Raw genomic sequence first — 115343 nt, 5'->3', positions numbered from 1 at the left:
TCGGCGGTTCGCTCCTCGTTGAGCACCGTCAGGATGAAGATCACGACGAAGATGAACGGGATCGAGTACATGACGTCGACCAGCCGCATCATGACGTTGTCGAGTCGCCCGCCGAAGTACCCGCTCACGGCGCCGTAGGTGACCCCGATCGCCAGCGAGACGATCGTCGCCACGAGTCCGACCATCAGCGAGATCCGCGAGCCCCAGCAGGTGCGGCTCAAGAGGTCGCGTCCCAACAGGTCGCGTCCGCAGAGCGAGTTGAGTTGCCGATCGCCGAACAGGGCGTAGCGGGCGCGAACCATCCAGCGGCTGAGTCCCCCCAGCGGGGCGAATCCCGCTTTGCGGTAGGGGCCTTGGATCGTGTCCTCGATCTCGGCCGAGCGGCGATAGATCGCCCGCCGCGCGGCGAGTTCCGCCGCCTTGAACGGCTTGAGCCGGGCGGCCCGGTCCTCGGCCGACAGGGGGGCGCCGTTCGCGCCCTGCTCGTCGAGCCGTTGCTCCTGGGCGGCGACTTCGACCGCGGCGGCGATCACCCGGGCGTTGAGTTCCGGCAGGTCGCGTTTGAGCGCGGTCCGCAGGTCGGCGACCGCGGCCGGGGTCGCGGCGATCGCCTCGACGTCGAGCGCGAAGTCGTGCAGCCACAAGGGGGACGCGGTCGGAGCGGCGTACTGGTAGGCGACGTCGGTGTTGCCCGCATCGGGGGGCTGCAGCGGCAACAGCGGCGTGACGGTCGCCAACAGGACGACCCCGACGAGCGTCGCGAGCGAGGCCATCGCGACCCGATCGCGCCGCAACCGGCGCCACGCCTCCGCCCCCAGCGAGGCGCTGCGCGGCCGCTGTGCGGCGGCAGTCACGATTGTCGCGGAGGCAGACGGCACGGGAATTCACCAAAGCAGGCAAGCGGCGGACGAACAATTCGGGGGGTCGCGGGTCACTCGAGCTTCACCCGCGGGTCGAGCACTGCGTACGACAGATCGACCAGGAAGTTCATTGCATACAGCAGCATCGTGTAGAGCATGACCACGCCCATGGCGAGGGTGTAGTCCTTGTCGTACGCCGCGTTGACGAAGTAGCTGCCGATCCCCGGGATCGCGAAGATGCTTTCGACGACCAACGACCCGGTGAGGATCCCCGCCACGGCCGGGCCGAGAAACGACACGACCGGCAGCAAGGCGCCGCGGAGGGCGTGCACGAGGGCGACGCGCAACGGGCCGACCCCCTTGGCTCGGGCGGTGCGAATGTGGTCCTGCGAGAGGACGTCGAGCATGCTGGTGCGCGAGATGCGAGCCACGTACGCGGCGTAGGGGGCCCCCAGACAGAACGCGGGGAGGACCATCTGCCGGGGGCTTCCCCACCCGGCCGCCGGCAAGAGGGGCCACTCGAACACGAACAGGATGATGCACACCCCCGCGATCACGAAGTTGGGCAGCGCGATCCCCGCCGTAGCCGCCAGTCGCAGCGTGACGTCGGCCGCGGAACCCCGCCACAGGGCCGAGACCACCCCCGTCGCCAACCCCAACGTCACGGCGAGCGCGAGCGCCAACAGCCCCAGCGACGCCGAGATCGGCAACCCGCTGCCGATGATCTTGCCGACGGCGTAGTCCTTCTTCATCGAGTATCCGAAGTCGAGCGTCGCGACTCCCCGCAGCCCCGCGGCGTACTGTTTCCACAGGGGTTGATCGAGTCCGTATTTTTTCTCGAAGTTGCGCTTCACCTCGGGGGGGAGTTGCCGCTCGCCGTCGAAGGGTCCTCCGGGGACCGAGTGCATCAGCACGAACGATACCGTGAACACGGCCCACAGCGTCAGCACGAACCACCAGAGCCGGCGCACGCAAAAAGCGATCATCGGCGGCTCTCCAGGAAGTCATGGGGCGTCTCGCCGGAGCGATCAAGCCGCAGCGGCCACAACGGGTGGTAGTCCTGGATATTGTTGTGAAACCCGCGGACGTGCGGCTTCACGAGATTCTTCGACACGTAAAAAAACACGGGGATGATCGGCAGCTCGTCCATGAGCAACTCCTCCGCCTCGCGGAGGGCGGCAAGCCGCTTGGTCGGGTCGGGCTCGACTTTTGCGAGGTCGATCAAAGCGTCGTACTCGGGCCGGCCCCAGTTCGTGTTGTTCTGCTCGCCGCCGGCGACGAACAGGTCGAGAAACGTGTTGGGGTCGGCGTAATCGCCGATCCAGCCTTTGCGGCTGACGTCGAATCGCGATTGCCGCTGGCTTGCGAGGAACGAGCCCCACTCCTCGTTGCGACCTTTGACGACGATCCCCAGGTTGCGTTCCCACTGTTTGCGGACGACTTCGGCGATCAATTGGTGGGTCTCGTGCGTGTTGTAGGAGACCTCGAGTCGGGGAAAGCCGCGGCCCCCCGGGTAACCCGCCTCGGCGAGCAGTTGGCGGGCCGCCGCGGGGTCGTACCCCGGCGTTTCCGGCGGGTCGTACCCCGGCAAGCCCGGCGGGACGAGGCTGAGGGCCGGCTGTTCGCCGACCGCGAGAATCTTCGTGCAGATCTCCTCGCGATCAATCGCCATCGACAAGGCCCGACGGACCCGCACGTCGTCGAGCGGTTCGCGCCGGACGTTGAGCAAGTAGTAGTACGTGTTGAGCATCGGCGCCGGGTTGAGATCGTCCCGCGGCGGGTTCTCTTCCAGCATCACCCGCAAGGCGTTGGGGGGCGCTTCGTGGATCCAATCCGCCTCGCCGGTGAGATACAAATTCAGCGCCGTGTAGATCGAGTCGACTGCGAGCACGTCGACCGTTTCGAGCGCCACGTTGTCGCGATCCCAATACGTCTCGCTGCGAATCAGCCGGGTGCGATCTCGGTAGCGTCGAAACAACTGCCGATAAGGCCCGTTGGCGACCATGTTCTCGGCGTACGTCCACTGCGGCGAGCCGTGCCGTTCGACGCACGCCTGGTTCACGGGGAACAGCGGGTAGAAGCCCAACAAGGAGAGGAAGTACGACGTGGGGTTCTCCAGAGTCAGCCGCAGGGTCAGGTCGTCGAGGACCTCGACCCCGACATCGCGAAAGTCGATCAGAATCTGTCGACACCATCGCGCGCCCCTCGACGGGGGCTTCGCCGCTGCGGTCGAGTCGTCGGCGTAGCGAAACCGCTCCGTACGGCCGTCGATCTCGACCGCGTAGGTCCACCGCTGCCGATCGACATTCTCTCGCTCGGCAAGCTCGGCGAGTCGCTCGGCGTCGAGAATCTCGCCGCGACCGTCCTCGATCTGCACGAGCTTGCCCCGGAGCACTTCGCCCCGGACGGCGTTGCTGGCGTCCGTCGTCAGGTTCAATTCGACCTCGACCTGATCGCCAGGTCGCAACGCCGCGGCCGCTTCGCTGTAGCGTTTGCCGTTCTTGAGATACCAAGCCTGAAATGCATACTCGGCCGCGGTGCGCGGGTCGAGGAACCGCCGCAGGCTGTAAGCGTAGTCGCCGGCCGTGACGGGCGAGCCGTCCGACCACTTGGCGTCGGGCTGCAGGAAAAAGGTGTACTGCAGGCGGTCGTCGGAGATCTCCCACCGCCGGGCGCCGGAGGGGAGCGGCTCGAGCGTCCGGGGATGCCACCGGACGAGCCCTTCGAACAGGGCGTAGGCGAGTCTGCCTTCGGGCTGCCCCGTCACCAAAGCCGGGTCGAGGCTCTTGACCTCGGTCCCGTTGCAGAACGTAAAATCGGCCCGCGGCAGCGCGGTTCGCGTGAGCGACCACCCCAGCGCCGCCGCAAGCCCCGCGACGGCGGCAACGAGCAAGGCGATGTCGCGACGGCTGAACATGACGATTTGACGCGGCAGGACCCTGGCGAGCGGGTCGTGATACCATTTGCGGCCTTGGAAGGGCGATTGGGGTCGCAAGCGCAGCGGAGCCCCCAGGGGATCCGCTGGGGGCTCACTGCGTTCGACCCCAGCCACCCATCAATTTGGCAAATGGCATCACGACCTGGCGAGCGAAGCCCTAGCTTACCGCGACGGCCCTCCCCGACAAAAGGGCAGGCGACCGTTCGCCGGGAAAAACGCGCCTCCCCGAGCGGCGCCGGTCAGACCATGTTGATCGCTCGTGCAATCATGCTGCCGAGATCGTTCGCGCCGCGGCGCGAGTTCCGCTTCTTGGCCGTACGACGACAGAACGGGAACGATGATGGACTTTGAACACCAGCGCCACAAGCCCCCGCGGGCGTTGGCCCGACCGCGCGAGCTGTTGGTCGTGTGCGCCCCCTTGCGGAGCAACGTCAACTTGTCCCGGATCGTGCGCGCGGCCAGTTGTTGCGGCGTCGAACGGCTGATCTGCACGGGACCGGCGAAGCTCGACCGCAAGATCGCCCGCGACGGCGCCGACGCGATCACGATCGAATCGCATCGCACGCTCCCCCCGGTGCTGGTCGAGCTCAAACGGGCCGGCTATCGACTCGTCGGGCTCGAGCAGACCACTGGCAGCCAGGACCTCCACCACTACCGCTTCCAGCCGCGCACGGCGCTGGTGATCGGCAACGAACGGACCGGCCTCACGCCGGACCTGCTCGCCCCGTTGGACGACGTCGTCGAGATCCCGGTATGGGGCCTGCCGTACAGCTACAACGTCGCCACGGCCGCCACGATGGCGCTCTACGAATACTGCCGGCAGTTTCCCGACGGCTGACGACTCGCAGGTGACGGGAGTCGGCAGGATTCGGCGCGTTGCGACAGGTCGTGGCCCGCGCGCAGCGAAACGTCGGCCGTTCCTTGTGATTCAGCAGGTCACGCGCGCAACGCCCGCACCACGAGCGTCAGAATCGGCGCCGCGGCGGCACAGGCCGCGAACACGGTGAATCCCAGAGGCGGCTTCACGCGACGCAACCGGTAGACGACCGGCAGCAGGGCGAGCGACAACGCCCCGACGGCTGCGGCCGCAATCAGCAACAGATCGCGAAGCACCGGCAGCATCTTCGTCCCCGGGTTGGCGAGCCCCAGAAAGTGGGCCCCCGCGGCGCCCAACTCCGACAAGACCACGGTCGAGACGGTGACGGTCCAGGCGACGGTCGTCGCGTCGACCAACCGCGGCTCGGGGGGGAGCGCTGCCTGCCGCTTCGTGTCAGCCGTGCGGGCCTTGCGGTTGCGGGACCGGTCCTTGGATTTCGACATGGCGCGAGCGCGGGGCGCGAGGGGACGAACTGCAACGCCGACCGAAAGGGTCCGGTCGCGGCGCTTGTGCAGAATACGCCGGCGATCGTGCCGGCGGAAGACGGGACGCCGACGCGTGCGAGCCGGCAAACGGCAAGAGGGCGACGTATCTTTCAGATGGCCCCCGCGATTGTTCGCTGCGGGCTCGACGCTCGTCCCCCCTTCTCTTCGTCCGTACGGGTCGCCGGGAGACCTGTCGGTCGGCGCCCTGCAGATCCGCATGACGCATTCGAGTCGCCTCGTCCCCAGTGACGGCTCCGCCGGATGCGTCCCCCCGCCGTTGTGGGGGGACGTGCCGGAGGAGGTGCGTCTTCAGTTGGAACTGCTCGACGACGCCGTGTTCGCAGCGATCGACGGGTGCGCCGAATCGCTCCGACGAGCCGCGACGCTTTGGAAGCAGTCGGCCGCGACGCTCGATTGGCGACTCGTCGAGGAATCGCGTGAGCAGTATCTGCGGTACGCGGTCGACGTCACCCGCCAGTTCGAGTTCGCCCCCGAAGCCAGCCTGGACCGGATGCTCCACGCGATCGAGGTGATCGCCTTTCTGACCAAGGCCTGACCGGCGCGACGGCCTAGTGCTTTGTCACAGGCTAATTTTTGGGTTGGGGACGGCGCAACATCTCTCTCTGTCAACAGGTTGCGTCGTCCCCAACCCAAAAGACTCGAGTTGTCAAAGCACTAGTCCCGAAAGCCCGGGGACGGACTCGTTCCGGGGGGCGGATTTGCGGGGACTTGCGAAATCAGGTTGACTTCACGCCATCGCGGGAGCCAAACTACAGTGTCGGCGGACGCGTGCCGCACAGCGCGCCGTCGCCGGCCTTCGGTCAGGGGGGACCGAGTCCTTTTCTGCACTCAGCGCACGGTTTCGAGCGGTCGCGCGAACCAAACGAGCCAGGAGTCCGTCGCATGGGCATCCCGGTCAAGTGTCCCAACGGGCACGAGTTCAACGTCAAAGAGAAGTACGCCGGCAAGAAGGGGATCTGTCCCTTCTGCAAAGGCAAGAACGTCATTGTGCGCGTTCCCGACTCGCTCTCTTCGAAAGAAATCACCAAGGCCTTCGCCGAGGCGATCGCCGAGGAGACGCTCCGCGGCGTCAAACCGTCGAATTCCGATTCCTCGATCTTCGATGACGCGGCCGATCAGGCCGACAGCGCGAGCAACAGCCACCTGAGTTCATCGGTCGTGCGGCACAACATCCGCTGTCGCTGCGGCGAAAGCGTGCCGATGTGGTTCGCCAAGTGCCCGAAATGCGGCACGTTCATGGACCATCGCTGAGCGCCGCCGCTCAGGCCCCGACCGACAGATCCGCTCCCAGGGGAGGGAGCGCCTCTTCAAGCACGCCGCGGGCTCGGGGCCACGCGGCGACGGCCTCGAACGCCATCCAGCCTTGCAGCACGAGCACCCCCGTGCCGATCGAGGCGAGCAGGTACGACCCGTGCCGCCACCAGCCGGTGTCGGCGTTGAACAACTGCCAGCAGAGCGCCCAAGCGGGCATGATCACCATGACGATCATGGGGAGCACCGCAAACCAAATCGGTTTCCGCCGCCGCCACAGGTAGAACACGGTGACCATGAAGGCCATGCCGGCCAACAGTTGGTTCATGGCTCCGAACAACGGCCACAGGAACTGCCCCCCCGTGCCGTGGGGCGCCAGCTTGTCGCCGCTGCCGGGGCCGCGCATCATGGCCAGCCCCATCGCCAAGCTGACCACGACGGCCGTGGCGACGTACTTGTTGGCGAGCGTCTTGAGGCCGACGCTTGCGGCCAGTTCCTGAACGACGTAGCGTTCCAACCGGGTCGCCGTGTCGAGCGTCGTCGCCGCGAAGCAGGCGACCATCACCGCGATGACCGCGATGGCGTACCGCGGGGCGATCCCCAGGGCGCCCAGGAAGTTGGCCCCCCCGTCGACGAACGCTCCCACCATGTTGCCAAGCCGAAAGTCGGCCCAGTTGCCGTGGGGGTTGTAGCGGGCTTCCCAGGCCGCCTTGCCGAGGATCGGCTCCCCCGCGGCGTCGGCGGCCAAGGCGTACGAGCCGTCGGTTTGCCGCTCGAGATTCCCCATTCCCACCCCCGCGCAACAAGCCAGGATCACCACCACCGCCAGCGCTCCCTCGAGCAGCATGGATCCGTAGGCGACAAACTGGGCGTCGGTCTCGACGGCGATCTGCTTGCTGGTCGTGCCGCTGGAGACGAGGCAGTGAAACCCGCTGACCGCCCCGCAGGCGATCGTGATGAACAAAAACGGCCAGATGGGGGGCGCCCCGGCCGGCGCCGTCCGCGCAATCGCCGGCGCCGCCTCCGCCAAATCGGCGTTCCCTCCGAAGCTCGCCACGGCCAACCCGAGCACCAGCAGCACCAGCGCCACCACCAATTGATGACTGTTCACATAGTCGCGCGGCTGGAGCAACAGCCACACGGGAATCACCGACGCCACGAAGCAATAGGCGAACAGCAAACTCGTCCACACGACGACGGGATTGCCCAACAGCGGTCGCTCCGCTTCGTCCGGAAGCCAGTCGCGCAGGTTGATCGGCAGGTAATCGCATCCCACGATCACCGCAGCGTAAACGATGGCGAGCGCCCCGAGCGACGGCCACAGCAGATGCCCGCCCCGGCGATAGGTCCACCAGCCGATCCCCATCGCCAAGGGGAGCGAGATCCAGGCGCTCAGCACCGACTGCGGGTACATCGCAAAGATCGAGGCGATCACCTGCCCGAACACCGCCAGCACGACCGTCAGTGCGAAGAACAAGATGAGCAGGAACAGAAACTTCGTTCGCGGCGAGATCATCCGTCCCGCGATGTCGCCGACGGTTTGCCCCCGGTTGCGCAGGCTCACGACCAGGGCGCCGAAGTCGTGCACGGCGCCGATGAAAATCGACCCCAGCACCACCCACAACAAGGCGGGCAACCAACCCCAAAACACGGCGATCGCCGGCCCGACGATCGGCCCCGTGCCGGCGATGCTGGTGAAGTGGTGGCCGAAGATGACCTGCCGGTGGGTCGGCACGTAGTCGACGTCGTCGCGCAACTCGTGACTGGGAACGAGGGCCGCGGGGTCAAGCCCGAACACCCGGCGCGCCAACCACCGGCCGTACGTGTGGTACGCCACGAGGAACCCGACGAACGACCCGACCGCGACAAGAAGCGTCACCATGACGGCAGAAACTCGCTAGAACCGATATTCGACCGGCGCATCGAACAACTCCCATGCGCCTCCCTAAGATGTACCACAGGGGAGGCAGAGGTCGCAGAGGAGATGGTCGGAAAACTTTGAGGAACCGCCCCAATCAGACGCCGTGAACCGACCCCTGCGTTAAGGGAAGAAGGGGCTCGGGGAAGGAGAGCGGGCCTGCTCCGTCCCGGTCGTGCTCGCGGCGCCTCGGCGGCAAGTTCCAGGGCCTCGATCCGCATTCTCCAGCAGCTCTTGGACAGGGCCGCTGCGGGCATTCTCGCCAGCCCATCGGTCGCCCGCACGTCGAACCACCGAGTTTACGCCCTCCGGGGCCCCCCCTATAATTCCCGCTTTGCAGTTTTCGAGACTGGCCTGCATCAGGTGCAGGTCCGCCGTCGACCATCATCAGGAAGCAGAACAATCGTGGCAGAACACGTCGTGATCATAGGCAGCGGCCCCGCCGGGTGGACCGCCGCCATCTACGCCGCTCGGGCGAGCCTTAAGCCGCTCGTGTTCGAGGGCGCCGTCACTGAGGAAAACCGCCAGGACGGCACGCTCCCGCTGGGCCAGCTCGCCCTGACGACCGAAGTCGAGAATTTCCCCGGCTTCCCGGCCGGCGACCTGAGCGGGTTTCTCGCCACGTCGCTCGACGAGGAGCATCACTACCTCGCCGACATGCACCACAAGCAAGGGGTCTCGGGTCCTGAGCTGATGCACCTGATGCGCAAGCAGGCGACCAACTTCGGCGCCCGGGTGATCACCGACGACATTGTCGATCTCGACGTCGGCAGGAGGCCGTTCAAGATTCGCTCCGCCGGCGGCGAGGAGGTCGAGGCCCATGCCGTGATCATCGCCACCGGCGCCCGGGCGAACTACCTCGGGCTCGCGTCGGAGGACAAGTACAAGAACCGCGGCGTCAGCGCGTGCGCCGTGTGCGACGGCGCCCTCCCCCGCTTCCGCAACAAGCCGCTGGTGGTCGTCGGCGGCGGAGACAGCGCCTGTGAAGAGGCCGACTACCTGTCCAAATTCGCCAGCATGGTCCACATGATCCACCGCCGCGACGAGCTGCGGGCCTCGAAGGTCATGGCCGACCGCGTCCTCAAGAACCCCAAGATCACCGTCGAGTGGAACAGCGTCGTCGACGAAGTGCTCGGCAACGACAAGGACGGCGTCACCGGCGTGCGGCTCAAGAGCACGGCCGACGACTCGACCCGCGAGCTCGACGCCTGCGGCATGTTCGTGGCGATCGGCCACACGCCCAACACGCGGTTTCTGGAAGGCAAGATCGAGCTGACCGACAAGAAGTACGCCGTCTGGAAGGTCCCCTTCCGCACCCACACGAGCGTCGAAGGGGTGTTCGCCGCGGGGGACGTGGCGGACGACTACTTTCGCCAAGCGGTCACCGCCGCGGGCACAGGCTGCATGGCGGCGCTCGACGCCGAACGATGGCTGGCGGCGCAGGGGCTGTAGGAAGAAGCCCGGCGGACCACAACGCGCGACCTGCCCGCCCCGAGCCGGGAAGCGTAAGCTCCCGGAGCTTCCGCCGCGTCACTCAGGCAACGGCTTGTCCTTCGTCTCCGGCGCGAACGGCAGCACCGCCAGTCCCGCCAGAAAGATCACGCACATTGTGATCGCCGAGTAGCGTTCCATACCCGGCGAACCGTGGCTGCCGTACAATCCCGTGGCAAGCTGAGCGGAGAACAAGCTCCCCCCCGCCGCGGCGAAGCGCCCCAAGTTGTAGCAGAACGAAGTCCCCGTGCTCCTCAGCCGGCTGGGGAACAACTCGGGCAGGTAGATCGCAAAGCCCGCAAACAGCCCCAATTGGGCCGCGTACATCAAGGGCATCAGCACGTAGGCCTGCGCAGGGGTCGTCATCGTCCAGTACGCATAGACCGTGATCACCAGCGCCGCGGCAAATCCGACGGCGAACGCCATCCGGCGGCCGGTCGCCATGGCGAACTTGGTGAACAGCCACATCCCCGCCGCGGCGCCGAGCATCTGCACGATGTAGACGCCGCTCTTGGTCTTTTTCGAACGCGCGGCAACTTGGCCGTCGATTTCCTTCAGCACCGAACGAACCTCGTCGGCGTCGGCTCGAGCGGCCAATTGTTCGTTGCGGTCGGCTTCCTTCGCCCGGACGAGCTGCGCAAACCATTGGTCGTCCTCCGCGGCAATCGCTTCAATCTTCTCCTGCATTGCGGGTTCAGCGAGAATCTCAGTCTGGTAATGCTCGTTGTAGATGATCGACTGCAGGTCGATGGCGTACTCGCCGATCGCCCACAATCCGACCACGCCCGCCGAGGCGATGATCGTGCCGACCAGCAGATTCTTGCGCCACTTCGCCTCTTTGAGCAAATTGGCGTACGGCGCGATGATGGCGCCCTTGGGCAGCGTTCCCGCCTCCTTGGCGCGGAGCCACGGCTCGGGCTCCTTGAGCTTGCCGTAGATAAAAATGACCAACAGCGCCGGCAAGGCGCCGATGACGAACAGCCACCGCCACCCTTGCCCGGCTTCGATCGCACCTGCCGCTTCGAGCTTGGCGACCTGTTCGTAGCACAGCCCGGCGGTCACGTTCCCCACGGTCGACAGGATCTGCAGCAACCCCAGCGCCGGGACCCGTGCGGCGTCAGGAACCGTTTCGGCGATCAGGGCCACGGCCAACCCGAACACCCCGCCGATCCCGACTCCGGTCAGCAACCGAAACAGCGTGTAGTGAAACGTCGATTCGCTGAAATAATTCATCCCGGTGCAAATCGAGTAGATGAGCACCGTGATCGACAACATTCGCGCCCGGCCGTAACGGTCGCCCAAGGCCCCGAACACGACCCCGCCGATCCCCCACCCGACGAGAAACCAAGCGGTGACGTGCTTGCCCATCGCCTGGACCTCGCCGATCGGCGTCCCTTCGGGGGCCAGCGTCTTGAGCGCATCGATCCGCGACATCGAAAAGAGTCGCTGATCGAGACAATCGAAAAACCACGCCGCCGAGGCGATCGTGAACACGAACCAGTGATACCCGGTGAGCTGACGGTACCAGGGGAGCGACGCGGTCTCGGACATGGCCCGGAGGTCCTCTCGGATCAGAAAAGCGAGAACAGGCAAGCGGCGTGCAGGGGGATTCGGCCTGCAGCCCTCCAAAGGTAACGCAACGCCGCGGTCGTCGCGACCCGATTCTTTTCGCCCGGGCGCGAATTCGCGCTCGCCGCCGGTGCGGGTATCATGAGGGTCCAAGGCTGCCCGATCCTCGTGGCGGATTCGGCGACCCTCCCTTCCGAGGTTCAAGGATGATCATTCTTTCCGTGAAACAGGCGCGCCTTGCCGAGGCGATCGGCGCCCAGGCGACGGTTCGCGGCTGGGTCCGCACCCGTCGCGACTCCAAGGGGGGCTTCAGCTTCCTGGAACTGAACGACGGCAGCTGTCTTGCCAATCTGCAAGTGATCGCCGACGGCGGCCTCGCCAATTACGAATCGGAGGTGAAGCATCTCACCGCCGGCTGCAGCGTCTCAGTCCGCGGCGAGGTGAAACCCTCCGGCGGCCAGGGGCAAGCCACGGAGCTCCATGCCGCCGAGGTGGTCGTCCACGGCTGGGCCGATCCCGACGAGTACCCGCTCCAGAAAAAACGCCACTCGCTGGAGAAGCTCCGTGAGTGGGCCCACCTGCGTCCCCGCACCAACACGATCGGAGCCGTGATGCGGGTGCGCAATCAGGTCTGCCGGTCGATCCACGACTTCTTTCAGGAGGAAGGATTCCTGTACGTTCACACGCCGATCATCACCGCCAGCGACTGCGAAGGCGCGGGAGCGATGTTCCGCGTCAGCACGATCGACCCCGCCAATCCCCCGCGCAACGCCGCGGGGCAAGTCGATTACGCTCAGGACTTCTTCGAGCGCCCGAGCTACCTCACCGTGTCGGGGCAGCTCGAGGGAGAGATTTACGCGACCGCACTGGGCAAGATCTACACGTTCGGCCCGACGTTTCGCGCCGAGAACTCGAACACCTCGCGACACTTGGCCGAGTTCTGGATGGTCGAGCCCGAGGCGGCGTTTTTCGAGTTGACCGACAACATGGACCTTGCCGAACGGTTCCTCAAGCGGATCGTCGGCGACGTGCTGATCGAATGCGACGAGGACTTGCAGTTCTTCCACGAGCGGATCGACGACACGGTTCTCCCCGCGCTCGCCGCGGTCGCCGAGCGCCCCTTCGAGCGGCTCTCGTACTCCGACGCGATCGAACTGTTGGAGAAATCGGGCGAGAAGTTCGAGTTCCCCGTCGCCTGGGGAGCCGATCTGCAAGCCGAGCACGAACGTTATCTGACCGAAAAGAAGATTCAGGCGCCGGTGATCCTGCACGACTACCCGCGCACGATTAAGCCGTTCTATATGCGCGTGAACGACGACGACAAGACGGTGCGGGCGATGGACGTGCTCGTGCCGCGGGTCGGCGAGATCATCGGCGGAAGCCAACGCGAGGAGCGGCTGGACGTGCTGCAGGCGCGCATGGCCGAGCAGGGGCTCAACGAGACCGACTATTGGTGGTACCTCGACTTGCGGCGGTTCGGCACGGTCCCCCACTCCGGGTTCGGGCTGGGACTGGAACGAATGGTCCAGTTCGTCACTGGCATGGCCAACATCCGCGACGTGATCCCCTTCCCGCGCACCCCGGGAAACGCCGATTTTTAGAGTTGGCTGGATTCAGCGCGGGGAGCGCCAAAAACGCCAGGAGAGACACGAGCCGCGGGAAGCGCCACGGACCAAGCGCCAATGACGACGAGTCGCAGGACTCCCATTACGGCCCGACAGTCAACCTTCCCTGCTTCCGCGTCCTGCACGCTCACGGGGCAACGCCCCCAACCGTCCGCAACCTCAGAAGTCGTCGACGATGGCAAAGAAGAAGCCCGCAGCTCGCAAGCCCCCCGCTTCTCACGCGAAGCGCTACGCGCTGCACGTCATCACCGCCGCTACAGGGGACTTGCTCCAGCGGTTCGCCGCGGTCGCGGCGACGCAGTTTTCGGGGATCGAGTTCGAGGTCGTCGCCCACCGGCTCAAGAAGACCTTGGAAGAAGTCGCCGAGGCCTTGGCCGAGATTGATCCCAACCACGCGATCGTCATCCACGGCCTGGCCGACCCGAACGCCAAGCGGCTGGTCCGCAACACCTGCATCGTGCAGCGAATTCCCCATTTCGATGCGACGGGGCCGCTGATGAACTTCATCGCCGATTGCGTCGGTGCGCTCCCCGACAACGACGTCGGTCGGCTTCACCAAGTCGACGCGGCCTACCAAAAGCGGATCGCCGCGATGGAGTTCACCATCCAACACGACGACGGCCTGGGGCTCGACTCGCTGGCCGACGCCGAGATCGTGATCGTCGGGGTGAGCCGCGTCAGCAAAAGCCCTACGTCCCTCTACCTAGGCGCCCGCGGGTTCTGCACGGCGAACGTGTCGATCGCCCCCGAGGTGGGCTTCCCCAAGCAACTCGCCCGGGCCCGCAAGGGGCGCGTCGCGGCGCTGACGATGCAGCCCAAACGACTTCAGGAAATCCGCGCCCAGCGGGCCGAAGCCTTCGGCGTTCCAGGCGCCGCGTACGATCGGCTTGACGCGGTCATCCGCGAGGTCGCCGAGGCCGAGGCCGAGTATCGTCGCCGCAAGTACCCGATCATCGACGTCACATCCCTGACGATCGAACAAACGGCCGCCCGCATCCTCAATGAACTGGGCGTCGACGGCTGACCCCTCCCGGGCCGCGTTCTTTTCCGTCGACGAGATTCGACGACGCTCGCTGAACGAGACTCCCTCGCCGCGGCCTCAAGAAGCCTTCAGCGGCGCCGCCAGGGGAGAGGTGGGAATGTGGCGTTCCTCGACGTTGGCGACCACCTGGATCGCTTTGCGGCCCTTGAACTGGCCCGGAACGGCATGGAACTTCGGCTTTCCCTGAACGTACACCAGCATCGGTTCACGGACGTCCTTCTCGCTGGCGATGATGTCGCCGATCCGCAGTTCCAGCATGTCGCCCGTGGCGATGTGCGTCGCGGCCAGTTCCACGACCACCTCGACCGGCGCCTTGGCCAACGAGTCGCCGACCAACTGAATCGACTCGGCCGTCGGCGGGCGTTTGCTGTAACTCACCCAACTGTTGCTCGTGAGCTTGCTGCTGATCCGTTCGATCGAGTTGAACGGAATGCACAGATTGACCATCCCCCGGGTCTCGCCGATCGTCAGCTCGAAGCTGATCAGCACGACGACCTCGTTGGCGGGGATGATCTGCACGAGTTGGGGGTTGCTCTCCACGCGCTCGACGGTCAGATCGAGTTCAAGCACGTTCTCCCAGGCGACTTTCATTTCCTTGAGGAACAGCCCGGTCACGCGCCCGGCCAGCCGCAATTCGATTTCGGTCAGCGGCCGGCGAGCCGGGGGAGCGGAATGGGCCGACCCGCCCAACATCCGATCGATGATCGGAAACAACAGCGACGGGTTGATGTCGAGAATGAGCTGCCCCTCGAGGGGCGCTGCGTTGACTAGGTTGAAGCACGTCGGGTTCTCGAGACTGAACACGAACTCGCTGTACGTCAGTTGGTCGACGCTGGTGAGCTTCACCTCGACCATCGTTCGCAGCAATGCCGACAATGCGGCCCCGAAATTGCGGCCGAATCCCTCGTGCATCGTCTGCAAGGCGCGCATCTGCTCCTTGCCGACGCGTTCGGGACGCTTGAAGTCGTAGACGGTCACCTTCTCGCGCGTTCGCAGCGCCCCGGCCTGCGGCGCAGCCGGCGCATGCCCGGCGTCCGGCCCTTCCATCGCGCTGAGCAGACTTTCCACTTCAGCCTGACTTAGCAAGTCGCCTGCCATGACGCCTCCTGCGTGGGGGAGAGGCGAGCGAAGTGCGGGCGAAGTTCCGGGAAGAGCCGACGCTTGGTCCTCCCAGATCTCCGACCACTTGCCTCTCGCCCCTATCCTCTGACTTGTCCGTTTCCGTGGACGACGTACTTGTAACTGGTCAGTTCCTCGATGCCGCATGGGCCGCGAGCGTGGAACTTGTCGGTGCTGATGCCGATCTCGGCGCCCAGCCCGAACTCTCCGCCGTCGTTGAATCGCGTGCTGGCGTTGATCATGACCGCTGCGCTGTCGACCGCCGCGGCGAACCGCTCAGCCGCCGCCAGATCGTTGGTCACGATCGCCTCGGTGTGATGCGAACTGTAGCGATTCACGTGCGCGATCGCCGCCTCGACCGACGGAACGACGCATGCCGAGATGATCGGCCCCAGGAACTCGGCCCGGTAGTCGGCCTCGGTCGCGGGGGCGGCCCCCTCGACGAGTTCGCACACTCGGGCGTCGCCACGGATTTCCACGTCGTGGGCAGCGAGCGCTTGGGCCGCCAGCGGCAGAAACTCCGCCGCGACGTCGGCGTGCACAAGCAGCGACTCGGCCGCGTTGCAGACGCCCATCCGCTGGCACTTCGAGTTCACCAAAATGTCGCGAGCCATCGGCAAATCAGCCGCGGCGTCGACGTACACATGGCAGTTGCCGTCAAAGTGCTTGATGACCGGCATCTGCGCCTCGGCGACGACTCGGCGAATGAGCCCCTCGCCGCCGCGGGGGATCGCCACGTCGATCAACTCGGCCAATCCGAGGAAGTGCCCCACGGCCGCGCGATCGGTCGTCGCCACCAGTTGCACCGCGTCCGCGGGAAGACCCGTCTCGTCGGCAGCCTCGTGCAACAGCTCGATGATCGCCGTGCTCGAGCGGATCGCTTCCTTCCCCCCGCGCAAGATGACCGCGTTTCCGCCTTTGACGCAAATCGCCGCGGCGTCGGCCGTCACGTTGGGGCGCGACTCGTAGACAAAAAACACGACCCCCAGCGGAACGCGCACCTTGTTGATCACCAGCCCGTTGGGCCGCACGGTCGAGTCGATCACGCGACCCACAGGATCGGGCAGCAGCGCGACCGCCTCCAAGCCCGCCGCAATGTCCTCGATCCGGGCGGGAGTAAGCCGCAAGCGGTCGATTTGCGCGGCGGACAGACCGTACCCGGGCGCCGCTGCGAGGTCTTGTTCGTTCGCGGCGATAATCCGCTCGACCTGCTCGCGCACCAGCGCCGCCGAGCGCTGAAGCCAGGCGATCTTCGTCGCCCCGCCGATCGTCGTCAGCGCGGCACTGGCCTGTTTGGCGCGCTGGGCCGTCTCGCGGCAATACGCGGCGAGATCGGCGATCGGCTTCGGCGTGGCGGCGACAGGCATGACGGGCAAATTTCGGGGAGCGACGGACGGCGCGCGAGCGGAGTTTTCAACCCTGTAAGTATCGACGCCAAGCGAAGTTGGGTCAACGGCGGTTGTCGCCCAGCCCTCCCCCGCATGCGACGTATGCCAGCAGCGCCTCGCGGATCGGCCGCACGTCGTGAACCCGAATCACCTGCACTCCCTGGCCAGCGAGCGCCAGGGCCCCGCCGACGGTCGCCGCGGTGCGGTCCGCCTCCTTGTCGCCGATCAGCTTGCCCAGGAACCCTTTTCGCGAGTGCCCGACCAACAGCGGGCAGCCGAGTTCGTGGAATTGCCAGCACGCCGCCATCAGGGCGATGTTGTGCTCGTGGGTCTTGCCGAACCCGATCCCCGGATCGAGGCAGATCCGCTCCGGCACGATCCCCGCGGCCAACAGAGCGTCGCGTCGCTGCCGGAGATACGCGCGGATCTCTGCGATCACGTCCTCGTACTGCGGGTCGTCCTGCATCGTTTGCGGAGTTCCCCGCATGTGCATCGCACATACGCCGGCCCCGCTGTCGACGGCCAGCGGCAGCATCGCCGGATCGCCCGCGAGCCCCGTCACGTCGTTGACCGCCTCGGCGCCCGCGTCGAGAGCCGCCGCCGCGACGATCGCCTTGCTGGTGTCGATCGACACGGGAACGCCCGATTCGCGGACCAGCCGCTCGACGACCGGCGTCGTGCGGCGCAGCTCCTCGGCGGCGTCGACCGGGTCGGCGTACGGTCGCGTGCTTTCGCCCCCCACGTCGAGGAGATCGGCCCCGTCGGCCGCCAATTGCAACCCGCGGGCGACTGCCGCCTCGGGGTCGAAGAATTTCCCGCCGTCCGAAAAGCTGTCGGGGGTCGCGTTGACGATTCCCATCAACAGCGGCCGCGCGCCCCATTGCAACGTACGGGTGCGAAGCCGCCACAGGGTTGCGCGGCGAGCGAGGGCGGCGGTCCGGCTCAAGTCGTCCATGCCGCCAGCGTACCCTGCCGCGCGGCGGACGACCACGGCGTCACCACGGCTCTTCCATGGTCGCGACGATCTGCTCGGCCAGTCGCTGGATGGCCAATTGCTGTTGCGTGGCAATCGATTGCCCCGCCTCGGTGATCAGCGCCCCGGTCTGATTCATAGGGAGCAACCCCGGCGGAACCGCGATCGACGCCGGCGCCCCCAGCGGCGCCCGGCGGCGGTTGTACCACGTGACGTCCGCCCGGACGCTGAGTTCGATCGCGCGCGGATCGTCGTTCTGGTTTTCGACGATCACCTTTTTCACGTCCGAGACGATCCGCGCCGCCAGCACGCTGTCGGCGTCGGGCGTACCGACGACTTTGTAAGGGGTCTTCAACTCGATCTCTTTGATCACCGCCTCGGTCAACCGCTCGCCGAGATCGGGGCGAAAACTGTCCGATTCGATCATCGGCACATACACGGTCGACACGTCGGGGGCGTACAACGTTTCGTTTCCGACGCGATAAGTCGCACACCCGCCTCCCGTCGCCAGCACACAGGTCGCTGCGACGACTCCCGCACCGGCCCAACGCTTGCAGATTCGTGCTGCGCCGCGGCTGAACTCACCGCCGAATCGTCCCATTGCTCCCCTCCTGCGGCGGCGAGGCGATCTGCTGGACCCCTTCGTCGATCATCGGGATGTTGTTCAGCTTCCGCATCTCGTCGTTCTCGGGGAACAGGTTCACGATCGCCTCGAGCGGAGGCGTCGGCTTGTCGGGCTGTTCGCCCAGGGCCAGCAAACGATCCTTCGCCTTGCCGGCCAATTCCGACTCGGGGTACTTGTTCAGCACGTCCAGGTAGTACCGCTTCGCCGGGCCGTAGTGTTTGATGTTGTCGTAGTATTCGGCCATTCCGTATTCGCGCAAGGCGAGTTGCTTGGTGAGCTGCGATTGCACCTCGGCCAGCCGGGTGCGCTGGTCGTCGTTCAGTTTGTTGTTGAACTGCGACCGCAACTGTGCGACCAGCGTCTTCGCCTCGTCCAGCGGCGCCGAGTCGTAGTCAGGCCCCTGGTAGCGACGCAATTTGCACTGCAGTCCCAGCAGATGAGCCTCGAACTGGTGGGTGCTCCGCGGATACTCTTTCCGCAGCAGGTCGTAGTGGTAGTCGGCGTCGTTGTACCGGCCGCGCAAGAAATAGTTGTTCGCCATGGCCATCACCGCGTCGTCGGCCAACGGCCCCGTCGGATCGTTCAGGCGTATGTTCTCGTACGTCTTCACCGCCCGGCCGACGGTGTCGAACAACGGCCGCTTGTTGTCGATCATGTTCGGCGTCAGCGGCCAATCGTGATCGAACTTGTCGTATTCGTCCCAGTACCGAGCGATCGAGAACTGCCGCGTGATCGTTTTGTCGAGATGCGGCGAATTGGGGTACTTCTTGATCAGTTCTTCGTAGGCGTTGACCGCCTTGGGATACTTCGTCGCGAAGAAGTAGCACTCCGCCCGCTGGAACATCGCGTCCTGCTCCAGCGCCGTGTCCGGCGCTCGGGAGATCGCTTCGTTGAACTCCTTCGCCGCGTCGTTGTATTTCTTCTCGCGGAACAGCGCCTCGCCCCGGGCGTATGCCGCTTGGGCGAGTTGCTCGTTCGGCCCCAAGCCGATCTTCTCCTTCACCCCGGCGACCGTTTCCTGGAATTTGACGTCCCCGAGCAGGCTCGTGTTCTCCTTCTCCTGGTCGATTCGACGCGCGACGCGCGAGTTGATCGGGCGGCCGTCGCCGTCGAAGTACCCGTCCGTCCCGGCCACTTGATAGCCAGATCCGGGGACGAAGGTCGCCTTCTTCTTGTGCTTCTTCCACCACGCCTTCGTGCCGACCTGATTGGCGTCGGCCGAGAACGAGGGCATCGACGGACTCGGCAACCCCATGCTCGCGCAGCCCGCGGCCGCGGTTCCGGCCAAGGCGCACAGGACGAGGATCAGGCGAGTGTTTGGCATGAGGAGAATCTTGAGTCTGAAGTCGTGAGCCGGCAGCGGCGAACCTCACGGACGATGCCTTTTGAGCCGCGACCCCGCGAACGTCAATTCCGCGCGATCCGGGCGCTGACGCTGTCGTGCGGCACCTCGATCGCCTGGGGGATGATGTCGAACGGAATGTCGCCGAACGACTTGGGGTTGAACCCGTCGGCCGGTTTGCCGTGGCTGGTGAACCTCGAACTGAACTGCTGCTTGCTCAACTGCGTCAGCCGCATGACCTTGATCGCTTCCTGCTCGTTCTTCGGCTTCACCGGCTCGACCGACGCGAGGTTCGGCGTCGTCGCGCTGAAGGTCGCCATGATTCGCTGGGCCGTCTGGTCGTTGAGCACAATCTGCCCCGTTTCCGTACGTTGACCGTCGTTGAACGATCCGATCGTCACGTAGCTCTCGTGGCGGTCGTGCATGACGTACGCCTCCCAGCCCTTCTCCCGCAGCGCGAGCACGAGCCTGTTCGCCCGGGAGGCGGCCTGCACGAGCGGGTCCTTGTCGGTCGCCTGCCGCGTGCCGGCGGTCAGTTGCGGGGCGCCCTTGGCCCCGTCGAGCGCCGTCCGTCCGCGGAACGTCGCCACGCGGATCGAGTACTTGCCGGGGCACTCCATGAGCGAGTGCTTGACCTCGCGGTTCCACTTGGCGACTTCGGGGTCGATGGAACTCGGGACAAAGTACTCCCGCGGCAGCAGCGGGTTGCGAGTCATGAACGCATGGGACATCGGCCCCGCAGGAGCATGCTTGCCCAGTTGCCGCTTGGCCCGGGTGTAGAAGTCGCGGACCCCTGCCAGGGTCTGCGCCGTCTCCGTCGCGTCGACCGCCAGGGTCTTCGGCTGCATCGTCTTGACCTGATCGAGCAATTCCTGGGCGTCGGCGTCGTCGATCGCCGGGAATTCGCCCACGAGCACCGCGTGTTGCACCACTTCCTCGCCGCGCTGCAGTCGACGTTTCACCCGGCCGCCGTATTGGTTGATCCCGCGCCCGGCGTCCTCGCCGTCGAGGTCGAACGTCATGCCGTAGTAGTACGCCGGCAGGTTGTATCGCCCGCGCAGTTCCAGAACCAAATCGCGGGCCTGCTGTTCGCCGGTGTCGCCGGTGAACGCCGCGGCGAGAACCAGCCACGGGCCGTCGGTCTCCTTGAGCGCGTAATCCGCTTGGGGGTCGGCCTCGACCCGTTTGCGCGGCATGAGCTGCTTCCACAACGGCGGACCGGCCTGGGCCTCGGCCAGACACGTCCCCGCAACGGCCATCGCGAGGAAAGCGGCGATCGAACGCGAACCAGGGCGACGTCGGCAGGAGTTTGAGCGAGCCATGTTTGTTTGCACGCAATTCCGAGGAACGAGGACGATCTTCGCGCAGCGGTTGAGCCGGCGCGAACCTCTTGGGCGGCGAACCGTAGCAAAGCACATCGACTCCGCCTAGATCGATCGGCCCCGCCGTCGCGGGACGCACAGGGCGCGCAAACCGACCTCCCGGCGGCCGGCCGGGCCAAGATCCGCAGGCCCGACGCGAACTACCCGCGGCGCCATCGTGACGGTGGTATAATCTTCGGGGGCCAACCCGCCTTTTCTCGGCAGAACCGCAGTTCCGAACGCTACGCTGCGACGCCGTCAGCACTCTTACGAGGGGGAACCTTTCCATGACACGCAACTTCGAGCGATCCTTGGGATCGAAATTGCTGATCGCCGCTGCCTGCGCGGCGGCGTTGTTCGCCGCTCCGCGAGCCGTTTTTGCCCAGGATGCGGCGACTGCTAGCAAACCAGCCGATAAAGCCGCGACCGTCAAGCCGGCCGCGGAGAAACCGGCGGAGCCGAAGAAGGTCCGCCTCGCCCACATCGCAATCACCGGCTCGCTCCCCGAGTCGTCCGGCGAAATGTCGTTGTTCGGCGATCTAGGGGTCGATCTGCGCAAGATGATCGCTCGGCTCGATCAAGCCGCCGAGGACAAGGAGATCGCCGGCGTGATCCTGGCGATCGACGCCGGGATCGGCCGCGGCAAGGCCAACGAACTTCGCGACGCGATCAAGCGGACCCAGGCCGCGGGGAAGAAGGTCTACGCGCAGCTTGAATCGATCTCCGGTTCGCAATTCGTCGTCGCCGCGGCGTGCGACGAGATCGTCCTTCCCGAGTCGGGCATCGTGCTGATGCCGGCGATCCACGGCGAATTCGGGTTCTACAAGGACATGCTCGCCAAGATCGGCGTGGAGGCCGACTTCATCCACATGGGCGAAGCCAAGGGCGCCGCCGAGCCCTACACGCAGACCAAGTTCAGCGACGCGGTGCGCGAGAACTTGACCGCCCTGATCGACGACCTGCACGATCAGACGATCACCCAGATCGCCGCCGATCGGCACGTGAAGATCGACGTCGTCCGCGACGCGATCGACCGCTCGCTGCTGACCGCCAAACAAGCGAAGGAGCTGGGACTGGTCGATCGAATCGCCTACCCCGACGAGTTCCGCGGCGAGCTCGTCAAGGAGTACGACGCCGAGAAGCTCGTCTACGTCCTCAACTACGCCAAGACCAGGGTCGACGCCGACTTCTCCGGCCCGATGGGCATGATGAAGCTGTTTCAGACGATCCTCGGCGGCGCCGCGTCCGCCGATCGAGACGGCGGCCCGAAGCTGGCGATCGTCTACGCCGTCGGCGCCATCACCACCGGCAAGAGCGAGCAGGGCCTCGGCGGGTCGGCGATGGGCTCGACCACGATCGTCGAAGCCCTCGACGAGGCGGCCAAGGACGACAAAGTCAAAGCGATCGTCCTGCGGGTCGACAGCCCCGGCGGCTCGGCTTTGGCCAGCGACCTCATTTGGCGCAAGATTCAGACCATCGACAAGCCGGTCGTCGCCAGCATGGGCGACGTCGCCGCCAGCGGCGGGTATTACATCTCGATGGGCGCCGACCGCATCTTCGCCGAGCCGGGCACCGTGACCGGCTCGATCGGGGTCGTCGGCGGCAAGCTCTGCCTGGGAGGGCTGTATGACAAAATCGGCATGACGACCGAGACGATTGCCCGCGGCAAGAACAGCGGCATCTTCTCGACCACTCAGAAGTTCTCCGACAGCGAGCGCGAAGCCCTGCAAGCGATGATGGAGGACATTTACGACCAGTTCACCACCAAGGCGGCCGCGGGCCGCAAGATGGACGTCGCCCAGCTCAAGTCGCTCGCCGAGGGCCGCGTCTACACCGGACGCGTAGCGAAGCAGCACGGGCTGGTCGACGAGTTGGGGACGCTCAAGGACGCCATCGCCGCGGCGAAGCGACTGGGCGGGCTCGACCCCAACCAGAAAGTCCCCGCGGTCGTGCTCCCCAAGCCGACCAACCCGCTGGAGTCGCTGCTGGGGGCCGACATGGACCAACAGCGCGAGGCCTCGCTGCAAGCGATGCTGGCGGCGGTGCAAAGCCTGGCCCCGGAACTGTCGCGCCCGTTGGTCGAATCGCTCCAGTTGCGGCAAGTCTTCCGCGAACCTGTCGCGGCGATCTTGCCGTTTTGGTTTGAAATTCACTAACCGAGCCGTTTCTCGCTGATTTCAGGCGTGACGGCCGGGATTGCCGCGAAGCTCACGCCCCCAGCCCAGGCACGTCGCTTGGCTGGGGGCGTTGAAGGCGCCTGCGCCAGCCGCGCACTTGCAGGTCGTAACCTGTTTCGCGAGAGTATGTTGCGGCGCGATTCGGCAAGGATCCGGCGCCGGCTGAAAAAATCTTCGGGATTTCCGATCCCCCTCCCCGAACCTCTGGGCCGATCATTCTCTCTGTGCGATATCTGCGGTCCGCGGCTGGCGACCGGTCAGGATTTTCTTGACTCGACCGCCCCGGCACGCGAGACTTCAGGAAGCGACTTGGCGGGCGACTGCCCGCGAACCGCGCCGAGCGGCAGACCGCTGCCGCCGTTTTCCGTTCTCTCAGCCGCGCCTTGGGCGCCATGGCGAGGGTCATCATGCGTTCGATTAGCACGATCATCAGCAAGTTTGGCAAGAACAACGCTCGCTCGAGCGCCAAGCTGATTGTGCGGACGAACGGCGACCAATTCGCCTGGCAAGCGCCCCTCTATGCGCTACGGCGAGCCGCCATGCATGCCCTGGGTTTGAAATCCCTCGGCATGAGCGGCGTTCTGGTTCCGGTAACGACGCACGTTACCGGCGGGACGTGTTGCGAGCAGTCGCAGCATCGTCCCGGGCGACGCAATCAGATGCGTCGCTGCGTCATCGGCTAATCGCCGAGCTTGCACCGCGAGTTTCTCGCCAAGCTTCGACGAACGCCTGACGCAAACCAGGACGAGCGGCGCGCGATCGACACGCGCTTCGCTTCTCCAGCCTTCGCGTTTAGCTGTCTCCATTTTCCCTCGCGCCCGCCGCATTCGGTCGCGCGCAGGGACCAGCGCCCGAGAGAACCATGGCCTGCGAAGCCCCCGAATACCAAGCGCTCGATCTCGATTGGAACGAAACCCCGACCGCGGACTTGGTGACCGCCGCCCAGGCCGGCGACAGCGACGCCTTCGGCGCGCTCGTCGACCGGTTCGAGCGGATGGTCCACGGCGTCTGCTGGCAGCGGCTGCGCGACTACGCCGAGGTGCAGGAAGCCTCTCAGGAGGTCTTCATCAAGGCGTTCCAGAAGCTGGAGCAGCTCGAGGAGCCGGCCGCATTCCCCGGATGGTTGCGCTCGATCGCCGTGAGACAGTCGATCAACCGCTGCACCCGGCGACCGCCGTCGGTGGCGGTCGAACCGCAGACGCTCGAGTCGGTCGACGGCGAGTGGGAAGCGCCGCTCGCCTCGCTGTTGTCGCGCGAGCGGATCGATCAGCTCCACGAGGGACTCGATCGGTTGGCGAACCTCGACCGCAGCACGCTCGTGGCGTTTTACCTCGACGGCCAATCGTTGATCGAGATGAGCGATGCGTTCGCCGCCCCGGTGGGCACGATCAAGCGCCGACTCCACGTCGCCCGCAAGCGACTGGCGAAGGAGCTCGAGTGCCTGCAGGCGGTCTGAGAACCGGATCCGTGCGCGCTAGGCCGCAAGCGACCCGCTTGCGGCTTAGCGCCACGCCCGCCACGCGATCAGTCCCCACCCGAACAAAAACGCCAATCCCCCAAGCGGCGTGATCATCCCCAGCTTCCGCCACGCGTCGGGGCCCAGCGTCATCGCATAGAGCGATCCGCTGAAGAGGACGATTCCGACGATCAACGCCCAGGCGGCCGCATCGTACCGTCGCGTCGGATCGGCGACGCCCAACGCGCCGATGACGACGACGGCCAAGCCGTGAAACAAGTGGTACTTCACGCTCGTCTCAAACCAATCCGATCGTTGCGCAAGGTTCTCCGCGCGGCCTAATCGTCCGAGCAGATTGGTCAGGCCGTGGGCCCCGAAGGCGCCCAGCCCGACCCCGAGTCCCGCAAGCAGCGCTCCGGCGACGACCATCATTCGCGGCGACATGTCCTCTCCAAACTCGCTCTCGTCGGCGATCCCACAAAAAACCGCTGCGGCGATCCGACTGACGTCGAACCGCCGCAGCGGGGATTCTACCACAGCTTGTCGCGGAGAAGAACGTTACGGGGTGTTGATCCCGAGCCGCTCTTCCTCCTCCTCCTGGATGATGATGTGCGGCGTCACCATCATCATCAGGCTGTCGGTCTCGCGGCCGATGCCGACGTTGCGGAACAGTCGGTCGATGTACGGCAGCTTCGACAACAGCGGAATGCCGAACTCGTTGCGGCCCTCGCGCAGTCGCTTGATGCCGCCCAGCAGCACGGTGCCGCCGTCGGGGACGCTGACAGTCGTGCTGACCGAGATCACCTGGAACGTCGGCAACTGCACCGTGGTGCCGCTACGGGTTCTGGTCTCCGATTGCTGATTGTTCTCGTTGCCGCCGTCGTCGTTGGCGTCGGTCGTGTTGCTCGAGGTCGAGACCGACTCGGACCCCTCGAAGGTAAACTCGCGCACCTCGCCGATCGAGCTGAAGAACGGCACGAGCGTCAGTCGCACGTACTTGCGATCATTCGACACGACCGCCTGCACGCTCATCATCGTCCCTTCGGACAGCACGACGATGACCGGCTGTTGAGCCGCGGCGAACTCGCCGACGACCGGGATCACGCTGATCACGAACGGCACGAACGCCGAGTCGACTACCAAACCTTGCTGGCCGTTGAACAGCGTCACTTTGGGCGCCTGGAGCACATTGGCCCGGCGGTCGCCCTGGGCGGCGTTGATGACGAAGAAGGCTTCGATGTCGCTCAAGATCGCGAAGCCGAACGAACCGCCCGCGTCATCGCTGGGTTGACCGAACTGCGGCCGCGTGATGCCGAAGCTTCCTTGACGGAACGGCATGTCGAGGTCGACCGTGAATTCCGGATTCGGCCCGGCCGGAGTGCCGCTGATGCCCACCGTAGCGCTGGCTCGCGGCGGTTCGAACGAACTGCCCGTAAAGATCGCCCCGGGACGGTTCGGATTGGTCGAGAGCCCGGTGCCGTCTTCGATGTTGAAGTCGAAGTCGACGCCGATTCGCTCGAAGAAGCTGTCGGTGAGCCGGATGAATCGCACCTCAATCGTCACCTGCAGATCCTGCAGTCGGCGCAACTGCTCCAGGAGGTCGGCGATCTGCTCGTGGACCGGCTGCGTCTGGCTGATGACTAGGCTCAGGTTCGTGGGGAAGGGTTGGATTTCGCCTTCCCCCGTGCCGTTTTCCATCCAACTGTCATGAGCGACGGTCGAGGTGATCAGATCGATGAGCGAGTCGAAGTCCGCGCTGGCAGCGCCGCCCAAACCGCCGGGTCCGCTGCCGGACATGGCGTTGCCGGGGCTGCCCGGGGCGCCGAATTGCTGGGCGAGGACTCCGTTCTTCAGCGGCCCGGCGACCTGCCCGGGGCGATTCCCCGCGACGACCGCCACCGGCCCGCCTCCCATCATTCCGCCGCCCGGGCCGTAACCCATCGCAGCGTAGGCGTCGTTCAGCAGCCCCTGCAGACCAATGTTGTTCGTCGGCACGAAGTTGGGAATCGGAATCACCAAGTCGGCCACGTCGTACACCCGGACCTTGCGGTCTCCGGCGGCGATCTGGTCGCTGGTGATTTGCAGCACTTCGTTCTTGATCGTGTAGGTGAGGTGCAGCGGCGTCAGGATCAGCTTGAGCGCGCTCTTGAGCGAGATCTCCTGCGGCAAATTCAGCGTCACCTCGGTGTCCGTACGGACCCCTTCCTGGCTCATCCCCAGCGGGTCGAGCACGATGTTGATGCCCGCCAGCTCGGACAGTCCCTCGACCACCTGCGACAGCGGTGCGTCGATGTACTTGGGCAGCACGGGAGTTTGCAGTTTGCGCTCGATCTCGATCTCCCGCTCGCTGCGGCGATCCTGGCCGGAGTCGGCGCCCTTGCGCTTGACGATATCGTCCCACGAGGAACCGTAGGTGATCGGCGAGGTCGAATCGACCAGCGCTTCGCCCGCGGTCTTATGGATGTCTTCCATGACGCGAACAAAGCCGTCTTCCTTCTGGTTGCGGTATTCTTCCTGCTGCCTCAAGCGACGCACCGTCTTGGAGTGGAGCCACAACTGCTGGACGACCAGATCGTCGGGCGCCATGTCGTACAGCCGCTTGGCAATGACCTCGGCCTCGGCGTAGCGATGCTCGTCCATGAGCTTGTTGCACTCGTTGACCTGCGTCGCGATTCGCTGCTGGACCTGCACCTTGACGATCCGCTCGCGCTCGATGTCGTCGAGGATCGCCTTGTTGGTGGCGTTGAGCTCCAATTCGGATTTGTGATCCTTGATGTAGCGTTCGGTTTCGCTGAGACTCATGTCGACGCGGCGCAACAGTTGCTGCTGCATCCCGGCGTCGAGCTGCGAATCCTCGACCATCTTCCGCGCCTCGCGGAGGATTTCGAGCGACTTGGTCGGATCCTTCGTGCGGATCTTCTCCGCTTCGGACTGGCGTTTGCCGATCTCGGCCGACAATTGTCGGGCGGCGACCGTCTGGCCCGCGCTCGCCGCGTTCATGAGGTCGTCGCCGCCGCTCGCCGCGGCTCGTGGCGAGCTCGCCCCGCCGACGCCGACCGACAGCATCTGCAAGTGCCCCTGGAGCCGTTGCTGCGACAAGACGTCGAGTTGGTTGCGCCGCTGGTACGCGGCCTGGAACGACTCCAGGGCCCCGGCCCGATCACCAGCCCGGAGCGCCGCTTCCCCCGCTTCTAGCATGCTCAGCGCATCGCCGGTCAGAGGAGCCGCCAGCGGCTCGTCCTCCAGCGCCGGCAACGGTTGGATTTCTTCCGACTCGAACTGCGTCAGCTTCGTCGTCCCGTAGCGGTCGGAGGACGGCTGCGGCGCCGCCGACGGCTGCCGAACCGGGAGCTCGGCGCTCGCGGGGGCAACGGTCTGCAATTCCATCCGGGCGCGGGTCAGATCGGCCGCCAATTTGGCCGGTCGATCCTCCTGGGGGGCGAACTGTTCGTCCGGAACCCCCAGGGCGCTCGCCTGCGCCGCCAGCTGTTCCGCCTCGGTCAGATTCCCCGTGCGGAGCGCATTCCGGCTCGCCGCCAGGAGTTGCCGGGTCTGCTCCTTCGCCTCGGCCAATCCTTGGTCCCCTTGCGGTTGTTGCGGAGCCGCCGGAGGCGTCGACTTGCCGGCACGAAGTTGATCGATTCGAGCCAACACCAGCGCCGGCGTCAGCCCCCCGACCTTCGCGCGGGGGTCGAGTTGTCCCGCCTCGTGGGCCGTCCGATCGGCCGCAGCGAGATCGTTCCAACTTGCCAAGACGTCGGCCTGCGTCAGCAAGAAGCGAGCGTAGCTTTGCCGCCACGCCCCTTCGCTGCTGGGCGATTTCTTAAGTTCCCGGATCTGGGCCAGTTGCTCGATCGCTTCGGCGACCCGCTGCGGCGAGTCAAACCCGCTGTCAAACGACGCCCCGCTCGCTTGGGCCTGGGCGTGATGCTGTTGAGCTTGGGCCAGATCTCCGACCGACAGCGCCCGCCGCGCCGCAATCAGCGACTGCTCGGCCGCGTTCTTGGCATCGGACTGCTCGGGACCGGCGACCGCAGGAGCCGCAGCGCGGAACGGATTGCCCGTCCCGCCCAGTTGAGCGGCAACGTCGCCGCCGGCGGTCGGCTTGGCGGTCGCAGGCGCCTTGCCTCGCTGGTCGCGCATCGCGTCCAGGTCGCGCCGCAGCTTGGCCGGAGTGTCGCCGAAGTTCAGCATCGGGTACCGGACCCCCGAGCGTTCCGCCTCGCCGAGCAGCTTCTCGGCGGCGGCGAGATCGCCCGCTTGCATCGCGGCGCGGGCGCCGGCCAGGATTGCGTCGACCCCGTCGCGCGATTGCGGCGTCGGCTGGCTCGCTTGCTGTGCCGCAGCGAGTTGCGGGCCGACGATCGCGACCAGGGCGACGACGCAGTGAATGAACCCCTTCACGATGCTGCTCCTTTCGCGGCGCCCAATCGCGCCTGGGGAAACTCTCCGAGAATCGACGTCGCGACGAGTGTCGGGTGACGTGGGCATGGTCGATCTAACGCCTCAGGGCACTGGGAACGGTCGCGACGCCGGTGCGAGCGATCTCCGCGGGACTTACTTCCCCGCGCAGCGTCCGCGCCGGACGTCGATTCGGTCTGAAAAGCGGGGGGTTAAATACAAGTGCCCCGAGAGAGGGTCAAGGGCAGTCGCTGACCCCGAGGCAAATTTTTCACCCGGAAACGCCGCCCCCGGCGGGGAGAAATCCCCAGAAATACGCCGCGGCGCCGATGCTGGCGCCGCGCAAGACGCCGACGCTTCGGCTTTCCCTACTCGCAACGAAAGCCCCTACGGAAATCGTTCCTGGGGCCGCTTCCAAATGCAATCGGGCCTGCGCGCTCAAACCGACAACGGAGAGCCGGCGCTTCGTCAGTTCGATCCCAACGTCACCGGCACATCGACCTGACGCCCCTCGCGAATCACCGACAGCGTCACCGTGTCGCCCGGTTTGTATTCCCAGATCGTGTCCCGAAATTGCACCCCGGTCCGCATCGGCTTGCCGTCGACGGCGACGATCCGGTCGGCGCTCGAGCGATCGGTCGACGTCGTCCGATACACGACCCCGCCGATCCGGCGCTGCTCGACCTGCACCTGGAAACCGCGGAGCCCCGCCCGCTCGGCCGGGCCCCCTTCCGCGAGCTGCGCCACGACCAGCCCCGCGTTGGTCTCCATGACGTGCGTGATGCCGATGTCGGCCTTCACGACGCGACCGTGCTCGATGAGCTGCGGCAGGATCTGCTTGATGCGGTCGATGGGGATCGCGAACCCGACCCCCGTGTTCTCGCCCGTGCGGGTCGCGATTGCGACGCACATGCCGACCATCCGGGCGCTGCTGTCCAGAAGCGGTCCCCCGGAATTTCCGGGGTTCATCGCCGCATCGGTCTGGATCAGCGATTGCATGACTCGCCCCGCCACGCGGCTGGGCAAATTGCGATTGAGGCTCGAAATGATCCCCGAGGTCAGCGTTCCGTCCCACCCGAAGGGGTTCCCCAGCGCGTACACATGCTGCCCCACCCGCAATTGCTCGGACGAGCCGAACTGCACGGGAAACAACTCATCCGCAGGCGCGTCGATCTTGAGCACTGCGATATCTTGCTCTTTGTCACGGCCGACGAGCGTCGCCGGATAGACGTTGTTCGAGGCCAACGTGACGGCAATTTGCTGGGCGCCGTCGACCACGTGGTAGTTCGTGATGATGTGACCCTGACGATCGAGCACCGCCCCGGAGCCGGACCCCTCGGACGAGTGGGCCATGTGAAACAGGGGGTCCCGGGTCACGACCCGCGTGTCGATGTAGGCCACGCTGCGGTTGGCCGTCTCGTAGACCTGGATGTTTCTCCGCTCTTCGGGGGTCAGCTCGACCGGTTCCGCGACGAGGGGGACGGACCATGGCGCAGCGTCGGCCCCCGCTGCTCCGTTGGCCGGGCCGGAAGCGATCGCCGACTGGGCCCGAGCAGAGACGGTCGGGTCGGGGTCGACTCCGGCGCCGGCAATCCAGCCCCCGACGCCGACCCCCAACACGAAAAACAGGCCGGCAAATGCCGACATCCGCCGCCGACTCATGGCTCGCCGATCTCCCTGGAAAAATGAACGTGGCTGCGGCTTGCGCGCCAGCAGCGTTTGCTGCCGTCCCTACGAATCTCCCCCGATCCTGGTTCGCTGGCAATCCCCCGAGAGGCTTGCGGGCGGGTGCGATTGTCAGCCCGCCAGGGGGAACGCCCAGGCAATCGCCGCCAGCGACGTCAGCGTCGCCGCCAGCGACAGCGGCAACCCGACCTTGAGATAGTCCCGCGGCGAGTACCCCCCGGGCCCCATCACCATCAGGTTCGTTTGGTATCCGATCGGCGTGGCGAAGCTCAAACTCGCGGCCATGGTGACCGCAACGATGTACGCCCGCGGGTCGTAGTGCCCCTCGTTGGCCACGTTGACGCCGATCGTGATCATGATGCTGGCCACGGCGACGTTCGAGATCGCCTCGGTCAGCAATTGCGTCAGCACGTAGACGACCGCCAACAGGACGAAGGGTCGCCAAGCGGGGGTGAACCCGGCGGTCGACGCGACGCGGACCAGTTGCCCGGCGATCCAGCGGGCGGCGCCGCTTTCGTCGAGCGCCTGCCCCAGCCCCAGCGCCGCGCCGATGATCAACAACACCTGCCAATCGACGGCGCCCCGCGCGGCCGACGTGGTGAAGCAGCGCGTGCCGATCATCGCCAGCACCACCGCGATCGCCGCAATCGGCTTCACGTCGGCTTGCATGACGTTCCCCCACGGCAAGGCCCCCGGCGCCACGCTGCTGATCACCAGCCAGACGATCAAGGCCAGAAACAACAGCATCGCCAACAGCGCCCGATCGTGCCGCCGCGCCGTCGGCGCCCCGACTCGGCTCACCAAATAGAAATCGCGACTATGCCGGTGGGCGTCGACGAATTCAGGGCGCGTCTGCAACAACAGCGTATCCCCGGGTTCCAGGCGGATGGCGCCGATTTTGTTGCTCAGCCGTTCGCCGTTGCGGTGCACCGCGACGATCGCGGCGTTGTATCGTTGGCGAAAGTCGGCCTCCTTCACCGTCTGACCGATCAGCGGCGAGGTGCGAGACAGGACCGCCTCGGTCAATTGGCGCTGCACCCGATCCGCCGGGCGATGTTCGAAGCTGTCGTCCGCCGCGGGAACCAACCCGGGAATTCGCTCGAGATCGGCGATCGTCGAGACCACCCCGGTGAATACGAGATGATCGCCCGCGTGGACGCGATCGCCCGGCGAAACGGGAGTGATCGTCTCGCCGCTGCGGTCGATCTCGACCAGAAACAGCCCCGGCAGCGCCCGCAACCCCGCGTCCTGCACGCTCTTTCCGATCAGCGGACAGGAGGGAAGCACCGTCATGTCGACCAAGTAGTCGCGGCGATGTTCGTCGAACCGCTCGATCAAGTCGTCGCGCTCCGGCAGCAATCGGGGCGCGATCAGCAGCACATAGGCCGTCCCGATCAGCGCCACCGGCACGCCGACCTGCGTGACGTCGAACAACGACAACTCGCGAATCCGCTCCGGCTGGACGTTGGCGTAGCGCCCAGGATCGAGATCGACCAACTTGGCGTTGACCACCAGGGTCGTGCTCGTGCCGATCAGCGTGCACACCCCGCCCAAGATGGTCAGGTAACTCAAGGGCAACATGAGCCGCGACGGCGACACGCCTCGTCGCCGGCACCAGTCGACGACCACCGGGCCCATCATCGCCGCCAAGGGCGTGTTGAGCACAAAGGCCGACACGGGGGGGATCGTCAGCGCCAACCGCGTCAGGGCGCCCCGCTCGTTCGTGGCGCGACCGAGGAGTCGATTGCCCACCCAATCGAGGGCCCCCGTATTCCGCAATCCCGCCGACACGGCGAACAACGCGCCGATGAGGATCACGGCGCTGGAAGAAAACCCCGACAAGGCCTGTTTGGGAGTGATGACGCCGGTCAGGGTCACCACGACCAATCCGGAGAGGAACAACGCCTCGATCGGCGCCCGCCGTCGAAGTTGCATCGCCAGGAACACCCCGACGGTCGTCGCCAGGGCGATCACCCCCTCGGCGGAGAGCGAGATCAGCCCCAACGGCGCTTCGATCGTACCTGTGATGGTGAAGAGCACGGCGATCCCGGCGGCCGTCGGTGAGGGGGAAGCGTTGAGGATGATCCCCCGCCCCCGAACCCGCAAGTGCCCCGCCCCCGACTGTGGAAAGACTCCCCAGTCTCAGCCGGCCGGTCCGCGCGTCGCTGACCAGGGGCGTCCGTCGGCGCCTTCCCGCTTGCAACGGTCATCCGGGTCGCCCGGCCCGACGGCCCGACCGAGGCAGGGAGCGGCGCCCGTCCGGTCGGTTTCGCCCCGCGCCGCCCGGCAATCTGGCACTTTATTCTGGCTTGGGGGGGCGGATCAGCTTAAACTGGGAGAGGCCGGCGGTTTACGACAATTCACCGCCCGCTGAACAGGCATTCTCTGCGCGTGCCCGCGACTGCCGCTACCGGAACACGGCAGTTTGCGCACCGCTCGTTTTCCCACCGGATCGTTGCCATGTTGCTCCGTCGCTTCTCGATCGCTTGTCGCGTGAGTTGCGCCGCCCTCGTCGCGGTCGCGTCGTTGGAAGTCGCTCCGACCCTGGCGGCCGAGTCCGCCCGCCTCGTCCCCTTCCAACAAGGCGACGAGGCGTTCTACGCCCTGAGTCTGTCGGCCGACCTGCCGGCGACGGCCCACGAGCCGGCCGACGTCGTCGTGTTGTTCGACACCTCGGCCAGCCAGCAAGGCGCGTATCGCGAAACCGCGGTCGCCGCCCTCGAGTCGCTCGTCGGACAGCTTCGCAGCGGCGATCGGATTCGCGTTCTCGCCGTCGATCTGGAAGCGAAGCCGCTGGGCGAGGATTTCGTTCCCGCCTCGACCGAGACGGCCATAAGCGCCGCCGCGGCGATCCTGGCCCGCGAACCGCTCGGCTCGACCGACATGGTCGGTGCGCTCGACGCCGCCGCCAAGGCCTTTGAGAAATCCTCCGCCAAGCGCCGCGCGGTCGTCTACATCGGCGACGGCGTGAGCATGGCGAACCTGCTCGACGCCCCCACGCTGCGGCCCGTGGTCGAGCGGCTTCGAGCCGCTCAAATCCCGGTGAACAGCTACGCCATCGGCCCGCAGGTCGACGTTCCGCTCTTGGCGGTGCTCGCCAATCAAACGGGAGGCAATCTGTACGTCGCCGAACCGATGGTGTGGCAGGACGACGAAGCGGGAATCACCGACGCTCGCGCCCGGGACGAGAATCTCCGCAATGCCCAAATTGCGGGGCGCTCGCTGGCCGAATGGACTCGCGCCATGGTCGTCTGGCCGAAGTCGCAAAAGTTGCCCGCCGCGTTGGGTCGGACCTATCCCGCCGCCGTGCTCCCCTTGCGAAGCGATCGCGATACGATCGTCCTCGGCGAGACTGAGGATCAACTCGCAGGCAAGCTCGCGATCGAGGTGGTCGACGCCGCCGGCGTCCAGCACGTCTGGACAGTGACCCCCGAGGACTCGCACGCCGATCGGGCGTTCCTTGCCACGATCGTCGCGGAGGCACGCGGCGACGACGGGTTGTCGCTGCCGACCGTCGGGACCGCCGGACTCGCGGAAACGGCCCGCGTCATTGGCGCCAAAGTCGATCAACTCACGATGCTCGCCGAGCAGGCGGCCGCATCGGGCGACCGCAAGACCGCGGGCCGCATCATCAAAGCCGTGCTGCAGGCCGACCCGGGCAACATTCAGGCCCGCACGGTCCAGGCGATCGTCGAATCGGACGATCCGTTCGGGGCGCCGGTCGACTCGGGCGCCCCGGTTCCCGGCACGGTGCTCGAGGACGGCAGCGTCGTCGTCGAGTCCGCCGCCGAGCCGGCAACCGGAGACCAAGGCATCATCCTCGTCAATCCGCCGGCGGCCGAAGGCGTTGGCCCTGGCATCGCCGTCCCAAGCGGGCCCCGGGCCAGCTTGCTCGACGATCCCTCGCTGCTCAGCAACGTCCCGCAGGGGGGCGCCTTCCTGGACGAGGTGGAACAAGAGCGGCGCGTCTTCGCCCAGATGCTGCAAAAGGAGATCGAAAACGTCGTCATCGACGCCCGGCGCCGGATGCGGACCGAGCCGGCGCTGGTGATCCAGGATCTCAAGCTGCAACTCGACAACGTCAACAAGACGGCCAACATTGATCCGGCTCGCCGCGCCGAGTTGGTCGACAAGCTGCAAATCGCCATGAAAGAGGCTCGCCGCCAGTCGTCGCTTCTGGATGAACTGAACCGGCAAAAGCAGCAGGAACTGGCGGCGGCCCGCGAACGGCGGGTGCTCGACGATCGTCTCGCTCGCCGCATCGAGCGCGAGAAGCAGCTTATGGACCGTTTCAACGCGCTGATGGACGAACGCAAGTACGTCGAGGCCGAAGAAGTCGCCGCGATCGTCGAAGAAATCGACCCCGACGGCGTCACCGCTCGGATGGCGACGTTGTGGTCGCGTCACAAACGGCACCACTACCTGCAGCAAGTCGCCCGCTCGGCCCGGCACGCCGCGGCGTTCGACGCGATGTACCAGATCGAACTGTCCCACATCCCGTTCCCGGACAACCCGCCGATCATCTACCCCGAAGCGCAGATTTGGGAAGAGCTGAGCAATCGCCGCAAGAAGCGCTACGCCGCGGTGGACCTGAAAAGCCAGGGAGAGGCCGAGTCGCGGATCTACGATGCACTGCGCAAACCGCTGATCCAACCTCTGCAGTACATCGAAACGCCGCTCAACCAGATCACCGCCGCGATCTCGGACGACTACGAGATCCCGATCGTGTTCGATCGCACGGCCCTCGATGCGCTGGCCATCAGCCCCGAGGTGGAAATTTCCGTCGATTATTCGAACATCTCGCTCCGCTCGGCGCTCGAACTGATGCTCAAGGAGGTCGAGGACCTGACCTACATCATCGACAACGAAGTGCTGCTGATCACGTCTGAAGATGAAGCCGGGCAGCGGCTGCAGGTCAAAGTCTACCCGGTCGCCGACCTCGTGTTGCCGATTGAGCAGCTCGGCGGCGGCATGATGGGCGGCGGCATGATGGGCGGCGGCATGGGCGGCGGCATGGGCGGCGGCATGGGCGGCGGTATGGGGGGCGGAATGGGCGGCGGCATGGGAGGCATGGGTGGCGGCATGGGAGGCGGCGGCATGGGCGGCGGCGGCGGATTCTTCGCCGTGCCCGACGACGTCCAAATCCAACCTGCAACAGCTGCTCCCAAAACCCCGGACTCGGAAGCTGTTGCCGAGACGACTGGCAAAACCACCGTGCTCGCCAAGGGGATCGTCCTCGACGAATCGCTCGCCCCGGCCGAATTCTGGCAGCAGCAGTTCAGTTCCCAGCGGCTCGACCCGACCGCGGTCCGCCGTGCCGCCAAAACTCTCATGAGCAAAAATCGGTTCGACCAGGCGATCGCCCTGGTCCAGGCCGCGCTCCGCAACGGGCAACCTCAACCGTGGATGTACGAAACGCTGGGCATTGCCATGGAACTCGACGGGCGCCCGCAAATCGAGGTCGAGCGGGCCGTGATGTCGGCTTGCGACTTCAGCACCTCGCCCGATGAATTGATGCTGATCGCAGCGTACCTGTCCCACATCGGGCTCGATCAACGGGCGGTTGACGTGTACCGGCAGGTCGTCAAGGCGGCTCCGCTGAACTTCGAGGCGTACGCCTGCGGGTTGGCCGCGGCGCAACGGGCCGAGAATCCCGAGGGCATCCGCTGGGCTACTTTGGGCATTTTGCGCCAGGCGTGGCCGAGGGAGCAGGAAGCGGTCCAAACCGCGGCGGTACGAGCCGCCAAAGCCCTGGTCGACCAATACCGCGAGTCGGGCGACAACGAGACCCTCGCCGCCTATCAGCAGGAATTGGACGCGGCCCTCATCCGCGACTGCGTCGTCCGCGTCTCGTGGTCGGGCGAGGCCGACGTCGACCTGCTAGTCGAGGACCCCACCGGCGCCGTCTGCTCGCTGCAGCAGCAACGCACCGCCGGCGGCGGGGTTTGCCTGGGAGACTCCTACGCCAACTATGAACAGCCAAGCCCCGACGGCTTCAGCGAAACGTACGTCTGTTCGCAGGGCTTTGCCGGCGAGTACAAGGTGCGAGTTCGCAAAGTTTGGGGCGAGTTGGTCGCCGACAAGGTGGCCGTCGACGTCTATCTGAATTACCGCAGTCAAAACGAAAAGCACGAACGGCAGTTCATCCCCGTGGGGGACGACGACTCGGTCGTGCTGTTCACGCTGGAACAAGGTCGCCGGATCGAGCCCCTGGCGAATCAACAATTGGCTCAAGCCGTGTCGCGGCAAGAAGCCGTCGGCCGGGCCCTGCTCAGTCAGCAGTTGGGATCGCTCTCCGATCCGACCGTCGGCGGCAACAACAGCGGGTCGAATCTCGGACTCGGCCTGCGACGTCAGTTGGGACTGGCCCTTGGCGGGGCCGTCGGCTTCATGCCGATCATCCAGACGCTGCCCGACGGCACGACCATGCAGGCGCAAGCCGTGGTCTCGGCCGATCGCCGCTATGTTCGCATCACTGCGGCCCCCAACTTCTCGGGCATCGGCAACGTGACGACCTTCACGTTTTCCGGCGCCAGCCAGCAGGTTGGCGGCGGTGGCGCCGGCGGCGGCGCTGGCGGCATCGGCGGCGGGGGCGGGGGCGGCCTCGGCGGGGGGGGCGGCGGCCTCGGCGGATTCTAAGCTACGGCTCTGCCGGGCCCAATCGATTAGTTCCAAAGCGAGCGTTCTACATGAACGCTCGCTTTTTATGCGCCGAGTCGAGTTCCCGGCTTGGACACGGTTCATGCTGGGGGACAAGCACGTTTCAGGATTGCCTCTTGCGCGGGCGAATATGTGCATCGGTCCGCGCGCAAATCCCCACGTCCTTTCCCAGTTAGGCCCGGACGGCCGACCGCTGCAGCGCAACCAACTCGACGATGCCCCGTTTGGCAAGCGACAACATCGCCTGCAACTGTTCGTCGTCGAAGGTCGCCTCCTCGCCGGTCCCTTGGACCTCGACGAATCGCCCTGCGCCGGTCATGACGACGTTCATGTCCACTTCGGCGGCGAAGTCCTGCTCGTAGTCGAGATCCAACGCTGGCCGCCCTCCCACGACGCCGACGCTGACCGCGGCGACGCTGTCGCGAAGCGGAAGCTCTCCATCGGCGAAGGACTCGACCGCGGCGAGCGCCCGGGCGAGCGCCACGTACCCGCCGGTGATCGACGCCGTGCGGGTTCCGCCGTCCGCCTCAAGCACGTCGCAATCGATCGTGACTGTCCGCTCCCCCAGGGCGTCCAAGTCGATGATCGCCCGCAGGCTGCGGCCGATCAGCCGCTGGATTTCCGTCGTTCGGCCGTCGACCTTTCCGCTCCGTTCGCGAGGTTTGCGCGGGGCGGTGCTGCCCGGGAGCATGTTGTACTCGGCCGTGACCCAGCCGCGTCCCTGCCCTTTCATCCAGGGGGGAACCTCCTCGGCGACGCTCGCGGTGCACAGCACCGTGGTCCGGCCGGCGCCGACGATCACCCGCCCGAGCGCGGCGCCGTACGGAGCGGGTTCAATCGACCAACGGCGAAGGGCGTCGGCAGGGCGGTGGTCGTTCGGCATGCGCGGGACTTTCAACAGGGTAATACGGAAATCGCCGCAAGCGGCAGCCAGAGGGCTGACTGCCCCCGCTCGTCGGCGGGAGTCGCCCCTGGCTTCAGGACTGCGCCCCCAACAGCCACACGAGCACGCCCTTTTGCACATGCATGCGATTGGCCGCCTGCTCGACGACGATGCTGTAGGGACTGTCCATCACTTCGTCGGTCACTTCCTCGCCCCGACGGGCCGGCAAACAGTGCATGAACCGGGCCGCGCTCCCCGCGGCCTTCATCAACTCGCCGTTGACCTGGTAAGCGGCGAAGTCGGCCTTGCGTTGCGTCTGCTCGGCTTCCTGACCCATGCTCGCCCAGACGTCGGTGTACACGGCCGAGGCCCCGGCGACCGCTTCGCGGGGGTCGTGCGTCGCCAAGATCTTGGCGTCGGGCGCCGCGGCGCGGCACTCAGCGAGGAACTTTTCGTCGAACTCGTACCCAGGGGGAGTCGCCGCGGCGAACGACACTCCCAACAGCGCACAGGCCATGGCCAGGCTCCGCGACACGTTGTTCGCATCGCCGACCCACGCGATCTTCGCACCCTCCAGCGTGCCGAATTGCTCGCGGACCGTGAACACGTCGGCCAGCGCCTGGCAAGGGTGCGAACGGTCGGTCAAGCCGTTGATGACCGCGCAGGCAGCGTGCTTGGCGACCCCCTCGACGGTGGCGTGAGCCTTGGCCCGAACGACGATCACGTCGACCATCTCGCTCAACACGCGCGTGAAGTCGGCGATCGTTTCGCGCTTGCCGAACCCTGCATCGTCGCCGAGCATCAGGCTCGCCCCGCCGAGGTGGGTCATCCCCGCTTCGAAGCTGACCCGGGTCCGCAGCGACGGTTTTTCGAACAGCAATGCCATCACCCGCCCCGGCAACAACGGCTCGCGGACTCCTTCGCGATACTTCTGCTTCAGATCCGCGCTGATCGCGAAGATCCGCTGGATTTCCTTGGAGGTCAGATTGTCGACGGACAACAGATGTCGCATGGCGGGACTCTGAAAAACGGGGCAGACGATTCGCCACGGAGGACACGTGCGGAAAGCAGAAACGGGAAGTGCACGCGAAGACCCGCACTCGTTCCCAATCGCTCTCTCGGCTGTGCGTCTTCGGCGACCTCCGCGGTGACAGGAATGCGATTGAGTATTATGGCGTGTAGCTGCGCAGCGCGTCTGCGAGAATCGCGCACCCTTCGCGAACCTGATCGTCGGACAGCGTCATCGCCGGCAGCAGGCGGACGACCGTCCCCTGGGTCGCGTTGATCAGCAAGCGGCGTTCCAGGCACCGCTGGACGATCGGCGTGGCGTCGACGGCCAGTTCCAGTCCGATCATCAGGCCGATCTGCCGCAACTCGACCACGACCGGCAATTCGTCGACCAACGGGGCCAACTCGCGGCGGAACAGTTCGCCCAACTCGACGGTCCGTTTGAGAAGGCCTTCCTGCTCGATGGTTTCGATCGTGGCGATCCCCGCCCGAGCGGCCAGCGGGTTTCCGCCGAACGTCGCGGCGTGCATCCCGGGGCGCAAACTGGGGGCGAGCTCCTTCTTGCACAGCATCGCCGCCCCCGCGACGCCGCCGCAGAGGCTCTTGGCGAGCGTCATCACGTCGGGCGTGACGCCGAAGTGCTGGTAGGCGAACCAACGTCCCGTGCGGCCGCAGCCGGCTTGGACTTCATCGAAGACCAGCACCAACTCGCGCTCGTCGGCGATTGCGCGCAGCCCTTCGAGGAACCCGGGGGGAGCGATGCGGATGCCCCCTTCCCCCTGGATCGGCTCGACCAGGATCGCGCACGTTTCGTCGTCGACTTTCGCCCGCACCGCGTCGAGATCGCCGAAGGGGCAATACATGAACCCGGGCGCCAGCGGGCCGATCCCCTCGTGGTATTTCGGCTGGGCCGTGGCGCTGGTGGCGCCGTAGGTTCGACCGTGAAAGCCCCCCTCGAAGGTGACGATCTTGTACTTGTGCTTGGGGGTGTGGAGTCGGGCGAGCTTGATGGCCGCTTCGTTCGCCTCGGCCCCTGAGTTGCAGAAGAACGCCTTGCCGCCGAACGAGCGTTCGCTGAGCAGCTTGGCCCACCGCCCCTGGGCTTCCATGTGCCAACTGTTGGGGACGTGGATCAGCTCGGCGACCTGCTCCTGCACGGCCGCGACGACTGCCGGCGGACAGTGCCCCAACAGATTGCAGCCCCAGCCGGGAAAGAAGTCGAGATACTGGTTCCCCTGATCGTCCCAGACGAGCGAGTTCTCCCCCCGCACGAGCGAGATCTCGTACCGGCGGTAGTTGGGGATCACGTACTCCTCGAACAATGCGGCGGTTTCAGGCGACATGCTGGCGGCGGCGACGGACACACGACACTCCAGGTCGGAAAGGGACTGACGCAGCGGCGACAAGGACGCAGAGCGCGACGCTCCGCGTTCATCCTGCGTCTTTGCGTAAGCGTATTGAAATCAGGAACGGTTGTTGGGAAGACGCCAGGTCGTTCACGCAGGTTCGGCCACCAGTTCGGTGCCGACGCCGCGATTGGTGTAGATTTCCAACAGCAGCGAGTGGCGCAGGCGGCCGTCGATGATGTGGATCTTTCGTACCCCGCGGCTGAGCGTTTCCAGGCACGCTTCGACCTTGGGGATCATGCCGCTTTCGATGCTGCCGTCGGCGATCAGGGCGCGGGCTTCGCCGGCGGTAAGCGAATGAATGAGCGACTCCGGGTCGTCCTTGTCGCGGCGCACGCCGTTCACGTCGCTCAAGAAGACCAGCTTTTCGGCCCCGACCGCCTGGGCGACGGCCGTCGCAGCGGTGTCGGCGTTGACGTTGAGCCGCTCGCCCGAGTCGGTCTCGCACATCGAGGGGATCACCGGCACTTGGCCGGCGAAGGTGAGGTTGTCGAGCACCTCGCGATTGACCCGCGTCACGGTCCCCACGGCGCCGAGGTCGACGGACGCACCGTCGGGGCCGGAGAGCGTCAGCCGCTCGCCGAACAGGACATTGTTGTTCGCGGGGCCGGCGAAGTTAAGCGGCATCGCCCGCCCGCCGAACTCCTCGATCCGCGCGGCGATCGATTCATTGATCTCGCCGGCGAGCACCCTCTCGACGATCGCAAGGGTCGCCTCGTCGGTGTAGCGACGGCCCTGGATGAACCGGGCTTCGATCTTCGCCTCGGCCATCGCGCGGGTGATCGCCGCCCCGCCGCCGTGGACGATGATCGGCCGCATGCCGACGGTCTCCATGAACACGATGTCCACCAGCAGGTTGGCCAGGGCTTCGGGCTCCTCCATGACCGAACCGCCGAGCTTGATGACGGTCACCTTGTCGCGGAACTCGCGAATCCAGCCCATCGCCTCGATGAGCACGGCAGCCTTTTCAATCGCGTCTTGCAAGGGTGCGAACCTCCGCGAGGGGCGGGACCGGGGCGGCGCGGCGGCGAGAACGGCAGGCACGGCGACGACCAAGGGGAAACGAAGCGGAATCAATCGAATCCCGTAGTTTACGGCCCGTGCAATCGGGGGGAAAGGAGTGCCCGGGCGGGGTCTGGGCCGATCCGTTGTTCCAACGGACGAGCGGCACGGCCTCGACGGTCCGCCGTCGTGGCCATGACTTCCCGACACGTCCCATGCCCACGCGGACGAGGGCATGGCGCCCCGGGGAAGACTGATCGGGCCGGACACTGACGGCTTAGCGGTAGAATCCCCGCCCCGCATCTGGCAAGATAACTCGCCGCGAATCTGCCTTTCCCCCTCTCCGCCGCACTACTTTTCTCCCGCTATGCCCTCCCTCCCCGTCATGGCCGTCGTCCTCGCCGCCGGGAAGGGGACGCGGATGAAATCGGACCTTCCGAAGGTGCTTGTCCCGGCCCGCGGCCGGCCGATGGTTCGCTACGTGATCGACGCCCTCCGGGCGGCGGGGGTCGGGCGGATCGTCGTCGTCGTCGGCTACCGAGCCGAGTTGGTTCGGCAGGAATTGGCCGACGTGCCGGGGATCGAGTTCGCCGACCAAACCGAGCAGCTCGGCACGGGGCACGCCGTGATGACGTGTCGCCGGCAACTTGCCGAGCACGCCGGCCCGGTGGTGATCGTCACTGGGGACTCGCCCCTGCTCCAGGCGACGTCGGTGGAGAAGCTGCTCGACGAGATGGACCGTCGCAGCGCCGCCTGCGTGCTGGGGACGATCGAAAAGGACGACCCCGCGGGGTTTGGCCGCATCGTCCGCGACGCGGCGGGCCGGTTCACTGCGATCGTCGAGGAAAAGGACGCGACCGACTCGCAGCGGGCGATCCGCGAGATCAACGCCAGCACGTACGTCTTCGACGCCGCGGCGCTCCTTGGCGCCCTCGACCAACTGACGGCCGACAACGCCCAGGCCGAGTACTACGTGACCGATTGCCCCGCGATCCTGCTGGCCGAGGGCCGCACGGTGCTGGCGTTGCCGGCCTTGGCGCCGTGCGAAGCGTTGAGCGTCAATCGCGGGGAAGATTTGCCGGCGGTGGAGGCGGCGCTCGCCGAGTTGGGTTATGCTGCGGGAAGCGCCGACTGATTCGTCGTGCGGCCTAAGGAATTGGCCGACTGGTGCGGCGCCCGCCGCGAACAATATTGCCCGACAACTGGCCTCGGACCTCTCGCCCCTCGTCATGACTGACCTGAAGCTCTTCAGCGGCAACGCCAACAAAGTCCTCAGCCGGCAAATCGCCGACTATTTGGGCGTGCCGCTCGGGCAGGTTTCGCTCGGACAGTTCCCCGACGGCGAGATCTCCTGCAAAATCAACGAGGATATCCGCGGCCGGGACGTGTACCTGCTGCAGCCGACCTGTCCGCCGGTCAACGACAATCTGATGCAACTGCTCGTGCTGATCGACAGTTGCAAGCGGGCGAGCGCCGAGCGGGTGACCGCCGTGCTCCCCTACTTCGGCTACGCCCGGCAGGATCGCAAAGACGAAGGGCGGGTTCCGATCACCGCCAAGCTGGTCGCCAATCTGATCACCCGCGCCGGCGCCGACCGGGTGCTGACGATGGACCTGCACGCAGCCCAGATCCAGGGGTTCTTCGACGTGCCGGTCGATCATCTCTACGCGGCCCCAGTGCTCAATCAGCACTTCATCGGGATGAATATCGCGCAGGAGGACATGGTGATCGTCAGCCCCGACGAGGGGAGCATCAAACGGGCCCTGGGGCACGCCAAGCGGCTCGGGGGGACGATGGCGATCATCGACAAACGCCGGGTCAGCCCCGAGCGGACCGTTCAGGCGAACATCTTGGGGGGCGACGTGAAAGGAAAGATCGCCCTGATGTTCGACGACATGATCAGCACGGCTGGCTCGATCCGCGGCGCCGCGCAAGTGCTGCACGACCACGGGGTCCGGGAGATCCACGTGGGGGTCACTCACGCCGTGCTGTGCGGCAACGCGATGGACAACCTACGCTCGGCGAACCTGTCGAGCCTGATCTGTACGGACTCGATCCCGCTCAACGAGGATCAAATTCTGCCCCAAACGAAGATCTTGAGCGTGGCCCCCCTGCTGGGCGAGGCGATCAAGCGGATCCACCGCAACGAATCGGTCAGCGGCCTCTTCCGCTAACAGGGCTTGGCTTGGCGGACCCGCCTTCCTGCCGGACGCTTGCGGCCTAGCCCCCCACTTCCCGCAATCCCCCGCGTTTACCGAACCGGCCCCCCTGAGGCCGACCTTCGGGAATTCCGCGGCCCCGGGGTTGAAAAGCAGCGGGAATCGGGCAAAATCAGGGATTCTCCCCTTCGAGCAGGGCGAGAGCTGGGGTCCGACCGCCGGCACTCGCTCGAATTGCGCTCGCACCGAACACGTCCGCTTCTGCGACCGAACATGACCGAAATTCTGCACGTTGAAAATCGCACCACCACGGGCAAGCGGCGGAACCGCCGGATGCGCGACGCCGGCCAGCTTCCCGCGATCCTGTACGGCCACCGCGAAGAACCGGTGAGCCTCACGCTGAAGGTCGAGGAAATGGCCGCCGCGTTGCGGCATGGCGTTCACCTAGTGGAGCTCGCCGGCGCCGCCAGCGGGCAGGCCTTGCTGCAAGACGTTCAGTGGGACGTGTTCCAGCAACACGTCCTGCACGTCGACCTGCTGCGGGTCGACGCCAGCGAGCGGATCACCGTCGAGGTGCCGATTCACACCCGTGGCGAATCGCCGGGCGTGCTTAACGGCGGCCTGCTCGAGCATCACCTCCACTCAATCGAAATCGAAACGTCCCCCGTGGCGATCCCCGACGTCCTGCACGTCAACATCAACCACCTGGGCATCGGTCAAGAACTGCGCGTCTCGGACATCATCGACATGCCCGCCGGCGCCGTGCCGCAGTGCGAGCCGACCAGCATCGTGGTCGCCTGCGTCATGCCGGGCGCCGAGGTCGAAGCGGAACCGGCCGTCGCCGGCGCCGTGGAGCCCGAGGTCATCGGCAAGGCCGAGAAGGAGGCCGCGGAGGAGTAGTCCCTCGCCGACTTGCCCTGGATCGCCGACCGAGCGGCGGTGCGATCCGGTCGCCCTGTCACGGGAGTTTCGCGTCCCATGAAACTCATCGTCGGCCTGGGCAATCCCGGCAAGAAGTACGACGGGACGCGACACAACGTCGGGTTTGAGGTGCTCGACCGCTTGGCGGCCGAGTCGCTGGCCGACCCGCCGCAAAACAGATTCGACGGCGCCGTCCGGCAATGTCGAATCGGGAGCGAGTCGGTCCTGCTGCTCGCCCCGCACACGTACATGAATCTGAGCGGCGGCAGCGTCCTGGCGGCCGTCGACTTTTACAAACTGGCTCCGGCGGACTTGCTGGTCGTTTGCGACGACTTCAACCTGCCGGTCGGATCCCTTCGGCTTCGCCCCCGCGGAACCGAGGGGGGGCAACGCGGATTGGCCGACGTCATTCGCCGGCTGGGCACGAACGAGTTCGCCCGGCTGCGGATCGGCATCGGCCCGGTCCCCGAGCGGTGGAACCCGGCCGATTTCGTGCTGGGCAAGTTCACCGCCGACGAACGCCCCGAGATGGATTTACAGGTCGCCCGCGCGGTCGACGCAGCCAAGTGCTGGGCGACCGCCGGCGTGGACGAGGCCATGTGCCGCTTCAACGGCGCCGGTCCCTGACTCGCTCAGGCGCGGCTCGATGATGCGAGCAAGACGCCGCGAGCAAATCGACGATAAGAAGTCACGAGTGCACGAGAAACACACGCGGTTGCGATCCCTGCGGACGATGGCGACCCACCACCCCGGCCTGACGGTTGCGCAGCCGTCGGCCCCCGATTACGGAGCACGTTGCTTTGGCTGAGAATATTGGCGTTTACGAAGGGATGTTCATCCTCGACTCGAACCGCTTCGCCCGCGAGCGTGACAAGCTCGCCAAGGAGGTCGAAGGGCTGATCGAGGCGATCGGCGGCGACATCGAAGTCAGCCGGCTGTGGGAAGAGCGTCGGCTGGCCTATCCGATCAACGGACAGCGCAAGGGCGCCTACTGGCTGATCTACTTCCGGGCCCCGACCGGGAAGATCACCGAACTGACGCGGGCCTGCGAGATCAACGACTCGATCCTTCGGCAGTTGTTCGTCCGGTTGCCCCACCAGTTGGTCGAGCCGATCCTGGCCCACGCCAAGGGCGAGCCGCTGTCCGAAGCTCCGGTCGAGGAAGGCGAACCCGTCGGGGCCGGCGCCTAGCTCCCCCCCGAGAAGCCGGCCCTGTCGCTGCAGCGGCTCAAGAAACGCTTGCAGCCCGGCGGCGAGCCTGCTAACCTAGGGGCACTGCGGTACATCCGTTCACTACCGCCGCCCGATCCGAATTGCGGAGCCCAACGCCATGGCCAGCTTCAACCGCGTCATTCTCGTCGGCAATCTGACCCGTGATCCCGAGCTGCGGTACATCTCCAGCGGGACCGCCGTGTCGGAGATTTCGCTGGCGGTCAACGAACGGGTCAAGCGGAACGAGCAGTGGGTCAACGAAGTCCACTACATCGATGTCACCCTCTGGGGGCGGACCGCCGAGGTGGCCAACGAATACTTGAGCAAGGGCTCGCCGGTGCTGATCGAAGGCCGGCTCAAGCAGGACCGCTGGGAGAAAGACGGGCAGAAATTCAGTAAACTGCGCGTCACCGGCGACAAGATGGAGATGCTTAGCGGCCGCGAAGGCGGCGGGGGAGGAGGCCGCGGCGCCGGTACCAGCGCCCGGTCGAGCCAACCGCGAGCCGAGGCGTACGACTCCGGCCCGGACGACGATTACGGCCAGCACGCCCCTGCCGGCCCCCCGGACGACGAAATTCCGTTCTAAAATCCACGACAAATCGCTGACGCGCGTCGCTCGCGCGGCCCCCGGGGCTGCTCGTTCTGACGATCAACCGATTCATTCACCCACGTTCGCCCCGCGGGGCCCTGTTGCCATGAAGACCAAGACTCGCCCCGATCACAAGCGTCTCCCCGTCGGGTCCCACGGCGGCGTCGAACTGCTGCTCATCCACTCGGTCGAGGATCTCGGCAAGCAGGGCGAGGTCGTCGAGGTGCGCCGCGGTTACGCCCTCAACTATCTGCTGCCGCAAGGGTTGGCGACGATCGCCACGGACCACCACAAGCGGATGGTCGAGAAGCACCGCGCCAAGCTGCAGGAGATCGAGAAATCCCGCCAAGCCGGCCTCCGCAAGGAAGCCGCCGAGATCGCCAAGCAGAGCGTCACGATCGAAGCGAACGCCACCGAGGACGGTCACCTGTACGGCAGCGTCGGCGCCAACGACATCGTCGCCGCGTTGCGGAAGAACGACGTCCACCTGCACGCCGACCAGATTCGCCTGGAAGGCCCGCTCAAGGAATTGGGCCTCTACACGGTCAAGTTCCGCCTCTCCAGCGAGGTCGAGGGCGAGCTCAAAGTCTGGGTCGTCCCGCAAGTCGGCGCCAACTGACGCATCCCGGCAGTGATGCCGGGGAAGGGGCGGCTGGGTGCGTCGCGCAACCCGGCCCTGGCGCCGGTCGTAACAGGTTTTCCCGAGTCGGAATCTCGATTTCGCCGCTGCCAGAGGGCGTATTCCGAGCGATTCTCTCTCGGCCGGTTGCGTCCCCTCCTCGATCCGCCACAATCCACGCAATCGCCGCGCTCGTCGACGACGGGCGCGGCGATTTGTTTTCCACCGCCAGCGCGAAGGAGCGAGCGACATGGCCGAGCGAAACGGAGGACGCGGCGGACAAACGACCGGCGGAGACGAGCCGTCGATCCATCGGCAATTGCCCCACGCGCTCGAGTCGGAACGGGCCGTGCTGGGGAGCATTCTGCTCCTGCCCGAGGTGTTCGACGAAGTCGCGCTCGTGATGCACGCGCACGACTTTTACGACGACGCCAATCGGACGATCTTCGAGCACCTGCTCGAAATGCACAACGGCGGCGAGCAAATCGACCTCATGCTGCTGGTCGAGCGACTCCGCAAGGCGGGGGTCTACGAGGCGATCGGCGGCGCCGCCTACCTGGCCGAGCTCGGCAAGCAGGTTCCCACCGCGGCTCACGCCGAGTACTACGCCAAGATCGTCGCCGACAAGTCGATCCTCCGCTCGCTGATCCTGGCGGGGACCGACATCGCCAACGATGCGTACAACTCGACGGCCGAAACCCGCGACGTGCTCGCCAAGGCCGAGGAGCGCGTGTTCGGCATCCTCGACCAGCGCGGCGGGGGGCAGCTGGCGACCATCAGCGACGTGCTGCAGGAATCGCTCGACCGGATCGCGGCCCGGATGGACCAGCAACACGCCTTCGGCGGCCTGGAGACCGGCTTCGACGATTACGACCAGATGACCGGCGGGCTGCAGAAATCGGAACTGATCATCCTGGCGGCCCGGCCAAGCATGGGCAAGACGGCGCTGGCGATGAACATGGCCGAGCACGTCGTGCTGCAGCTCCGCCAGCCGGTGCTGTTCGTCAGTTTGGAAATGGCTGCGATCGAGTTGGGGGACCGGCTGTTGTGCAGCGTGGCGGGGGTCAACGGCCACCGGCTTCGCAACGGCACGATCACCCAGGAGGAACGCCGCAAGCTGGTCGAAGCGGCGGGCGAGTTGAGCCAGGCGCCGCTCCACATCGACGACTCTCCCAGCCGAACGATGACGGAAATCGCCGCCCAGGCCCGGCGGCTCAAGAAACGCGAGGGGCTGTCGCTGATCGTGATCGACTACCTGCAGCTTATCGAACCGGACAACGCCCGCGATCCGCGGCAGGAGCAAGTGTCGAAGATCGCTCGGCGGCTCAAGGGACTGGCCCGCGAGCTCGACGTGCCTGTGCTCTGCCTCGCGCAGCTCAACCGGCAGGTGGAAGCGTCGCGCGACAACAAACCGCAGCTCAGCCACCTGCGCGAATCGGGCGCCATCGAGCAGGACGCCGACGTCGTGATGTTCGTCCACCGTGAGGAGTACTACCAGTCGAACGAGGAAGATCGCGAGCGGGTCCGCGGCGAGGCCGATCTCTTGGTCCGCAAGCAGCGCAACGGCCCCACGGGCGACGTGAAGCTGACGTGGATTCACGAACTGACTCGCTTCCGCAACTTCTCGCACAAACCGTACGCCGAGTTCGTCGGCGACAGCGGCGGCTTCAACTGACTTGTCGCCACCCTCGCGCCGGCCTCCCCGGCGCCGGCGGCTGAACGGCGCCAGCATCCGGGCGGCCCCGCGCACTCCGCTTTCTCGACGTGCGCCTGTCCGCCAATCTGCCTTGTGGGTCCTGGGCCGATCGGCTATTCCTTCGCCGCCATTCGGCCGGCGGGCGCAGTTGCGCGCCTGCGCCGCACCACGGAATTCGCACTTTTCTTGACGAAACCACCTGGCGACGTGCCCATGCAGCCGCTTGTCTCTCGGCAGAATGCACCCGACGGTTGGCGCCTGGCGGCGTCGCTGCTGTTGGCGTTAACCGGCTGCGGGCTGGCCGCTGCGCAAGAGTCGCTCCCCCGCCCTCCCCTGGCGGGCGAGGGGATCGAGGAGGTCGCCGCCCCCGAGGCGGACTACTCCGGGCAGGAATTGGTGGTCGAAGTCCGAATCGTCGGCAACGACACGGTCCCCACGGCCAAGGTCGAGGGCCAGCTCACGACCCGCGCCGGGCGACCGTTCGACATTGCCGTCGTCAATCGCGACGTCCGGCGGCTGGCGAACGTCGGCTGGTTCGTCGACGTCAAGCCCAAGAGCGTCAAGACGCCCCAAGGCCGGATTGTCGTATTCGAGGTGACCGAGCGGCCCACGATTCGCTATGTCGAGTACATCGGCAACAACCGCTTCAGCGACAAGACGCTCGGCAAGCAAACGCTGCTGAAGGTCGGCGGGTCGGTCGATCCGCAGTCGGTGCAGGAAGGGCGCCGCAAGATCCGCGAGTACTACCAGGGCAAGGGCTACAACAACGTCCAGGTCACCGTGCTCGAAGGGAGCCAGGTGAAGGACAAAGGGGTCGTCTATCTGATCAACGAAGGCGCCGCCCAGAAGATTCAGAAAGTCGAATTCGTCGGCAATGAATTCGTCAGCGCCGGGCGGCTCCGCAAGGCGGTGGTCAAAAGCAAGCCCCCGATCCTGATGATGTTCAAGGGTTACGTCGACCTGGAGAAGATCCAGGCCGACGTCGACGTGCTCACCGCCTATTACCGCTCGTACGGCTACTTCCAGGCCCGCGTGGGGCGGAAGATCGAGTACGACGAAGCGAACAAGTGGGCCGTGTTGACGTTCGTCATCAACGAAGGGCCGCGTTACAACGTCCGCAACGTCCGGTTCAACGGCAACAGCAAGTTCGACGGCGTCGCGATGACCGAGCAGGCCAAGGTGCAGGACGGCCAGCCGTTCGAGCAAGCCAAGATGCGCGAGACCGCCGACTGGCTCCAGGAGCTTTACGGCAGCCGCGGGTACGTGTTCGCCGACGTGAAACCCGAGACCATCTTCCTGGAGGAGCCGGGGCAGGTCGATCTCGTGTACCACATCGAGGAAGGAAAACAGTGGCGCGTGGGGCGGATCTTCGTTCACATCGGGGGAGACAATCCTCACACGCGGATCCAAACGGCGCTCAATCGCGTGACGCTGCGCCCCGGCGAGATCATGGACATCCGCGAGCTCAAAGCGAGCGAACGGCGACTCCAGGCGAGCAGCCTCTACCACGTCGACGCCGCGACCGGGCAGAAGCCCAAGATCACCTACAAGATTCCCGAAGAGTACGACCTGGCCGCCGCGGAGTACTCCGGGGGGATGCGGGGCCAGAGCGTCGCCTCGGCCGAGCCGTTTCCCGCGACGCCCGTGCTGCCGCCGCCGAGCGCCGCGGAGTTGACCGCACCGACTCAGGCGCCGGTCTACGCCGCTGCTCCCGCCGCCGTCCCTCGTCCGGCGCCTGACGGGGCCGACATGCACGTCTTCTGCGACGACTTTGAGCATTATTTGCGGTGGGTCGAAGCCGAAGAAACGGAATCGGACATGCCTGCGACGTCGCCGAGCGTCGTCGTGCCGGCGAGTTACGAATCGCCCGCGGCCCCCCAGCCGCGACCGACGTCGTTGCCGCCGACAGCGACCGAACCGATCTTCCGAGGGCAGAGCCCCGTCACCGCTCCGCGGACCGATCTGTTCTGGGTGCAGCCGCGAACGGCGTATCACCCGACGACCCCGCAGCCGCAACAGCAGGCTCCGCAAGCGGCTGCGGCGCAGTCGCCGGCGCACCGTCCCCCGGCCACCAACACGACGGCGTGGCACGACTCGCCCCCGCCCGCCCAGCCGCAGTACGCCCCCGGGGCCTACTCGCAGTTCGCGGCGCCGGCGCAGTATGGCCTCTACGACCAAGCTCCGATGGCCGCCCCGACTTCGCCGACGGCCCCGACATGGCCTGCGGCCCCCTCGATCCAAGCCCCGGCAAACCAGTTCGCCGCGAACCCGGCTCCGTTCGCGCCAGTCGTCGCAAACACAGCCGGCGGGGGGAATCCCTACCAGCAAGTCCGCGGGCAGAGCCCCGCCCCTGCCGCGCAAGGGGCGTACACGCAACTCGGCGGCGGCGCTCAACAGCCGCAAAACGCCTATACCGCGGTCGCCGGGGGGCAAAGCGTACAACCGACGGGCCCCTCCTCGGCGCCGATTTACTACGACCCGCAGGTGCAGCCGGCCCAATACTCGTCGCAGATCAATCCCCCCGCGGGATCGATCTCGCCGACGCCGCTCTCGCCGCAGGGGCCGCTGCCCGGCTACATCCTGTTTCCCGACGGGCGTTACGGCCCGGCCGGGCAACCCTATTCCGACCAAGCAGTCGACATCTTCATCGAAGGGACCGAAACGCAGACCGGGCGCCTGCAGATGGGCGTGGGGGTCAACTCGGACGCGGGGGTCGTGGGCAACTTCGTCATCGACGAACGAAATTTTAACTGGCGGCGTTGGCCAAGCAGCTTTGAAGACGTCCGCAACGGCACGGCATTCCGCGGCGACGGACAGCGATTGCGCATCGAGGCCTCGCCCGGCAGCCAGGTGAACCGCTACCTGATCAGCTTCACGCAGCCCTATTTCCTCGATCGGCCGATCATCCTCGGCTTGAGCGGGTCGTTCTTCGATCGCCGCTACCGCGACTGGGACGAGCAACGGCTAGGGGGTCGCGTCTCGCTGGGATACCAGTGGGTTGAGCGCGACTTGTCGGCGTCGCTCACTTACCGCGGCGAGAACGTCAACATCCACGATCCCTCGGTGCCGCTGGGAACCTTGCAGGACCTGGACGACGTGCTGGGCGACAACGCCATCCACGGCTTCGGGGTCACGGTCATCAACGACACCCGCGACAACGCGTTCCTGCCGACGCAGGGCTACTACGCCCAAATCACCGGCGAGCAGGTCATCGGCACGTTCGACTACCCGCGCGTCATCGCCGATTTTCGCAAGTACTGGATGATCACCGAACGGCCCGACCACTCGGGGCGGCAGGTGCTCAGTTACAGCACGACGGTCGGTTACACGGGAACCCACACGCCGATTTTCGAGCGGTTCTTCGCCGGCGGTTTCGCGACGATGCGCGGGTTCGACTTCCGCGGGGCGTCGCCGATTCGCAGCAACGTCGAGGTGGGCGGCGACTTCCAGTGGCTCAACAGCGTGCAGTACCTGTTCCCAATCACCGCCGACGACATGCTGCACGGGGTCGTGTTCTGCGACTTCGGCACGGTCGAGGAGACGGTGACGATCAAGGACTTCCGCGTCGCCCCGGGCGCGGGCCTGCGGATCACGGTCCCGGCGATGGGCCCGGCGCCGATCGCGCTCGACTTCGCCTGGGCCGTCAACGAGGCCGCGTTCGACGACAAGCAGGTTTTCAGCTTCAGCGTCGGCTTCTCGCGGTAAGCGGTCCTCGCGCGCGGAGCATCATGAACCGAGGCTCGCCGACGATCCGGAGGCCGCTGGCCTCCGGTTAGAACTTGCGCGCGAGTCGGCTCACGAGCGAATTCACCGCTCGCGGGGCGGTTCGTGTCGGCGCCGGCGATAGCGGCGACTCGCTCGGCGCAAAATCGCCTGCTCTTCCTCCGAGAGCTTGTCGAACGTCGTCGCCGTGAGCCGCGCCAGGATGTCGTCGACCCGGGCGTCCTCAAGGTCCTCGCGCTGCCGACGTTTGCGATCGATCGTCTCTTCCTGCCGCTGTTGCAGGTGTTCGACGAGCACCGCCTCGCGATCCTCCTCGGGCTGGGGTTGCAGCCAGAGCGATTCGTCGAGTTGCAACTGCTCGATATCGAGCCCCACGTCATATCGCCGCTGCCGGCTGAGTCGATTTCCGCCGTAGAGCAGCACGACCGACAACACGCTCAGCGGGAACCACGCCGGCACGACCTCGCCCAGCGTCTGATGCTGCAGCACCACGGCCAACAGCGCCGTGCCGGCCGCGGCGCCGAGGGCGAAGTGCGACATCGCCGCGGTGGCGCTCGCCCGCCCCACCAGCGGCCACAACAGCCCGCGCAACAGTTCGGCGCCGTCCAGGGGGGGAGCAGGCACAAGATTCACAAGCAAGAGCCAAGCGTTGATCCACACCGCCAACTGCAGCGCCAACACCAGTCGCGACCCGCCGCCGTCGAGTTCCGGTGCGAACAACGACAACAGCCCCAGCACTTCGACCCGGCCGAGCGCCACCAGCGCACACGCCGCGGCGACGATCATTCCCAGAAAGGCGGTCGGCCCGGCAAGCGCCGTCACCAGATGTGCCGGCGGATCGGCCGGCAGATGAGGTTGAGCCAGTCCCCCGGTCGGCGCCAGGACAATCATGTGAGTTCGGCCGCCGACGCGACTGGCTGCGACCATTCGCGCCCCCTCGTGGACGGCGACGCTCGCCAACCAGACCCCGACGGCGACCAATCCCTCGCCGGCCGTGAACAGCCCGCTCACCGTCGCGGCCAGCATGACCGCAAGCGCCAACAGCGGAAAGTGAATGTGGAGCCGGACTTCACAGCCCTGCCAACGGCCGAGCCGCAAACTCCAACTGCTGGTGAGGGCGCCGTACATGATTCGCCGCGGGGGTCAGCGTGCGCGACAATGCCTGAGACTGCTTTGGGAAAAGGCCCGACCGCGTTCCGCCCGCACCCGGCCATCGACCGGCCGCGAGGCCGGATAGGCGCAAGCGACCGTCAGGCTTTATCGTATCAATCGGCCTATTTTCAAGCAAACAGTTCGGCCGCTTGGTCGGGAAAACGCGGGCGTTTTCCCGGACCCCGGCAGGACGCGGCAGCGTGCCTGGGATCGCGGCGAAGCCCCCCATTTTCCAACCGAGGGGTCGCATCACTTGCAGAACGGAGCAACCGTGCCAGGCAAAGTGCTTCTCGAGACCTCCCGCTTCACGGTGGTCGAACTCGAACAGGACTCCCCCGCAGGACCCGCCCGGCGGCAGGTCGTGCTCCACCCGGGCGCGGTGACGATCGTTCCGATGGTCGACGACGACCGAGTCTGTCTCATCCGCAACGAGCGCGTCGCGGTCGGCAAGACGCTTGTGGAACTGCCGGCGGGGACTCTCGAACCGGACGAACCTCCGGCCGTCACGGCCGAGCGCGAACTGCAGGAGGAAACCGGCTACGTCGCACAAGCGTGGCGCAAACTGCCGGGGTTCTTCATGTCCCCCGGCATCTTGCGCGAACGAATGCACGTATTCGTCGCCGAGGGCCTCGCCCCCGGTCCGACGGCCCGCGAGGCGGGCGAGAACATTGAAAACCTCGTCGTCCCGTGGGACGAGGCGCTCGCGATGATCGACCGCGGCGAGATCGAGGACGCGAAGACGATCGCGGCGCTGTTGGTGTGGGACCGCATGCGTCGGGCCCGGGGGGCCTGTTCCTAGCGCTAAGGCGCAGGTTATCTCTTGGGTAGGGGCCGGCGAAACAGCTCTCTCAGCCAACTGGGTGCGTCGTCCCCAACCCAATCGACTCGAGCTGACAAAGCGCTCGTGCGATGGGACTGCATGCTCATGCCCGCAGCGGGTTCCGAGACAACACCCGCTCCAGCTCCGCGCGGGAGCCCCAGTTGCTGCAGCGTTCGTAGTGCCAGCGGCGGCCGGTGGGGACGAGAGTCGGGTCGCACGGCCAGGGGGTGAACGGATCGTAGCCGAGTTCCGTGGCGAGTCGCGACGAGTCGAGCGCCACGTTCCCCGCGCGGGGGGGGATCGGTCCCGCGTCGCGTCTCATGCAGCCGTGCAGCAGGTGCGGATCGTAGCCGCCGACGCGGTTGACGATCTGCGCGATCTCGTACAGCGACAACCGCTGTGGGCCGCCGGCGTGGTAGAGCCCGGCCAGATCGCTCGCCAGCAGCCGCTCGAACAGGGGATTCAGGCAGTCGGTGTACGTCGGCGTGCGAACCTCGTCGTAGTACAACGTCGCCGGCCGGCCTTTGGCGAATCGCGACTGGATCCAATCGATCGCCCCCGCGTGGCCGTTGAAGCTCACCCCCATCGGCAGCGAGATTCGCACCACGCACGCCCGCGGCAGGAAATCGGCCACGATCTGTTCGGCCGCCGACATCGTCTTGCCGTACACCGTCACGGGGTCGGGGCGATCGTCCTCGCGATAGTCCCCCCCGTCGCGCCCGGCGAAGACCAGATCGATCGACAGGTGCACCAATCGCACGTCGCGCTCGGCGATGATCGAGGCGAGGTTCACGAGCCCTTCGACGTTCGTGCGATGAGCCAAGCGGGGGTCGAGTTCGCACGCCCGCAGGGCGCAATTGCCGGCGCAGTTCAGCACGCTGCGAAACCGCCGCTTGTCGAACAGCCGGAGCAGGCCGGGTCGATCTTCGGCATCGCAGGCGACGATCCCGGGCCCGCGCAACCGCCAGTTGTCGGCCTGCCGAATGCCGACGACCTGCCCCGGGTAGCGCGCGGCAAAATAAGCGAGCGCGTTGTACCCGGCGACGCCGGCGACGCCGGTGATCAACAGCGGCAGGGAAATCGGAGCGTGGTCGTCGCCCATCGGGTCGATCGCACGAGAGAGAACCAAAGTGCACGAAAAAAGGCCGCAACTCCCCGCAGAAGGCGAGTTGCGGCCACGAAGCTGCATCAAGTCGGGCCGACAGGATTCGAACCTGCGACCTTTTGACCCCCAGTCAAACGCGCTAGCCAGACTGCGCCACGGCCCGAGATCTCAACATGCTGGCGCCCCGCGGGGGGACGGCGCGGCAAGGCCGGCGGCGCCCGGGCGAGGAACCGTGCCGACCGGCGTGCTTGGGGGCCCGGTCGGCAGTCCCGCAGTATAGTGGGCCAGACGGCGCCCGGCAATTGGCGGTTTTTCCACGGGCAGCGATGCCGTTTGCGGGGCCGGGAACTCGACTGGGAACTCGCTTTGTTCGACCCCGGCCACCCTGTCGAGGAGTCGTGAACCAACGCCTATTCTCGTCATGACATCGGGAATCGAGGCGGCGTCGGCACGCTAGCAGACGCCGCCTTTGACTCCGTTCTCCCATGGCGTTCTCGGCGTCCTGGGCAGTTCACAATTTTCGCACGCAGCAACTCGTCTTGACCGAATCGGGGCCCTGGACCACATTCGCCGCTGGTCGAGGGAATTCGGCGATGGACCCTCGCAAGTGAATCGAACTGCGCCTCACACCGCGCCGGCGAGCGTTTGCTGTCGTTCGGGCAGCTTCGGCCGTTGGGAACGGCCTGCCCCGGCGCCCTTGTTTCCTTTCCCGCAATGGAGTGTCACGAATGAAACGAGACATCGACCTCGCCCGGCAGTTGCTGCTGGACATCGAGAACCGCGGCATCGACTGCTCGGTGAGCGTGCTGCGGACCGGTCCCAATCAGGAGGCCGAGGAGCGGATTCGCTACCACCTGCGGTTGCTGATCGACGGGGGATTGCTCAAAGAGATCGACCGCACCGCGAACAACGTTCCCTGCGTTCGGCTGACGCACGACGGGCACGAGCTGCTCGAGCTGTCGCGTCATGAAGGGCGGTGGCGCGAAGCGAAGTGGATCTGCCAGGAACGAACCGGCGGGCTGTCGCTGGCTGTCGTGCGGACGATTCTGGTGCGACTGGCGCTCGCCGCCGGTCGGCCGCTGTCGCGGCGGCGTTATTATCCGGCGGGGCGTCCCGCGGCGGATGTTTATTCCACTGCGCGCCCTGCATATCGCTTTGAACCCTGGCGGCACGAGGTGCGCGAGTGGACCGACGCCGACGAGGCGTACCTGCCGCGGTGGCGAACCGATCGTCGCGACGCATACTACGCCGGCGGCTACGCCAACGGGTACTGCCGCAACGGGATCGACGTAGACGGCGACGGCGTCGTGGATTTTGAGTTTGAAGCGACGCTGCCGGATTACTTGATCTAGCTGCGGCTCCGTGGGGCTAACGGTCCAGACCTGGGAGGGGCTTGCGCCCCATAAGTTCGAAGCTGCAATGTTGAGGATTCGACCGGCGGCGGCGATGGGTGCATCGTCGTCGCCGGTTTTTCTCGTTGCGATACCCGCCAGACGATGCCGCGGAGAGCGGCATGGCGAGATGTCCGAGAATTAGAACTCGATTACCATTCCGTCGACGCCGATTTCGACGGCGGGGAAGATCGATTTCACGGCGTCGAGCCCCAACTCGGCGTCGTCGCCCAGCACCGGGTTGATGTGCACGAGAAGGAGCCGGCCGACCTGGGCCTTGGCGGCCACCTGCAGCACGGGGGTCAGGCAACTGTGCCCGGTAAGTTCCGCCTGCTCCTCGTTGCCGTCGGCGAAGTAGCATTCGTGGATCAACAAGTCCACGCCGCGGATCTTCTCGACGTACAGCGCCTCGGGGTCGGCGATCGTGTCGGTCACGTACGCCAGCGACCGGTCGGGCCAGTCGATGCGATACCCGACCGCTCCCCCGGGGTGTCGTAGCGGGAACCAAGTCAGTTTGGCGCCGTCGGCCAGCCGCACCTCGGGATCAAGCGGAATGAGGTCCCCCGGCGGGGTCACCGGGAACAAGAGCGGGGCGAGCAAGTGCTCGCGAATCGCCGCCAGTTTGTCGGGCTCGGCGTGGATCTGCACCCGCTTCAGCTTGCGAGATCCGAGCACGTCGAACAAAAACGTCACCCCCATCACGTGGTCGAGATGGGCGTGCGTCAGGAATACGTCGAGCGAATCGGTCTGCAGGTGATCGGCCACGCGGTACATGCCGGTCCCCGCGTCAAGCACCACGCCCAGTTCGGGCAGCATGAAGCACGCCGTCTGACGACGGTCGCACGGGTGATAGCCGGTCGTCCCAAGCAAGACAAGTTTCATGAGAATTCTGCGACCGCGGTGGACCCTGCAGCTATTGTAGTTGGCGATTCGGGATCGATCTACGCCGCTCGGAGACGGGGACCTTGGGGCAATTGGACCGTGAAAATCCCGGACTTTGCCGCGGGGGACGAGACGAACGGGACGCGAGGTTATGAGCTTCGCCTCGTCTAAAGAAACTGGGGAGGATTTGGGGCGCTCGCGGGAGAGATGCACGATCGGGCGAATGACCTTTCTTGGAAGTGGGTCCAGGCATGCTCACGGTGCGAAACTTTCAGGGGACTTGGTCTTGGTCCGCGAGCCAATCCCCCGTTTCAGCACACGGTTGGGGGAGCGATCTCGTGCGTCGACGCGTGCAGGTCGCAAAGCCTGCGGAAAATTGAATCCGCAACGCGGTGACATCCGAACCCCCTGAGCCCCTCAGCAGGAGCCCCCTCTCAAAGCGTCGAAAAGGCCAGTTGACGACCTGCTGAATTTTACGGTTGGGCCGAAACGGGCAGCGGGCCCCGAAGTCTTCGCCCAGCTGAACCCCGAGTTGACTGCCCCGGTCGCGACCATTTCGCGGCGTTCGATCACCCTGCTCGAGCCATTCATGCGTATCGCCGTCGTCGGAGCTGGAGTGAGCGGTTTGACGGCGGCCCGGCTTCTTGCCGCGCATCACGATGTGACGCTGTTCGAGGCGGGCGCTTCGCTCGGGGGACACGCCCAAACGGTCGACTTCGTCGCCTACGACCGTCCGCTGGCCGCCGACGTGGGGTTCATGGTCTTCAACGACCGGACCTATCCCAATTTTCTGCGGTTGCTGCGGCTGCTGGGGATCTCGCCCCAGGCGAGCGACATGAGTTTCGCGGTTCGCAGCGACGGCGAGGACTTCGAGTACCAAGGGAGCTCGCTCGACGGGCTGTTCGCCCAGCGAGGCAATCTGCTCCGCCCGCGATTCTGGCGGATGCTGGCCGATATCTTGCGATTCAACCGGCGCGCACGGCAGGCGGATCCGACGGCTGGGGTCACGCTGCTCGAGTTCGTCGACTCGTGCGGCGTCGGAGACTGCTTCTGGCGCCACTACCTCCTGCCGATGACCGCGGCCATTTGGTCGGCCCCGGCCGAGGACGTCGCCGCATTCCCGGCGGCGTTCTTGCTGCGGTTCTTCCAAAATCACGGTCTTTTAGATTTGCGGAATCGGCCGCAGTGGATGACGGTCCCCGGAGGTTCGCGACGATACGTCGAAGCCCTTGCGAGGCCTCTGACCGCCGCCGGGCGAGTGCGTGTCGAGACGCCCGTCGAGCGCGTTGTGCGAGCCGGGAACGGCGTCGAGATCACGCCCCAAGGGGGCGACCCCGAGCGTTTCGACGGAGCAGTCCTGGCGACTCATGCCCCGCAGACGCTGGCGATGCTTGCCGACGCGACCCCCGACGAGCGGAACGCTTTGTCTGCCTTTCCCTATCATCCGAACCGCGCTGTCCTGCACACCGACGCAAGCTTCTTGCCGAGGCGCCGTCGTGCCTGGGCGAGTTGGAACTATCTGGCGACCGGCGACCCGCGACGTCCGGTCGCGGTGACCTACGACCTCAATCGCTTGCAGCGCCTCGGCGCCCCGGGGCCGATCTGCTTGACGCTCAACCCGCCCCGCGAGGTCGCCCCCGAGCACTATCTCGCCGAGTTCTCCTTCGCGCACCCGCTGTATACTCATGAGTCGCTTGCGGCCCAGGCCCGGCACGACTCGCTCCACGCCGACGGTCGGGTCGTATTCGCCGGGGCTTATTGGGGGAGCGGCTTCCACGAGGACGGCGTCACCAGCGCCCTGACGGCATGTCGCCGCTGGGGCGTTTTCCTCGACGATTTCACCTCATGCACAGTTGCCTCTACCGCGGAACGGTCCTCCACGCTCGTCGCGGCGCCGTAACCCACCGGTTTCGCTACCCTGCGGCGATGGCGTACCTCGATCTCGAAGAGGTCGATTCGCTGGCGCGGCGAAGCTGGTTGTTCTCGACGGCCCGGTTCGCGCCGGCGAGCTTTCGGACCGAGGATCACTCTCCAAAGCTTTTGGGAGCGTGCTCGCCCGCAGAACTCGCCGGCGCGGTGCGGCGTTATGCCGGACAGGCGCTAAGTCGGGAACTCCCCCCCGGCCCGGTGCGGGTCTTGACGCAATTACGACACTTCGGGCAGTTTTTCAGTCCGCTGAATCTGTTCTTCTGCGGCCAGCGAACAAGCGAGCAGCCGACCGCAGTCGTCGCCGAGGTGAGCAACACCCCGTGGAACGAACGCCGGCTGTACGTGTTGGACTTCATCGATCAGCGAGAACCCGCCGACCGAGTGAACGCCAGCGCAGAACTGCGGTTTCGCCACCGCAAGGACTTCCATGTCTCGCCGTTTATGGACCTGGCCGCCGACTACTGCTGGAGGGTGACATTGCCCGGCGAGCGACTGCGAGTGGCGATTCGCAGCGTCGCCGCGGACCGACCCCCGTTCACCGCCGCCTTGAACTTGGAGCGAATCCCTTGGAACGACTGGCGGCTAGCGACTCAGTTGGCAAGATTCCCCGTCTCCGGCCTGCAGACGCTTGGCGCGATCTATTGGCAGGCGTTTCGATTGTGGAAGAAACGATGTCGGTACTACCCCCATCCCCGCAATGCGACTCCCGCGAATGCACCCCGTCGGCCGGCGACGCCTCGACGGATGTGAACCATGGGCGGTCGCGGCGCCAGGCGCAGTCGAGCGACCGCTTCTTCGGCGCACCGCACACCGCGTCGCAGTTGTCGCTCGTCGATCGAGTCGCGCGGCGGGCCGTGCTCGCCGCCTTGAATTCGCCGTCGGGCTCCGCAGTGCGTCTGCGCGACGAGCAGGGCGAGACACTCTGCGGCGCTGACCGCGACGCTGCCGCCGAGTTGACCGTCGTCGACCCGAGGTTTTGGCGGTCGACCGCTTCGCGCGGCAATCTGGGGTTCGCCGAGGCGTATCTCGCCGGGTGGTGGACGACGCCCGACCTCCTGCCGCTGCTGACGACGCTCGCCGGCGCAGCTGCCGAGCCGCGTCGGTTCGGCCCGGGTTCGCTCGCAGCAACGTTCGGCAACTTCGCATTGCGACTCGCTCGCCGCAACACCCGCCGCGGCAGTCGCGCCAACATTCACGCTCACTACGATCTCAGCAACGAGTTTTTCGCGACGCTGCTCGATCCGTCGATGACTTACTCGTGCGGCCTGTTCGAGTCGCCGCAGACCGATCTTGCCGCGGCGCAATCCGCCAAGTACGAGCGCATTTGTCGGCTGCTGGATCTCTCCCCCCGGGACCATGTCGCCGAGATCGGCTGCGGCTGGGGCGGGTTCGCCGAGTACGCGGCGACGAACTTTGGCTGCCGCGTAACAGGGATAACGATCTCGCGCGAGCAACTGGAATTCGCCCAACGTCGGATCGCCCGCGCGAGGCTCGGCGACCGGGTCGAGTTGCGATTCTGCGACTATCGCGACTTTCACGGGCGATTCGACAAGCTCGTTTCGATCGAGATGATCGAAGCTGTGGGACACGAGTACCTCGGCGGGTTCTTTGCCAAGTGCAGCGAACTGCTCAAACCCGCCGGAAAAATGGCGCTGCAGGCGATCACGATCCCCGATCAGCGTTACGACGGCTATCGACGCCGCGTCGACTACATCCAGAAGTACGTCTTCCCCGGAGGACACCTCCCCTCGCTCGGGGCGATCCACCGGGCGCTCGGGCGACGAACCGATCTGCGGCTCGTCGAGTGCGTCGATTTTGCGGGGGACTACGCCCGGACGCTGGTCGCCTGGCGGGAGCGTTTCTTCGCCGCCCGCGAGCGGATCGCCGAGCTGGGATTTGACGACCGGTTCGTGAGGACCTGGGACTACTACTTGTGTTATTGCGCCGCGGGATTCGCCCGGCGGTTGATCGGGCTGGCGCAGATCGCGCTGGCCAAACCAGACGCCCGTTGAGCGCCGCGGCATGCCCTCCGTCTCCGACACCCTCGTTCCTCTCGCAATCGGCCTGTGCGCCGCGTCAGCGGGAATGACCGCTCTGTGGGTCGTTCAACGGCGCACCGAAAACGCGGGCATCGTCGACCTAGCGTGGTCTGGAACGATCGGCGTACTGGCGGTTTTCTACGCCTCATGGCCGGCAGGGGAGCCGTGGCTGCGGGCGGTCGTCGCCGGGATGCTCGGCGCTTGGTCGCTGCGGCTTACCGCTTACTTGTATCGCCGCGTCGTGGGCCATCCCGAGGAAGGACGCTATCGCACCCTGCGCGCCAATTGGGGGGCCAACGCCGATCGCAAGCTGTTCTGGTTCTTCCAAATGCAAGCCGTGGCGGCGTGGGCGTTCGCCGGCAACGCGCTGGCCGTGGCCCGTTCGCCCGAGCCCCCCGCGGCGTGGCTGATTGCGATCGCCGTCGCGACCTGGGCGATCGGCCTCGGCGGCGCTGCAGCCGCCGATCGCCAGTTGGCGGCGTTCAAGCGCGACCCGGCCCGCGACGGCAAGACCTGCCGCCGCGGCCTGTGGCGATACTCGCGGCATCCCAATTACTTCTTCGAGTGGCTCCACTGGTGCAGCTACGCGCCGCTCGCCGGGGCTTCGCCGGGGTGGTGGGTCCCCGTGGCAATCGCCGGGGGACTGCTGTACCTGCTGCTGTTCGTCACCGGCATTCCGCCGACTGAACGCCAAGCCCTCGCCACCCGCGGGGAGGAATATCGCGAGTACCAGCGCACCACCAGCGCATTCGTGCCGTGGTTTCCACGCCGTTCCGGCCGCTGAATCGGTTCCCCAAACGCATTGTCTGGCTCGTTCGCGTCGCCCCGATCTCAGGACCGTTCCTATGTTGATTGAACTTGCCGAACGACGCGTGGTTCCCGATCGAGCCGTAAGGACGGGAATTCGTCGGCTGCTGGCCGAGCGGTTGCGGACCGAGCGGCTCCATGCCGCGAGCAGCGACCGGCTCGTCCGACTCCGCGAGCAATTTGCCGCAGGGCCGATCGCCGAGGCGACCGACGCCGCACGGGCACAGCACTACGAGGCGCCGACCGAGCTGTTTCAGCACATGCTCGGCCCGCGGCTGAAATACAGCGGCTGCCTGTGGGAACCCGGGACGGCCAACCTCGCTGCGGCCGAGGAGGCAATGCTCGCCCTCACGTCTCGCCGCGCGGAACTTGCCGACGGGCAGCGGATCCTGGACCTGGGGTGCGGCTGGGGGTCGCTGTCGCTGTGGCTCGCCGAGCAGTACCCCGGCGCCGAGATCGTCGCCGTCTCGAACAGCCGCACGCAGCACGAGTTCGTCCTGCAACAGGCCCGGGATCGGGGACTGTCAAACCTCGTCCATCACGTCGGCAACGTCGCCGACCTGTGTCGCCCTGAACCTAAACGCCTCGGCGGAGCCTCGGACTCCCGGACTCTTTGGCACACTCTGGGGCAATTCGATCGAATCGTCTCGGTCGAGATGTTCGAGCACCTGCGGAACGTCGATGCACTGCTTTGCGGAATCGGCCCGCTGTTGGCTGACGACGGGCGGCTGCTGGTCCATATCTTCTGCCATCGCGAGTTGTTCTACCGGTTCGTCGATGCCGGGACGAGCGATTGGATGGCCCGCCACTTTTTTACCGGCGGGGCGATGCCGCCGGCCGACTTGTTCGAGCACGTCGCGGGGCCGTTTGAGTTGCTCCAGCGGTGGGACGTCCCCGGCACGCACTACGCTCGCACCTGCCGAGCATGGCTGGAGAATCTCGACGAGCGGCGCGACGACGTCGTTTCACGTTTCACAAAGGACATGTCCCGCGCCGCGGCGCAGCGACAGCGGCAACGCTGGCGGATGTTCGTCATGGCGTGCGAGGAACTGTTCGCCTGGGACGCGGGGCGCGAGTGGCTGGTGACGCACCACTTGCTGGCGAAGTCGGCTCGCAGCTAGCACGAGCGCTTTGGCACAGGCTAAGTTTCGGGCGGACAACGCGCTAGCCCGCGGTGGTCCTCTGCGGCAGAATCGCGTAAACTGGCGGGACGTTGGTCGCGATTTCGCGCCCGCTCGCCAGATTCGTCATCCCGCGGAGCGTCGTCATGCCGGTGCCGTTGTTCTCTGATCGCTGGGCGTCGCTCGCGATCGCCGCTTGTCTGGCCGCGGGGACGGCTCGGGGCGACCAACCGACCGTCAATCCGACTCTGCCGCGAACGGCCATCGAGCCGGCGCCCGTCTCGCCGTATGAGCCGAGCGCGACCGAACCCGAGGTGCAGGAGGCATGGCGGAAGCTCGCCCCCGCCGAGGCCGAGTTGCTGATGAAAGTGCAGCGGCAACTCGGCGGACCGTTGGTGGATCAGGTGATGCCTCTCGACCCGCCCCCCGCGACCCCGCGACCGACGACCCGTCGCGATGCGTCCGCTGCCGAACGACCTCCCGCACCGGCGCCACTTGCACGTCACGATCTGCAACATGTTCGCGTCCTCCGCGATGCGGCCCGCCGTACCGACGAGTCCGCCGCGCGGATGGAAGATCTCGGCCTGTACGCCCAGGCCGATCAGGCGCGCGAGCTCGCCACGCGATTGCGGCTGGACGCCCGGGGGCTGGCGGGAGCCGATCCCCAATTGCGGCCGGCGCCGGCAGTCGGTCGCACGTTCCCCTCCGGAACGGGTATGGGACAAGGTTGGCCGGGCCAGGCAGCTCCCGTCCTCATCCCCGCTCTCCAGGAGGTCCCGAGGTTGACGCCCGACGCCGCCGCGACGCTGGTCGAGTAACGCCCCCAGCCGGGGAAAATACGACGCCAACTGGGTGAACCCGAAGCCGCCGTCTCCGGTTCGTCTCGTGTCGGCGGCTTGCCACAGGTCGGGCCGGCCGGATAAACTGTACGAGTCGTGACGCTTGCTGACCGTCGCCCGGTTGGAGTCCTACCATGGCGGCAAGGCTGCGGCGCTCCCCTCGCTTCGACGGGGAGGGATGCCCCGCACCTCTTTGATCGGCGCCTCCGCCGTTCGCTTGCCGTCGCTCACGACTAAACGCATGTTCACTAATCGCTCGTGCGGCGCCTCCTCGCGACCCGCTTCGGGCGAATGTCATTTCCCTTCCTTCGTTTGATGGAGCGTGCCGCCGTGGCTCAAGTTGAAACCGAACGCCTGCCGTACAAGGTCCTCGATTGCAGTCCCGAGCAGTTCGAGAAGCTCGCCAAGTGGGGCCGGCAAGAGATCGAGCTTGCCGAGAACGAAATGCCGGGCCTGATGGCCCTGCGCAAGAAATACGGCGCCTCGAAGCCGCTCGCCGGCGCGCGGGTCGCCGGCTGTCTCCACATGACGATCCAGACCGCCGTGTTGATCGAGACCCTTGCCGAGCTTGGCGCCGAGGTGACCTGGAGCAGCTGCAACATCTTCAGCACCCAGGATCACGCCGCCTGCGCGATCGCCAAGGCGGGGATTCCGGTCTACGCCTGGAAGGGGATGACCGAGCAAGAGTTCGACTGGTGCATCGAGCAGACGCTGTTCTTCCCCGGCGGCGAGCCGCTCAACATGATCCTCGACGACGGCGGCGATCTGACCGCCATGGTCCACAACAAGTACCCCGAGTTGTTGGAGAACATCAAGGGCCTGTCGGAAGAGACGACCACGGGGGTCCACCGGCTCTACCAAATGCATGAGCGCGGCGAGTTGAAAGTCCCCGCGATCAACGTCAACGACTCGTGCACGAAGAGCAAGTTCGACAACCTCTACGGCTGCCGCGAATCGCTGGCCGACGGCATCAAGCGGGCGACCGACGTGATGATCGCCGGCAAGGTGGTCGTCGTCGCCGGTTACGGCGACGTGGGCAAGGGCTCGGCCCACTCGATGAAGGCCCTCGGCGCTCGGGTGCTCGTCACCGAGATCGATCCGATCAACGCCCTGCAAGCCGCCATGGAAGGGTACGAAGTGACCACCATGGAGGAGGCCGCCTCGCAGGGCGATCTCTTCGTCACCACGACCGGCTGCCGCGACATCATCACCGGCGAGCACATCAAGCAGATGAAGAACGACGCGATCGTCTGCAACATCGGCCACTTCGACCTGGAGATCGACATGGCCTGGATCAACGGCGAGGTGAAGGCGGGCCGCGCGACCAAAGATCGGATCAAGCCGGCCGAGGTCGGGGCGGTCGACAAGTACACCTTCAAGGACAGCGGCCGGTCGATCCTGGTGTTGGCCGAAGGGCGGCTGGTGAACCTCGGCTGCGCGACCGGCCACCCGTCGTTCGTCATGAGCGCGAGCTTCACCAACCAGGTGCTCGCCCAACTGGCCCTGTGGCAACACCCCGAGGAGTACCCGCTGGGGGTCCACGTCCTGCCCAAGGTGCTCGACGAAGAGGTCGCCCGGCTTCACCTCGGCAAACTAGGGGTCAAGCTCACCAAGCTCACCCCGAAGCAGGCCGACTACCTCGGCATCCCCGCCGAGGGGCCGTTCAAGCCGGACTACTACCGGTATTGATTGGCGCGTTCCGGCCGAGTGACGCGATCCCCCGGTCGTAATCGGCGGGATTGTCAACCGCAACGTCCAATCCAGCCGCCTGCGCCTAGCGCCGGCGGCTGTTTTTTTTTGCGCCTGCGGAGAGGTCGCGTCGTCGCATTCAGGGGATTCAAGGCGGAGGGCGTCTCGCTTAGACTATCCGGTCTTGCTCGCTTCGTGGCGCCCTCGGTTCGCGACGGGCGTCAAGCTGCACAAGCGATGTGAGTTCGGGGCGTGGGCCCCGGTCTTGAACCACGGTCCCTCCGACTTCTTACCTCTCCGCCCCCCATGCCCGACATCGTCGCCTTTCGCGGTATCCGTTACGACCTTGGTCACGTCGGTTCGCTGTCGGACGTCATCGCGCCGCCGTACGACGTCATCGACCCCGCGCTCCAAGAGGAGTTGTACAAGAAACACCCCGCGGGGGTCGTGCGGCTGATCCTCAACCGGGACGAGCCGGGGGACGACGAGTCGAGCAACCGCTACACCCGCGCCGCTAGGTTTCTCAAGCAGTGGCAGCGCGAGGGGGTGCTGTTCACCGAGGGGGCGCCGGCGATCTACGTCTATCACCAGACGTTCGACGAGGGAGGCCAGACCTTCACCCGCCGCGGCTTCATGGCCCGCGTGCGGCTCGAGAAGTTCGGCGAGGGGAACATCCATCCCCACGAAGAGACCCACGGAGGCGCCAAGGCCGACCGGTTCAATCTATGGAACGCCTGCCGGGCGAACCTCAGCCAAATCTTCGGCCTGTACCCCGACGACGCGAACGAAGCGCAAAGTATCCTCGAAGCGGCGATCATCGGCGTCACCCCGCTCGAGGCGACCGACCACCTGGGGGTCGTCCACCGCATTTGGCCGGTGAGCGACGTAAGCGTCATCACCCAGGTCACTAAGGCGATGGGGGGGCGGCCGGTTTACATCGCCGACGGGCACCATCGCTACGAGACGGCGCTCAACCTGCGCGACCACGTCGCCGCAGAGTACGCCGCCGCAGGCAAGCCGTTCGACGGCGAGCATCCGGCGAACTTCGTCCTGATGATGTGCGTATCCATGAGCGATCCCGGGATGTTGGTGCTGCCGACGCACCGGTTGTTCCGCGGCGTGCCGGCCCTCACGGCGGGCGAACTGACCGCGAAGCTCGGGAACTGCTTCACGACCGAACCCGCCGGACACTGCCCCGACCGGGCGCTCACGCTGTGGGAGGAAATCGAGACCGAGGGCCAGCAGGGGACCTTTGGGTTCTACACGGCCGAGGACGACGCCTGGACCCTGGCCCGAATCACTCCCGCCGGGCTGGCGAAGATGGCCGAGATCTCGACCGACCACTGCGCCGACTGGCAGGGTCTGGGGGTGAGTCTGCTCCACCGCTTGGTCGTGGACACGCTGTTGGACCTTCCGAATCTGCCGGCGCCCAAGTACCTGCGGGCGCTGGCCGAGGCGCCGGCAAGTCTCCGCGAGGGGGACTCGGCGGGGCGCGATCTTACTGGCCAGGAGGGGAGCGGAGGTCGATTCAACTTGGCCGCCCTGGTGATGCCTGCCACCGTCGACCACATCCGCGCGATCTCCAACGCCGGCGAACGGATGCCGGCCAAGAGCACCTACTTCTACCCCAAGCTCCTCAGCGGCTTGGTGCTCAACCCGATCGAGTGATCCTGCACCGGCAGGATCGAGGAGGCGAGCTGCGGCGCCCCCGCCCGCGGCGCGCCTTGGGAAATCCTCCCTCGCCGTTCCAGCCCCCATCGCATGTTTCCCGTGAAACGCATTGGGTAAACTGCGTCTCCGGCGCGGCAGGCGCAGCTTAAGCGTTCCACGTGAAACACGACGCAGGGGAAGTCTCGGCAGTTTGTTCCACGTGGAACGGCTCGCTCGCGGCGCAACTGCCGTTGGGTGGGGGCGGGGGGAATCCTACAATCCCCGCCGCTCCGGGAGCTGACGCTCACCGGCTCGGAAGAGACTGCATGTCGATCTTGGGCTCCTCCGAGCCGAGACGCGTCGGCGCTCGGAGTCGCGCACCCCGCAGCCCACGCCTCCCCTCCTCCTACTACGCCTCCCCCATGCCCCGCGTCATTTGCGTCGCCAATCAGAAGGGGGGGGTCGGCAAGACGACGACCGCGCTCAACTTGGCGTGCGCCGTCGCCATCGCGGGACGCAAGACCCTGCTTGTGGATCTCGACCCGCAGTGCAATGCGACCACGGGGCTAGGTCAGCAACCGACGCCGCGACACGCGCTTGTCGAATCGCGCCCGCTGCGGGAATCGTTCGTCGAGACCTATCAGCCCAACCTGTGGCTCTTGCCGGGGGCCCGCAGCTTCGAGGACGTCGATGCGCTGGCCAACTCGAGCGACTCGCGCAGCCTGATGCTGGCGACCCATCTGGCGGGCAGCCTGGGGTCGTTCGACGCGGTGCTTATCGACTGCCCCCCCTCGCTCGGGGCGCTCACCCGCACCGCGCTCGCCAGCGCCAGCGAGGTGCTGATGCCGATCCAATGCGAGTACTTCGCCATGGAAGGGCTCACGCAGATGATCGAGGTAATCCGACAGGTGATCGGCCGGACGAATAGCCGATTAGAGTTCGGGGGGATCCTTCTCACCATGCACGACCCCGCGCTGGAACTGACCGCCGAGGTCGATCGCGACGTTCGCGACTTTTTTGGGGACATCGTCTATCAAACTGTGATTCCACGGGACGTGGCCGTCAGCGAATCGCCGAGTCACGGACGCTCGGTGATCGACTACGCCCCCCGTTCGCGGGGCGCGCGAGCCTACGTGGAACTGTGCCAGGAGGTGCTGGAGCGTGTCTAATCAACGACGTCTGGGACGCGGGTTGGAGGCTTTGTTGGGCCGGTCGTTCGAGGCGCCGCCGGCGAACGAGCCGATCCCGCCGAGCTACGTGATCGATTCGATCGGGTCGCCTTCGACGCCGCCGCCGAGCGATCTCACCCGCAGCGACGACGGCCAGCAGTGGCTGCCGCTCGAGGCGATCGATCGCAACCCCTACCAGCCCCGGACGCAGTTCGACGAAGCCGAGATCGCCGACCTGTGCGACAGCATCCGTACGCACGGCTTTCTGCAGCCGATCGTGGTGCGGGCCTACGCCGGTCGGTATCAAATCATCGCCGGCGAGCGCCGCTTGCGCGCCGCGCAGATGGCTGGCTGGGAGCGCGTGCCGATCCTAGTGAAGCAGGTCGCCGATCGCGAGATGGCCGAGTTGGCGATCGTCGAAAACATCCAGCGCAAGGATCTCAACGCGATCGAAAAGGCGACCTCGTTCCAGCGCTATCTGGAGGAGTACCAGTGCACGCAGGAGGAGCTCGCCTCGCGCCTGAACATCGACCGCTCGACCGTGGCCAACCTGGTCCGCCTGCTGGAGCTGCCGAGCGAAGTGAAGCGCATGATCGGCGAAGGCGCCATCAGCGCCGGCCACGCCCGCGCGCTGTTGCCGCTGGGGGACGAGGGAGAGCAGATCGCCTTCGCCCTGCGAATCGCCAAGGAGTCGCTGTCGGTCCGCGCGACCGAGCAGCAGGTGCAGGACCTCATCCGCAATCTCGACGGCGGGCTCTCCGTGGTCGACTCTGAGGGAAACAGCCGCCCCGCGCCGGTGCAGCCGAGCCAACACGTTCGCGACCTCGAGGAACAACTGCGGCTCGCCCTGGGGACAAAGGTCGAGTTGAAGCAGTCGGCCAAGGGCAAAGGTCGGATCACGATCCACTTCGCGAGCCACGAGGAGTTCGACCGCCTGCGGGCGATCCTCAACCAACAAAGCGCGGGCGGCGCAACGCAGGTCGGCTGACGAGGCGCCCAGGCGATTCTTTGCCGACCAATGAACAACCGAGGGACGCGGACGGAACGCCGATCGAGGCGGATTCATCCGCGTCCCTCGGCGTTTCTCCATGATTGGCGCACGGACGCTGCTTGGCCGCCGCCGGCGGGCGATTGCCGCCGAGCCCGCGGGGGTTTACGATAACGCCACCTGGGCGCCCGCGCGGCGCCCGACCCGCGGGGCGTGGCGCAGTCTGGCTAGCGCGACTGCTTTGGGAGCAGTAGGTCGCAGGTTCGAATCCTGTCGCCCCGACTTGGTCATGATGTCTTGCAAAGCGGCCAGTGGCCGCCTCTGGACACGAGCATCGGCGCCCCCTTGGCGGGGCGACTTCTCAATCGCACTCTCTTCGCTTCACTTGCCCGCAGGACTCACCTATGTTTCGTGTCTGGCTCGTCCTCGTTCTCGCTCTGGCCGCACCTGCGTTCGCCCAGCCGGCGGCTCCGCCGGAGCAGGAGCGTGCGAACCGACCAAGACCGTTCGGGGGGCCGATCGTGCTCAACGCCGACGACGTGCCGGCGTTCCCGGCGCCGCCGGACGGGTTCGACAGGCCGCGCGACGACGTGCCCCATGGCCAAGTCGAGATGATCGAGTACGACTCGAAAACGGTCGGCGCCGTGCGAAAGATGCAGGTCTACACGCCGCCTGGGTACGCCAAGGAGCGGAAATATCCCGTGCTCTATCTGCTGCACGGCATCGGCGGCGACGAGACCGAGTGGCGGCGGTTCGCCCAGCCGGAGGTGTTGCTCGACAATCTGATCGCCGACGACAAGGCGGTCCCCATGATCGTGGTGATGCCCAACGGCCGCGCCCAAAAGAACGATCGGGCCGAGGGGAACGTCTTCGCCTCGGCGGGGGCGTTCGCCGTGTTCGAACGCGATCTCTTGAACGACGTCATTCCGGCGATCGAGGCGCGGTACGGCGTCGTCGCCGACCGCGAGCATCGGGCCCTGGCCGGGCTGTCGATGGGGGGAGGACAGTCGCTCAACTTCGGCTTGGCGAACCTCGACACGTTCGGCTGGGTCGGCGGGTTCTCCTCGGCGCCGAACACGAAGAAGCCCGCTGAGCTCTTGCCCGACCCGGCCGCGGCCAAGAAGCTGAAGCTGCTGTGGCTGTCGTGCGGCGACAAGGACGGACTGATCCGCATCAGCCAGGACGTGCATGCGCATCTCAGCGAGCACGACGTCCCCCACGTCTGGCACGTGACCTCGCACGGGCACGACCCGCCGGAGTGGAAGCAGGCGTTGTACTGGTTCGTGCAGAAGCTGTTCCGGACCGGGGACTGACGAACCGGCGATTCCCGTTGGGAATGGAGGCTTTGCACGGACGGCAGCCGGGTCAGCCGAGCGTTTTGGCGTGGGCCACGAGTTGGTCGAGCGCCTTGCCCCAGCCTTCGTGGAAGCCCATCGCTTCATGTCGCTCGCGGCTGGCGGGATCCCTATGGAGCGCGGTCGCGATATAGCGGGTCCCCAGTTCGTGGGGCTCCAGTTCGATGATCGCGGTCATCGCCACGGGATCGTTCGACACGTCGCGGGGCCGGAACCCCGGGTCGAGCGCGCTGGTCCAGGACAAGCGACGATTCTCGACGATTTCCAGATAACAGCCGACGTTGGGGAACTCCTGCCCCTCGGGGGATCGCATGGTCGTGGCGAACGCCCCGCCGGGACGGAGATCGATCTCGCAGGCGACTGTCTGCCATGGCGCCGGGGTGAACCACTTCACGACATGCTCGGGCCGAGTCCAGGCGAGCCAGACGAGTTCGGGGGGAACGTCGACGACCCGTTCGAGAACTAGGTCGAGATCGGGGTTGATCGGAAGCATAAGCCGCTTTCCTTGTGACGGACTGTCGGACGAAAGGGATCGAGGCGGATTCGCGGTTCCAGGGTTTGCTACGCCCCGAGCGATTCGAGCAGCGTCTCGAGTCGGTTCATCGACTCGCGAGCCCCCGAGTCCATGCCGGAGTAGAGGTGGCCGTCGCGGGACTCGCGATTGAGATGCTTGACCGTGCACGTGGCGATCGTCAGGCCGTCGCGCTCCTCCAGTTCGATCGTCTCGACCGCGGGAAAGTCGCGGATCATGTCGACGTCGTAGACGAACGTGTAGACGAGTCGCTCGGGAGCGACGATCTGGAGGTACTCGCCTTTGAACGGATGTTCGCGCCCCCCCGGCTCTCGCTGGACGTAGCGCCACTGGCCGCCGACGCGGACGTCCATTTCGCAAACGGTCATTTCGAACGCCCCGCAGCCCCACCAGTTGCGAACGTGCTCCGCCTTGGTCATTGCCTCGAACACCAACTCCCGCGGCGCGGCCAGCACGCGAGTGATCCGCACCTCCTCGTCCGAGGGGAGCGTGATGAGAAACCGATTGTCGAGCGAAGGCCGCGGTTCGACCTGCTGACAGAGTCGGCCGAGGGTTTGCCGACCTCCTTCCAGGGCATGGTACTTCTCCTCGACGCGCTCGCGTTCGGCGCGCGAGGCGAAGCGGGATCGGAGGGTCGTTTCGGTCCCGAATTTCGTCTCCTCGAACGTGACGACCGTGCGGAACTTGACGTCGTCGTGATCCCCTTCGCCCGAGTGCCGGTAGGCGATGCGGCGGTTCGTCTTGATCTCGTCGAACTCGACGAGGTTCGGATAGTCGGCGCCGTCGGGGCCGTGCATCGTGTAGCGCCACCTGCCCCCGGGGCGAAAGTCCCACTCGCTGGTCGTCGTCGTGAACCCGTCGGGGCCCCACCACTGGACGATCGCCTGGGGATCGCTCCACGCGGCGAACACGGCGTCCGCCGGCGCGGCCACGGTGCGCCGCACGACCATGTCGCGTTCGAGATCGACGCCGTCCCCCGCCATTGCGGCGACATGCTCGGCCAGGCAATCGAGCGACGAATTCCAGCCCCCCTCGACGCCCAGGCGGAGATGCTTCGCGCGATCTTCGAGGCTCTCATGGACCATCGTAATCGTCAGCTTCGTGAGTCCGTCCCCCAGGTCGTCCAGCGCGTAGGTCGTGACGATCGTCCCCGGCAGGTCGCCGCCATGGACCTGCCTGAACTCGTCGTCGAAGTCGTCGGACGTCGTGTAGCGCTCCGGGGGGACAACGTCGCTGAAGACGCCGGTCGCAGGAAAATGTTTGCCGTCGGGGCTGTGCATGACGTACCGCCACTCGCCGCCGGGACGCAGGTCGAGCTTCTCGACCGTGGCCGTAAACCCGCGCGGCCCCCACCAGGCGGCGACGTGCTCGGGCTGGGTGAGGGCCTGCCACACCAGCGCCCTCGGGGCCGAGAAGACGCGGGTGATCACGATCGCCAGCGGATCGGCAGGCTCAGTCCGGCTGGTCGGGGTCGGTTGGTTCGCTGCGGTCGTCATCGGTCTTCGCTTCCGCTTGGGCCTTGAGTTGATGGAGATAGTCTTCCAGGCGATCGAGGCGGTCCTCCCACAGGTCGCGGTAGGTCTCGATCCAGGCGACGGCGTCTTTGAGGGGCTGGGGGGCGAGTTGGCAGGGCCGAGTCTGTGCGACCCGGGAACGGGTGATCAGCCCGGCCCTCTGGAGCACCTTGAGGTGCTTCGTCACAGCCGGCAGGCTGATCTCGAACGGCTCGGCGAGTTGCGAGACGGTCGCCTCGCCCGACGCCAACCGAGCGAGGATCGCCCGCCGGGTCGGATCGGCCAGGGCAGAAAAAACGTCGCTGAGGGGGTCGGTGACAGTCATATAACCAATCAGTTAATTAACTAATCGGTAAAATACTAACTCGTCTGCAGCCGGTCAAGCGAAATCTGGATGAAACGCCTGGCGCGCTGGCCTCAGGCCAGCTCGTCGACGATCGTTCGACCGATCTCCAGCGCCGAGGTTGCCGCGGGGGACGGGGCGTTGAGCACATTGACGATCGCCCCCTGGCGTTCGATAAGAAAGTCGTCCACGAGCGAGCCGTCGCGGGCGACCGCCTGAGCGCGGATCCCGGCGGGCGCCGATTCCAGATCGCCGACTTCAATCTCGGGGACCAATCGCTTGAGAGCGCGGACGAAGGCTCGCTTGCTCGCGCTCCGCCACATCTCGCCCGCACCCGTGCGCCAATACTTGGCCGCGAGCCGCAGGAAGCCCGGGTAGGTAAGCGACTCGGCGAGATCGTACGGATTGATCGAAAATCTCGAGTAGCCCTCGCGCGCAAACGCGAGCACGGCGTTCGGGCCGCACTCGATGCTGCCGTCGATCATCCGCGTGAAGTGGACCCCCAGGAAGGGAAATGCAGGGTCGGGGGTCGGGTAGATCAGGTTCTTCACCAGGCGGTGCGCCGACGGCTTCAGCAGAAAGTACTCGCCGCGAAAGGGGATGATTTTCACGCCCGGTCGATGGCCGCCGAGTTTGGCGACGCGGTCGCAGTACAACCCGGCGCAGTTGACGACGCAACTGGCCGCCACGTCGCCGCGGGTCGTGAACGCCGTGACGCCTCCGTTGTGCTCAATCGCGACGACGCGCTCTCCCGTGCGAACCTCGCCCCCCGCTTCGCGGACCCGTTGGGCCAACCGTTCGCAGACGGCGACGTAGTCGACGATCCCCGTCTCGGGAACGTGGATCGCCGCGACTCCTGCGGCATGGGGTTCCAGCTCGCGCAAGCGCGCGGCGTCGACCATCTCGCAGCGGACGCCGTTGGCTTGCCCGCGCTGAAGGATTCCGTCCAACCGGGGCCGTTCCGTGTCGTCGACGGCGACGATCACCTTGCCGCAGACGTCGAAGGGGATCCCCTCGGCGGCGCAGAACTCCTCCATGGCCCGCTTCCCCTCGCGGCAGTTGCGGGCCTTGAGCGAGCCGGGTTTGTAGTAGATGCCCGAGTGGAGCACTCCCGAGTTGCGACCCGTTTGGTGGGCGGCCAGCGTCGGCTCCTTCTCGATCACGGCCAACGATCGCCCGGGAAACCGCTGCAGATAGCGATACGCCGTCGCCAACCCCACGATGCCGCCGCCGACGACGGCCAGATCAAATCGGTCCTGCGACGGGGTCATACGAAGCTCAAGGGACTGGCGGGGCTGAAATCAGAGCAGTCGCGGATGAACGCCGATCGAGCGGATGCACGCGGAGCGACGACGAAGAGGCCAAGAGGCCGACGGCAAGACCAATGCGAATCGACCCCACGCACAGACCGCGTCTCGCCGCCCCATCCGCGTTCCCCCGTGTCCCGTTTCCCCGCTCAGTAGTTGAGACCGTTCTTGCGGACGTGGACCATCGGCGCCGCGTCGCCGGCATGTCCGCGAACGACGCGGGCAAGAAAGATCCGGTGGTCGCCGCTGTCGACGTGGGAAGCGGGCTCGCATTCGAGATGGGCGATCGCCTCGGCCAAAATTGGCACGCCGCGTCCGCAGGGGCGGACGGCGACCCCTTCGAACGCCGGGGCGTCGGGCTCGAACCCCTTGCCGAAGTGCTTGAGGAACTGGGTTTGCCCCTCGCCGACGACGTTGATCACGAACGGCTGACCCTCGGCGAGCCAATCGGCGACGTAACGACCGTTTCGCACGGCGACGCTGATCATCGGCGGCTCAAACCCGGCCTGCATGACCCAACTGGCGAGCATGCCGGTCGCCCGGGCGCCGGCGCCAGCGGTCAGAACGTAAATGCCGCTGGGAATCCGCCCCAGGGCGGCGACGACGCCGTCGTTGGCCATGAACGCTGCTCCGTCGAGTTTTCTGAAATCGTGCTGTTATCGCTGAATCGGTCGCCCGAGCTTCGACTCGACGCTGTCGACCTTCGACTGCAGCCGCCCGGAGCAGCCCTTGCGGAAATCAAGCTTGGCGGTGCAAGTCACCCGGTCCGAGGACTCGGCGACCCGCTCCATGCACTGCTGCATGAGGGCGAGCACTTGGCCGAGTTCCCCCTCGACAATGGTTCCCATCGCGTGGACTTCGTACGCCAAACCCGACTGGTCGACGAGGTCGACGCACTGAGCGACGTATTGGCTGACCCCCTCGCCGAGTCCCATCGGGACGATGCTCATTTCCAAGAGGACCATCGCAGCGCCTTACGAGCGGATTGAGCGCCGCGGCGATCGGCGGCGCTAAGTTCAAGTCAGGACTGATTTTAGTGCCTGTGCGGAGCAAGGTCGAGCGGGCGCCGGCGCCCAGCCAGATTCGGGCGGCGAACGGAGAATCGTCGCGCGAGTCCCAAATGACGTGACGATTCGTCCGCAAACCGCGACTCGCCCCACAGTGCTAGCGATGCCGGCGCGTGGAGCTTTTCGCTCAGCAACTCGCCCTTCGCGGCAAACCGTCGATTGCGTACCCTTTGGCGCCCTCGCGAGCCGCGAGGGGCAGGCTTGCCGCTGAGATCGCTCGATCATGCCGACATCGCGCCTCCTGTTTCGCTATGCCGCCGCTGCCGTTGCGGTCGGGGAATTCATCGCCGCTTCGGCGTCGGGTCAAACCGTTTCGCCGACCTGGACCCCCTATCGCAACGAATCGGTCCGCGAGCTTCCCGAACCGCCCTCTGCGCCCGCAAGCAACTCGCCGGGGCCGACCCCCGCTGCGGCTCAGTACGCGCAGTACCTCGCCGAGTCCCCCTTGGAAACGGAGATCACCGCGGTCGACCTTGCCGATCCGCGGTGCCGACTCGTAGGCGTGGCGGACTCGCCAATGCTCGTCATGCCGATCGATTACGACTCGAACCCGGCGAATTGGCAGTGGCGCCTCTTGCCGGCCGACGTGATCTGGAGTTCCTACTGGGCGGGAGCCCATGAACCGCGGATCGGCGCCGCGTGGTATTCCGAGCGAACCACCGGGGCGTCGCTGCTCGACGCGACCCTCGGCGGCCGGGCGTCGCTGGTGCGGTACGGGACCGAGGGGGGAGGCCGACGCCCCAACGGCTGGGAACTGCAGGTCGAGGGCGCCGCCATCCCGCGGCTCAATTTCAACGAGAACTGGGACCTCGAGGCAACCGACTTCCGCATCGGGGCGCCGCTCGTCTACGGGCGCGACAACTGGCAGTGGAAGCTCTCGTACTACCATCTCAGCTCGCACATGGGCGATGAATTCGCGATTCGCGAAGGGGCGCTCGCTCAGCGAATCAACTTCAGCCGCGACGCCCTCGCCACGGCGATCGCATTCTACCCGCTCCCTGCGTGGCGATGGTACGCCGAGGCGGCGTGGGCGTTTCACTACGACGGCGGGTCCGAGCCGTGGGAATTCCAGTTCGGCGTCGACGTCGCCGAGCCCGGCCCGACGGGGCCTGCGGGCACGCCGTTCATCGCGGTCAACGGTCATTTGCGCGAGGAGCACAACTTCGGCGGAAACGTCGTCGCCCAGGCCGGGTGGCTGTGGCGCGGCCCGCAGATGAAGGTCCTGCGGATCGGGGCCCACTACTACAACGGCAAGAGTTCCCAATTCGAGTTCTTCGATCGCTTCGAGCATCAAATCGGCGGCGGCGTGTGGTACGACTTCTGAAGCTGCGCGAGGCAGCCGCCGTCAACCGCTCCCCGGACGGCTGTTCGCTGCGGTGGTGAGCGTTTAGAATGCCCCGGATGAGCAGCGCGGGGGGACAATATCGACTGTTTTGGCGAGAGTTTCGCCGCACGTTCGCCACGACGGGGGCCGTGCTCCCCAGCGGCCGGGCGTTGTGCCGGGCCCTCGCGTCGCACGTCGCCGATCCCGGCCCCGCGCAAGTCCCGCGACGAATCCTTGAAGTCGGCCCCGGCACGGGGGTCGCCACCGAAGAGATCATCGCCCGGCTCGGGCCACACGATTCGCTGGACTTGGTCGAGCTCAACGACCGCTTCGTGGCGATGCTGCACGAGCGACTCCGGCGCGAGCTGCGCTGGCAGGCCGTCGCCTCGCGCGTCGAGATCCACCATCGCCCGGTGCAAGATCTGGCAGCGGACGCGAAGTACGACGCGATCGTCTCGGGATTGCCGCTGAACAATTTTCCGGTCGAGCTTGTGGCGAGCATCTTCGCCAAACTGCGCGAGTTGGCCGCGCCGGGGGCGACGCTCAGCTTTTTCGAGTACGTCGCGGTGCGCAAGGCGAAATCGCTGGTTTGCCGGCGCGAAGAACGGCTCCGGCTGGCAGGAGTCGAGCAGACGATCGCCGCGGCACAAAAACAGTGGGGATTCGATCGCCAGTGCGTGCTGACGAACGTGCCGCCGGCATGGGTTCATCACTTTCGATTCGCATAAGCGCGCGAATCGCGGGGAGCGATGCGCCGGGGGCGCCCCGGTTCGCTGCCGCCATTCGCCATCGCCATTCACCCTCTCTTTGCAATGCCGCTGATTCTTGCCATCGAAAGCACGTGCGACGAGACGGCCGCAGCGGTTGTGCGCGACGACCGAACCGTGTTGTCGTCGGTCGTCGCGACGCAGGAGAAGCTGCACGAGCAGTTCGGCGGGGTCGTTCCCGAGATCGCTTCGCGGGCCCATATCGAGCGAATTCTGCCTGTCATCCAGCAGGCCCTCGCCAAAGCGGGCGTGACGCTTGCCGATCTTGACGCGGTCGCGGTGGCGCATCGCCCGGGGCTCGCGGGGTCGCTGCTGGTGGGACTCATGGCCGCCAAGACGCTCGCCCTCGCGCTCGACGTGCCTTTGATCGGCGTGGACCACCTGCAGGCCCATATCTACGCCTGCCGAATGGCCGCCGGGCGTGACGTCTTTCCGTGCGTGGGGCTGATCGTCAGCGGCGGGCATTCGACGCTGTACCGGTGCCAGGGGCCGCTCGATTTCACCCCGTTGGGAGGGACGATCGACGATGCGGCCGGCGAAGCGTTCGACAAAGTGGCGAGCATGCTGGGACTGGGGTTCCCTGGCGGGCCGGCGCTCGAGCGTGCGGCCAAACAGGGCGATCCGAACCGCTTCCGTCTTCCGCGGCCCCTCTTGGACGACGCCAGTCGGCTCGATTTCAGCTTCAGCGGTCTGAAGACCTCGGTGCGGTACCAGCTGTTCGGCCCCGGCAAACCGACGCTCGCCTCCGCGGAAATCGACCCGCAAGTCGCCGCCGACATGGCCGCCGGCGCGCAGACGGCGATCCTTGACTGTCTGATCGGCAAGACGCGACTGGCCTTAGTGCGAACGGGCTATGATCGTCTCTGCGTCGGCGGCGGGGTCACCGCCAACGGCGCGTTTCGCGACCGGCTGGCGGAACTGGCGGCTGAGATGCAGATCGAGCTGTTCATCCCCCCGTTCGCACTGTGCACCGACAACGCCGCGATGGGGGCGATCGCGGTTGAACGATTCCTTGCGGATCAGTTCGACGATCTCGATCTCGACATCAACGCCGGCCTGCAGCGCGCGTAGCGGCGGGCAGGTTGCAAGCAACGGCCGGCGCGAAAAAAAACGCGGCCCGGGATTGCTCCCGAACCGCGTCTGGGTCTTGTCGGTCAGGTCGCGTTGACTGCCCTACTGCAGGCCCATCGCTGCGCGTTGGCACGAGGGGCAATAACCGGGGCTGTTCACGGCCGACGAGGGCTGCAGCGCCCCGTCGCCGCGGAAATAGCTCGTCTGCACCACGGCGGCGGAGCGAAGTCCAAGCTGATGCTTCTCGAGCGCCGACTTGAATTCCGCGGCGGACGGCTGACCGGCTTGCTTGTGCAGCACGACCGATCCGCTCTTGTCGATGATCGCCACGTGGGGCAGTTGCTTGGCGCGGAACGACTCGGCGACCTGCTTGCCGTACGAAGTCGTCGCATCGACGCGACACAGGTCGTACTTGGAAAGCAGCTTGTCGCTCGCCGCGGCGAGCACGTCGTCGTCGAGCGCCTTCTCCTCGTCGCGGGGCGATTCAAGAACCACCAACAGCGGCCGCTCGTCGCGGCGGGTCGCTTCCAGCGCCTGGCCGTAGTCGCTGATCCATTGCAGTTTGCCGGAGGAATGCGACGCCCCGACGAATTTTGGAGAGTCGGACGCCACAGCCACGACCATGGTCAACGCAGCCAAAAACTGAACCATTCCACAAACTCCTTGTGCAGTGCTTACACGCGCCGGCGAGGGGTTGCGACCGGCCTGAGACAATTCGTGCCGCCATGGCGGCCGGCGTGTGTTCGCGAAAGGTGAGACAGAATCGATCGTCGCTCGGCCCGGGTCAGCCTGAGTTGCAGGCGAGGCCAAGATCGTCCGTGAGCTTCTGTCAGGTCAGGAAGGAAAGTTGACGGAGGGAACGCGTCTCAGGCGTTGCCGTGCGAGCCGTCGCACGGGGTCTTGGTTCGCGAGACGATTCCCGCGAACTCGGTGCGAATGTAGCCGCATGATCGCGAGTCGCAAGGGGCCGGAGAGTTCCGCAACTCACATGCCGCAAAGCGCCGCAACGGGTCGGCGCCATGACGACGCTCGTTGGCTTGATGATCGCAAGTGGCGTGATTTCTGCGGGTTACAACAACTGGACAGTGTGAGTTCAGCGGCAAACAATCGCGCGCGAACTTGCCTAGCTTCTCTAGAATCGCGAAAAAAACGCCGCGATTTTGCGGAGATTCGGCCGCCCAATTCGCACTTCAGTTGCGGCAAACGCCGTCCAAATCACATCTCGCAGGGAGTTGACAAGCGCCGTAAGCGATTGTTCGCGCTCGGGCTTGTGATGCAGGCGCGGCGAGTCCTCGTCGCGCAGGGCGTATTGGGTTAATCCCACCACCACGACTGTTCGTCGCCGACGACGTCGGGCTGCATGCGCGAAGTCGCCTTCTCCGCGAGCGCCGTCGCCTCGCCCGCGGGAGCCGGGACGATCGACGCTTGAGTGACGGGGTTCACCCACACTCCGCCGCTCACTCCGGCAATCACGTGGCGCCGGGCGATCGTGCGATGATTGACGACCGTCTCGACCGATCGAGGCGTCGTCACCCGCGGCAAGCGCAACCGCTCGGGGTCGGCCAGCAAACCCGGCGTCCAGCCCGAGCGGACGAGCAGCCCCTCGCGCTCGACGACCGCCAGCGCCAAGGCGAGTTCAAATACCCGCTCCATCTCGGCGTAGACGGGGTACTTGGCGGCAAGCGCCGCGAACTCTCGCGTAAACGCCCGCGCGAACCCGCCGGTCAGGTCGTCGGAAATGCCCGTGTGGATCCGCTCGCCGCGGGCGGCCAACAGTTCGTTCTCGCTTAGCACCTCGACGCACTGTTCAGGGAGCGCGTAGGCGGTGCGGTCGGGCGTCGTCGCGACCTGGCAAGCCGGCATCGAGAACCACCACCGGATGACGGTCATCGCGGGCGGCCGCCCGTCGGGGCCCAGTTGCACGGTCGACAGGTAGCTGGGAACTCCGGGAACCCCCTGCGCAAGCCCCATGCCGACGAGCTTCATGTGGTAATCGGCCGCCAGCAGCAGCCGGGCGACGCGGGTCGAGGCCTCGATGCTGTAGAACTCGACGTCCTGCTCGCCCAGCGCATCGCGGAGCCCGCGAAGCCACTCCCCACGCCCGCCCGCCGGGAGCGGCGCCGTCGACGTGCGAGCCAGGAAATCCTGCGTCGCAGCGAGAGCTTCCTGGCGGGGAACAATCGAGCAACCAAACGCCTTCGCTCCCTCGAGATGGTTTCGTCGCAGGAGCGTGAGCAAATCGTCCAGCCGCACGAGGGGCCGAGCCGTGTCCGCGGCGACGAGGGCGCCCCGTTCGACGCGCCAATCCCCCGCCGGCCCGGCGAGCAGGAGGTCTCCGGACTCGGGCTCGACGACGATGTAAGCGATGCGCCGCAAACCGGCGAGCGTCAGCATCGCCGGATCGAGCGGCTGGCCGCGAGCTTGCCGGGCAGCGATCGCGCGCTCCAAACGCGGCAGCGACACGAAGCGGAGCTCGCTGGGGCGTCGCGCGGCAGCGGCGGGGTCGTCCTCATCCGGCCGCGTCAAGGGTCTTTCTTCGGCGATGCTGCGTGCGGTTGCGGCTCGACCGGCCACGCGTTCAAGCTGGTCGTTGCGCCGCTCGCCTCGATCGAGGCGCAGGGCCCCGGCCGCGTCGATGTAGACGCCATTGGGAAACGCTTGGATCTCGCCCTCGCCGGTGCCGTTCTCCATCCACGTGTCGCGTTGGACGGTGGAGGTGATCAACTCGATCAGCGAATCGAAATCGGCGCTTGCCGCACCCCCGCCGGCGTCTAGCGAGCTTTGGTTCGACGGCCCGCCGCCGTCGCCGGGTGCGGCGTGAGCCGTAACAAGGACAAGATTGGCGACGCACGCAGCGAGGAAGGAGAGGAATCGCCGGATCCTCGTCTGCCGTCGAATGCGAAGGTCTGCGGTTTCGGTGAGCGACGGCATCGTCTCGCCTCCTCGTTCGGCGACAGGCGGTTGCGTATCCGGGCCGTTGGGGAGTCGGCCGGTTTCGACAGGAGGAATTGTCCCGCGCCCGGGAGCCGGCGTCCAACGAAAAAAATGGCCGCGCTCAAAACCGCTTCCGGCGCGCAAAAAAAGACGGCCTCGCGCTGATGATGCAGCGAGGCCGTCTTGATCGTCACAATCGTCGTTCGTCGCCTGAGCCAGCCGCGTTGGCGACGAGTTTCGCTCGGGCTCAGTTGCAGCCGCACGAGGGCTCGACGGCGCAACCGCACGAGGCTTCGCAACCGCAGCTGACTTCGCAGCAGCAGCAAGCCTTGCGAGCGGCCCGACGGGCCTTCAGCTTGGCGAACAAGCAGCACTTGGGGGCGCAGCAATCGCAGCACGAGTCACAGCAACCGCAGCTCGGCTCGCAGCACGAGTCGGCGCAACCGCAGCTCGGCTCGGCGGCACAACCGCACGAGGGCTCAGCGGCGCAACCGCACGAAACTTCGCAACCGCAGCACGGCTCGCAGCAGCACGCCTTGCGGGCGGCCCGGCGGGCCTTCATCTTGGCGAACAAGCCGCACTTGGGAGCGCAGCAGTCGCAGCAGGGATCACAACACGACATCGCACAGCCGCAGCTCGGCTCGCAAGCCATCGCGCAGCCGCAGGCGGGCTCGCTGGCACAGCCGCAGCCAAAGAACGCATTTGCGTTCCCGGCAAAGGCCAGCGCGAGGGCCAGCGACAACAGGGAGGAACGGACCATCGGGAGGCTCCTTAACAGAAAGGGAAACACGTTTTGCCGCAGCGTCGGTGTCCGAGCGTCTCGCTCGCGCCTCACACGGATTGGGATGGCGCCGATGCGATGACGGAACGCTCGCCCCGCTCGACTGGGCGGCTAACACTCGTTGCGTCATCAGCAGTATCGAGCGTGCTAGCGGCGCCCCTTCACTAGATTCGCTAAATCCCCGAGGCGATAATGTCGATGGAGTCAGCTTGAGACTCTTTTGCCGGTTGTGAGGAAGAATGCTCGCTCGCGGAGCATGGCGAACAACGCGACCAGCGCGAATGCGCGGGCCGAGGACGGCGAGATCCCCGCATTGATCCGCGGAGGCTTCGGCGGGGCCGCAGCACAGTTCAGCCGGCGAGGGCTCGGACGCCGGCGGCTGCAGCCGCTTGCTGGACCAAGCCGTGGACGAAATCGAGCTTCGCGACGACCGGCGGCGACACGACTTCGGGGACGAGATCCGAGAGGCCCATGGTTCGGTTGACCTCGTTCAGCAGCACGCCTGCTCGCTGATACGCGGAAAGAACCGCCGCCAAGCTCTGCATGGTCGAGGGGACGAGGTGCGGAATTTGCCACGCGAGCGTGTCGAGCACAGCCCGCATGTCGAGGTAAAAGCCGAACGTCTCGGCAAAGTCCTCCCAGGGGTGAGCCGCGGCGTAGCGACTGATGTACCGGGTCTGCCAGTCCTTGGGAGGGCCGTTTTCGTGATACTGATCGAGCGCCTCGGCGTACGGCGGCCGCTCGAAGTCGCCGAAGACCTCGCAGAATGCGCCTAGGGCCGGTGCCTGCTCGACCTCGCGCATCCAAAAAAAGTGCCCGAATTCGTGCCGCATGTGGCCGATGAGGGTTCGTTGCGGTTCACGGAACCTCTGCCGGGCGACTTCGCGCTTGACGGGGTCGGTCTCCGCGAGATTGACCGTGATCACCCCGTCGGCGTGGCCGGTGACGACGTGTTCGCGCGGCGTATCGGCAAGAAACCGGAACCGCAACGGCGGCTCAGCGGACAACCGCTCGGCGGAATAGCCGATGGTTCGCAGCTCGTCCAAGAGCCGCCGTTTGGCCGCTTCGAGCCGGGCCCAGGCCGCCACCGCCGTCGGATTCGTGGCGTCGGGAATGTCGGTCGTCAGTTGGCAACTGCTGCAGAGAGACGAATCGGGAGCCTGCTCATTTGCCAGGAAGCCGTTGCACACGTCGTAGGCAATTCGGTCGCCGCACGGCGAGAGGTTCGCCCGGCAATCCTCGTAGGAGCATTGCCCCGCGTCGGTCGGAACGGTCAGCCGATGGCAGGCATCGCACCACCCGGCGGTACGGCCGCAGGAGCCGCAGAAGCGGTTCTCGAAGAACAGGGTCTGCCCGCAAAGACAAGGATAAGTTCGCATGGCCCGCACGCTTGTGAGGATCCCGAAAAGCTCGCCGCCGCCGGTTCGCCGCGAGCGAACTCGGCGTCATCCCGGGCGTTATGCGAATTCTGGGCCAAGACCAGCACTCGGTCGCCTGCCCGTCGTCCCTCGCTTGCCTGGGGTTCGATCTGGAGGACGGTCACTCGACTCGGGCGTCAAGCAAGACCAGGTCGTTGAACCGGTCGACGTCGCGGCGGCCGACCCAGGCGATTCCCCGCAGGAGCAGCAAGCGGAACGCGGGGTCGTCGAAGGTCCAGGCGTAGTGCCCGGGAATCGAGACGAACACCCGCCCACGACCGCGCTCGACCGTCCAAAACAGCGGCTGAGGCCGGCCGTCCTCCTCGCCGGTCCCCAACAGATTGAGTCGGGCCGGGTCTCCTGTGAGTTGCCAATACGATTCGTCGACCCAATTGATGCGATCGAAATTCCGTGCGATCGGATGATTTTTTCCCGGCGAGAAGTCGACCGCCAGCGGGCCGTGGCGATACTTGATTCCTCCCCCCAGCGACGCCAAGCCGATTCGCTTGGCAAACTCCTCCTGTCCGCCGCGTCCGTCGACGGCCCAGTGGATGTAGACGCACCCGCCGCCGCGGGCGAGGAACGGGTCGATCGCCGCGGCTCGAATGTCGTCCCACCGGCCCCGCTGGTAGAACACCAACACGTCGGCCTTGTCGATCTGCTCGGCCGCGGGAAACTCCCACGCCGTGTCGACCGTCGTCGCGGCAGCCGCGCGGGGAAGCATCCGCTGCCAGGTCTTCTGCCACGCCGGGTAATCGTGCTCGCCGGCATCGTGGTCTTTTTCGCCGGCGACGAGCACGACACGCAACGGTTTCTCCTCGGTCGTCGCGACCGCATCGTCGCCCGTCGGTTTGGCAAGCAACCGCTCGACCGCAGCCCGCGACATCGGCGGCGGAGGCACGTCCTCGTCCGAGTAGGTCGGCATGCGAAACGATGCGTCGCCCGCCGCATCGTCGCCGCAGGCGGGCGTGCCACGGCAGACGGACAACACGCACGTCGCAGTCAGCGCAGCCAGCACCAAAACCATGCATTTCATGAGAGCAGCCTCGAGGGACGCCGCCGAACCGGCGGGGCGGGGACAAGCGAACCTCGATTATAACGCCTGGCGCCACGTTGGCATCCGGGGCGGGTTCGCCAAGGAAATGTCGCCATGAACTGCAACTGGATCAAGATGCTCCGAAGATCGAGAACGCGAGCGTCACGATCGCCGCGCCAAGCAGATTGAGCACGAACCCGGCGCGTGCCATCTCGGCGAGCGTCACCCGCCCGCTGCCGAACACGATCGCGTTGGGAGGGGTCGCCACCGGCAACATGAACGCGAAGCTGGCGCTGATCGCCGCAGGGGCCATCAGCAGCCGCGGCTCGAGCCCCGCTCCGACGGCGACCGCCGCCAGGATGGGCATCAGCAGGCTTGCAATCGCCGTGTTGCTGGTCACCTCGGTCAGGAACGTCACCACCAGACATATCGCCCCGATCAAGAGCGGCAAAGGCAGCGTCGCCCAGCGACCCAGACTGCCGCCGATCGCGGCGCTGAGGCCCGACGAGGCGAACGCCTCGGCAATGACGATGCCGCTGCTGAACAGCAAGATCACCCCCCAGGGGATCGAACCGGCAGTCTCCCAGTCGAGCAGCCGCCCGCCCCGACCGTTGGGAATGACGAACATCGTCACCACGGCCAACAGCGCCACGCTGGCGTCCGACGCCTCGGGCAGGCGAAGCCACTCCCGCCATCCGCCGTAGGGTTCGGTCCGCGTGATCCACAACAGCGCCGTCACGGCGAACACCGTAAGCGTGCGGACCTCCTCGGGGCGCCACGGACCCGGCTCGGGCAACTCCAGCGCGAGTCGCTTCGGCAAACCGCGCGACAACCACCATGCCGCCAGCGGCGTCATCACCGCCACAATGGGCAGCGCATCGCTCATCCACGACAGGAACGACGCCTCGCGACCTGTCGCCGCGTGATACGCCTCCATGAAAATCAAATTCGGCGGCGTGCCGACCGGCGTGCCGATCCCCCCAATGCTTGCGGCGTAGGCGGTCCCCAGCATCATCGCGACCCCGACGCGACGATCTGCGGTCCCCTCGACCGCGGCGATCGCGATCGGCAGCATCATCAGCGCCGTCGCCACGTTCGAGATCCACATGCTCAGCGCCGCGCTGGCGACCATGAACCCCAGGACAAGCCGCAAGGTGCTGTCGCCGCCGACGAGGCGGACCATCCTGAGCGCGATCCGGCGATGAGCCCCGCTCCGCTCCAGAGCGGTCGACAGCATCGAGCCCCCCATCAGCAGCAGGATCATCTGGTCGCCGTAAGCCCCGCCGACTTGCTTGGCCGACATGACCCCAACGAGCGGAAACACGGCGATGGGGATCAACGCGGTCGCGGGAATCGGGATCGGCTCGGTCGTCCACCATATGGCGCACAGAGCGGTGATCGCCGCAGTCCAGGCGGCCGGGGTCGACTCGCCCGCCGCGACCAGCCCCAACCCAGCGACCGCCGCTACGGCGACTCCCAGCAGCAGACAGGCAGTTCGCAGCTTGGCGGAACGAGGTTCGGGCATGACGAGACGGCAAAGAGCGACGAGGAGGCGCGACAGCATGCAGGCTGGAGTATGGGTGACTTGCGACGTAGCACAACCCCGCCGCAGACTGCCTAGCGAAGGAACATTCTGGCCGCTTCTTACGACCGCCTCGATTCGAGATCCGCGTACCGCCAAGCCCGAGCGTTGCCAGCACAGGCCCGGAAGGGCCTCGCGATCCGGCTGGACTGCGGAGCCGCTACAGGCAGCAGATCCTGCAAAAAAGCGGCCGTTTCCCGGTGGCCAAGCGGCAGCCGTTTGTTCCCCCCCTGCGAACCGGTCGGTATACTGACCGACTTGCCAAAGTATCGACTGCCTCGGCGCAACTGGGTCGGCCCAGGGCGAGCCTCTCGGATAGGCTTGCCGCGACGGCCGCAGTACCGATTGGACCTAGCAACTCGTAATACGTGAGCAACATGAGCAAGACCGTTCTCGTCGCCGGCGGCGGCGGCTTCATCGGCGGGCACTTGGTGGCCCAACTTCTGTCCGAAGGACACAAGGTCCGCAGCGTCGACGTCAAGCCGATTGACGAGTGGTATCAGGTCTTCGACGGCGTCGACAACGTCGTGGCTGATCTGCAACTCAAAGACGCCTGCGAAATGGCGTGCGACGGCGTGGGTGACGTGTACAACTTGGCCGCCGACATGGGGGGGATGGGGTTTATTGAGAACAACAAGGCCCTGTGCATGTTGAGCGTGCTCATCAACACGCATCTGCTGCAAGCCGCCAAGAAGCACAAGTGCGACCGCTATTTTTACGCCTCGAGCGCGTGCGTCTACAATGCCGAGAAGCAAACGAACGAGGACGTCGTGCCGCTGAAGGAAGCGGACGCCTATCCCGCGATGCCCGAGGACGGCTACGGTTGGGAGAAGCTGTTCAGCGAGCGCATGTGCCGCCACTTCCGCGAGGACTACGGCGTTTACACCCGCGTGGCCCGCTTCCACAACGTCTACGGGACGTTCGGCACCTGGGACGGCGGCCGCGAGAAAGCCCCCGCGGCGGTCATTCGCAAGGTCATCCACGCCAAGGAGACCGGCGATCACGTCATCAATATCTGGGGCACCGGCAAGCAGACTCGCAGCTTCATGTACGTCGACGACTGCGTCAAAGGCATTCGCATGCTCATGGACAGCGACGTCGTCGAGCCGATCAATCTCGGTTCAGACGAACTCACCACGATCAACGGCCTCGTCGACATCGTCGAGGAGATCGCGGGAATCAAGCTCAAGCGGGAATATGACTTGAGCGCTCCCAAGGGAGTCAACGGTCGCAACAGCGACAACACGATGATCTTGGAGAAGCTCGGCTGGGCCCCCGGCATCAAGCTGCGCGACGGCATGGCCCGGACCTACGAGTGGATCTACGGCGAGTACCTCAAGACCCACGGGCAACCTGCCTGACTCGAGTTCGTTTCGTCGCGCAACGCCAAGGGCCGCGTTCTTCGGAAACGCGGCCCTTGTTTTTGGGTTGCTTCCGGAGCAGGGCAAGAAAGGCCTCGAACCTTGCGCCCCGGCTCACGACGCGACCGCAACGCGCTGCTCGCGTCGGGTGAAGAGTTCGCCGAGCACCCGCTGCCGGTACGCGAAGATCGCTCGCACATCGCGGCTCACCACCAGCCAGTTGACGAGAGCCCCGCCGGGAACCCCGTAGTGGACACGGTCGACCACGCGCGTCCCGCCCGGGCACTCCTCGAACGCATGTTCGTGTCGCCACCAGCGATAGGGGCCGCGGAGCATTTCATCGACGAACCGGCGCTGCGGCTCCCAGGCGGTGATTTTCGTCCGCCACCGTAGCGGCACTCCGCGGATCCGCAGGCGATAGTCGATCAGCGCGCCGGCGTGCATTGCGATCTCCCCCGACGTGAGGATCTCGAAGTTGACCCAAGCGGGGGTCAGTTGTTGAAGATTCCGCGCGTCGGCAAAGAACGGAAAGACCTCGTCCAGCGGACAAGGCAAAACGCACTCGGCGTGCAACAGATACCCGCCGCGCTCGCGATCGGGAGTCAGAGAGAGCGTTTCGGTCATGCGTCGGTTCCCCCGCTTCGAATGCGAGAGGACTGGGCTCCGCCGACTCAGCGAAGTCTCGCCCTCCCGTGCGGGGAAAACCGCAGTCGCCGCGGCGGAGTTCACCGAGCGGCGGCAGCGTTTTTGGCCGGCGACTCGGCCAGCTTGACCGGCGTCTTCTTCTCGACGTTCTCGTTCGGAACGTAAGTCCCCCCCGGGCCGATGAGCTTGGTCGGTTTGAATCCGGCCTGCTGTACGGCGCCCCAGGCGGCCAACGGATCGAGCGGCTTTTTCGGCTCGGTCTGCACGATCGCCAGATTGTCTTTGACGTTCGTGCGAACCTGCTTCACCCCTTTGATGGCGAACAGCTTGCTCGAGATCTTCCGTGCACAGGTTTTGCAGTGCATGTTGCTGACATAGATCGCCGTTTCGTCCTTGGCGAGCTTCAGGTTCTTCGCCGGGTCCGCGGCAACCTCGGCGGCCAATCCGTAAGCGGACGCGCAACTCCAGACCAAACTGGCGATCAACAGACCTCGCATCGAATTAGCTCCTTCCGAGGGATCGCTTGCGGGCGAGAGGCGCTCGCAGGCGTAATTGAAAAAGTGCGAACGACTTGGCTTAGGGTTCCCGAACAGACGCGAGCGACGACGGCACGGCCGCGCTACTCGCGTACGTAGAGCCCGGTCGCGTCGACCACCAACACGCCGCCCGCCTGAACCTTGGCCGTCCCCGTAACGACGACGGTTTGTCCCGGTTTGACCGCAATCAGGTCGCGCGCGTCGACGGGGATCGGCTTGCCGGCCTTGTCGACCAGCCGAACCATCGCCACGGCGTCGGCCGCGTCGGCAGCGTGAGCTTCGCAAAATGCGCATTCTTCGCCGGGGGCGTGCTGATGCCCCTCAGCCGCCTGCTCGGCGACGAACGCCGGGTCGGCCAGGAAGATCGTCGACTGGCCCTTTACAAACGGAAAGTCCGGCTGAGCCTGCTTGTACGGGTTCGTCACTCCCCCCACAAGGCCCACCATCGTCACCTGCAGCGTCTTGTCGCTCGCCGCGGCGTGATCGTGATCGGCGTGGTCGGCGTGGTCGTGATCAGCGTGGTCGTCGTCGCCGTGATCATGGTCCGCATGATCGTGGTCCGCGTGGTCATGATCATGCTCATCCGCGTGGTCGTGATCGGCTTCGTCCCCATGGGCATGGTCGAGGTCGTCTGCAGCCGCGTCCTCTTCGTCGTCGGCGACCTCCTCGGAGTAGCCGTGGTCGTGCCCCTCGCCGGCCGGTTCGCCGAGCAGGGCGTAGCGAACGTCGAGCACCGTCTGCCCCCCGTCAGGTTCCTCGGCCAGCACAAGCCGGGCCTTGTGATCGGCCAAAGCCTGGGAATCAAGCCCCGCGGGCTTGGAACAGCCCCCGGCGACCAGGGCCAACGCGGGAAACAGGGCCAGCAAGGCAAAACGAGCAGCGGGGAACATGGTCGGGAGCTTTCCCAGAGGGGGTGAATCGAGGGCGTCGGTCGCCCTCGGCCGGGACGCGAGGCGCCGCGCTCATGGCGGGCGATTGTCGTTCAGCAGCAACAGTTTACGGCAAGACCGGCGGCAGGCCAACACGTTGTACGCGACGCTCGGTGCGGTGGTTCGCCGTGACGGGGCGCTGACTTCGTCCGAAATTTGCGCCGAGGCCGCTCCAAATTCGCCAAGATCGCCCGCAACGCCGCGAAAGACTCGTTGAGGGGAACCGACTGGCCCGCGAATTTCCCCATCGGGCTCGTCCCCGGATTCCCTCTGCGATCGGCGCATTCCACCCATTTTCGCCCAGCCCGCTGGGCCCTTCCTCGCGGAGGCACTCGCCATGTTCAAGAAAATCATCCTCGCCAGTCTTGCTGCGCTGCTTGTCGGGGGGCTCGTCATGGGCTCGGGAGTCGGCAGCTATATTTCCACCGGTTGCGAGCGGGTCGCCGACAACGTCAAGGACGCCGTCCCGACCGAGTTCCAGATCGATCGGGCCCGCAAAATGGTTCGCGATCTCGAACCCGAGATCCGTCGCAGCATGCACGTCATTGCCAAGGAAGAGGTCGAGGTCGGCGAACTTGATCGCCGTATCGAAGCGGCCCGCGCCAAAGCCGACAAGGACAAGTCCGACATCATGCGTCTGCAGTCCGATCTCAAATCGGGCCGCAACGTGTTCCGGTACGCAGGAACGAGCTATTCGGCCCACCAGGTGAAAGAGGACCTGTCGCGGCGATTCACGCGGTTCAAGACGGCCGACGCAACGCTCGAGAGCCTGACGCAAATGCGCGACGCCCGCGCCCGCAACCTGGACGCGGCCCGGCAGAAGCTGACCGCGATGATGGGGAGCCAGCGGCAATTGCAGGTCGAGGTCGAGAATCTCGAAGCCAAGCTGAAGCTCGTGCAAGTCGCCGAAGCGTCGTGCGAGGTGCAATTCGACGACAGCCAACTCGCCCGGGCGAAGCAGTTGATGGCTGACATCCGCGCGAAGCTCGACGTCGCCGCGAAATTGGCGAACGCCGACACCGAGTTCCACGAAGAGATCGTGCTCGACCTGCCGACCCCCGAGGACGTAGTCGACCAAGTGGCCGAGTACTTCGGGTTGGATAAGGCGAAGGACGTCGAAATCGCCGCCGCGTCGTTCGAGAAGTAATGACCGGAACCGCCGGCTGCCGCCCAAAAGAGCGACGGCAGCCGGCCAGAACTCCCCCCGTCTCTCTCACGGATCACGCCTCACGACTTTCCTGGGATCCCTCCGATGTTCCCCGCTTGGCGAATCGAACTAGGAGCCGCCCGCCGCGCGCTTTACGACGGACGGTGGGAAGAAGCGGCCGCGATGCTCTCCAGCGATCGACTGCGAGAGTTCCTGCCGGCGAAGCGGCTTTCCAAACAGTTGGCCGACAAACTCGTCGCTCGAGCGGCCGAACGACTCGGCGGCTCAAGCGAAAGCTCGGCCGGGTGGCGCGACCTGCGGCACGCGGCTCAGCTCGCCCCGGTTGAGGCCGCCGTCGACGCCCTGCGTCGCCGCGAGGCCCAGCGCCGCGTCGCCAGCGCCTACGCCCTGCTGGCGAGCGGAGCAGTCGGCGAGGCGATCGCGGTGCTCGAACGGATGGAGGGGCGCAACTTAGGAGGCGACGAGCGGCGACAGTGCCAGGCGATCGCCCGTCGGATTCTCGACGCCGAGGCGGCTGCTCGCGAAGGGATGTTCGCGACGGCCGCCGAGGCGACGAGCAAGGGGGCCGAGATGGTCCCCCCCTCGGAAACGGCGCTGGCCCAGGCCCTGTCGCGGCGCGTCGCCGCGTACCGCCAACAACACATCGAGTGCGAGCGAACCGCCGCGGAACTGCATGCGGCGCTCGTCCAACAGGAGTGGTCGACGGTGCTCTCGCTGGCTGCCAAAATACTGGAGATCGCCCCGCGTCACGCTGCCGCCCGTCGGGCGCGGCGCAAGGCTTGGCAGGCGGTCGGCATGGACGTGACGCAGGCGTACGTCCCCGCGGCCGACTCGCCGCTCGGCGACGTCCGCCGACCGGTCGCCGGGCGACTGGCACTCCGCTCAACGACTCACCCCGGTGCGAAAGGGGCCCTCGTGGACACCGCCATCGGCGACGCAGGACGCGGAGGGCGATTCGTCGCCTGGATCGACGGCGTCGGCGGCTACCTCGTCTGCCTGGGGCAAGAGGTCGTCCTCGGGCAGCCCTCGCCGACGCACGAGGTCGATATTCCCGTGCTGGCCGACCTGTCGCGGCGGCACGCCGTGATTCGCCGCGACGGCGAATCGTACGTCCTCACGCCGATCCACACGACCGCCGTCAACGGACAACCGCTCGCGGGGCCGACGGTGCTGAAGCACAACGACCGCATCCGGTTGGGCGCCGCATTGGAACTGACGTTTCGCCGCCCGCACGCGCTGTCCGCCACGGCGGTGCTCGAGCGGGCGTCGAACCACAAGTTCGTCCCCGCGGTGGACGGCGTCGTGCTGATGAGCGACACCTGCGTCATGGGTCCCCGCTCGCACTGCCACGTCGCCTGCCGACCGTGGGAGCACGACGTCGTGCTGTTCCGTCGCGGCGACGAGCTGGCGTTCCGGGCCGCGGGCCCGTTCGAGATCGACGGCCGAACCTTCCTGGCCGAGGCCCCCCTGGCGTGGGGAGTCCGGATCGAGGGGGACGACTTCGCCTTGAGTTTCGAGGAACTGAAATAGCTTCGCCCGGGAGGCCCGCTCGCAGCGAGCCCGCGGCAGCTACAATCAACGCAGAGGTGCGTCCTGGCATCAGGGCGCCAACCGACCATGCCCGCCACACTGGACATGAACACGCACACCAACCTCCACGACGCCGAGCCGGCCGAGAAGCCGCCGGGGAAGCTGCGCTTCACGTACGCCAGCGGTTCGCGCCCGCTCGAGGGGTACACGATCAAACGCGGCGTCGGCCGGGGCGGCTTCGGCGAGGTTTACTACGCCGTGAGCGACGCCGGCAAGGACGTCGCGCTGAAGCTGATTCGCCGCAATCTCGAGGTCGAGCTCCGCGGCGTGACCCACTGCTTGAACCTCAAACACCACAACCTGATCGATATTTACGACATTCGCACCGATGCGAACGACGATCGCTGGGTCGTCATGGAGTACGTGTCGGGGGCGTCGCTCGACGCCGTCATCGACCGGCACCCCCAGGGGATGCCGGTCGACATGGCCGTCCACTGGTTCCGCGGGATCTGCGCGGGGGTGGCGTATCTGCACGATCACGGCATCGTCCACCGCGATCTCAAGCCGGCCAACATCTTCATCGACGACGGTCACGTGAAGATCGGCGACTACGGCCTGTCGAAATTCATCTCGTGCAGCCGCCGCAGCGGCCAAACCGAGAGCGTGGGGACCGTCCATTACATGGCCCCCGAGATCGCTAACGGGCGGTACGGTCGCGAGATCGACGCCTATGCCGTCGGGATTATCCTGTTCGAGATGCTCACCGGGCACGTGCCGTTCGAGGGGGAGAGCGTGGGCGAAGTGCTGATGAAGCACCTCACCGCCGAGCCGGACCTCACGCAGCTCAACGAGCCGTTCCTCGGGATTGTCGCCAGCGCGATGGCCAAGGACCCCGAGCTGCGCACTCAAGACGTGGCCGACATGCTGCGGCGAATCGACGCCTACTTCGGTCGCGGCGACGCCCATGAAGCGGTCGCCGCGACCACCGCGGCCTACGTCGGCGCCCTGGGGGGAGCCGCCCCGGCAGCGGCGGCGGCCGCAGGGGCCGACGCCGCCGCGACGGCGCGCCGTCCCTACAATTCGCCGGCGCCCTCGCCGCCCCCTTCGGCAGGGTCGGTTCCGCCGTTCGAACCTGGCCCCGGTCCGGCGCCGACGGGACCCGCCCCGCCCCCTGAGCCGATCGCCGAGTTCGTCAAACAAACCTGGCGCGAGTTCGCCGACTCGATCCGCTTCCGCTACTGGCCCGCCCCGGTGCGGATCGCCGCGGTCGTGTTCGGCGTGATCTTCGTGATGAGGCTGTTCAACGCGAGTCCGGGAGAATTAATCGGAGTCGCTTTGCCGTTTTGGTTCGCTTACATGATCTACCGGACCGTCCGCGCCCGGGCGATCCTCAAGGAGGCGTCGTCGACGTCGCGCTCCTACGGCACGCCGACCGAGCCGCGTCCCCCTCGCGACAGGCCTCCTGAAGCAGTTCCTGCCCGGCCGGCCCCGTCGGTCGTCAAGGCGCAGTTCGCGTCGTCCCCCGCCGACGCGCCGTGGTACCGCGGTGCAACGCCCCCCTGGCGTCGCCGGCAACACTCTTGGCAGTCCGCTGTGCGGCGGCACCTGCGCTCGATCTCGCAGCACGACCGGCTCAGTTCGCTGTTGGGCTCGCTGTTGATCGCTGCCTTGGTCGGCTCGATCGCAGCGCTGGTTGCCGCGGTCTTCGCGCTGCCGCGATTCAGTTTCGAGACCTACCTGTGGATGGCGATCGTCACCGTCGGGGGAAGTTGGGGAGTGATGATCCCGGCGAAGCTCGCCGAAGGGCATGTCGAGGACCAGGCGCCGCTGCGATTCTCGCTGCTGTTGGCCGGGGCGCTCGTGGGAGCGACGGCCTGGTTCGCTGCCGATTTCCTCATGCTCAAATTGCCGACCAGCACCGATTTCGCCCCCGGTCCTTGGGACACCCTGACCGGCGGCTCGTCCAACAGCGAACTTTCGCAGCAGGTCCGCAGCGGTCAGGGGGTCGTCCTCTCGCTGCAGATGCACGCCGCGTACTTCGGCTGCCTGCTGCTCGCGTTGCGGTGGTGGAAAATGGCCGAATGGAGCCGCGCCGCCCGAGTGAGCGTGTGGTCGATCGCCGTGGCCGCCGGGGCGGCGTGGCTGATGTCGCTCGTGTGGTGGTATCCGCAGCCGCTCGGCGTGCTGGCCGCCGCGGCGATTGCGTTCACTGTCCAATTGGCCAGCCCGTGGCTCACCCCCGAACAACGGGTGGAGATCGCCGAAAAGGCGGTCGCGTAAGGAGATTCCCGGCTCGGGGCGCTACGTCGGCTTCACGTCGCCGACGCCTGAAGCGTGGAAGCAGCAGAGGCCTAGTCGGCTGACAGGATCGTAGACAGGAACGTCCGCAGATGCTCGCCTTTTTTCCGCTCTTAGTGATCGCGTTGGTCGTGCTGTTCGTCACGACGGCGGCGGGAGCGCGCGGTCACAAGATCGCGGCGGCGCTCGGGGGCTTGGCGCTGCTGGGGATGCTGGCGACGGGGGCCGTGTATCGAGAAGTTGAGCACAACGCCCGCCGAGCAGAAATCAAAGTCGAGTACGATACGGCGGTCGCGGCTGCACGCAAGCAGGGCCGTCAAGTCGACGCCCAGATTGAGAAGTTCGCCCACGGGGGATGGGCCGAAACCTATCCCGACGGAACGACGTATCGCGTCACCGCCGACGGTTCGCGGATGCTTGTTCAGGGCCCGACGCACTCCAGGTCAGCGGCAAGCCAATCCACACGGTCGTACCGGGTTTCGTTCGTCGGCCTGATCGTGCCGATTGCCGCCATCGCCGCCGCGACCGCATTGCTCCGCCGCCGCCGAGGCGACGACGGGAACCGCTCGGGCCTCGGTCTGGTCGGGCTGGGGATCGCAGGGATCTTGGTCGCGGGGATGTTCTGGGGCGTCTCGCGCTCGGAGAGGGTCGACGGGCCCGCCGCTGTTGTCGGAAGCGCGGCGGTCGAATCGCTCCCGGAGGACGTCCCGCTCGACGCCCTGTGGGACAGACTGACCGCCCCTAAGATTGCGCTGGATGGTAAGACGGAGAACGAGGCGCCTCGCGACAGTTCGGGCGCCAAGCCGGCAAGCAGATCGCCGGCTGCGGAAGAGGGTTCTGCGGGCAACGACATCGCCGCGGCGCCCGGGGAAGAATCGAACCCCGAGGAAACGCCGGAGCGACCGAAGTGGCTCGACGCGCCGCCGACGCTGGGCGACGGGCTGCGGCGCGAGATCGTCTCGACGGCCCCGTTCTCGACCTTGCGCGAGTGCCATGACGAGTTGCTCGTTCTCATCAGCGGCAAAGTGCGGCAGCGGATTTCGGTCCTCACCCATGGCGTCGGGGCTCGCGGCGGGGTCGTTCCGCAACTGACGCGGATGTCGTTGCGGATCGACCAACTGCTCGATCAAATCGTCGTTGATCAATACATCGAGCCGGTCGACGCATCGTTCGGCGACATGCTCAAAGCCCACGTCCTTTTGGAATTCGGCCCCGAAGTCGACGAGCGACTCATCGCCGCCTGGCAGGCGTACGTCCGACGCGATCGACTTGGGGCAGTGGCCGCAACGGCCGGCGCCTGCGTCGGCGTCGTCGCGTTGGCGTTCGGCCTGCTGAAGCTCGACACCTGGACCCGCGGCTATTACACGAAGCGGTTGTTTCTGGGCGTCCCCGCGGCGATAATCGGGGCGCTGGCGCTTCTCGGATTGCTTTCGTAGCCCGGCGCCATGCGTCACGCCTCGTTCCCCGCGGGCCGATGTCCGACTCCGCTCACCCCGACGCCCTGTTGGTCGCCGCGATTCGTCGCGGCGATTCGGCGGCGTGGACCGAGCTGATCGATCAATACGAAGGCCGCCTGTTGGCGTTCGTCGAGAGCCGGCTGCGACGTCGCGATGCGAGCGAGGACGTCGTCCAGGAGACCTTCATCGGGTTTCTCACGAGTTTGCCGAATTACGATTCGCGGCGGCCGCTGGAGAGCTGGCTGTTCACGATCGCGGCTCATAAGCTGACCGATTATCTGCGTCGCGAGGGCCGGCGACCCGCCGTGCCGCTGTCGACCGCCGACGGCTCGGGGGACAACTGGGAACCGGCCGGTTCGGCCCGTCGCGCCAGCAGCCTCGCCCGCAGCGGCGAACGGCACGCCCTTGAGGAGGAAGCGCTCGCCGCGGGGGTCGCTGAGCAACTCGACAAGTGGCGTGAAACGGGCGACTGGGACAAGGTGAAGTGCATGGAACTGCTGTTCGTCGTCGGCTGGGGAAACAAACAGACGGCCGAAGAGCTCGGCTTGTCCGAGCAGCAGGTGGCGAATTTCAAGCACGACTTCGTCGCCCGGTTGCGCAAGCATGTCGTGCGGCAACAGCTCAACGAAGACGTGTTTCCGGACTTGCATGAGTGAGCGAGTCGCGAAGCGCGCCGCGGGCGAGGACGCCGCGGCTCGCGATCAATTCCTTCCCTGACCTCCGGCCTCTCGCCAGCTTTCGCCCTGATGTATTCCGACGCTCAGCTTGATGCGTTCCTCGACGAAGCCTTGCCGGCCGAGCAGATGACGGCGCTCGAGGCCGCGCTGCGCGACAACGAAGCCCTCGGCGCCCGGCTGGCCGAGGTCGTCGGGCGGCGGGACGCGGGGCTCCACTCGCTGGGGGCGATTTGGCGGCGGCGACGGCTGAGTTGCTTCACCCGTGAACAATTGGGGAGCCACCTGCTGGGGGTGCTCGACCCGCGGCTCGACGAGTATCTCGCATTTCACATCGAGGTGATCGGCTGCCGGGCGTGTCAGGCGAGCCTTGCCGACCTGAGCGAGCGGCTGGCGACTCAGGACGCCGCGACGGTCGGGGCGCGCCGCAGTCGATACTACCAGTCGAGCGTCGGGCTGCTCGGCGAGCCGTCGGAGTGACGACCTGCGACGGGACTCACCACGCTGCGTCGTCGATTTCGATCTCGCCCGCCTCCACCCGCTGCTTGGCCGCGACGGCCACCTTGCGAAACAGCTCGCGCTGCCCGTCGCTTAGCCCCGATTGGTCGACCTGTTTGAGCAGTTCGAGCGCTTTGCGCGGGCGTTCAAGCTGCAAGACGCAAATCTGTGCCAGCTTGATCCGCACCAGGTCGGCGTTGTCGCGATGCTCGGCGAGGTACTCAGCCATCACCGGCGCCGACTCGACCCACTTGCCCTCTTTGTGGAGCCCGACGACGAGCGCCGCATGCTGCCGGGCGGTGAGGGAAAGCGGCATTCCCATATCGCTCATTCGCCGTCGCACCCCCTGGGCCTGCGACGCCTGCCCGATGGCCAGATACGCCTCGAATCGCCGCAGCCCCTCCTGGAGCTTCTCCTCGCGGCGCACGGCGAGCGTTTCTTCGAGAATCGGCTTGGCAGCCCGCTTCGCCTGAGCGTCGGCGCCGGTGTCGCCGCTCAAGACGGAAAACAGGTCCCACCCTTCGCAATCGACGACGCCGCGTTTCAGCATGACGATCGCCAGGGGGGCTCCGATCAGCACGCCCAACAGGTGGAGCCAGGAACTCGTCGCAAACGCCTCGCCGCTCGTTGCGACGGCCGCCCCGCCGAGGGCGAAGTGAAGCCCCACGAGCACGACTTCCCAACCGACGTAGATCGCGGCCAAGACGCCGACGCTCATTTCGAAGGTGAAGTGCACGACCCAGAAGATCCAGACGAAAATCGACACCTCGTTAGCGGGCGCCCAGACGCAAGCCATCGCCATGATCCCGAAGATCGCCGCCGAGGCGCCAAGGCTCCCTTCAGTGCTCCCGCCGTAACCGAGCATGAGCGTCTGCTCGATCGCCGCGTGCAATAGGCCGATCGCCAGATAACAGCTCAAGAACTTGGCGGCCCCCAGCTTTCCCTCGACGATCAGTCCGAACACCCACAGGAACAACATGTTCCCCAGCAGGTGTCCCAAGTCCGCATGAGCGAAGTTGCACAGCAGCCACTCCTGCGGGTGGCAGCCGGTTCCGTACTCCAGCACCCACGGCTCGACCGGCAGGGCGCCAAGATGGTGCGCGAAAAAGACGACCGTGTTGACGATGATCAGCCCGATCGTGCCGAAAGGCCGGTAGTAGAGCGGGGCGTCGCAAGAGTAGGGAATGAACATCGGTGCGATCGGCCCTGCGTGCGTCCCCTACAGCCTAAGCAACTCCCACGGCGATTGCCACAAGTGCCGGACGGGAAAGAACGTCGCGGCGACCCGCGCGACGGCAGGGTCGAGCCGGGGGACCAGTCCGTCGCGTTCCGCTCGGCCGATCGACAGGTTCCCCAGCAGAAGTTCGTGAAACACGGCGCGGCTGCAGGGAATCGCCCCCGTCGGATTGTCGCCGCGATGCTCCAGCCGCGCGCTGCGCCGCGTCAGCACGACCGCCAACGTCTCCCCGCCGACGTGGAACGCGCACTCGACAGGCCGATCAATTCCCGCGGCGACGGTTCGCTCGCGCCACACGTCGTACAGTCGTTCGACCCAGCGATCGGGCGCCGCGAGTTTGACCATCCACTGGCCGTCGACCGACTGCGACGCCCAGCTTCCACCCGCGGTGACGATCAACTCGTGCAGCGGGTCGTCGGCCGACGTGTGGAGCGACACATAGTGGTGGTCGCGGTCGATCGCGTCGCGACAGGCCTGGGCCAACAGCGCAGTCCGCGCCGCCGGGTGCGCGGGATCGACCAACATCTCGACGACCCGCGAGTCGCGGACCACGGCGTAGCCGACCGCTTGCCCCGATTCGCCGCGGCTTCGGTCATGATCGTGCTCGACGGCCAACAGAATGGCGTCGTGAGTCTTGCGCCCGGCGAGCCATCGCCACAGCTCGCTCGTGCGATGCAGCCCCCCCCACGCCTGGGGAACAAGCCGGCCGAACAGGGCCTCGACCGCGTCGAGATCGACCAGTCGCCACGCCCGGACCTCGGGCTCGCCCCGCCGCCGGCGACGGCGTTGTTCGCGTTGAGCTTCCAGATGGGCGAGGACGGCCCGCGCCCGAGCCTGCGTATGAAGTTGCCCGCGGACGCGACTCCATCCCGCCGTGGCGAACGACTCCGAATCGGCCGCCAGCGAGAACAGCGCCGTCGCCCCCTCGCGCACTGCGTTTTCCTCCGCGATCCGCAGCAGGGCAAGCTGGTAGCCCGCCGGGGCGTACTCGGGCAACACGACCAAGTCGTCGATCCGCACGACGGGCGCTCGCTGTCCTTCAAACCAGGCAATGTGCCTCGTCGCTTGCGCGTGCGCAACCAGTTGTCCGTTGCGGCGAACGAGCAGCCGGTCAGTCGGCGAATAGCCGGGGGCGTCGAGCCGGCTTTGAAAATCTTCAGACAGATCGGCGTGGCGAATCTGCACCAGCAGGTTGAGCACCAGGGCATGGTCGCCCGCGTGAGCGGCCACCACCTCGACGCCGGGGCTAAGCTCGCAAAGCCGCCCCGGCCGCACGAAGCCGCCGATCCGATCCTCCTCCGGGGAGGGAATGTGCATGATCCCTGGCCCTTATCAGCCGTCGAAACAGGGAACTGGTTCGCGGACCAATGCCAACAACCCTTGCCATCGGCAATCCGCGAGCATGCCTGTCCCCTGAATCAACAGACTGCGATCGCCCGAGCTGAGACTTGGTCGGCGGAAACCGCGGCAGTCCGCACGCTCGCAACGAGCCTCGCCGACATTCCAGCGTCGTATTCGCTGTTCCACGCCGCGGCGCGCCGTCTTGCGCCGCCGCGTCTGTGAGCCTACGGCAATCGGCGGGGGAAATCCAGCAGAAACTGCTGGAGCCGATCGTGGGGAAATAGGCAAAAAGCGTACTCTCGCGAACCCAAGATCGCCCCGGCCCGGGCTCGCTGCCGGGCCGCTTCCAGACTGGCCGTGGTTCTCCCGCGAACGTCGGCCAGGAGCGCCGCGAGGGCTTGGTTCGCTCCCTCAATCCCGAGGTGGCGAGCGCGGGCGTTGGCAGGAGACTTCTCGGCGGCGATCCAGCGGCGTTTCTCGGCGACGAGGACGGCGGCGACTCGATCCCCTTCTGCATCCAGGTCGGCCCCGGCGAGGAATCGCTCGGGATGAAAACGGAGGTCGCGCAGATCGCGCCGCCGCGTGTTGATCTCGGCGTCCGCCTCGCGCGGCAGCGGAATCGGCAACCTCAGGGTCCCGGTCATCGCTGCGTACGGCGCCGGGGTCAGGCCGAAGAACTCGCGACTGATCGCGTCGGTCGCCTCGTCGTATCGGGCGCCTCCGATCCCGTGAATGAACAGGTCGGCCAGCGCCAACCGGGCGAACAGCGTCGTCGCCATCGCCCGCGAGCGGATCTTCACCCCTCGGGCCTCGCACGCGGCAAGCACGTCGATCGCCGTATCGCAGTCGCCGGATCCTCCCAGCGGCAGACGCTGTACGAACCGGCCTCGGTCGGCGATCTCGACCTCGTCCCCGATCCGACGAGCAAACAACGGCCGACGGGTCGGATCGCTTGTCGACCACGACCAGAACGGCGCCTCGAACCAGCGACCATCGGTCGCCAGATTGGGCGCCGGGTGGGCGTGGTTGCGAATTCGATGGATGCGGCGGAACTCCGCCAAGGCCCCGTTGTACGCGGCGACCAGCCTTGGCAGCTCGGCCAACAGAACGCAGGCGAACCGGCGGAAGCTGTGCGACCGGCCGACCGCACTTTGCGGCAGCTCGAGCGTCCGGGCGCCCCACTCGATTTCCAAGGCATGACGCGCTTGCGCGAGCGCCAACCCCGGCGGAGTCCCGCGGCTCGCCAGCACCGTCGGCCACCAGGTGCGGGCCAGCGGATCGACGCCCCAGGGACGCATCGCCTCGACGGCTCGCGCGCCGAACGACTGCCATGTGGCGGCGTCAATCACGCGCCGCTCCTCCCAGGCAATTGGTTCGCAGGGGGCGTCGAACGGCAGCAACTCGAACCGGGGCGTCGCGGGATCGCCTGCCGGGACGCGAATGGTCGCGCCGTGGGCTGCGTCGGAGTCAATCACCAAATTAATCGCCCCTCCGCCGAGGCGACCAGCCAGTTCCGACGCCGCGAAGTTCTTTAGCCATACGCCCGCGTGGATGAGCTCAGGCTGATGCCCGGCGACGACGATCGGCGCCGCCGGATCGAGCCGCGCGGGGGCGTCGGCGTACTCGGCGACGTACTCGTGCGCGAGCAGGGCGAGTTCGGCCTTGGCTTGGCGACGAAACTCTCCCAGCGAGACGCCGCCGATTTCGACCGGGGCCGCGTCGAGCAGAGCCCCCTGCTGCGCGAGCGCAGGCAATTCGTCCCAGGCGGGTACGGACAGCAATCCGCCGTCGTCAGCCGGGGCGCGATACGTCGGCGGTCGCTCCGTAGGGCTCAACAACATCCCTGCATTTGCCCGCCTGGACAGCCGGAGCGCGGCGGCAACGGCTGGAAGGTCGGCCGGCACGCCTCGACCGCTCGATCGATCACCTGGTGATAATACGCCAACCGGGCGGCCGCGTCGTCGAGCGCCCCGCCGAAACTCCGCTTCTCGTCGAGATAGACCAACGGGATCGGAGCTTCGACGACCTTGAGCTTGCGGTGGGCGATCTGCACCCATAGCTCCAGCGGCATCGCGTAGCCGAGTTCGGTCAGTTCGAGCTGCGCCAGCGCCGAGACCCGGTATGCCTTGAACCCGCAAAACGCGTCGGTCAGGCAAAGCCCCAACCGGCAGTTGAGTTCCTCGGTGACCTGCGAATTGATCCGCCGGCGATCGACGGGGGCCTGCCCTTGGGAGCGCGGGTCGACTTCCAAATACCGGCTTCCTGACACGACGTCGACGTCAGTCGTGCAGCAGCTCACCAACTCGCCGATGAGCTGCGGTTCGTGCTGCCCGTCGCAGTCGATCGTCACCAGCACGTCGTACTTGTGAAGCACCGCGAAATCGAATGCCGTCTTAAGCGCGGCGCCGTACCCGCGATTCCGTTCGTGCCGGATCACCTGAACGTCGCCGCGGGCCGCCAGCAACTCGGGGGTTCCGTCTGTCGAACCGTCGTCGACGACCAGCACGTCGGCCGCGTGAGCGACGACCCGATCAAGGACGCCGGTCACATGCTTGGCCTCGTTGTACACCGGCAAGGCCGTCAGGAACCGCACCGGCGGCAAGTCGGCGGAGTGAGTGGAGAACATGGAGCCTCGGGGGGGTGAGACGGCGCAACGCACGCTGCAGCGGCAGCCGGTGCGTCGCCGATGTCGAACCTAGCCTTCTCCCATCCGCGAAAAACGATCGGCAATCAACCGAACGCTTGGATCCGCCGGGGGAAGGCCGCCCAGGCCGAGCGCCGGTCTCGGAAGAAGCTCCCGGGAATCGGTTCTTCGGCCGCGCTCCCTGCATTGCGTGCGACGAATCGCATTTTAGATGGTCGCCGGGTCGGGTCAACGACGCCCGGCATTTCGCTCGGCCATGACCGGGCGCGGCTTGCTGGACTCTCGCCTACAACCGGCAAAACCAGCCCCAGGGCCCCGATCGGCCAAGAAATCGGCGGTTCAGCCGCGGGGGGCACGCTCGACCTGTGTCGTTCCTTTTGCCGGGAATCGCCAGCAAGCGACTCACACCGTCTTGATCGGATCGGCGTCGGCGGCGCTGGGGCGGACGTCGAGCCGCGGCAATTGATCCCCCAGATAATCGGCGAGCGACTCCATAGCGAATCGCTCGCTGGCGTAGTGCCCCAGAAGGACCAGCGCGACGCCAGCCGCCTCGGCGGCCAAGCAATCGTGAAAGCTCGCCTCGCCGGTCACCAGCGCGTTGCAGCCCGCCTTGAGCGCCGCGTCGAGGAACGACGCCCCGCTGCCGCAGGCGACCCCCACGCGCGAGACGGCTTGATCTTCGGCCCCGACGATCCGCACCGACGACAGCCCCAAGAACGCCTTGGCCCGCTCGGCCAATTCGCATTGAGTGAGGGGCCCGTCGCAATCGCCGCACCGGCCGGCGCCCACCTCGGGATCGTCGGCCGCGGGAGTCAACGGGGCGATCTGCTGCAGCCCCAGGCCAATTGCTAGATGCTGATTGATTCCTGCCCGGGCCGAGTCGAACGCCGTATGAGCGCTGTACACCGCGATTTCGTGCCGGATGAGGTCGAGCAGCATCCGACCGATGATCGTGTCGGCCGTGACGGCCCGCAGCGGATGGAACGGCAGGGGGTGATGACTCACCAACAGCCCGACCCGCTGTTCGCACGCCTCGGCGACCACCGCGGGAGTCACGGTCAGGCACGTCAGCACCCGTCCGACCTCGCGAGAGCGGTCCCCGATCAGCAGCCCCACATTGTCCCACGATTCAGCGAGCGCGCTCGGGGCAAGCTGCTCCATGACCTCGACGACTTGGGCGACGGTGGCCATGGGAAGGGGGAGGGAGGAAGGGTGTCGGCCGACGGGGGACGGCCGAGAAGCCGTGACCGCATGGTATGCCGGGCGCAGCGAGCTCGACAAGGGGCCAACTGGGGGGGCGCCCGTGGTCCGCAGTCCGTCGTCAGTCGCTAGGTCGACGTTCCCCCTGCCGCTCACCCCGCTACTGTTCCGCCAAGAACCTCCGATTGATGACCCTCAGGCCATTGACTTCTTCGGCGCGGAGCCAGAACTCGGTCCCCAACAGCTCGGCGCCGTTGGGGTACTCATAAATCTTCACGTCGGTTCGGGCGCCGAGGCGGAACACCTGGGCACGCTGCCGACGGCGACCTGTGGCGTAGAGCATGCACTTGAAGTCGACCAACTCGGCGCCTCGGTTGATCATCCGCTGTTCGACCAACAGCGTCCCGTCCTCCTGAAGTCGGGTGTGGATCTCGCACTCGACCAGGCCGTCCCCCACGTTCAGCGTGCGGTAGACGCCGAACTCGTAACGCCGGTCGGCTTCGACGACGAAGTTCGCCTCGACATGCGCGTCGCCGCTGTTGGCGTCGAAGGGGAGCAGGATCTCAAACGGCCTCACGACCTTGTGCCCCTCCCCAATCTTGAACTCGATCTTCTCGGGCGAGACCTCCCACCCCGTCGGCGCCTTGATCTGGACGTAACCGCCGACCCCTTGCGGGAACGGGTTGACGATCTCGATCGCATTCAGGTGCGTCTTGCCGAATACGCTGGGAACATGCTGGGTCTCGAACTTGACCGCCATCCGCCACAGGGCGATCTCTCGATGGACGCCAATGACGAAGCTCGGCATGACGTCGGCGTGCAGCAATTGCCGCTCGTCGCGCTTAACCGGGGTCGTTTGCCGCCCCCATACGTCGATCACTTGCACGCGCTCGCCCAGGTACAACGATTCGTCGGTCGGCGACTGATTCCACAGGACCATCAGCACGTCCCCGGCCGGGGTCTCGAAGAGCCGGTTCTCGCTGCCGCCGGGGAGCCGCATCTTGCCCAGGTACTTGGCGCCGCTGAGGAGCGAGGCCGTCGTGCGCCACGGCAGCAGCAGCTCGCCAGGCGAGCCGGAGTCGGTCATCAGCCCCCGATCGTCGTCGAACGGCCGCGCGGCGAACACCGCATCGGCGCCGTTGATTCGCGCCGCAAGCATTTGTTCGACGAGATCGCGGGCGCGCGTTTCAAGGTCGTAGGTCCGCTTCGAAAGAGGCTCGACGAGCACCCACCGATTCACGCCTGGGCGTTTGGGCAGCTTGAGATACTCGCCCAACTCGGCGCCAGTCAGGCCCGGGCTCTCCGTATACTGCTGAAACTCCCAGGGGGCCGGCGTCGAATTGCCGATCGCCTGCATCCACCGCCAGCCGATCCCCAAGCTCACGTCCTGACCGAAGCGGAACAGCTTGGCGCGCAGCTTGGCGATCTCGGCCTCGAGATTCGGAAACGTCGAGAAGCTGGCGTCATGGTCGTTTCCCAATTGCCACCACCGCACCCGCAGCGACAAGCGACTGAGGACCGGGTCGAGCAGCGGCAGCCAGTTCGAGCTTTCGATCGAGAGCGTGTCAGCGATCGCCGCGTCGCGCGCCACGCGGGTCGCCAACTCCGAGTCGGCCGGCGGGCGGTCGACGACCCCGACGATCTCAATGTCTTGCGCCGAGAGCTGTTCGGCAAACACGACCAACTCGTCGCCGCGCGCCTTCTCGGTCGGGCCGTACCATACGGGCAGTTTGACCCAGTGGACGGCGACCCGCGGCAGCAGATCGCCCAGTTCGCCGAACGAGAGCGGAATGTCGTCGCCGGCGAGCGACCAGCCGAACTCGCCGTGCTGCGGGCGTTCCAGCGGGGGGACCACTGCAATCGACACGACGTCCTTCTTGAGCAGCCCCCGAGCGGTGCTCATGGTGACCCGCACGCGATAGAATCCGTGCTCGCGAATCGGCGGCCGCCACGAAGTCGTCCCGGCGTAACCCGCCGGCCGCTTGACCGCGTTGTTGACGATGTCGGAGGCTTTGCTGAGGCGCTCGGTGATCTTGCGGCCGTCGAGCTGAATGCGGTTGTCGTCGAGCGTATGGTCGCTCGCGTCGAGCAGCTCGAAGATGATGTCGGGGTCCCGCTCGCGAATGCCCGAAAGTTCGCACACGACCTGCACGTCGCGGGGGTCGGTGTAGACGTTGAACGGGCTGTTGGTGCGGACCGTCATCTTGGGAAGCCGGCCGATCCACAGGTCGTCGACCGCCACGTCTCCCGCGAGATCGACCTTCGATCCCGCCTCGATCTCCAATACGAGCCGCGCCAGCGCGACCTCGGGGTCGGTCGGGTTCACCGGGCCGATGTGGAACAGTTGCCATTGCGGGACATTCGTCATCCAGGCGCTCGCGGCGGTCTGAATCACCTCGCGCCGCTCGTCGCAGAACTCGACGACGATCCGCGCGCGACCGTACTTGACGTCGCGCATTCGCAAGGCGGTTTCGACGACGTAGCTGTAGTTGTCGGAAACCGCGACCGCCGGGCTCTCCAGTCGCGCCCCGCCGCCGTTCAGGCGAACCGTCAGGCACGAGCCCTCCGTGGAGGAATCGTCGCGCTCGAGCGCCGCGGGAACGTACTTGGGCAGCCCTGGGCCGAAGTGTCGCTTCCACCGGTCGGGCCAACCGTCGTAGTTGACGTCCCACGACTTGCCGAAGTCGCAATGCAGAATCTCCACGGCGTCGGGGTGGCGTCCGGAAACGGCCCCGTCGGCTGCGGCCGGTTCTTCCGCAGCGGGAGTCGTCCCGATCGCCTCGCTGCGCTCCGCAGACGAATCGGACTGCAAAGCGGGCTGCTGATCGGCGGCGCTAGCGGGCGCGGCTTCAACGGCTAGAATCAGCAGCAGCCCGAGAACTATCATGGTTCACGTCAAGCAACAAACTGCCCGCCGGGCCGTGCGTACGGCAACGCCGTGGCGCCGGGGGCTGGTCGCAAGGGGGAGATCGCACCGTGACGGCAGTCCGAATCGCCGCGGCGACCAGCGTGCTCGGACAACCCTTCCGGAAAGCATTGCACATCGCCGCCGCCGCGGGGGTCGACGGCGTGCAAATCGACGCCCGCGATGAACTCCGCCCAGCCGACATGACCGGCACCGCCCTCCGGCAGGTGCGGAAAATGCTGGAAGAAGCGAATCTGCGGGTCGCCGGCGCTGCACTCGCCACCCGCCGCGGGCTGCTCGCCCCGCAGGACTTCGAGCGGCGAATCGAGGCGGTCACGGCTGCGATCGGCTTGGCGTCGAAGCTGGGAGGCGGCGTCCTCGTGACGAACCTCGGGACCCTCCCCGCCGAGGACGACGCGCGTCGCAGCGAGGTTCTCGACGCCCTGACGCTGCTGGGCGCCGCGGGGCAGCGCGCCGGCGTCGTCCCCGCGATCGCCGCCGCAGACATCGAGCCGGACGAACTGGCGACGCTGCTGGCCGAGTTGCCCGAGGGGACGCTCGGACTCGACTTCAACCCAGGCGACCTGATCGCCCATGGCTGCACGCCGCGCGAGTGGCTCGACCGGCTGGGACCTCACGTCGTTCACTTCACTGCCGCCGACGCCGTGCCGGGGATCGGCGGGGCTACCGCGATTCAGGTCGAACTCGGCCGCGGGGTGGCCGACGTCCACGAACTCGTGGCGCGGCTGCTTGAGCAATACGGTTACCGCGGATGGGCGACCGCCGGACGACGAGGCTCGGCAAGCCCCGAACAAGAACTGCACGACGCGGCCGCGTTCATCCGCTCATGCGGGCATTGAGAGCCCAACTCAACCAGCGGACGGGGCGCCCGTGGTCGCAGCAAAGCGGAACGCCCGGATTGCTGGACGTTATGCAACTCAGAGTGCGACGAAATCGCCGCCTCGAACCGCCTGTCGCGGTCGGTTCGCCTGGACAAGAACCGCGGCAAACTACTTTTTGCGGTGGCGAATCTTCGCGCGCATCCGCCGCTTCTTACGCCCCAGCTTCCGACGCCCCTTGCCGCTCTTTTTCGTACCCAAGACCAGCTACTCCCGTGGCGCGAGTCCGCAGGGACCGCGCGTGTGATGAAGAACATGCCCGCCGCTAGCATGACTGCCGCGGCAGTCAGATCGAGTGGGCGATGCAGGGCTCGAACCTGCGACCCCCAGCTTGTCGAGCTGGTGCTCTAGCCAACTGAGCTAATCGCCCGCGGAGCCGAAACGGCCAGGACGGTTCCTAAACGAACCGCCCCCCTCGTCCCGCAGACCCGGAAGTGTAGCATGGCCCTCTGGGCCCGTGTAGGGGGGGCGCCCAAGTCCCGCAGCGGCCGATTCCCGCCGGAAACAAGGAGTCCGCGGCGGCCGCCTTTGTCACGCGGCAACGCCCCCGCGGAGGATCCCGGAAGCTCTCGCTTCGCTCGCTCCCGGCGTCGAGCGTCGAGATTCGGTGAATATGGTGAATATTCCGTGAAGAAACTGCGCTTGTCGGCTTCTGGCAACTCCGCTCTAATCGCGGGCTATCGGGGTTGCGGAGGATTTCCGCAATCGTCCGGTTCCGGCAGGTTTGAGACTGCCACAGGCGGAACGGCGGACCCATGAGACACGATTGGCGTCACATCCTGTCCTGGACTGAAGTGTTGTGCTTCGTGCTCGTCTGGAGCATCGGCATCGGCGCAACGGTCGCCCAGTTCTACGCGCAGAAGGGGGCGCCGGACGCCGCTGACGTCGCGTCGACGCGCCCCGCGGGGGGCGGCCCGGCGCTATTAGACTGAAGCCAGCGCCCTCTGCAGCCAGGACTCTCAGCGACGCGGACGGGCTCGCCCGGAAACGCGAAGCTGTCAGTCGCGCCACGTGCGCCTTGGCGAAGCCTCGCCCTGCCGGTCTGCGAGCTTCTCTTCTCCCCCGCTTCGCAGCCGCTATTCGACCAACGGTTCGGTCTGTTCGATCTCGTTGATTTCGTCTTCCTCGTCCAAACCGCTCTGCCCGTCGGAGGGCTGCCGCTTGCGGAGGTAGAGCTTCACCGGCACCTCGGCGAAGTTCATCTGATCGCGCACCGCCCCCAGCAGATACCGCTGGTACGGCCGATCGAGCGCCTGAGGGTCGTTGCAGAACAGCACTAAGGTCGGCGGCTGCACGCCGACCTGAGTGCCGTAGAAGATCTTCGGCCGGCGATTTTGGTAGAGCGGCGGGGGGTTCCGCTGCACGGCGTCGCGCAGCAAGCGATTGAGTTGCCCCGTGCTGAGTCGCTGCCGCGATTGCTTGAACAGCATCTGGGCGTGATTGAGCAGCGCCTTGACGTTCTTGCCCGTCTCGCCGGTGATGAACGCGATCGGGGCGTAACGCATGGTGCGGAACGTGTCGTTGAGATACCGCACCCACTTCTCGGTCGGCATCGTCTTGGCCAGAAGATCCCACTTATTGACGACGAAGATCAGCGGCTTGTACTGCTCGCCAATGTAGTCGCACAACTGCTTGTCGACCTTGCTGATCCGCTCGGTCGCGTCGAGGAACAACAGCACGACGTCGGCCCGGCGGATGCTGCGTTGGGCCCGATGAGCGCCGTAGAAGTCGATCGACGCCCCGCGACTCTTCGTCCTGCGCAGGCCCGGCGTGTCGATCGCCACGAACCCCTTGCCGTCGAGCTCGAACCGTACGTCGACGCTGTCGCGCGTCGTGCCGGGGACCTCGCTGACGATCATCCGCTGCGCCTGGGCCAGCGTGTTGACGAACGTGCTCTTGCCCACGTTGCGGCGACCGACGATCGCCACCCGCATCTCCGGCTCGGCGACGTCGGCCTCGTCGACCTTTTCCTCGGGGAGCCGTTCGAGGATCAGATTCAGCAGCACCGTGCGGTTGCGATTCTGCTTGGTGCTGGCCGGCACGATCTTGCCGCGTCCCAGGCGATAGAAGTCGACCGTCTGGGCGTCGTGCTTTTCGTCGTCGCACTTGTTGGCGATGCAGATCACCGGCACGTCGAGATCCCGCAGGCGGCGCCCGACCTCCTCGTCGAGCGGCGTCAGCCCGGCCCGGCCGTCGACGACGAACAAGATCACCGCGGCCGAGTCGATCGCGGTTTGGATCTGCTCCTCGATGTGCTTGGTAAGGTTGTCCTCGTCCTCGACGCCGATCCCGCCGGTGTCGACGAGTTCGAAATACCGCTCTTCGTGCTCCATGAGGTAGTCGACCGCGTCGCGGGTCACGCCGGGGCGATCCTCGACGATGGCCAGCCGCAGCCCGGCCAACCAGTTGAGGATGCTGCTTTTGCCGACGTTCGGTCGGCCGACGATAACGACGCGGGGGACAGCCATGAGCGAGCGAAACACCGAGGGGGAGGGGCCCCGAGGGGCCCTGGGGACGATCCTTCATCATACCCGCCCGGCAGGCCCCGTCGCCACCGATTTGCCGCAGCGGATGCCAAGCCGCGAGCCGGCGTACGGGGGGCGTCCGCCGCCTGAACCGCCCGCTGGAATCGGCCCCCGGCACTTCTGCAGGGAGTGAGTTCGGCCTGGCAGCCCCGGCGGCTATACTAGTGAGGGCTGCTTCACGAACATGCCCGATTCCCCTCCTCTTGCGCCTTGAGCCCAGGTTCGATGAATCTTCGCACTGCTGTTTTCTCCGGGGGCGTCGTCGCGGCGCTGGCGTTGGGTTTGTTCGGATCGCTCGTCGCCGTCACGGTGCGCGCCGCTGAACCGGCGGCGACGGAGTTGGCGCTCTCGCCCGGGGGGCTCGCGATCGACGCCGTCGACGGCGCGCTCCCTCCGCCGGCGCTCGTCCCCTCGACGCTCGAAGTCGCCGCCGGCAATCCGGCTCTGTTCGGCCCCCGCGTCAAGAACGTCATCCTGCTGATCGGCGACGGCATGGGTCCGCAGCAAGTGGGGCTGTTGTCACAGTACGCGCGGCACGGCTCGCGCTCGACCGCTCCCAATCGCACCTCGGCGATCGAGCAACTGATGAACGCAGGCACGGTGGGAGTCGTGATGAACGACCCGCACGGCGCCATCGTGGTCGATTCCGCCGCCGCGGCGACGCAACTCGCCACCGGGCAGTACGCCGGGTCTGAGATGATCGGCGTCAACTACCAGGGCGAGCCGGCCGAGACGGTCGTCGAAATCGCCAAGAAACTCGGCAAGAGCGCAGGACTCGTGACCGACACCCGCGTCACCCACGCCACCCCTGCGGCGTTTGCGGCCCACCAGCGGAATCGCAGCATGGAGAACGAGATTGCCGTCGACATGCTTGCCAACCAAGTCGACGTCATGCTCGGCGGGGGCCTGCGCAACTGGGTCCCCGAAGCGATCAACAACCGCGAATCGACCGCCCATGCCGCCCTGCTGCAAATGACCGGCGGCGTGTATCGCGCCACATCCAAACGCAAGGATAACCGCAACCTGCTCCTGGAAGCCCGCGGCGAGTACGCGCTGGTGTTCGATCGGTTCGCCCTCGAACGAGTGAAATCGGGCCGCGTATTGGGGCTCTTCGCCGATTCCGAGATGAACGACGCCCTGTGCGAACGAGCCGAGATCAACAGCCACGGCCGCATCCAGCCGACGCTTGTCGAGATGACCGACAAAGCCCTGGAACTCCTCTCGGCGAATTCCGACGGGTTCTTCCTGATGGTCGAGGGGGGGCAAATCGACTGGGCCGGGCACAACAACGACGCGGGAACGCTGCTCCATGAGTTGCTTCGGTTCGACGCGGCCGTGCGCCGGGTCCTGGAGTGGGCCGCCGACCGCGACGACACGCTCGTGCTCGTGACGGCCGATCACGAAACGGGATCGTTCGGGTTCAGCTACTCGGGCCGCCCCCTTCCCGAACCGCGACGACTTCCGGGCTCCGCGTTCTCCAGCAGCGACTTGTTCGAGCCGAACTTCAATTACGCTGCGCACGAAGTTCTCGACCGCCTGTACGATCAGACGAAAAGCTTCTTCACGATCGTGGCGCTCGAGTTCGACGAGCTCCCCCCCGCCGAGCGAACGCCTGAGAAGCTGATGGAGATGGTCAACGCCGCTTCGGCGGTGAAGATCACGCTCGAGGACGCGGCCGAGGTGCTCAACCGGGCTCCCAACCGCAACTACGTCGCGGGGCATCCCTACCTGAACCTGCCGACCGTACCGGCGATCCGCGACTTCGAGGCGTTCTACGTCTACGGCGATAACTCGCGCATGAATCTGTTGGGACGCAAAATGGCCGCGGCCCAAAGCGTCGTCTGGGGCACGGGCACGCACACCAGCACGCCGGTGCTGGTCGGCGCCTGGGGACCCGAAGCCGCGACTGCGGCATTCTCCGGCGTCATGCACCAGACGGACCTGGGCCAACGGATGATCGAGCTCGTCCGAACCGGCGTCATCGCCAGCCCCGTCGACGCCGCCCGCAAGCCGAAGTGACGGCCGACGACCGGCTACAGCAACTCCGGCCACAGCGCATCGCTGACGAACAACCCCGCGCGGGTGAGCCGGACCGCTTGGCCGTCGTCGACGAGCATCCCCAGCGAGACGAACTTGGCGATTTCCCGCCCCGCAAGTTCGTCGAGCGAGCAGCCGGTGCGCGCCAGGAACCACCGGCGTTCAACCCCGGCCAATCGACGAAGCCCGAAGACGAGCCGCTCGCGGGCCCGCTCCTCGGGGGACAACTCCTCACGCTCGGCCACGGGCGATTCCCCGGCCAACACGCGCCGCAGCCACGTCGTCGTGCTGCGGTGATTCGTCTCGCGCACCTCCGCCACGTACCGCGCCGCTCCGGGGCCCGCGGCATAGTACTCGTCGCCGGCCCAGTAGGCTTCGTTGTGGCGACTGCGGCGACCCGAGCGGGCAAAATTCGACACCTCGTAGTGCTCAAACCCCGCAGCGCCCAGCATGTCGATCGCCGCGGCGTACATGTCGCGTTCCAGTTGTTCGTCGGCGCCAGCCAACTCGCCCCGCAACCGTTGCGACCAGAAGCTCGTGCCGCGCTCAAACGTCAGCCCGTAGGTCGAGACGTGGTCGGGCTCGAGCGCCAGCGTCGCCGCGACGTCGGCCTGCCAATCGGCGAGCGTCTCGCCCGGCGCCGCGAAGATGAGATCGGTCGCCAATTGCAGCCCGGCGCCGCGAATTGCCGCTGCGGCCCGGCGAACCGCAGCCGGGTCGTGGGTGCGATCGAGCGCAATGAGCTTGCGATCCGCGAGCGACTGCGCCCCCAAACTCACCCGCGTGACGCCGACCCGGGCGAGCATCGCGACGAGCGACTCGTCGACGTCGTCGGGGTTCGCCTCGACGGTCCACTCCCCGCCGGGGGCCACGGGATGCCAGTTCGCCGCCGCGGAACAGAGCCGCTCCAATCGCGCGGGCCCAAGCTGCGAGGGGGTCCCGCCGCCGAAATAGAGCGTGTCGACCGGCCGCGCCTCGCCGAGCCAGCTCCACTCGATCTCGACGGCCCGCAGGTACTCGTCGGCCAACTCGTCGCGGCCGACGACGATCGCAAAGTTGCAGTACCCGCACCGCCGCCGGCAGAAGGGGACATGGAGGTACGCGGCTCGGGGGGCCGCGGACGCCGAATCAGGAGTGAGGGACACGGCCGGAATCCCCCCCGCAAATCGGCCCAGGCGCAACGCAAACGCCCCCGCAAGGACTGTGGGGGCGTGGGCGAGAAAGGCAAACAAAGTGGAGCGGAAGGGAGTCGAACCCTCGACCTCTGCATTGCGAACGGCTCACATCGTCCAGACCGGATGACGTAACTGCAATATACAAAACGCTTTGTGAAGGTCAAGGTCTACCCTCAATTTGACGTAAGTCCAATAAAATCGGTGAGCGAAAACCGATTGTGGGTGCATTGTGGGTGCGCTTTTCGGCGTTTCATCCGAAGCACCGAATTTGGGTCTTGTTGAGGGTGAGAACCTTCGCGCATGAACCTGCTTTTCTGGGCCTTTTCCGAGCGTCGGTTTTGACCGCTGCATCGTCGCGCTGGCGCCAGATTCGTTTCTTGTGGGTAGTGGGTACGTTGTGGGTGCGCGCCGACTACCCGCGTTTTTTTGCTCGGTTGCGCGTGCTGGAAAAACCTCCGACCACCCCAGGATGCTCGCGGGTTTCTGATTGTGCCCGCTCCGTCAAGGTAGACCGCTGCGCGTCTCCACCTTGACCTCGCGGGGAAGCGGAGTGGCCGCGAGCATCACGCCCGGCCGCCCTATTCCCTTCCCCCCTCTTCCTTGCCACGCGCACCGCCCACGGGAAAGCAGAACCGAATCTCTACTTCGATTCCCCTTCCCTACGATGAATGAAGCCATGATTGCACAATTCGCCCAGGCCCATCAACTCATTTCCGATGGCCTTGGCTTGACGCCGCTCGACGAAATGAATGAGCGGCTCTACAGCGACGACCGGATGAAGCGCTTCCGCGTTCCGGTCGCTATTACCCGCCGCGGCGTCGTTGAGATTCTGGCACGCGATGCCGAGTCCGCGCGAAACGTCGTCGGCGTTTGTACCGCGCTGGCGGATGGACTAGAGAACGCCGAGCAGTCCGAAGAGATCGGACCGGCGACGGCCATCTAACGGCGCAACCAGCCCCGGCTACGGTCGGGGCCTTTCCTTTTGCTCCGCTCCATGAGAGGTAGTTTCTGTCAAGACGCAATTCCGAAACCTTTTGATAACCCTGCGTGCGCGTTCTACTATACACGCAATGATTCCGATTACACCTCAAGCACTCAATGACAATCGAGACGATGAGAAACCTCTGCGTGCCTTCACGCGTTATGGAGTATGCCTGTTGATTGAGTGGCCATTCCTCAATATGGCTGCA

The 115343-nt window shown here is 66.3% G+C and carries 92 protein-coding genes and 3 tRNA genes (1 of these 95 running past the window's edge); 48 read left to right on the top strand and 47 right to left on the bottom strand.

The window, feature by feature from the left end:
• From KF688_04310 to KF688_04300, 3 genes are all read right to left on the bottom strand, one after another.
• Nucleotides 1-773, bottom strand: partial view of an ABC transporter permease gene (locus KF688_04310; protein MBX3424883.1) — the 5' portion only. It extends 463 nt beyond the left edge of the window; the window shows 773 of its 1236 coding nt (coding positions 1-773); its start codon is at nucleotides 771-773; its stop codon lies beyond the left edge, outside the window.
• 158 nt (nucleotides 774-931) lie between these two features.
• Entirely contained in the window at nucleotides 932-1846 is a 915-nt protein-coding gene (locus KF688_04305) for an ABC transporter permease (protein ID MBX3424882.1), read from the bottom strand.
• Complete coding sequence (locus tag KF688_04300) at nucleotides 1843-3777, bottom strand: peptide ABC transporter substrate-binding protein (protein ID MBX3424881.1); 1935 nt, start codon at nucleotides 3775-3777, stop codon at nucleotides 1843-1845. Before KF688_04300 ends, KF688_04305 begins: the two co-directional genes overlap by 4 nt.
• 358 nt (nucleotides 3778-4135) lie before the next feature.
• On the opposite strand from KF688_04300, the gene KF688_04295 reads away from it, so the two are divergent.
• On the top strand, nucleotides 4136-4636 hold the full coding sequence (locus KF688_04295) for an RNA methyltransferase (protein MBX3424880.1): 501 nt from the start codon (nucleotides 4136-4138) through the stop codon (nucleotides 4634-4636).
• A 98-nt stretch (nucleotides 4637-4734) separates the two neighbouring features.
• Here KF688_04295 and KF688_04290 read toward each other — a convergent pair whose 3' ends face one another.
• Nucleotides 4735-5118 carry a hypothetical protein gene (locus KF688_04290; protein MBX3424879.1) on the bottom strand — a complete coding sequence of 128 codons (384 nt, stop codon included), beginning with the start codon at nucleotides 5116-5118 and terminating at the stop codon, nucleotides 4735-4737.
• A gap of 259 nt (nucleotides 5119-5377) precedes the next feature.
• Between KF688_04290 and KF688_04285 the strand changes: the two genes are divergently transcribed.
• Both KF688_04285 and KF688_04280 read left to right on the top strand, forming a co-directional pair.
• Nucleotides 5378-5716, top strand: a complete 339-nt coding sequence (locus KF688_04285; protein ID MBX3424878.1) for a hypothetical protein — start codon at nucleotides 5378-5380, stop codon at nucleotides 5714-5716.
• Between the two features lie 347 nt (nucleotides 5717-6063).
• Entirely contained in the window at nucleotides 6064-6432 is a 369-nt protein-coding gene (locus KF688_04280; GenBank protein ID MBX3424877.1) for a hypothetical protein, read from the top strand.
• Between the two features lie 10 nt (nucleotides 6433-6442).
• Here KF688_04280 and KF688_04275 read toward each other — a convergent pair whose 3' ends face one another.
• Nucleotides 6443-8314, bottom strand: coding sequence for a carbon starvation protein A (locus tag KF688_04275; protein MBX3424876.1), 1872 nt, complete (start codon nucleotides 8312-8314; stop codon nucleotides 6443-6445).
• A gap of 441 nt (nucleotides 8315-8755) precedes the next feature.
• Between KF688_04275 and KF688_04270 the strand changes: the two genes are divergently transcribed.
• Nucleotides 8756-9802 carry a thioredoxin-disulfide reductase gene (locus tag KF688_04270; GenBank protein ID MBX3424875.1) on the top strand — a complete coding sequence of 349 codons (1047 nt, stop codon included), beginning with the start codon at nucleotides 8756-8758 and terminating at the stop codon, nucleotides 9800-9802.
• 78 nt (nucleotides 9803-9880) lie between these two features.
• Here the strand turns inward: KF688_04270 and KF688_04265 are convergent, their stop codons facing one another.
• The gene (locus tag KF688_04265; protein MBX3424874.1) at nucleotides 9881-11392 is read right to left on the bottom strand and encodes an MFS transporter; all 1512 of its coding nucleotides are present in this window, start codon (nucleotides 11390-11392) and stop codon (nucleotides 9881-9883) included.
• Nucleotides 11393-11616: 224 nt separating this feature from the next.
• Between KF688_04265 and asnS the strand changes: the two genes are divergently transcribed.
• Together asnS and ppsR are read left to right on the top strand one after the other, a co-directional pair.
• Nucleotides 11617-13011 (top strand): asparagine--tRNA ligase, encoded by a 1395-nt coding sequence (gene asnS, locus KF688_04260; GenBank protein MBX3424873.1) that lies wholly within the window; start codon nucleotides 11617-11619, stop codon nucleotides 13009-13011.
• Between the two features lie 199 nt (nucleotides 13012-13210).
• Nucleotides 13211-14059, top strand: coding sequence for a pyruvate, phosphate dikinase/phosphoenolpyruvate synthase regulator (gene ppsR, locus KF688_04255; protein ID MBX3424872.1), 849 nt, complete (start codon nucleotides 13211-13213; stop codon nucleotides 14057-14059).
• A 75-nt stretch (nucleotides 14060-14134) separates the two neighbouring features.
• On the opposite strand, the gene fliM is transcribed toward ppsR, so the two are convergent.
• The 6 genes from fliM to KF688_04225 all read right to left on the bottom strand — a co-directional run bounded on the left by fliM (nucleotide 14135) and on the right by KF688_04225 (nucleotide 20846).
• The gene (gene fliM, locus KF688_04250) at nucleotides 14135-15175 is read right to left on the bottom strand and encodes a flagellar motor switch protein FliM (protein ID MBX3424871.1); all 1041 of its coding nucleotides are present in this window, start codon (nucleotides 15173-15175) and stop codon (nucleotides 14135-14137) included.
• Nucleotides 15176-15276: 101 nt separating this feature from the next.
• Complete coding sequence (locus KF688_04245) at nucleotides 15277-16563, bottom strand: glutamate-5-semialdehyde dehydrogenase (GenBank protein ID MBX3424870.1); 1287 nt, start codon at nucleotides 16561-16563, stop codon at nucleotides 15277-15279.
• Between the two features lie 82 nt (nucleotides 16564-16645).
• Nucleotides 16646-17539 (bottom strand): dihydropteroate synthase, encoded by an 894-nt coding sequence (gene folP, locus KF688_04240; protein MBX3424869.1) that lies wholly within the window; start codon nucleotides 17537-17539, stop codon nucleotides 16646-16648.
• Between the two features lie 40 nt (nucleotides 17540-17579).
• Nucleotides 17580-18158: a hypothetical protein gene (locus KF688_04235; protein MBX3424868.1), complete on the bottom strand. Its 579-nt coding sequence runs from the start codon at nucleotides 18156-18158 to the stop codon at nucleotides 17580-17582.
• Nucleotides 18139-19506, bottom strand: a complete 1368-nt coding sequence (bamD, locus tag KF688_04230; protein MBX3424867.1) for an outer membrane protein assembly factor BamD — start codon at nucleotides 19504-19506, stop codon at nucleotides 18139-18141. Before bamD ends, KF688_04235 begins: the two co-directional genes overlap by 20 nt.
• Nucleotides 19507-19589: 83 nt before the next feature.
• Nucleotides 19590-20846, bottom strand: coding sequence for a hypothetical protein (locus KF688_04225; GenBank protein ID MBX3424866.1), 1257 nt, complete (start codon nucleotides 20844-20846; stop codon nucleotides 19590-19592).
• Between the two features lie 326 nt (nucleotides 20847-21172).
• On the opposite strand from KF688_04225, the gene sppA reads away from it, so the two are divergent.
• From sppA to KF688_04210, 3 genes are all read left to right on the top strand, one after another.
• Entirely contained in the window at nucleotides 21173-23041 is a 1869-nt protein-coding gene (gene sppA / locus KF688_04220) for a signal peptide peptidase SppA (GenBank protein MBX3424865.1), read from the top strand.
• A 428-nt stretch (nucleotides 23042-23469) separates the two neighbouring features.
• On the top strand, nucleotides 23470-23745 hold the full coding sequence (locus tag KF688_04215; GenBank protein MBX3424864.1) for a hypothetical protein: 276 nt from the start codon (nucleotides 23470-23472) through the stop codon (nucleotides 23743-23745).
• A 179-nt stretch (nucleotides 23746-23924) separates the two neighbouring features.
• Complete coding sequence (locus KF688_04210) at nucleotides 23925-24518, top strand: sigma-70 family RNA polymerase sigma factor (protein ID MBX3424863.1); 594 nt, start codon at nucleotides 23925-23927, stop codon at nucleotides 24516-24518.
• A 45-nt stretch (nucleotides 24519-24563) separates the two neighbouring features.
• Here the strand turns inward: KF688_04210 and KF688_04205 are convergent, their stop codons facing one another.
• From KF688_04205 to KF688_04190, 4 genes are all read right to left on the bottom strand, one after another.
• On the bottom strand, nucleotides 24564-25055 hold the full coding sequence (locus KF688_04205) for a DUF423 domain-containing protein (GenBank protein MBX3424862.1): 492 nt from the start codon (nucleotides 25053-25055) through the stop codon (nucleotides 24564-24566).
• Between the two features lie 21 nt (nucleotides 25056-25076).
• The gene (locus tag KF688_04200; GenBank protein MBX3424861.1) at nucleotides 25077-28922 is read right to left on the bottom strand and encodes a general secretion pathway protein GspD; all 3846 of its coding nucleotides are present in this window, start codon (nucleotides 28920-28922) and stop codon (nucleotides 25077-25079) included.
• A 465-nt stretch (nucleotides 28923-29387) separates the two neighbouring features.
• Nucleotides 29388-30566 carry a trypsin-like peptidase domain-containing protein gene (locus KF688_04195; protein ID MBX3424860.1) on the bottom strand — a complete coding sequence of 393 codons (1179 nt, stop codon included), beginning with the start codon at nucleotides 30564-30566 and terminating at the stop codon, nucleotides 29388-29390.
• 150 nt (nucleotides 30567-30716) lie between these two features.
• Nucleotides 30717-32645, bottom strand: a complete 1929-nt coding sequence (locus KF688_04190; GenBank protein MBX3424859.1) for an SLC13 family permease — start codon at nucleotides 32643-32645, stop codon at nucleotides 30717-30719.
• 420 nt (nucleotides 32646-33065) lie between these two features.
• Here KF688_04190 and KF688_04185 point away from each other — a divergent pair, with 420 nt between their 5' ends.
• Entirely contained in the window at nucleotides 33066-37244 is a 4179-nt protein-coding gene (locus tag KF688_04185; protein MBX3424858.1) for a VWA domain-containing protein, read from the top strand.
• A gap of 193 nt (nucleotides 37245-37437) precedes the next feature.
• Here the strand turns inward: KF688_04185 and rph are convergent, their stop codons facing one another.
• The 4 genes from rph to argB all read right to left on the bottom strand — a co-directional run bounded on the left by rph (nucleotide 37438) and on the right by argB (nucleotide 41546).
• A complete protein-coding gene (rph, locus tag KF688_04180; GenBank protein ID MBX3424857.1) occupies nucleotides 37438-38148 on the bottom strand; it encodes a ribonuclease PH in 711 nt (236 codons plus the stop codon).
• Nucleotides 38149-38242: 94 nt separating this feature from the next.
• Nucleotides 38243-39160, bottom strand: a complete 918-nt coding sequence (gene argF / locus KF688_04175; protein MBX3424856.1) for an ornithine carbamoyltransferase — start codon at nucleotides 39158-39160, stop codon at nucleotides 38243-38245.
• 157 nt (nucleotides 39161-39317) lie between these two features.
• A complete protein-coding gene (locus KF688_04170) occupies nucleotides 39318-40499 on the bottom strand; it encodes an aspartate aminotransferase family protein (GenBank protein MBX3424855.1) in 1182 nt (393 codons plus the stop codon).
• Nucleotides 40500-40652: 153 nt separating this feature from the next.
• The gene (argB, locus tag KF688_04165) at nucleotides 40653-41546 is read right to left on the bottom strand and encodes an acetylglutamate kinase (protein ID MBX3424854.1); all 894 of its coding nucleotides are present in this window, start codon (nucleotides 41544-41546) and stop codon (nucleotides 40653-40655) included.
• A gap of 385 nt (nucleotides 41547-41931) precedes the next feature.
• Between argB and KF688_04160 the strand changes: the two genes are divergently transcribed.
• From KF688_04160 to KF688_04120, 9 genes are all read left to right on the top strand, one after another.
• The gene (locus KF688_04160) at nucleotides 41932-42699 is read left to right on the top strand and encodes an NTP transferase domain-containing protein (protein ID MBX3424853.1); all 768 of its coding nucleotides are present in this window, start codon (nucleotides 41932-41934) and stop codon (nucleotides 42697-42699) included.
• A gap of 94 nt (nucleotides 42700-42793) precedes the next feature.
• On the top strand, nucleotides 42794-43738 hold the full coding sequence (locus KF688_04155; GenBank protein MBX3424852.1) for a ribose-phosphate pyrophosphokinase: 945 nt from the start codon (nucleotides 42794-42796) through the stop codon (nucleotides 43736-43738).
• 258 nt (nucleotides 43739-43996) lie between these two features.
• Nucleotides 43997-44623: a 50S ribosomal protein L25 gene (locus tag KF688_04150; GenBank protein ID MBX3424851.1), complete on the top strand. Its 627-nt coding sequence runs from the start codon at nucleotides 43997-43999 to the stop codon at nucleotides 44621-44623.
• A gap of 78 nt (nucleotides 44624-44701) precedes the next feature.
• Nucleotides 44702-45271, top strand: coding sequence for an aminoacyl-tRNA hydrolase (gene pth / locus KF688_04145; GenBank protein MBX3424850.1), 570 nt, complete (start codon nucleotides 44702-44704; stop codon nucleotides 45269-45271).
• Between the two features lie 173 nt (nucleotides 45272-45444).
• Nucleotides 45445-45834 (top strand): 30S ribosomal protein S6, encoded by a 390-nt coding sequence (gene rpsF / locus KF688_04140; protein MBX3424849.1) that lies wholly within the window; start codon nucleotides 45445-45447, stop codon nucleotides 45832-45834.
• 139 nt (nucleotides 45835-45973) lie between these two features.
• Nucleotides 45974-46441 (top strand): single-stranded DNA-binding protein, encoded by a 468-nt coding sequence (locus KF688_04135; GenBank protein ID MBX3424848.1) that lies wholly within the window; start codon nucleotides 45974-45976, stop codon nucleotides 46439-46441.
• Nucleotides 46442-46550: 109 nt separating this feature from the next.
• Nucleotides 46551-47063, top strand: a complete 513-nt coding sequence (gene rplI / locus KF688_04130; GenBank protein MBX3424847.1) for a 50S ribosomal protein L9 — start codon at nucleotides 46551-46553, stop codon at nucleotides 47061-47063.
• A 250-nt stretch (nucleotides 47064-47313) separates the two neighbouring features.
• Nucleotides 47314-48738, top strand: a complete 1425-nt coding sequence (gene dnaB / locus KF688_04125; protein MBX3424846.1) for a replicative DNA helicase — start codon at nucleotides 47314-47316, stop codon at nucleotides 48736-48738.
• A gap of 234 nt (nucleotides 48739-48972) precedes the next feature.
• Nucleotides 48973-52464, top strand: coding sequence for a BamA/TamA family outer membrane protein (locus KF688_04120; protein MBX3424845.1), 3492 nt, complete (start codon nucleotides 48973-48975; stop codon nucleotides 52462-52464).
• 102 nt (nucleotides 52465-52566) lie between these two features.
• Here KF688_04120 and KF688_04115 read toward each other — a convergent pair whose 3' ends face one another.
• Nucleotides 52567-53610, bottom strand: coding sequence for a hypothetical protein (locus tag KF688_04115; GenBank protein MBX3424844.1), 1044 nt, complete (start codon nucleotides 53608-53610; stop codon nucleotides 52567-52569).
• A 295-nt stretch (nucleotides 53611-53905) separates the two neighbouring features.
• Here KF688_04115 and KF688_04110 point away from each other — a divergent pair, with 295 nt between their 5' ends.
• Nucleotides 53906-54433 carry an NUDIX hydrolase gene (locus tag KF688_04110; protein ID MBX3424843.1) on the top strand — a complete coding sequence of 176 codons (528 nt, stop codon included), beginning with the start codon at nucleotides 53906-53908 and terminating at the stop codon, nucleotides 54431-54433.
• 124 nt (nucleotides 54434-54557) lie between these two features.
• Here KF688_04110 and KF688_04105 read toward each other — a convergent pair whose 3' ends face one another.
• Together KF688_04105 and KF688_04100 are read right to left on the bottom strand one after the other, a co-directional pair.
• Nucleotides 54558-55556, bottom strand: a complete 999-nt coding sequence (locus KF688_04105; protein ID MBX3424842.1) for a sugar nucleotide-binding protein — start codon at nucleotides 55554-55556, stop codon at nucleotides 54558-54560.
• 91 nt (nucleotides 55557-55647) lie between these two features.
• A tRNA-Pro gene (locus KF688_04100) sits at nucleotides 55648-55722 on the bottom strand.
• Between the two features lie 565 nt (nucleotides 55723-56287).
• Between KF688_04100 and KF688_04095 the strand changes: the two genes are divergently transcribed.
• Nucleotides 56288-56911, top strand: a complete 624-nt coding sequence (locus KF688_04095) for a DUF2513 domain-containing protein (GenBank protein ID MBX3424841.1) — start codon at nucleotides 56288-56290, stop codon at nucleotides 56909-56911.
• 180 nt (nucleotides 56912-57091) lie between these two features.
• On the opposite strand, the gene KF688_04090 is transcribed toward KF688_04095, so the two are convergent.
• Nucleotides 57092-57832, bottom strand: coding sequence for an MBL fold metallo-hydrolase (locus KF688_04090; GenBank protein MBX3424840.1), 741 nt, complete (start codon nucleotides 57830-57832; stop codon nucleotides 57092-57094).
• Between the two features lie 589 nt (nucleotides 57833-58421).
• Between KF688_04090 and KF688_04085 the strand changes: the two genes are divergently transcribed.
• From KF688_04085 to KF688_04030, 12 genes are all read left to right on the top strand, one after another.
• The gene (locus KF688_04085) at nucleotides 58422-59732 is read left to right on the top strand and encodes an FAD-dependent oxidoreductase (protein MBX3424839.1); all 1311 of its coding nucleotides are present in this window, start codon (nucleotides 58422-58424) and stop codon (nucleotides 59730-59732) included.
• Nucleotides 59678-60511: a DUF1365 domain-containing protein gene (locus tag KF688_04080; GenBank protein ID MBX3424838.1), complete on the top strand. Its 834-nt coding sequence runs from the start codon at nucleotides 59678-59680 to the stop codon at nucleotides 60509-60511. The genes KF688_04085 and KF688_04080 overlap by 55 nt, the downstream gene beginning before the upstream one ends.
• 140 nt (nucleotides 60512-60651) lie before the next feature.
• A complete protein-coding gene (locus KF688_04075) occupies nucleotides 60652-61773 on the top strand; it encodes a class I SAM-dependent methyltransferase (GenBank protein MBX3424837.1) in 1122 nt (373 codons plus the stop codon).
• A gap of 10 nt (nucleotides 61774-61783) precedes the next feature.
• Nucleotides 61784-62584, top strand: a complete 801-nt coding sequence (locus KF688_04070) for a DUF1295 domain-containing protein (GenBank protein MBX3424836.1) — start codon at nucleotides 61784-61786, stop codon at nucleotides 62582-62584.
• A gap of 61 nt (nucleotides 62585-62645) precedes the next feature.
• The gene (locus KF688_04065) at nucleotides 62646-63728 is read left to right on the top strand and encodes a class I SAM-dependent methyltransferase (GenBank protein ID MBX3424835.1); all 1083 of its coding nucleotides are present in this window, start codon (nucleotides 62646-62648) and stop codon (nucleotides 63726-63728) included.
• Nucleotides 63729-63874: 146 nt separating this feature from the next.
• Nucleotides 63875-64546 (top strand): hypothetical protein, encoded by a 672-nt coding sequence (locus KF688_04060; protein MBX3424834.1) that lies wholly within the window; start codon nucleotides 63875-63877, stop codon nucleotides 64544-64546.
• Nucleotides 64547-64897: 351 nt separating this feature from the next.
• A complete protein-coding gene (ahcY, locus tag KF688_04055; protein MBX3424833.1) occupies nucleotides 64898-66256 on the top strand; it encodes an adenosylhomocysteinase in 1359 nt (452 codons plus the stop codon).
• A gap of 306 nt (nucleotides 66257-66562) precedes the next feature.
• Nucleotides 66563-67924 carry a DUF1015 domain-containing protein gene (locus tag KF688_04050; protein MBX3424832.1) on the top strand — a complete coding sequence of 454 codons (1362 nt, stop codon included), beginning with the start codon at nucleotides 66563-66565 and terminating at the stop codon, nucleotides 67922-67924.
• 404 nt (nucleotides 67925-68328) lie between these two features.
• The gene (locus KF688_04045) at nucleotides 68329-69075 is read left to right on the top strand and encodes a ParA family protein (GenBank protein MBX3424831.1); all 747 of its coding nucleotides are present in this window, start codon (nucleotides 68329-68331) and stop codon (nucleotides 69073-69075) included.
• The gene (locus KF688_04040) at nucleotides 69068-70063 is read left to right on the top strand and encodes a ParB/RepB/Spo0J family partition protein (GenBank protein MBX3424830.1); all 996 of its coding nucleotides are present in this window, start codon (nucleotides 69068-69070) and stop codon (nucleotides 70061-70063) included. The genes KF688_04045 and KF688_04040 overlap by 8 nt, the downstream gene beginning before the upstream one ends.
• 207 nt (nucleotides 70064-70270) lie before the next feature.
• Nucleotides 70271-70345 (top strand) — tRNA-Pro (locus KF688_04035).
• Between the two features lie 122 nt (nucleotides 70346-70467).
• Nucleotides 70468-71376: an esterase family protein gene (locus KF688_04030; GenBank protein ID MBX3424829.1), complete on the top strand. Its 909-nt coding sequence runs from the start codon at nucleotides 70468-70470 to the stop codon at nucleotides 71374-71376.
• 52 nt (nucleotides 71377-71428) lie between these two features.
• Here KF688_04030 and KF688_04025 read toward each other — a convergent pair whose 3' ends face one another.
• From KF688_04025 to KF688_04000, 6 genes are all read right to left on the bottom strand, one after another.
• The gene (locus KF688_04025; GenBank protein MBX3424828.1) at nucleotides 71429-71911 is read right to left on the bottom strand and encodes an SRPBCC family protein; all 483 of its coding nucleotides are present in this window, start codon (nucleotides 71909-71911) and stop codon (nucleotides 71429-71431) included.
• Between the two features lie 68 nt (nucleotides 71912-71979).
• A complete protein-coding gene (locus tag KF688_04020; GenBank protein ID MBX3424827.1) occupies nucleotides 71980-73446 on the bottom strand; it encodes an SRPBCC domain-containing protein in 1467 nt (488 codons plus the stop codon).
• The gene (locus tag KF688_04015; protein MBX3424826.1) at nucleotides 73403-73789 is read right to left on the bottom strand and encodes a helix-turn-helix transcriptional regulator; all 387 of its coding nucleotides are present in this window, start codon (nucleotides 73787-73789) and stop codon (nucleotides 73403-73405) included. The genes KF688_04020 and KF688_04015 overlap by 44 nt, the downstream gene beginning before the upstream one ends.
• Before the next feature lie 92 nt (nucleotides 73790-73881).
• Entirely contained in the window at nucleotides 73882-75078 is a 1197-nt protein-coding gene (gene lhgO, locus KF688_04010) for an L-2-hydroxyglutarate oxidase (protein MBX3424825.1), read from the bottom strand.
• A gap of 185 nt (nucleotides 75079-75263) precedes the next feature.
• On the bottom strand, nucleotides 75264-75734 hold the full coding sequence (locus KF688_04005) for a flavin reductase family protein (protein ID MBX3424824.1): 471 nt from the start codon (nucleotides 75732-75734) through the stop codon (nucleotides 75264-75266).
• Between the two features lie 36 nt (nucleotides 75735-75770).
• A complete protein-coding gene (locus tag KF688_04000; GenBank protein MBX3424823.1) occupies nucleotides 75771-76079 on the bottom strand; it encodes an MTH1187 family thiamine-binding protein in 309 nt (102 codons plus the stop codon).
• A gap of 325 nt (nucleotides 76080-76404) precedes the next feature.
• On the opposite strand from KF688_04000, the gene KF688_03995 reads away from it, so the two are divergent.
• From KF688_03995 to tsaD, 3 genes are all read left to right on the top strand, one after another.
• Nucleotides 76405-77505 (top strand): DUF1207 domain-containing protein, encoded by a 1101-nt coding sequence (locus tag KF688_03995; protein ID MBX3424822.1) that lies wholly within the window; start codon nucleotides 76405-76407, stop codon nucleotides 77503-77505.
• Between the two features lie 68 nt (nucleotides 77506-77573).
• A complete protein-coding gene (locus KF688_03990) occupies nucleotides 77574-78233 on the top strand; it encodes a methyltransferase domain-containing protein (protein ID MBX3424821.1) in 660 nt (219 codons plus the stop codon).
• A gap of 84 nt (nucleotides 78234-78317) precedes the next feature.
• Complete coding sequence (gene tsaD / locus KF688_03985; GenBank protein ID MBX3424820.1) at nucleotides 78318-79343, top strand: tRNA (adenosine(37)-N6)-threonylcarbamoyltransferase complex transferase subunit TsaD; 1026 nt, start codon at nucleotides 78318-78320, stop codon at nucleotides 79341-79343.
• Between the two features lie 102 nt (nucleotides 79344-79445).
• On the opposite strand, the gene KF688_03980 is transcribed toward tsaD, so the two are convergent.
• Both KF688_03980 and KF688_03975 read right to left on the bottom strand, forming a co-directional pair.
• Complete coding sequence (locus KF688_03980; GenBank protein MBX3424819.1) at nucleotides 79446-79994, bottom strand: hypothetical protein; 549 nt, start codon at nucleotides 79992-79994, stop codon at nucleotides 79446-79448.
• Between the two features lie 663 nt (nucleotides 79995-80657).
• Complete coding sequence (locus tag KF688_03975; GenBank protein ID MBX3424818.1) at nucleotides 80658-82274, bottom strand: DUF1598 domain-containing protein; 1617 nt, start codon at nucleotides 82272-82274, stop codon at nucleotides 80658-80660.
• Between the two features lie 77 nt (nucleotides 82275-82351).
• Between KF688_03975 and KF688_03970 the strand changes: the two genes are divergently transcribed.
• Complete coding sequence (locus KF688_03970) at nucleotides 82352-83140, top strand: hypothetical protein (GenBank protein ID MBX3424817.1); 789 nt, start codon at nucleotides 82352-82354, stop codon at nucleotides 83138-83140.
• 268 nt (nucleotides 83141-83408) lie between these two features.
• On the opposite strand, the gene KF688_03965 is transcribed toward KF688_03970, so the two are convergent.
• The 3 genes from KF688_03965 to KF688_03955 form a co-directional block, all read right to left on the bottom strand.
• Nucleotides 83409-84437 (bottom strand): putative zinc-binding metallopeptidase, encoded by a 1029-nt coding sequence (locus tag KF688_03965; protein MBX3424816.1) that lies wholly within the window; start codon nucleotides 84435-84437, stop codon nucleotides 83409-83411.
• 160 nt (nucleotides 84438-84597) lie between these two features.
• Complete coding sequence (locus KF688_03960; protein MBX3424815.1) at nucleotides 84598-85512, bottom strand: ThuA domain-containing protein; 915 nt, start codon at nucleotides 85510-85512, stop codon at nucleotides 84598-84600.
• A 130-nt stretch (nucleotides 85513-85642) separates the two neighbouring features.
• Nucleotides 85643-87037, bottom strand: coding sequence for an SLC13/DASS family transporter (locus tag KF688_03955; GenBank protein MBX3424814.1), 1395 nt, complete (start codon nucleotides 87035-87037; stop codon nucleotides 85643-85645).
• Nucleotides 87038-87471: 434 nt separating this feature from the next.
• Here KF688_03955 and KF688_03950 point away from each other — a divergent pair, with 434 nt between their 5' ends.
• On the top strand, nucleotides 87472-88455 hold the full coding sequence (locus KF688_03950; GenBank protein MBX3424813.1) for an NAD-dependent epimerase/dehydratase family protein: 984 nt from the start codon (nucleotides 87472-87474) through the stop codon (nucleotides 88453-88455).
• 114 nt (nucleotides 88456-88569) lie between these two features.
• On the opposite strand, the gene KF688_03945 is transcribed toward KF688_03950, so the two are convergent.
• From KF688_03945 to KF688_03935, 3 genes are all read right to left on the bottom strand, one after another.
• Nucleotides 88570-89079 (bottom strand): SRPBCC family protein, encoded by a 510-nt coding sequence (locus tag KF688_03945; GenBank protein ID MBX3424812.1) that lies wholly within the window; start codon nucleotides 89077-89079, stop codon nucleotides 88570-88572.
• 101 nt (nucleotides 89080-89180) lie between these two features.
• Entirely contained in the window at nucleotides 89181-89597 is a 417-nt protein-coding gene (locus KF688_03940) for a heavy-metal-associated domain-containing protein (protein MBX3424811.1), read from the bottom strand.
• 122 nt (nucleotides 89598-89719) lie between these two features.
• A complete protein-coding gene (locus KF688_03935) occupies nucleotides 89720-90526 on the bottom strand; it encodes a hypothetical protein (GenBank protein MBX3424810.1) in 807 nt (268 codons plus the stop codon).
• Nucleotides 90527-90902: 376 nt separating this feature from the next.
• On the opposite strand from KF688_03935, the gene KF688_03930 reads away from it, so the two are divergent.
• The 6 genes from KF688_03930 to KF688_03905 all read left to right on the top strand — a co-directional run bounded on the left by KF688_03930 (nucleotide 90903) and on the right by KF688_03905 (nucleotide 98172).
• Complete coding sequence (locus tag KF688_03930) at nucleotides 90903-91712, top strand: hypothetical protein (protein ID MBX3424809.1); 810 nt, start codon at nucleotides 90903-90905, stop codon at nucleotides 91710-91712.
• 105 nt (nucleotides 91713-91817) lie between these two features.
• Nucleotides 91818-93263 carry an FHA domain-containing protein gene (locus tag KF688_03925; GenBank protein MBX3424808.1) on the top strand — a complete coding sequence of 482 codons (1446 nt, stop codon included), beginning with the start codon at nucleotides 91818-91820 and terminating at the stop codon, nucleotides 93261-93263.
• A gap of 87 nt (nucleotides 93264-93350) precedes the next feature.
• The gene (locus tag KF688_03920) at nucleotides 93351-95543 is read left to right on the top strand and encodes a serine/threonine protein kinase (protein MBX3424807.1); all 2193 of its coding nucleotides are present in this window, start codon (nucleotides 93351-93353) and stop codon (nucleotides 95541-95543) included.
• A gap of 110 nt (nucleotides 95544-95653) precedes the next feature.
• Entirely contained in the window at nucleotides 95654-96997 is a 1344-nt protein-coding gene (locus KF688_03915; GenBank protein MBX3424806.1) for a hypothetical protein, read from the top strand.
• Between the two features lie 38 nt (nucleotides 96998-97035).
• Nucleotides 97036-97674 (top strand): RNA polymerase sigma factor, encoded by a 639-nt coding sequence (locus KF688_03910; GenBank protein MBX3424805.1) that lies wholly within the window; start codon nucleotides 97036-97038, stop codon nucleotides 97672-97674.
• Nucleotides 97675-97764: 90 nt separating this feature from the next.
• Nucleotides 97765-98172 (top strand): hypothetical protein, encoded by a 408-nt coding sequence (locus KF688_03905; GenBank protein MBX3424804.1) that lies wholly within the window; start codon nucleotides 97765-97767, stop codon nucleotides 98170-98172.
• A gap of 16 nt (nucleotides 98173-98188) precedes the next feature.
• Here KF688_03905 and KF688_03900 read toward each other — a convergent pair whose 3' ends face one another.
• The 6 genes from KF688_03900 to KF688_03875 all read right to left on the bottom strand — a co-directional run bounded on the left by KF688_03900 (nucleotide 98189) and on the right by KF688_03875 (nucleotide 107499).
• On the bottom strand, nucleotides 98189-99382 hold the full coding sequence (locus tag KF688_03900) for a rhomboid family intramembrane serine protease (protein MBX3424803.1): 1194 nt from the start codon (nucleotides 99380-99382) through the stop codon (nucleotides 98189-98191).
• A 27-nt stretch (nucleotides 99383-99409) separates the two neighbouring features.
• The gene (locus KF688_03895; protein ID MBX3424802.1) at nucleotides 99410-100744 is read right to left on the bottom strand and encodes a hypothetical protein; all 1335 of its coding nucleotides are present in this window, start codon (nucleotides 100742-100744) and stop codon (nucleotides 99410-99412) included.
• Between the two features lie 248 nt (nucleotides 100745-100992).
• Nucleotides 100993-102609, bottom strand: coding sequence for a hypothetical protein (locus tag KF688_03890; protein ID MBX3424801.1), 1617 nt, complete (start codon nucleotides 102607-102609; stop codon nucleotides 100993-100995).
• A complete protein-coding gene (locus tag KF688_03885) occupies nucleotides 102600-103370 on the bottom strand; it encodes a glycosyltransferase family 2 protein (protein ID MBX3424800.1) in 771 nt (256 codons plus the stop codon). The genes KF688_03890 and KF688_03885 overlap by 10 nt, the downstream gene beginning before the upstream one ends.
• 444 nt (nucleotides 103371-103814) lie before the next feature.
• Nucleotides 103815-104603, bottom strand: coding sequence for a Nif3-like dinuclear metal center hexameric protein (locus KF688_03880; GenBank protein MBX3424799.1), 789 nt, complete (start codon nucleotides 104601-104603; stop codon nucleotides 103815-103817).
• A gap of 169 nt (nucleotides 104604-104772) precedes the next feature.
• Nucleotides 104773-107499, bottom strand: coding sequence for a hypothetical protein (locus tag KF688_03875; protein ID MBX3424798.1), 2727 nt, complete (start codon nucleotides 107497-107499; stop codon nucleotides 104773-104775).
• Between the two features lie 89 nt (nucleotides 107500-107588).
• Here KF688_03875 and KF688_03870 point away from each other — a divergent pair, with 89 nt between their 5' ends.
• On the top strand, nucleotides 107589-108377 hold the full coding sequence (locus KF688_03870; protein MBX3424797.1) for a sugar phosphate isomerase/epimerase: 789 nt from the start codon (nucleotides 107589-107591) through the stop codon (nucleotides 108375-108377).
• A 335-nt stretch (nucleotides 108378-108712) separates the two neighbouring features.
• Here the strand turns inward: KF688_03870 and KF688_03865 are convergent.
• A tRNA-Val gene (locus tag KF688_03865) sits at nucleotides 108713-108786 on the bottom strand.
• A gap of 385 nt (nucleotides 108787-109171) precedes the next feature.
• On the opposite strand from KF688_03865, the gene KF688_03860 reads away from it, so the two are divergent.
• Nucleotides 109172-109348 carry a hypothetical protein gene (locus tag KF688_03860; GenBank protein MBX3424796.1) on the top strand — a complete coding sequence of 59 codons (177 nt, stop codon included), beginning with the start codon at nucleotides 109172-109174 and terminating at the stop codon, nucleotides 109346-109348.
• Between the two features lie 144 nt (nucleotides 109349-109492).
• On the opposite strand, the gene der is transcribed toward KF688_03860, so the two are convergent.
• Nucleotides 109493-110884, bottom strand: a complete 1392-nt coding sequence (der, locus tag KF688_03855) for a ribosome biogenesis GTPase Der (protein ID MBX3424795.1) — start codon at nucleotides 110882-110884, stop codon at nucleotides 109493-109495.
• 282 nt (nucleotides 110885-111166) lie between these two features.
• Here der and KF688_03850 point away from each other — a divergent pair, with 282 nt between their 5' ends.
• The gene (locus tag KF688_03850; protein ID MBX3424794.1) at nucleotides 111167-112960 is read left to right on the top strand and encodes an alkaline phosphatase; all 1794 of its coding nucleotides are present in this window, start codon (nucleotides 111167-111169) and stop codon (nucleotides 112958-112960) included.
• 14 nt (nucleotides 112961-112974) lie between these two features.
• Here KF688_03850 and hemW read toward each other — a convergent pair whose 3' ends face one another.
• Nucleotides 112975-114123 (bottom strand): radical SAM family heme chaperone HemW, encoded by a 1149-nt coding sequence (gene hemW / locus KF688_03845; protein MBX3424793.1) that lies wholly within the window; start codon nucleotides 114121-114123, stop codon nucleotides 112975-112977.
• Between the two features lie 706 nt (nucleotides 114124-114829).
• On the opposite strand from hemW, the gene KF688_03840 reads away from it, so the two are divergent.
• Nucleotides 114830-115096 (top strand): hypothetical protein, encoded by a 267-nt coding sequence (locus tag KF688_03840; GenBank protein ID MBX3424792.1) that lies wholly within the window; start codon nucleotides 114830-114832, stop codon nucleotides 115094-115096.
• Nucleotides 115097-115343 lie beyond the last annotated feature (247 nt).

The sequence above is a fragment of the Pirellulales bacterium genome (assembly GCA_019636345.1).
Taxonomy (GTDB): Bacteria; Planctomycetota; Planctomycetia; order Pirellulales; family Lacipirellulaceae.
Note: the sequence above shows the minus strand (reverse complement) of the source record. Positions and strands in the feature narration are given on the sequence as shown.

Excerpts from the sequence above, each read along its gene's own strand:
- KF688_04305 (MBX3424882.1), bottom strand. The coding sequence starts at position 1,846 with ATGATCGCTTTTTGCGTGCGCCGGCTCTGGTGGTTCGTGCTGACGCTG.
- KF688_04300 (MBX3424881.1), bottom strand. The coding sequence starts at position 3,777 with ATGTTCAGCCGTCGCGACATCGCCTTGCTCGTTGCCGCCGTCGCGGGG.
- KF688_04295 (MBX3424880.1), top strand. The coding sequence starts at position 4,136 with ATGATGGACTTTGAACACCAGCGCCACAAGCCCCCGCGGGCGTTGGCC.
- KF688_04290 (MBX3424879.1), bottom strand. The coding sequence starts at position 5,118 with ATGTCGAAATCCAAGGACCGGTCCCGCAACCGCAAGGCCCGCACGGCT.
- KF688_04285 (MBX3424878.1), top strand. The coding sequence starts at position 5,378 with ATGACGCATTCGAGTCGCCTCGTCCCCAGTGACGGCTCCGCCGGATGC.
- KF688_04280 (MBX3424877.1), top strand. The coding sequence starts at position 6,064 with ATGGGCATCCCGGTCAAGTGTCCCAACGGGCACGAGTTCAACGTCAAA.
- KF688_04275 (MBX3424876.1), bottom strand. The coding sequence starts at position 8,314 with ATGGTGACGCTTCTTGTCGCGGTCGGGTCGTTCGTCGGGTTCCTCGTG.
- KF688_04265 (MBX3424874.1), bottom strand. The coding sequence starts at position 11,392 with ATGTCCGAGACCGCGTCGCTCCCCTGGTACCGTCAGCTCACCGGGTAT.
- asnS (MBX3424873.1), top strand. The coding sequence starts at position 11,617 with ATGATCATTCTTTCCGTGAAACAGGCGCGCCTTGCCGAGGCGATCGGC.
- ppsR (MBX3424872.1), top strand. The coding sequence starts at position 13,211 with ATGGCAAAGAAGAAGCCCGCAGCTCGCAAGCCCCCCGCTTCTCACGCG.
- fliM (MBX3424871.1), bottom strand. The coding sequence starts at position 15,175 with ATGGCAGGCGACTTGCTAAGTCAGGCTGAAGTGGAAAGTCTGCTCAGC.
- KF688_04245 (MBX3424870.1), bottom strand. The coding sequence starts at position 16,563 with ATGCCTGTCGCCGCCACGCCGAAGCCGATCGCCGATCTCGCCGCGTAT.
- folP (MBX3424869.1), bottom strand. The coding sequence starts at position 17,539 with ATGGACGACTTGAGCCGGACCGCCGCCCTCGCTCGCCGCGCAACCCTG.
- KF688_04235 (MBX3424868.1), bottom strand. The coding sequence starts at position 18,158 with ATGGGACGATTCGGCGGTGAGTTCAGCCGCGGCGCAGCACGAATCTGC.
- bamD (MBX3424867.1), bottom strand. The coding sequence starts at position 19,506 with ATGCCAAACACTCGCCTGATCCTCGTCCTGTGCGCCTTGGCCGGAACC.
- KF688_04225 (MBX3424866.1), bottom strand. The coding sequence starts at position 20,846 with ATGGCTCGCTCAAACTCCTGCCGACGTCGCCCTGGTTCGCGTTCGATC.
- sppA (MBX3424865.1), top strand. The coding sequence starts at position 21,173 with ATGACACGCAACTTCGAGCGATCCTTGGGATCGAAATTGCTGATCGCC.
- KF688_04215 (MBX3424864.1), top strand. The coding sequence starts at position 23,470 with ATGCGTTCGATTAGCACGATCATCAGCAAGTTTGGCAAGAACAACGCT.
- KF688_04210 (MBX3424863.1), top strand. The coding sequence starts at position 23,925 with ATGGCCTGCGAAGCCCCCGAATACCAAGCGCTCGATCTCGATTGGAAC.
- KF688_04195 (MBX3424860.1), bottom strand. The coding sequence starts at position 30,566 with ATGTCGGCATTTGCCGGCCTGTTTTTCGTGTTGGGGGTCGGCGTCGGG.
- KF688_04185 (MBX3424858.1), top strand. The coding sequence starts at position 33,066 with ATGTTGCTCCGTCGCTTCTCGATCGCTTGTCGCGTGAGTTGCGCCGCC.
- rph (MBX3424857.1), bottom strand. The coding sequence starts at position 38,148 with ATGCCGAACGACCACCGCCCTGCCGACGCCCTTCGCCGTTGGTCGATT.
- argF (MBX3424856.1), bottom strand. The coding sequence starts at position 39,160 with ATGCGACATCTGTTGTCCGTCGACAATCTGACCTCCAAGGAAATCCAG.
- KF688_04170 (MBX3424855.1), bottom strand. The coding sequence starts at position 40,499 with ATGTCGCCTGAAACCGCCGCATTGTTCGAGGAGTACGTGATCCCCAAC.
- KF688_04160 (MBX3424853.1), top strand. The coding sequence starts at position 41,932 with ATGCCCTCCCTCCCCGTCATGGCCGTCGTCCTCGCCGCCGGGAAGGGG.
- KF688_04155 (MBX3424852.1), top strand. The coding sequence starts at position 42,794 with ATGACTGACCTGAAGCTCTTCAGCGGCAACGCCAACAAAGTCCTCAGC.
- KF688_04150 (MBX3424851.1), top strand. The coding sequence starts at position 43,997 with ATGACCGAAATTCTGCACGTTGAAAATCGCACCACCACGGGCAAGCGG.
- pth (MBX3424850.1), top strand. The coding sequence starts at position 44,702 with ATGAAACTCATCGTCGGCCTGGGCAATCCCGGCAAGAAGTACGACGGG.
- KF688_04135 (MBX3424848.1), top strand. The coding sequence starts at position 45,974 with ATGGCCAGCTTCAACCGCGTCATTCTCGTCGGCAATCTGACCCGTGAT.
- rplI (MBX3424847.1), top strand. The coding sequence starts at position 46,551 with ATGAAGACCAAGACTCGCCCCGATCACAAGCGTCTCCCCGTCGGGTCC.
- dnaB (MBX3424846.1), top strand. The coding sequence starts at position 47,314 with ATGGCCGAGCGAAACGGAGGACGCGGCGGACAAACGACCGGCGGAGAC.
- KF688_04120 (MBX3424845.1), top strand. The coding sequence starts at position 48,973 with ATGCAGCCGCTTGTCTCTCGGCAGAATGCACCCGACGGTTGGCGCCTG.
- KF688_04115 (MBX3424844.1), bottom strand. The coding sequence starts at position 53,610 with ATGTACGGCGCCCTCACCAGCAGTTGGAGTTTGCGGCTCGGCCGTTGG.
- KF688_04105 (MBX3424842.1), bottom strand. The coding sequence starts at position 55,556 with ATGGGCGACGACCACGCTCCGATTTCCCTGCCGCTGTTGATCACCGGC.
- KF688_04095 (MBX3424841.1), top strand. The coding sequence starts at position 56,288 with ATGAAACGAGACATCGACCTCGCCCGGCAGTTGCTGCTGGACATCGAG.
- KF688_04090 (MBX3424840.1), bottom strand. The coding sequence starts at position 57,832 with ATGAAACTTGTCTTGCTTGGGACGACCGGCTATCACCCGTGCGACCGT.
- KF688_04085 (MBX3424839.1), top strand. The coding sequence starts at position 58,422 with ATGCGTATCGCCGTCGTCGGAGCTGGAGTGAGCGGTTTGACGGCGGCC.
- KF688_04080 (MBX3424838.1), top strand. The coding sequence starts at position 59,678 with ATGCACAGTTGCCTCTACCGCGGAACGGTCCTCCACGCTCGTCGCGGC.
- KF688_04070 (MBX3424836.1), top strand. The coding sequence starts at position 61,784 with ATGCCCTCCGTCTCCGACACCCTCGTTCCTCTCGCAATCGGCCTGTGC.
- KF688_04065 (MBX3424835.1), top strand. The coding sequence starts at position 62,646 with ATGTTGATTGAACTTGCCGAACGACGCGTGGTTCCCGATCGAGCCGTA.
- KF688_04060 (MBX3424834.1), top strand. The coding sequence starts at position 63,875 with ATGCCGGTGCCGTTGTTCTCTGATCGCTGGGCGTCGCTCGCGATCGCC.
- KF688_04050 (MBX3424832.1), top strand. The coding sequence starts at position 66,563 with ATGCCCGACATCGTCGCCTTTCGCGGTATCCGTTACGACCTTGGTCAC.
- KF688_04045 (MBX3424831.1), top strand. The coding sequence starts at position 68,329 with ATGCCCCGCGTCATTTGCGTCGCCAATCAGAAGGGGGGGGTCGGCAAG.
- KF688_04030 (MBX3424829.1), top strand. The coding sequence starts at position 70,468 with ATGTTTCGTGTCTGGCTCGTCCTCGTTCTCGCTCTGGCCGCACCTGCG.
- KF688_04025 (MBX3424828.1), bottom strand. The coding sequence starts at position 71,911 with ATGCTTCCGATCAACCCCGATCTCGACCTAGTTCTCGAACGGGTCGTC.
- KF688_04020 (MBX3424827.1), bottom strand. The coding sequence starts at position 73,446 with ATGACGACCGCAGCGAACCAACCGACCCCGACCAGCCGGACTGAGCCT.
- KF688_04015 (MBX3424826.1), bottom strand. The coding sequence starts at position 73,789 with ATGACTGTCACCGACCCCCTCAGCGACGTTTTTTCTGCCCTGGCCGAT.
- lhgO (MBX3424825.1), bottom strand. The coding sequence starts at position 75,078 with ATGACCCCGTCGCAGGACCGATTTGATCTGGCCGTCGTCGGCGGCGGC.
- KF688_04005 (MBX3424824.1), bottom strand. The coding sequence starts at position 75,734 with ATGGCCAACGACGGCGTCGTCGCCGCCCTGGGGCGGATTCCCAGCGGC.
- KF688_04000 (MBX3424823.1), bottom strand. The coding sequence starts at position 76,079 with ATGGTCCTCTTGGAAATGAGCATCGTCCCGATGGGACTCGGCGAGGGG.
- KF688_03995 (MBX3424822.1), top strand. The coding sequence starts at position 76,405 with ATGCCGACATCGCGCCTCCTGTTTCGCTATGCCGCCGCTGCCGTTGCG.
- KF688_03990 (MBX3424821.1), top strand. The coding sequence starts at position 77,574 with ATGCCCCGGATGAGCAGCGCGGGGGGACAATATCGACTGTTTTGGCGA.
- tsaD (MBX3424820.1), top strand. The coding sequence starts at position 78,318 with ATGCCGCTGATTCTTGCCATCGAAAGCACGTGCGACGAGACGGCCGCA.
- KF688_03980 (MBX3424819.1), bottom strand. The coding sequence starts at position 79,994 with ATGGTTCAGTTTTTGGCTGCGTTGACCATGGTCGTGGCTGTGGCGTCC.
- KF688_03975 (MBX3424818.1), bottom strand. The coding sequence starts at position 82,274 with ATGCCGTCGCTCACCGAAACCGCAGACCTTCGCATTCGACGGCAGACG.
- KF688_03965 (MBX3424816.1), bottom strand. The coding sequence starts at position 84,437 with ATGCGAACTTATCCTTGTCTTTGCGGGCAGACCCTGTTCTTCGAGAAC.
- KF688_03960 (MBX3424815.1), bottom strand. The coding sequence starts at position 85,512 with ATGAAATGCATGGTTTTGGTGCTGGCTGCGCTGACTGCGACGTGCGTG.
- KF688_03955 (MBX3424814.1), bottom strand. The coding sequence starts at position 87,037 with ATGCCCGAACCTCGTTCCGCCAAGCTGCGAACTGCCTGTCTGCTGCTG.
- KF688_03950 (MBX3424813.1), top strand. The coding sequence starts at position 87,472 with ATGAGCAAGACCGTTCTCGTCGCCGGCGGCGGCGGCTTCATCGGCGGG.
- KF688_03945 (MBX3424812.1), bottom strand. The coding sequence starts at position 89,079 with ATGACCGAAACGCTCTCTCTGACTCCCGATCGCGAGCGCGGCGGGTAT.
- KF688_03940 (MBX3424811.1), bottom strand. The coding sequence starts at position 89,597 with ATGCGAGGTCTGTTGATCGCCAGTTTGGTCTGGAGTTGCGCGTCCGCT.
- KF688_03935 (MBX3424810.1), bottom strand. The coding sequence starts at position 90,526 with ATGTTCCCCGCTGCTCGTTTTGCCTTGCTGGCCCTGTTTCCCGCGTTG.
- KF688_03930 (MBX3424809.1), top strand. The coding sequence starts at position 90,903 with ATGTTCAAGAAAATCATCCTCGCCAGTCTTGCTGCGCTGCTTGTCGGG.
- KF688_03925 (MBX3424808.1), top strand. The coding sequence starts at position 91,818 with ATGTTCCCCGCTTGGCGAATCGAACTAGGAGCCGCCCGCCGCGCGCTT.
- KF688_03920 (MBX3424807.1), top strand. The coding sequence starts at position 93,351 with ATGCCCGCCACACTGGACATGAACACGCACACCAACCTCCACGACGCC.
- KF688_03915 (MBX3424806.1), top strand. The coding sequence starts at position 95,654 with ATGCTCGCCTTTTTTCCGCTCTTAGTGATCGCGTTGGTCGTGCTGTTC.
- KF688_03910 (MBX3424805.1), top strand. The coding sequence starts at position 97,036 with ATGTCCGACTCCGCTCACCCCGACGCCCTGTTGGTCGCCGCGATTCGT.
- KF688_03905 (MBX3424804.1), top strand. The coding sequence starts at position 97,765 with ATGTATTCCGACGCTCAGCTTGATGCGTTCCTCGACGAAGCCTTGCCG.
- KF688_03900 (MBX3424803.1), bottom strand. The coding sequence starts at position 99,382 with ATGTTCATTCCCTACTCTTGCGACGCCCCGCTCTACTACCGGCCTTTC.
- KF688_03895 (MBX3424802.1), bottom strand. The coding sequence starts at position 100,744 with ATGCACATTCCCTCCCCGGAGGAGGATCGGATCGGCGGCTTCGTGCGG.
- KF688_03890 (MBX3424801.1), bottom strand. The coding sequence starts at position 102,609 with ATGTTGTTGAGCCCTACGGAGCGACCGCCGACGTATCGCGCCCCGGCT.
- KF688_03880 (MBX3424799.1), bottom strand. The coding sequence starts at position 104,603 with ATGGCCACCGTCGCCCAAGTCGTCGAGGTCATGGAGCAGCTTGCCCCG.
- KF688_03875 (MBX3424798.1), bottom strand. The coding sequence starts at position 107,499 with ATGATAGTTCTCGGGCTGCTGCTGATTCTAGCCGTTGAAGCCGCGCCC.
- KF688_03860 (MBX3424796.1), top strand. The coding sequence starts at position 109,172 with ATGAGACACGATTGGCGTCACATCCTGTCCTGGACTGAAGTGTTGTGC.
- der (MBX3424795.1), bottom strand. The coding sequence starts at position 110,884 with ATGGCTGTCCCCCGCGTCGTTATCGTCGGCCGACCGAACGTCGGCAAA.
- KF688_03850 (MBX3424794.1), top strand. The coding sequence starts at position 111,167 with ATGAATCTTCGCACTGCTGTTTTCTCCGGGGGCGTCGTCGCGGCGCTG.
- KF688_03840 (MBX3424792.1), top strand. The coding sequence starts at position 114,830 with ATGATTGCACAATTCGCCCAGGCCCATCAACTCATTTCCGATGGCCTT.